General features: G+C 71.8%; 94 protein-coding genes, 1 tRNA gene, 1 pseudogene and 1 riboswitch (1 of these 97 running past the window's edge). Of the genes and pseudogenes, 41 read left to right on the top strand and 55 right to left on the bottom strand.

The features are described from left to right. From atpD to ACZ52R_RS20810, 23 genes are all read right to left on the bottom strand, one after another. Positions 1–429, bottom strand: partial view of a F0F1 ATP synthase subunit beta gene (atpD, locus tag ACZ52R_RS20920; RefSeq protein ID WP_360498629.1) — the 5' end (the start) only. Its footprint begins 1,017 nt before the window's first position; the window shows 429 of its 1,446 coding nt (coding positions 1–429); it begins with the start codon at positions 427–429; the stop codon falls past the left edge of the window. Positions 430–431: 2 nt separating this feature from the next. Continuing rightward, the gene (locus ACZ52R_RS20915) at positions 432–1,346 is read right to left on the bottom strand and encodes a F0F1 ATP synthase subunit gamma (RefSeq protein WP_360498627.1); all 915 of its coding nucleotides are present in this window, start codon (positions 1,344–1,346) and stop codon (positions 432–434) included. A 32-nt stretch (positions 1,347–1,378) separates the two neighbouring features. Next, positions 1,379–2,953, bottom strand: coding sequence for a F0F1 ATP synthase subunit alpha (gene atpA / locus ACZ52R_RS20910; protein WP_030235796.1), 1,575 nt, complete (start codon positions 2,951–2,953; stop codon positions 1,379–1,381). Positions 2,954–3,109: 156 nt separating this feature from the next. After that, positions 3,110–3,925, bottom strand: a complete 816-nt coding sequence (locus ACZ52R_RS20905) for a F0F1 ATP synthase subunit delta (RefSeq protein WP_360498625.1) — start codon at positions 3,923–3,925, stop codon at positions 3,110–3,112. Further along, positions 3,922–4,479, bottom strand: coding sequence for a F0F1 ATP synthase subunit B (locus ACZ52R_RS20900; RefSeq protein ID WP_360498623.1), 558 nt, complete (start codon positions 4,477–4,479; stop codon positions 3,922–3,924). The genes ACZ52R_RS20905 and ACZ52R_RS20900 overlap by 4 nt, the downstream gene beginning before the upstream one ends. 34 nt (positions 4,480–4,513) lie before the next feature. Then, positions 4,514–4,750 (bottom strand): ATP synthase F0 subunit C, encoded by a 237-nt coding sequence (gene atpE, locus ACZ52R_RS20895; RefSeq protein WP_030282059.1) that lies wholly within the window; start codon positions 4,748–4,750, stop codon positions 4,514–4,516. Between the two features lie 90 nt (positions 4,751–4,840). Beyond that, a complete protein-coding gene (atpB, locus tag ACZ52R_RS20890) occupies positions 4,841–5,656 on the bottom strand; it encodes a F0F1 ATP synthase subunit A (RefSeq protein ID WP_360498621.1) in 816 nt (271 codons plus the stop codon). Between the two features lie 285 nt (positions 5,657–5,941). Then, on the bottom strand, positions 5,942–6,385 hold the full coding sequence (locus ACZ52R_RS20885) for a hypothetical protein (protein ID WP_360498619.1): 444 nt from the start codon (positions 6,383–6,385) through the stop codon (positions 5,942–5,944). Positions 6,386–6,683: 298 nt separating this feature from the next. Next, entirely contained in the window at positions 6,684–7,961 is a 1,278-nt protein-coding gene (locus tag ACZ52R_RS20880) for an MraY family glycosyltransferase (protein WP_360498617.1), read from the bottom strand. 173 nt (positions 7,962–8,134) lie between these two features. Then, positions 8,135–9,415 (bottom strand): serine hydroxymethyltransferase, encoded by a 1,281-nt coding sequence (locus ACZ52R_RS20875; protein WP_465661134.1) that lies wholly within the window; start codon positions 9,413–9,415, stop codon positions 8,135–8,137. Between the two features lie 270 nt (positions 9,416–9,685). Beyond that, entirely contained in the window at positions 9,686–10,327 is a 642-nt protein-coding gene (locus ACZ52R_RS20870) for an arsenate reductase/protein-tyrosine-phosphatase family protein (RefSeq protein WP_360498809.1), read from the bottom strand. Between the two features lie 32 nt (positions 10,328–10,359). Further along, positions 10,360–11,007, bottom strand: coding sequence for an L-threonylcarbamoyladenylate synthase (locus ACZ52R_RS20865; RefSeq protein ID WP_360498613.1), 648 nt, complete (start codon positions 11,005–11,007; stop codon positions 10,360–10,362). 116 nt (positions 11,008–11,123) lie between these two features. Continuing rightward, positions 11,124–11,990 (bottom strand): peptide chain release factor N(5)-glutamine methyltransferase, encoded by an 867-nt coding sequence (gene prmC, locus ACZ52R_RS20860; protein WP_360498611.1) that lies wholly within the window; start codon positions 11,988–11,990, stop codon positions 11,124–11,126. A gap of 64 nt (positions 11,991–12,054) precedes the next feature. Beyond that, positions 12,055–13,131 carry a peptide chain release factor 1 gene (prfA, locus tag ACZ52R_RS20855; RefSeq protein WP_360498609.1) on the bottom strand — a complete coding sequence of 359 codons (1,077 nt, stop codon included), beginning with the start codon at positions 13,129–13,131 and terminating at the stop codon, positions 12,055–12,057. A gap of 156 nt (positions 13,132–13,287) precedes the next feature. Next, positions 13,288–13,509 carry a 50S ribosomal protein L31 gene (gene rpmE, locus ACZ52R_RS20850; protein ID WP_030057539.1) on the bottom strand — a complete coding sequence of 74 codons (222 nt, stop codon included), beginning with the start codon at positions 13,507–13,509 and terminating at the stop codon, positions 13,288–13,290. Between the two features lie 137 nt (positions 13,510–13,646). Beyond that, positions 13,647–14,783, bottom strand: coding sequence for an LCP family protein (locus tag ACZ52R_RS20845; RefSeq protein ID WP_465617630.1), 1,137 nt, complete (start codon positions 14,781–14,783; stop codon positions 13,647–13,649). Positions 14,784–14,923: 140 nt separating this feature from the next. After that, entirely contained in the window at positions 14,924–17,032 is a 2,109-nt protein-coding gene (rho, locus tag ACZ52R_RS20840; protein ID WP_465753869.1) for a transcription termination factor Rho, read from the bottom strand. A 599-nt stretch (positions 17,033–17,631) separates the two neighbouring features. Continuing rightward, the gene (gene thrB, locus ACZ52R_RS20835; RefSeq protein WP_465617626.1) at positions 17,632–18,570 is read right to left on the bottom strand and encodes a homoserine kinase; all 939 of its coding nucleotides are present in this window, start codon (positions 18,568–18,570) and stop codon (positions 17,632–17,634) included. 366 nt (positions 18,571–18,936) lie between these two features. Next, the gene (thrC, locus tag ACZ52R_RS20830) at positions 18,937–20,037 is read right to left on the bottom strand and encodes a threonine synthase (RefSeq protein ID WP_465617624.1); all 1,101 of its coding nucleotides are present in this window, start codon (positions 20,035–20,037) and stop codon (positions 18,937–18,939) included. A gap of 9 nt (positions 20,038–20,046) precedes the next feature. Then, the gene (locus ACZ52R_RS20825; protein WP_360498600.1) at positions 20,047–21,339 is read right to left on the bottom strand and encodes a homoserine dehydrogenase; all 1,293 of its coding nucleotides are present in this window, start codon (positions 21,337–21,339) and stop codon (positions 20,047–20,049) included. A 137-nt stretch (positions 21,340–21,476) separates the two neighbouring features. Beyond that, positions 21,477–22,868, bottom strand: coding sequence for a diaminopimelate decarboxylase (lysA, locus tag ACZ52R_RS20820; RefSeq protein ID WP_465753868.1), 1,392 nt, complete (start codon positions 22,866–22,868; stop codon positions 21,477–21,479). An 88-nt stretch (positions 22,869–22,956) separates the two neighbouring features. Then, positions 22,957–24,612 (bottom strand): arginine--tRNA ligase, encoded by a 1,656-nt coding sequence (argS, locus tag ACZ52R_RS20815; protein ID WP_360498596.1) that lies wholly within the window; start codon positions 24,610–24,612, stop codon positions 22,957–22,959. Positions 24,613–24,706: 94 nt separating this feature from the next. Next, a complete protein-coding gene (locus tag ACZ52R_RS20810) occupies positions 24,707–25,126 on the bottom strand; it encodes a response regulator (RefSeq protein WP_360498807.1) in 420 nt (139 codons plus the stop codon). A 180-nt stretch (positions 25,127–25,306) separates the two neighbouring features. On the opposite strand from ACZ52R_RS20810, the gene ACZ52R_RS20805 reads away from it, so the two are divergent. Further along, positions 25,307–25,378, top strand: a tRNA-Arg gene (locus tag ACZ52R_RS20805). A gap of 114 nt (positions 25,379–25,492) precedes the next feature. Here the strand turns inward: ACZ52R_RS20805 and ACZ52R_RS20800 are convergent. The 4 genes from ACZ52R_RS20800 to ACZ52R_RS20785 form a co-directional block, all read right to left on the bottom strand. Next, positions 25,493–26,500, bottom strand: coding sequence for a trypsin-like serine peptidase (locus tag ACZ52R_RS20800; RefSeq protein ID WP_465617620.1), 1,008 nt, complete (start codon positions 26,498–26,500; stop codon positions 25,493–25,495). A gap of 104 nt (positions 26,501–26,604) precedes the next feature. Beyond that, entirely contained in the window at positions 26,605–27,402 is a 798-nt protein-coding gene (locus ACZ52R_RS20795; protein WP_465753867.1) for a carbohydrate kinase family protein, read from the bottom strand. 287 nt (positions 27,403–27,689) lie between these two features. Then, positions 27,690–29,375: an MFS transporter gene (locus ACZ52R_RS20790; protein ID WP_465753866.1), complete on the bottom strand. Its 1,686-nt coding sequence runs from the start codon at positions 29,373–29,375 to the stop codon at positions 27,690–27,692. Between the two features lie 185 nt (positions 29,376–29,560). After that, complete coding sequence (locus ACZ52R_RS20785; RefSeq protein WP_465617615.1) at positions 29,561–31,267, bottom strand: DUF885 domain-containing protein; 1,707 nt, start codon at positions 31,265–31,267, stop codon at positions 29,561–29,563. 241 nt (positions 31,268–31,508) lie between these two features. Between ACZ52R_RS20785 and ACZ52R_RS20780 the strand changes: the two genes are divergently transcribed. After that, entirely contained in the window at positions 31,509–32,264 is a 756-nt protein-coding gene (locus tag ACZ52R_RS20780) for a TetR/AcrR family transcriptional regulator (RefSeq protein ID WP_465617613.1), read from the top strand. 38 nt (positions 32,265–32,302) lie between these two features. Here the strand turns inward: ACZ52R_RS20780 and ACZ52R_RS20775 are convergent, their stop codons facing one another. Continuing rightward, positions 32,303–33,154, bottom strand: a complete 852-nt coding sequence (locus ACZ52R_RS20775; protein WP_465661142.1) for a fumarylacetoacetate hydrolase family protein — start codon at positions 33,152–33,154, stop codon at positions 32,303–32,305. 327 nt (positions 33,155–33,481) lie between these two features. On the opposite strand from ACZ52R_RS20775, the gene ACZ52R_RS20770 reads away from it, so the two are divergent. Continuing rightward, positions 33,482–34,180 carry an MBL fold metallo-hydrolase gene (locus ACZ52R_RS20770; RefSeq protein ID WP_465617609.1) on the top strand — a complete coding sequence of 233 codons (699 nt, stop codon included), beginning with the start codon at positions 33,482–33,484 and terminating at the stop codon, positions 34,178–34,180. Here ACZ52R_RS20770 and ACZ52R_RS20765 read toward each other — a convergent pair. Together ACZ52R_RS20765 and ACZ52R_RS20760 are read right to left on the bottom strand one after the other, a co-directional pair. After that, entirely contained in the window at positions 34,136–35,347 is a 1,212-nt protein-coding gene (locus tag ACZ52R_RS20765) for a serine/threonine-protein kinase (RefSeq protein WP_465753865.1), read from the bottom strand. The genes ACZ52R_RS20770 and ACZ52R_RS20765 overlap by 45 nt on opposite strands. Positions 35,348–35,630: 283 nt before the next feature. Continuing rightward, positions 35,631–37,556, bottom strand: coding sequence for a serine/threonine-protein kinase (locus ACZ52R_RS20760; protein WP_465661146.1), 1,926 nt, complete (start codon positions 37,554–37,556; stop codon positions 35,631–35,633). Positions 37,557–37,716: 160 nt separating this feature from the next. Between ACZ52R_RS20760 and ACZ52R_RS20755 the strand changes: the two genes are divergently transcribed. Next, complete coding sequence (locus ACZ52R_RS20755; RefSeq protein ID WP_465617603.1) at positions 37,717–39,996, top strand: FdhF/YdeP family oxidoreductase; 2,280 nt, start codon at positions 37,717–37,719, stop codon at positions 39,994–39,996. A gap of 97 nt (positions 39,997–40,093) precedes the next feature. Here ACZ52R_RS20755 and ACZ52R_RS20750 read toward each other — a convergent pair whose 3' ends face one another. Continuing rightward, complete coding sequence (locus tag ACZ52R_RS20750; RefSeq protein WP_465753864.1) at positions 40,094–41,641, bottom strand: C40 family peptidase; 1,548 nt, start codon at positions 41,639–41,641, stop codon at positions 40,094–40,096. A 334-nt stretch (positions 41,642–41,975) separates the two neighbouring features. On the opposite strand from ACZ52R_RS20750, the gene ACZ52R_RS20745 reads away from it, so the two are divergent. Together ACZ52R_RS20745 and ACZ52R_RS20740 are read left to right on the top strand one after the other, a co-directional pair. Beyond that, positions 41,976–43,148 (top strand): inorganic phosphate transporter, encoded by a 1,173-nt coding sequence (locus ACZ52R_RS20745; RefSeq protein WP_360498574.1) that lies wholly within the window; start codon positions 41,976–41,978, stop codon positions 43,146–43,148. A gap of 26 nt (positions 43,149–43,174) precedes the next feature. Beyond that, the gene (locus ACZ52R_RS20740; RefSeq protein WP_360498572.1) at positions 43,175–43,423 is read left to right on the top strand and encodes a hypothetical protein; all 249 of its coding nucleotides are present in this window, start codon (positions 43,175–43,177) and stop codon (positions 43,421–43,423) included. Between the two features lie 110 nt (positions 43,424–43,533). Here the strand turns inward: ACZ52R_RS20740 and ACZ52R_RS20735 are convergent, their stop codons facing one another. Together ACZ52R_RS20735 and ACZ52R_RS20730 are read right to left on the bottom strand one after the other, a co-directional pair. After that, positions 43,534–45,030, bottom strand: a complete 1,497-nt coding sequence (locus ACZ52R_RS20735; protein ID WP_465617780.1) for an MDR family MFS transporter — start codon at positions 45,028–45,030, stop codon at positions 43,534–43,536. 245 nt (positions 45,031–45,275) lie between these two features. Then, positions 45,276–45,725, bottom strand: coding sequence for a MarR family winged helix-turn-helix transcriptional regulator (locus ACZ52R_RS20730; RefSeq protein ID WP_465617599.1), 450 nt, complete (start codon positions 45,723–45,725; stop codon positions 45,276–45,278). Between the two features lie 126 nt (positions 45,726–45,851). Here ACZ52R_RS20730 and ACZ52R_RS20725 point away from each other — a divergent pair, with 126 nt between their 5' ends. Then, positions 45,852–46,892, top strand: a complete 1,041-nt coding sequence (locus ACZ52R_RS20725) for an ABC transporter permease (protein WP_465617598.1) — start codon at positions 45,852–45,854, stop codon at positions 46,890–46,892. 147 nt (positions 46,893–47,039) lie between these two features. Here ACZ52R_RS20725 and ACZ52R_RS20720 read toward each other — a convergent pair whose 3' ends face one another. The 4 genes from ACZ52R_RS20720 to ACZ52R_RS20705 all read right to left on the bottom strand — a co-directional run bounded on the left by ACZ52R_RS20720 (position 47,040) and on the right by ACZ52R_RS20705 (position 52,386). Next, positions 47,040–48,254 carry an ROK family transcriptional regulator gene (locus ACZ52R_RS20720; RefSeq protein WP_465753863.1) on the bottom strand — a complete coding sequence of 405 codons (1,215 nt, stop codon included), beginning with the start codon at positions 48,252–48,254 and terminating at the stop codon, positions 47,040–47,042. A 17-nt stretch (positions 48,255–48,271) separates the two neighbouring features. Beyond that, the gene (locus tag ACZ52R_RS20715) at positions 48,272–48,850 is read right to left on the bottom strand and encodes a GtrA family protein (RefSeq protein WP_465753862.1); all 579 of its coding nucleotides are present in this window, start codon (positions 48,848–48,850) and stop codon (positions 48,272–48,274) included. 56 nt (positions 48,851–48,906) lie between these two features. Further along, on the bottom strand, positions 48,907–51,315 hold the full coding sequence (gene lon / locus ACZ52R_RS20710; RefSeq protein ID WP_465753861.1) for an endopeptidase La: 2,409 nt from the start codon (positions 51,313–51,315) through the stop codon (positions 48,907–48,909). A gap of 285 nt (positions 51,316–51,600) precedes the next feature. Then, positions 51,601–52,386 carry a rhomboid-like protein gene (locus tag ACZ52R_RS20705; protein ID WP_465617590.1) on the bottom strand — a complete coding sequence of 262 codons (786 nt, stop codon included), beginning with the start codon at positions 52,384–52,386 and terminating at the stop codon, positions 51,601–51,603. A 563-nt stretch (positions 52,387–52,949) separates the two neighbouring features. Here ACZ52R_RS20705 and ACZ52R_RS20700 point away from each other — a divergent pair. From ACZ52R_RS20700 to ACZ52R_RS20670, 7 genes are all read left to right on the top strand, one after another. After that, a complete protein-coding gene (locus tag ACZ52R_RS20700; protein WP_360498557.1) occupies positions 52,950–53,684 on the top strand; it encodes a response regulator transcription factor in 735 nt (244 codons plus the stop codon). Positions 53,685–53,777: 93 nt separating this feature from the next. Continuing rightward, a complete protein-coding gene (locus tag ACZ52R_RS20695) occupies positions 53,778–54,965 on the top strand; it encodes a sensor histidine kinase (RefSeq protein WP_360498556.1) in 1,188 nt (395 codons plus the stop codon). Positions 54,966–55,198: 233 nt separating this feature from the next. Next, entirely contained in the window at positions 55,199–58,945 is a 3,747-nt protein-coding gene (locus tag ACZ52R_RS20690) for a multifunctional oxoglutarate decarboxylase/oxoglutarate dehydrogenase thiamine pyrophosphate-binding subunit/dihydrolipoyllysine-residue succinyltransferase subunit (protein WP_465617588.1), read from the top strand. 268 nt (positions 58,946–59,213) lie between these two features. Continuing rightward, positions 59,214–61,214, top strand: a complete 2,001-nt coding sequence (locus ACZ52R_RS20685; protein WP_360510026.1) for a serine/threonine-protein kinase — start codon at positions 59,214–59,216, stop codon at positions 61,212–61,214. Between the two features lie 46 nt (positions 61,215–61,260). Continuing rightward, positions 61,261–61,440 (top strand): DUF6104 family protein, encoded by a 180-nt coding sequence (locus tag ACZ52R_RS20680; RefSeq protein WP_360253909.1) that lies wholly within the window; start codon positions 61,261–61,263, stop codon positions 61,438–61,440. Positions 61,441–61,666: 226 nt separating this feature from the next. Further along, on the top strand, positions 61,667–62,569 hold the full coding sequence (locus ACZ52R_RS20675; RefSeq protein ID WP_465617585.1) for a DUF4097 family beta strand repeat-containing protein: 903 nt from the start codon (positions 61,667–61,669) through the stop codon (positions 62,567–62,569). A gap of 1 nt (position 62,570) precedes the next feature. Continuing rightward, positions 62,571–63,620 (top strand): PadR family transcriptional regulator, encoded by a 1,050-nt coding sequence (locus ACZ52R_RS20670; protein ID WP_465617583.1) that lies wholly within the window; start codon positions 62,571–62,573, stop codon positions 63,618–63,620. A gap of 69 nt (positions 63,621–63,689) precedes the next feature. Here the strand turns inward: ACZ52R_RS20670 and ACZ52R_RS20665 are convergent, their stop codons facing one another. Beyond that, a complete protein-coding gene (locus ACZ52R_RS20665) occupies positions 63,690–64,652 on the bottom strand; it encodes a zinc-binding dehydrogenase (RefSeq protein WP_465753860.1) in 963 nt (320 codons plus the stop codon). 247 nt (positions 64,653–64,899) lie between these two features. After that, on the bottom strand, positions 64,900–66,093 hold the full coding sequence (locus tag ACZ52R_RS20660; protein WP_360510030.1) for an NAD(P)-dependent malic enzyme: 1,194 nt from the start codon (positions 66,091–66,093) through the stop codon (positions 64,900–64,902). 587 nt (positions 66,094–66,680) lie between these two features. Between ACZ52R_RS20660 and ACZ52R_RS20655 the strand changes: the two genes are divergently transcribed. The 5 genes from ACZ52R_RS20655 (at position 66,681) to ACZ52R_RS20635 (ending at position 71,455) form a co-directional block, all read left to right on the top strand. Further along, a complete protein-coding gene (locus tag ACZ52R_RS20655; RefSeq protein ID WP_465661223.1) occupies positions 66,681–67,607 on the top strand; it encodes an ABC transporter substrate-binding protein in 927 nt (308 codons plus the stop codon). Positions 67,608–68,016: 409 nt separating this feature from the next. Next, complete coding sequence (locus ACZ52R_RS20650; RefSeq protein WP_465617577.1) at positions 68,017–68,943, top strand: ABC transporter substrate-binding protein; 927 nt, start codon at positions 68,017–68,019, stop codon at positions 68,941–68,943. 37 nt (positions 68,944–68,980) lie between these two features. Further along, a complete protein-coding gene (locus ACZ52R_RS20645) occupies positions 68,981–69,955 on the top strand; it encodes an amino acid ABC transporter permease (RefSeq protein ID WP_465617575.1) in 975 nt (324 codons plus the stop codon). After that, complete coding sequence (locus tag ACZ52R_RS20640) at positions 69,952–70,755, top strand: amino acid ABC transporter ATP-binding protein (protein ID WP_360510034.1); 804 nt, start codon at positions 69,952–69,954, stop codon at positions 70,753–70,755. The genes ACZ52R_RS20645 and ACZ52R_RS20640 overlap by 4 nt, the downstream gene beginning before the upstream one ends. Before the next feature lie 112 nt (positions 70,756–70,867). Further along, complete coding sequence (locus ACZ52R_RS20635) at positions 70,868–71,455, top strand: CGNR zinc finger domain-containing protein (protein ID WP_360505761.1); 588 nt, start codon at positions 70,868–70,870, stop codon at positions 71,453–71,455. 55 nt (positions 71,456–71,510) lie between these two features. Here ACZ52R_RS20635 and sodX read toward each other — a convergent pair whose 3' ends face one another. Beyond that, a complete protein-coding gene (sodX, locus tag ACZ52R_RS20630) occupies positions 71,511–71,873 on the bottom strand; it encodes a nickel-type superoxide dismutase maturation protease (protein WP_396287770.1) in 363 nt (120 codons plus the stop codon). 257 nt (positions 71,874–72,130) lie between these two features. On the opposite strand from sodX, the gene sodN reads away from it, so the two are divergent. The 8 genes from sodN (at position 72,131) to ACZ52R_RS20590 (ending at position 78,639) form a co-directional block, all read left to right on the top strand. Continuing rightward, entirely contained in the window at positions 72,131–72,526 is a 396-nt protein-coding gene (gene sodN / locus ACZ52R_RS20625) for a superoxide dismutase, Ni (protein WP_218203467.1), read from the top strand. A gap of 344 nt (positions 72,527–72,870) precedes the next feature. Further along, positions 72,871–73,938 (top strand): FecCD family ABC transporter permease, encoded by a 1,068-nt coding sequence (locus ACZ52R_RS20620; protein ID WP_465753859.1) that lies wholly within the window; start codon positions 72,871–72,873, stop codon positions 73,936–73,938. A gap of 41 nt (positions 73,939–73,979) precedes the next feature. After that, the gene (locus tag ACZ52R_RS20615) at positions 73,980–74,774 is read left to right on the top strand and encodes an ABC transporter ATP-binding protein (protein WP_465753877.1); all 795 of its coding nucleotides are present in this window, start codon (positions 73,980–73,982) and stop codon (positions 74,772–74,774) included. Between the two features lie 70 nt (positions 74,775–74,844). Further along, a complete protein-coding gene (locus ACZ52R_RS20610) occupies positions 74,845–75,837 on the top strand; it encodes an ABC transporter substrate-binding protein (RefSeq protein WP_465753858.1) in 993 nt (330 codons plus the stop codon). 111 nt (positions 75,838–75,948) lie between these two features. Next, the gene (locus ACZ52R_RS20605; RefSeq protein ID WP_465617568.1) at positions 75,949–76,332 is read left to right on the top strand and encodes a nuclear transport factor 2 family protein; all 384 of its coding nucleotides are present in this window, start codon (positions 75,949–75,951) and stop codon (positions 76,330–76,332) included. Positions 76,333–76,342: 10 nt separating this feature from the next. Beyond that, positions 76,343–76,819 carry a GNAT family N-acetyltransferase gene (locus tag ACZ52R_RS20600; protein WP_360505745.1) on the top strand — a complete coding sequence of 159 codons (477 nt, stop codon included), beginning with the start codon at positions 76,343–76,345 and terminating at the stop codon, positions 76,817–76,819. 214 nt (positions 76,820–77,033) lie between these two features. Beyond that, positions 77,034–77,444, top strand: a complete 411-nt coding sequence (locus ACZ52R_RS20595) for an ATP-binding protein (protein WP_360505742.1) — start codon at positions 77,034–77,036, stop codon at positions 77,442–77,444. 184 nt (positions 77,445–77,628) lie between these two features. After that, positions 77,629–78,639, top strand: a complete 1,011-nt coding sequence (locus ACZ52R_RS20590; RefSeq protein ID WP_465617566.1) for an RNA polymerase sigma factor SigF — start codon at positions 77,629–77,631, stop codon at positions 78,637–78,639. 60 nt (positions 78,640–78,699) lie between these two features. Here the strand turns inward: ACZ52R_RS20590 and ACZ52R_RS20585 are convergent, their stop codons facing one another. Further along, complete coding sequence (locus ACZ52R_RS20585) at positions 78,700–79,128, bottom strand: hypothetical protein (protein ID WP_360505736.1); 429 nt, start codon at positions 79,126–79,128, stop codon at positions 78,700–78,702. Between the two features lie 50 nt (positions 79,129–79,178). Here ACZ52R_RS20585 and ACZ52R_RS20580 point away from each other — a divergent pair, with 50 nt between their 5' ends. Both ACZ52R_RS20580 and ACZ52R_RS20575 read left to right on the top strand, forming a co-directional pair. Beyond that, positions 79,179–80,150 carry a diacylglycerol/lipid kinase family protein gene (locus ACZ52R_RS20580; protein ID WP_360505733.1) on the top strand — a complete coding sequence of 324 codons (972 nt, stop codon included), beginning with the start codon at positions 79,179–79,181 and terminating at the stop codon, positions 80,148–80,150. Between the two features lie 366 nt (positions 80,151–80,516). Continuing rightward, positions 80,517–80,768 (top strand): WhiB family transcriptional regulator, encoded by a 252-nt coding sequence (locus ACZ52R_RS20575; RefSeq protein WP_014138019.1) that lies wholly within the window; start codon positions 80,517–80,519, stop codon positions 80,766–80,768. 533 nt (positions 80,769–81,301) lie between these two features. Here ACZ52R_RS20575 and ACZ52R_RS20570 read toward each other — a convergent pair. The 7 genes from ACZ52R_RS20570 to ACZ52R_RS20540 form a co-directional block, all read right to left on the bottom strand. Next, a complete protein-coding gene (locus tag ACZ52R_RS20570; protein WP_360505730.1) occupies positions 81,302–82,822 on the bottom strand; it encodes a sensor histidine kinase in 1,521 nt (506 codons plus the stop codon). Between the two features lie 501 nt (positions 82,823–83,323). Next, positions 83,324–84,409, bottom strand: a complete 1,086-nt coding sequence (locus ACZ52R_RS20565) for an SIS domain-containing protein (RefSeq protein WP_360505727.1) — start codon at positions 84,407–84,409, stop codon at positions 83,324–83,326. Between the two features lie 162 nt (positions 84,410–84,571). Next, a complete protein-coding gene (locus ACZ52R_RS20560; RefSeq protein ID WP_465753876.1) occupies positions 84,572–85,849 on the bottom strand; it encodes an extracellular solute-binding protein in 1,278 nt (425 codons plus the stop codon). Between the two features lie 460 nt (positions 85,850–86,309). Beyond that, the gene (locus ACZ52R_RS20555; protein ID WP_465617563.1) at positions 86,310–87,863 is read right to left on the bottom strand and encodes a glycoside hydrolase family 3 protein; all 1,554 of its coding nucleotides are present in this window, start codon (positions 87,861–87,863) and stop codon (positions 86,310–86,312) included. 6 nt (positions 87,864–87,869) lie between these two features. Continuing rightward, positions 87,870–88,697 carry a carbohydrate ABC transporter permease gene (locus ACZ52R_RS20550; protein WP_360505718.1) on the bottom strand — a complete coding sequence of 276 codons (828 nt, stop codon included), beginning with the start codon at positions 88,695–88,697 and terminating at the stop codon, positions 87,870–87,872. Continuing rightward, positions 88,694–89,722, bottom strand: coding sequence for a carbohydrate ABC transporter permease (locus tag ACZ52R_RS20545; protein ID WP_396287749.1), 1,029 nt, complete (start codon positions 89,720–89,722; stop codon positions 88,694–88,696). The genes ACZ52R_RS20550 and ACZ52R_RS20545 overlap by 4 nt, the downstream gene beginning before the upstream one ends. Positions 89,723–89,812: 90 nt before the next feature. Continuing rightward, the gene (locus ACZ52R_RS20540) at positions 89,813–91,096 is read right to left on the bottom strand and encodes an extracellular solute-binding protein (RefSeq protein WP_360505712.1); all 1,284 of its coding nucleotides are present in this window, start codon (positions 91,094–91,096) and stop codon (positions 89,813–89,815) included. Positions 91,097–91,433: 337 nt separating this feature from the next. Between ACZ52R_RS20540 and ACZ52R_RS20535 the strand changes: the two genes are divergently transcribed. The 4 genes from ACZ52R_RS20535 (at position 91,434) to ACZ52R_RS20520 (ending at position 95,454) form a co-directional block, all read left to right on the top strand. Beyond that, a complete protein-coding gene (locus ACZ52R_RS20535; protein ID WP_360505710.1) occupies positions 91,434–92,225 on the top strand; it encodes a GntR family transcriptional regulator in 792 nt (263 codons plus the stop codon). Between the two features lie 361 nt (positions 92,226–92,586). Then, positions 92,587–92,850 (top strand): DUF3311 domain-containing protein, encoded by a 264-nt coding sequence (locus ACZ52R_RS20530; protein ID WP_360505707.1) that lies wholly within the window; start codon positions 92,587–92,589, stop codon positions 92,848–92,850. Beyond that, a complete protein-coding gene (gene mctP, locus ACZ52R_RS20525; RefSeq protein ID WP_360505705.1) occupies positions 92,847–94,457 on the top strand; it encodes a monocarboxylate uptake permease MctP in 1,611 nt (536 codons plus the stop codon). Before ACZ52R_RS20530 ends, mctP begins: the two co-directional genes overlap by 4 nt. 154 nt (positions 94,458–94,611) lie before the next feature. After that, positions 94,612–95,454: a histidine phosphatase family protein gene (locus tag ACZ52R_RS20520; protein WP_465617559.1), complete on the top strand. Its 843-nt coding sequence runs from the start codon at positions 94,612–94,614 to the stop codon at positions 95,452–95,454. A 7-nt stretch (positions 95,455–95,461) separates the two neighbouring features. Here the strand turns inward: ACZ52R_RS20520 and ACZ52R_RS20515 are convergent, their stop codons facing one another. Beyond that, complete coding sequence (locus ACZ52R_RS20515) at positions 95,462–96,454, bottom strand: helix-turn-helix domain-containing protein (RefSeq protein ID WP_465617557.1); 993 nt, start codon at positions 96,452–96,454, stop codon at positions 95,462–95,464. A gap of 399 nt (positions 96,455–96,853) precedes the next feature. Here ACZ52R_RS20515 and ACZ52R_RS20510 point away from each other — a divergent pair, with 399 nt between their 5' ends. From ACZ52R_RS20510 to ACZ52R_RS20475, 8 genes are all read left to right on the top strand, one after another. Further along, a complete protein-coding gene (locus ACZ52R_RS20510) occupies positions 96,854–97,348 on the top strand; it encodes a GNAT family N-acetyltransferase (RefSeq protein WP_360505696.1) in 495 nt (164 codons plus the stop codon). 74 nt (positions 97,349–97,422) lie between these two features. Further along, positions 97,423–98,553: a DUF2510 domain-containing protein gene (locus ACZ52R_RS20505; RefSeq protein ID WP_465617552.1), complete on the top strand. Its 1,131-nt coding sequence runs from the start codon at positions 97,423–97,425 to the stop codon at positions 98,551–98,553. Between the two features lie 252 nt (positions 98,554–98,805). Then, complete coding sequence (locus ACZ52R_RS20500) at positions 98,806–100,854, top strand: glycosyltransferase family 2 protein (protein WP_465753857.1); 2,049 nt, start codon at positions 98,806–98,808, stop codon at positions 100,852–100,854. After that, positions 100,854–102,170 carry a glycoside hydrolase family 26 protein gene (locus ACZ52R_RS20495; RefSeq protein WP_465617548.1) on the top strand — a complete coding sequence of 439 codons (1,317 nt, stop codon included), beginning with the start codon at positions 100,854–100,856 and terminating at the stop codon, positions 102,168–102,170. The genes ACZ52R_RS20500 and ACZ52R_RS20495 overlap by 1 nt, the downstream gene beginning before the upstream one ends. A gap of 95 nt (positions 102,171–102,265) precedes the next feature. Beyond that, positions 102,266–103,603, top strand: a complete 1,338-nt coding sequence (locus ACZ52R_RS20490; protein WP_465617546.1) for a GH12 family glycosyl hydrolase domain-containing protein — start codon at positions 102,266–102,268, stop codon at positions 103,601–103,603. Positions 103,604–103,685: 82 nt separating this feature from the next. Next, positions 103,686–103,811, top strand: a riboswitch (cobalamin riboswitch). Between the two features lie 191 nt (positions 103,812–104,002). Beyond that, positions 104,003–106,423 (top strand): ribonucleoside-diphosphate reductase subunit alpha, encoded by a 2,421-nt coding sequence (locus tag ACZ52R_RS20485; protein WP_465661413.1) that lies wholly within the window; start codon positions 104,003–104,005, stop codon positions 106,421–106,423. Positions 106,424–106,443: 20 nt separating this feature from the next. Continuing rightward, positions 106,444–107,439: a ribonucleotide-diphosphate reductase subunit beta gene (locus ACZ52R_RS20480; RefSeq protein ID WP_465617772.1), complete on the top strand. Its 996-nt coding sequence runs from the start codon at positions 106,444–106,446 to the stop codon at positions 107,437–107,439. A gap of 381 nt (positions 107,440–107,820) precedes the next feature. Then, the gene (locus tag ACZ52R_RS20475) at positions 107,821–108,879 is read left to right on the top strand and encodes a ferritin-like domain-containing protein (protein ID WP_465753856.1); all 1,059 of its coding nucleotides are present in this window, start codon (positions 107,821–107,823) and stop codon (positions 108,877–108,879) included. An 82-nt stretch (positions 108,880–108,961) separates the two neighbouring features. Here ACZ52R_RS20475 and ACZ52R_RS20470 read toward each other — a convergent pair whose 3' ends face one another. The 6 genes and pseudogenes from ACZ52R_RS20470 to ACZ52R_RS20445 form a co-directional block, all read right to left on the bottom strand. Next, positions 108,962–111,478, bottom strand: a complete 2,517-nt coding sequence (locus ACZ52R_RS20470; protein WP_465753855.1) for an ABC transporter permease — start codon at positions 111,476–111,478, stop codon at positions 108,962–108,964. 52 nt (positions 111,479–111,530) lie between these two features. After that, entirely contained in the window at positions 111,531–112,268 is a 738-nt protein-coding gene (locus tag ACZ52R_RS20465; protein ID WP_465617770.1) for an ABC transporter ATP-binding protein, read from the bottom strand. Between the two features lie 204 nt (positions 112,269–112,472). Further along, positions 112,473–113,747 (bottom strand): sensor histidine kinase, encoded by a 1,275-nt coding sequence (locus tag ACZ52R_RS20460; protein WP_465753854.1) that lies wholly within the window; start codon positions 113,745–113,747, stop codon positions 112,473–112,475. A 5-nt stretch (positions 113,748–113,752) separates the two neighbouring features. Continuing rightward, entirely contained in the window at positions 113,753–114,475 is a 723-nt protein-coding gene (gene cseB, locus ACZ52R_RS20455) for a two-component system response regulator CseB (protein WP_465617538.1), read from the bottom strand. A 145-nt stretch (positions 114,476–114,620) separates the two neighbouring features. Then, positions 114,621–115,124 carry a flavodoxin family protein gene (locus ACZ52R_RS20450; protein ID WP_465617536.1) on the bottom strand — a complete coding sequence of 168 codons (504 nt, stop codon included), beginning with the start codon at positions 115,122–115,124 and terminating at the stop codon, positions 114,621–114,623. A 142-nt stretch (positions 115,125–115,266) separates the two neighbouring features. Next, positions 115,267–115,343, bottom strand: a pseudogene (locus ACZ52R_RS20445) (peptide deformylase); the annotation flags it as partial.

The following is a 115,343-nucleotide window of genomic DNA, read 5'->3' as shown; positions in this document are numbered from 1 at the left end:
CATCTCGGTCTTGGACTCGAGGTCCTTGAACTCGGGCGCCTTGCGGTGGATCGGCCAGCGGACCTCGACCTGCTGGTCGAACTCCTCCTGGTCGACGTTCAGCACGTCACCGAGGGCGTTGAAGACCTTGCCCTTGGTGATCTGGCCGACGGGCACCGAGATGGCCGAGCCGGTGTCGGTGACCTGCGCGCCACGGACCAGGCCGTCGGTCGGCTGCATCGAGATGCCGCGGACCATGCCGTCGCCGAGGTGCTGGGCAACCTCGAGGGTAAGGATCTTCTTGCCCGAACCGTCGGGGTTCTCCACCTCGACGTGCAGGGCGTTGAACATCTCCGGAATCGCGTCGACGGGGAACTCCACGTCGACGACCGGGCCGATGACCCGCGCGACGCGGCCCGTCGCCGTGGTCGGCTCAACAGTGGTGGTCATACTCATTCGCTCCCGCGGCTAGCGTCGGCCAGCGCGTTGGCGCCACCGACGATCTCGCTGATTTCCTGGGTGATCTCGGCCTGACGGGCCGAGTTGGCAAGCCGCGTGAGCGACTTGATGAGCTCGCCGGCGTTGTCCGTCGCGCTCTTCATCGCGCGACGACGAGCGGCGTGCTCGGAGGCAGCCGACTGCAGCATCGCGTTGTAGATCCGGCTCTCGACGTACCGCGGCAGCAGCGCGTCCAGGACGCCCTCCGCCGACGGCTCGAAGTCGTACAGCGGGAAGATCTCCGACTTGGCCGGCGTCTGGTCGCTGAGCTGGACCTCGTCCAGCTTCAGCGGCAGCAGCCGGGCTTCCACCGCGTTCTGCGTCAGCATCGACACGAACTCGGTCGAGACCAGGTGGAGCTCGTCCACGCCGCCCGTCTCGGCCGTGAAGGCCTCGATCAGGTCGGCGGCCACGGTCTTCGCGTCACCGTAGGTCGGCTTGTCGGAGAATCCCGTCCACGAGCCCGTGATCGCGAGACCGCGGAACGTGTAGTACGAGACGCCCTTGCGGCCGACGATGTACGTCACCACGTCCTTGCCCTCGGCCTTCAGGCGCTCGGTGAGCACCTGGGCGGCCTTGATGGCGTTGGTCGAGTAGCCGCCCGCCAGACCGCGGTCCGCCGTGATCATCAGCACGGCGGCGCGCGAGGCGCTCGGGTTCTCGGTGGTGAGCGGGTGCTTGGCGTTGGACCGGGTGGCCACCGCCGTCACCGCCCGGGTGAGCTCATCGGCGTACGGAGTGGAGGCGGCCACCGCGCGCTGCGCCTTGACGATGCGCGACGCGGAGATCATCTCCATCGCCTTGGTGATCTTCTTCGTCGCGGTGACAGAGCGGATCCGGCGCTTGTAGACCCGAAGCTGTGCTCCCATGGGTCGTTACGTCCTTTCCCTCGCTACCGGACTCAGGCCTGCTCGGAGAGCAGCTTGCCGTCAGCGGTCTGGTAGCCCTGCTTGAACGCGTCGATCGCCGTGGTCAGCGCGTCGACGGTGCCGTCGGCGAGCAGACCGGTCTCGACGATGCCGGCGAGCAGGTCCTTGTGCTGCAGGCGGACGTGGTCCAGGAACTCACGCTCGAAGCGGCGGATCTCGGCGACCGGGACGTCGTCCAGCTTGCCGGTGGTGCCGGCCCAGATGGAGACGACCTGCTCCTCGACCGGGAACGGCTGGTACTGGCCCTGCTTCAGCAGCTCGACCATGCGCGCACCGCGCTCCAGCTGGGCCTTGGAGGCCGCGTCCAGGTCGGAACCGAAGGCGGCGAAGGCCTCCAGCTCGCGGTACTGGGCGAGGTCCAGACGCAGACGGCCGGCGACCGAGCGCATGGCCTTGATCTGGGCGGAGCCACCGACGCGGGAGACCGAGATACCGACGTTCACGGCCGGGCGGATGCCGGCGTTGAACAGGTCGGACTCCAGGAAGCACTGGCCGTCGGTGATGGAGATGACGTTGGTCGGGATGTACGCCGAGACGTCGTTGGCCTTGGTCTCGATGATCGGCAGACCGGTCATCGAGCCGCCGCCCAGGGCGTCGTTCAGCTTGGCGCAGCGCTCCAGCAGGCGGGAGTGCAGGTAGAACACGTCACCCGGGTAGGCCTCGCGGCCCGGCGGGCGGCGCAGCAGCAGGGAGACGGAGCGGTAGGCCTCGGCCTGCTTCGACAGGTCGTCGAAGATGATCAGGACGTGCTTGCCGTCGTACATCCACTCCTGGCCGATGGCCGAACCGGTGTACGGGGCGAGGTACTTGAAGCCGGCCGGGTCGGAGGCGGGAGCAGCCACGATGGTGGTGTACTCCAGCGCGCCGGCCTCCTCCAGGGCGCCGCGGACGGACGCGATGGTGGAGCCCTTCTGGCCCACGGCGACGTAGATGCAGCGGACCTGCTTCTCCGGGTCGCCCGAGCGCCAGTTGTCACGCTGGTTGATGATCGTGTCGACGGCCACCGCGGTCTTGCCGGTCTGGCGGTCACCGATGATCAGCTGACGCTGGCCACGGCCGATCGGGGTCATCGCGTCGATGGCCTTGATGCCGGTCTGCAGCGGCTGCTTGACCGACTTGCGGGCCATGACGCCGGGGGCCTGCAGCTCCAGGGCACGACGGCCGGTGGAGGCGATGTCGCCCAGGCCGTCGATCGGGTTGCCCAGCGGGTCCACGACGCGGCCGAGGTAGCCGTCGCCGACCGGAACCGAGAGGACCTCGCCGGTGCGGCGCACGGTCTGGCCCTCTTCGATGCCGCCGAACTCACCGAGGACGACGACACCGATCTCGCGGGTGTCGAGGTTCAGCGCGAGGCCGAGCGTGCCGTCCTCGAACTTCAGCAGCTCGTTCGCCATGACCGAGGGCAGGCCCTCGACATGCGCGATGCCGTCCGCTGCGTCAGTGACCGTACCGACCTCTTCCACAGAAGCGGCGTCCGGCTGGTACGACTGGACAAAGTCGGCCAGCGCGTCCCGGATCTCCTCCGGACGGATCGTAAGCTCCGCCATCAGGCTTCCCTGCTCTCCTAGTTTGCGATCCTCGGCCCGCCATTGAGGGCCGCAAGTATTCGACTCTCGGCCGGGTCTTTCGAACCGGCCGTACGATGTGCCGGCTCCTTGGGGAGCCGGTTTCCCGACCGAGGGTCGGATGTGCTGCTTCGGTGCTCAGCCTTCGAGCGACTGGCGAGCGCCCTCAAGGCGGCTCGACACGGTGCCGTTGATGATCTCGTCGCCGATCTGCACCCGGACACCGCCGACGACCTCGGGGTCGACGTCGATGTTCAGGTGGACCTGGCGGCCGTACATCCGGCCCAGAGCGCCGGACAGGCGCTCCTTCTGGGTGTCCGACAGCGGCACCGCGGTGGTGACCAGGGCCACCATGCGGTCGCGGCGTGCGGCGGCGAGCTTGGAGTAGGACTCCAGGCCCTGCTCCAGGCTACGGCCACGCGGCGCGTTGACGACGGCGGTGACCAGCCGGACGGTGCCGGCGTTGGCGCGGCCGCCGAGCAGCTTCTTGATCAGCTCGGCCTTCGCGACGGCACCGGCCTTCGGCTCGGTCAGCGCGGCGCGCAGCTCGTGCGAGCCGCTCACCACCCGACCGAAGCGGAACAGCTCGTCCTCGACGTCGTCCAGGGCGCCGGCCCTGTCCGCGGCGATGATCTCGGCGTACGCGGCGAGCTCCTCGGTCGCGTCCACCAGGTCGCGCGAGCCCGACCAGCGGGAGCGGACCAGACCGGAGACCAGGTCGACGGCCTCGCCGGAGACCTGGCCGGTCAGCAGCGAGCTGACCAGCTGGGCCTTGTCCTGGCCCGACCGCGAGGGGTCGGTCAGGACTCGGCGCAGCGACACCTCGCGGTCCAGCACGGCCGTGACGGCGGTGAGCTCCTCGGCGAGCTTGGCCGCGTCCACCGAGGTGGAGTCGGTCAGGCTCTCCAGGTTCCGCCGGCCGGCGACGAGGGCCTCACGACTGGCGCCGATCACTTGGCCGCGCCCTGAGCAACGGCGGCCTTGGCCTCCAGCTCGTCCAGGAAACGGTCGATGACGCCGCTCTGCCGGGTGTGGTCCTCGAGGGACTCACCCACGATGCGGGACGCCAGCTGGGTGGCCAGCGAGCCCACGTCCTGGCGCAGGGCGGTGGTCGCCTGCTTCTTGTCCGCCTCGATCTGGGCGTGACCGGCCGCGACGATGGCCTCGCGCTGACGCTGGCCCTCCTCGCGCATCTCGGCGAGCTGGGCAGCGCCCTGCTCACGAGCCTGCTCGACGATGCGGGCAGCCTCGTGACGTGCCTCGGCAAGCTCGGCGCGGTACTGCTCGAGCACGACCTGGGCCTCGGCCTGAGCGGCCTCGGCGCGCTCCATGCCGCCCTCGATGGCGTCCCGGCGCTCCGACAGCACCTTCTCGATGCTGGGAAGAAGCTTCTTGCCGAGCAGACCGAAGACGATGAAGAAGCAGAGCAGGCCGATGATGATCTCGGGCCAGTTGGGGAGGAGAGGGTTCATCTTCTCCTCGGCCGCGAGCTGAGCCAACATGCTCATATCTGGACCTTCCTCGAAAGGGTCTGCGGCAGGATTACTTGTTGCCGAAGACGAACGGCATGACGATGCCGATGAGGGCCAGCGCCTCGGTCAGCGCGAAGCCGATGAACATGTTGGAACGGATGAGACCGGCAGCCTCGGGCTGACGGGCCATCGCCTGGACACCGTTGCCGAAGATCAGACCGACGCCGATGCCGGGGCCGATGGCGGCGAGGCCGTAGCCGATGGAGGCGACGGAACCGTAGACAGTGCCCTCAGCGAGGATGCTCATTGACGTTGTCCTTTGCAGGGTGGTGAACCGGTGGTGATTGGCCACCGGGCGATCCGGGAGGTGGTTCTGGGGAGGGGCTGAGCCCCTGGCTCAGTGCGACTCTTCGAGGGCACCGGCGATGTAGCTGCTGGCCAGCATCACGAAGATGTAGGCCTGCAGGAACTGGACCAGCAGCTCGAAGGCGGTCAGCGCGACGGCGACGACGAACGAGGCCGAGCCGTACAGCGCGCCCAGGGTCGGGCTGAGCAGGTACCAGGAGGCGATGGAGAACATCACGATCAGCAGGTGGCCGGCGAACATGTTCGCGAAGGCTCGGACCGCGAGCGTGAACGGGCGCACGAAGATGTTCGAGAAGAACTCGATCGGCACCAGGATGAACATGACCCAGCCGGGGATGCCCGAGGGCCAGCAGAGGTTCTTGAAACCGCCGACGAAGCCGTGCTTCTTGAAGGTCAGCGTCATGTAGGTGACCCACACGACCGCCGCGAGGCCGGCCGGGAACGCGATCGCCGCCGTCACCGGGAACTGTGCGAACGGGATGACCGACATGATGTTCATCAGCCAGATGAAGAAGAACATCGAGACCAGCATCGGGACGTACTTCTCGCCCTTTTTGCCGATCGTCTCGAGCACGATGGAGCGCTTGACGAAGTCGTAGCCGATCTCGGCGACCAGCTGCAGCTTGCCGGGGACCAGGCGCGGCTTGGCGAAGGCGGCCCAGAAGAAGACGACCACCAACACTGCGACGATCATCGACAGCAGCATCGGCTTGTTGAAGTAAAAGCTGCCGATGGTGAAGATCGGCTTGAAGTCGAATTCGTTCAGACCCGGGGCCGGGAAGCCGCAGCCAGCGTCCCCGAAGTGGCAACTGCCTGAGGCGAGGGACGACGTGAGTTCAGCACTCACCACGGACTCCTTCGTCGTGACGCATGGATACGGCAACCTCGGTGTGTCGGCGTGGCCTACGGCCACGGAGCGGCACTGGAACTTGATGGGTTTCTCGCCGACCCCGCTCGACGGCGCGCTGCGCGACTGCGGGATCATCGAAGACTGCGCGGGTCCGGGGGGCGATCAGTCCGCTGTCCGGACAGACCAGGCCTCTTCCCGTACTCCGTTGTTGCGACGGACGATAGCAGGCCGTCAGTGCGGCATAAACACCGCCCCCCTCGTTGGGGGGACAGCCGGGCCTCGTCACTGTTGACGTCCGGAGTCGGAGGGCTTGTCGCCCTTCTTTTCCGAGGCGTCGGGGTCGACGTAGAAGGTCTTGGCCTTGAGTGCGCCGCGCACCTGGAAGCCCGTCCAGATCAGCGCGCAGCCGAGCAGGGTGAAGGCGAAGGCCTGCCGGTTGAACAGCGTGGTGTCCTTGAAGACGGCCAGGACGATGCCGACCAGCAGGATCTGCGTGGTGTACACCAGGAGCGCCGCGGCCATCATGATCTGCGGGTTCGACCGGGTCAGCCGGTCGAGCGCGACCTGGCCGAAGCTGAAGAAGGCCATCACGAGCAGAGCGCCGAAGAGGGCGCCGAGCAGGCCCTTCCCGCCGGCGACGGCGAACGAGATCGCCATGGCGATGATCCCGGCGACCGCAGTGGGAATCGCGGCGCCTCGGAGGATCCGGGCGTCGGTGGACGGCATGTCGGCAGCTCCGGCGGCATGTCGATGTGGCGGGGGACGGGCACAGACGGTGGTGAAGTGACACCGACCGAGGCATCGCCGTCGGGCCGCCCGCTGGAACGGCGGGCCCGTCAAGGGAGACCGACAGGGACGGAAGTCATCCACCTGTCAGGACTTTCGGCGTGTTCTCGGTACTCGTGAACGGTATCACAAACTATTTGATGAGAGCTTTACCATGATTGTGTGGCACCTGTCACACCAACGGCTCAGCGAATCCGCCGTATGGGTGAAGCCATTTGACGGATCGCCAACTCCCTTGTCAGTGACGGCCGCTGGCCGGTCCGTGGTCGGCCCGCTCGGACGAGTCCCGGCTGGCTTCACCCAGAAGTTGCTTGTCCTTCGCCGACAGTTCGGCCATCGGACCCGAGGACTGCCGGCGGTACCGCGGCGGGACGAAGGACTGCACCGCCCGCGGGGCGCGCGGCCGGAACCGCGGGGTGAGCAGCACCACCAGGCCGAGCAGGCAGAGCCCGGCGAGTGTCAGGACCACGGTGCGGCCGGTGTTGCTGACCGAGAAGGCCACCGTGCCGAAGGCGATCAGCGCGGCCCAGAAGTACATGATCAGCACGGCCCGGCTGTGCGAGTGACCGACCTGCAGCAGGCGGTGGTGCAGGTGGCGCTTGTCCGCGGCGAACGGCGACTGGCCGGCCCAGGTGCGACGCACCACCGCGAGCAGCAGGTCGGCCAGCGGCAGCGCGATGACCGTCAGCGGCAGCAGCAGCGGGATGTAGATCGGCACCAACGCGTGCACGGTGGCGGTCTGCGAACCGGTCTCGTTGTTGATCAGGTCGGGGTCGACCCGGCCGGTGATGGAGATCGCGGCGACGGCCAGCATCAGGCCCAGCATCATCGAGCCGGAGTCGCCCATGAAGATCCGCGCGGGGTGCATGTTGTGCGCCAGGAAGCCCAGGCACATGCCGATCAGCAGCACGCTGAACAGCACCGCGGGGGCCGCGTCGGTGATCGCGTAGCCGTACCAGAGCCGGTAGCTGTACAGGAAGAACGCCATCGCGGCGATGCAGACCATGCCGCCGGCCAGGCCGTCCAGACCGTCGATGAAGTTCACCGCGTTGACCATGACGACGACCAGGGTGACCGAGATGACCATGCCCTGGGTCGGGCTCACCGCGACCGCGCCGACACCGGGCACCGGGAGGGTGATGACCGTGACACCCTGCCAGACCATCACACCGGCGGCGATCATCTGGCCGCCGAGTTTCACCAGCGCGTCCACGCCCCACTTGTCGTCGAGCACGCCGAGCAGCCACATGATCCCGGCGCCGGACAGCAGCGCGCGGATGTCGGTGCCCTGGGTGAACACCTTGCTCAGGTTGTCGAGTTGCGAGGCGACGAGGATGCCCGCGCACAGCCCGCCGAACATCGCGATGCCGCCGAGCCGCGGCGTGGGCTCGCGGTGGACGTCACGGGCGCGCACCGGCGGCATGGCGCCGGCCGCAATGGCGAACTTCCGGACCGGGCCGGTCAGCAGGTAGGTGACGGCGGCGGTGCAGAACAGCACCAGCAGATACTCACGCACCACTGGCCTCCTGCATCACTGTCGAACGGGGAAGTACCGAAGGTACTCCCCTGCCTTCCCGGGGTTCGAGGTGCGTCGCCACGGCACCCACCTTATTGAGTCGGACGCCCGGGACGTGCATCGCGGTTCGCTCTCCCGGGTAGGAGATCCGGATGCCCGTGGACGGACCGCCGTCAGGACCGGTCGGCGAACGCCAGCGCGAGCTCCCGGACCCGCACCGCGGCCGGGGCGACGGCTCCCCCGGCGAGCACCCGCACGATCAGCCCGGCGATCTCGGACAGCTCCGCCCCGCCCATCCCCTGGCTGGTCACGGTGCCCGTCCCCAGCCGGATCCCGGAGGCCTCGGCGGGCGGCGCCTGGTCGAACGGCAGTGCGCACTTGCCGAGCAGCAGCCCGGCGGCCGCGCAGCGCCGCTCGGCCTCCGCGCCGGTCACGCCGAGCGGGCTCACGTCCGCCGTCACCAGATGGGTGTCGGTCCCGCCCGTCAGAGGGCGCGCTCCGGCCTCCGCGAGCCCCTCGGCCAGCACCCGCGCCCCGGACACCGTCCGCTCCGCGTACGCCCGGTAGGCGGGCGTCGAGGCCTCCGCGAGGGCGACCGCCTTGCCGGCCACCTCGTTCATCGCCGCGCCGCCCTGGCTGAACGGGAACACCGCCCGGTCGATCCGCTCGGCCAGCTCCGCGGTGCACAGCAGCAGGCCGCCGCGCGGACCGCGCAGCAGCTTGTGGGTGGCCGCCACCGTGACGTCCGCGTACGGCACCGGGGAGGGCGCCACCCCCGCCGCGACCAGACCGGTGGTCTGCGCCGCGGAGGCGATCAGGTAGGCGTCCACCTCGTCGGCGATCTCCCGGAAGGCCGCCCAGTCCGGATGCCGGGGGTAGGAGATCGAGCCCGCCACGATCGCCTTGGGGCGGTGCAGCCGGGCCAGTTCGCGCACCTGGTCGAGGTCGATCAGCCCGTCGCTCTCGCGCACGCCGTAGCCGGTGAAGGCGAACCAGCGGCCGGAGAAGTTGGCGCGCGAGCCGCAGCTGAGGTGACCGCCGTGCTCCAGCGACATCGCGAGCACCCCGTCACCGGGCTTCAGCAGCGCCGCGTACGCCGCCAGCATCGCCGAAGTCACCGACCGGGGCTGGACGTTGGCGTGCGGGGCGGCGAACAGCTCGCGGGCCCGGTCGATCGCCAGCAGCTCGGCGGCGTCCGCCAGCGTGCAACCGGTGTGGTGCCGGCGCCCCGGGTAGCCCTCGGCGTACTTGTCGATCAGCGGGCCGGTGAGGGCCGCCAGGACGGCCGGGGTGGTGAGGTTCTCCCCCGCCAGCAGCTGGATCGTCTCGGCGCGCCGCTCGGCCTCCGCGGCCAGCAGGTCGGCCAGCTGCGGATCCGCCCGGTGCAGGGCCTCGGACGCCCACGGGCGCCCCCTCGTCGCGGTCGAACCGGTCGCGGCATCGGTGACGGTCATGGCGGGGCTCCCGGGCGCTGCGGGTGGGGGCACCTCCCAGCCGGAGGCTGGGGGCCGGTCAGACCAGCGTAGGACGGCCGCCGCCGCCCGGCCCGTCGGGACGCGGCCGTTCGGGCCCTCTGTATTGCCGCTCGGCTCGCCTCCGGGCCGCTCCTGACCCGGCGCCGACGGTCGGCGGGCACTGCGCCACCTCCTTCGTCGGCGGCTTGGCCCTTCTCCCTTTCGGCACCGGCGCGGCCCTTCGGCTCGCTCGCGGGGCGGGGCGGGGCGTCAGCGCGGCGCGGACACGCCGGTGAGCGCGGTGACCACCGGGTCGACCGCGTGGAATATCTCCTCGCCGCAGTTGCGGAACATGCCGATCGGCGCCCCGTACGGGTCGTCCACCTCGTCCGACTCCGGGGTGGCCGCCAGCAGCCAGCCGCGCAGCGCGGCGGCCGCCCGGACCAGCGCGCGGGCCCGCTCGGTGACGTCGGCACCGCGCCGGGGGTCGGGCAGCGTGCCCGGGTCGATCGTCCGCACCAGGCGGGTGAACTCCTTCAGCGTGAAGGTGCGCAGCCCCGCCTCGTGGCCCATCGAGATCACCTGGGCGCGGTGGTCCAGGGTCGCGGTGAGCACCAGGTCGGCCTCCACCACGTGCTCGTCCAGCAGCTCACGGCCGGTGAAGCCGCCACTGTCGGCACCGTACTCGTCGAGCACGGTCGCCGCGTGGTCCTCCATCGGCGCACCCTCGTGGCCCCAGGTACCGGCGCTCTCCACCAGGATCCGCCCGGCCACCCGGGGGCTCAGCCGGGTGTCCAGCTCACGCCGGGTGAGCCGCTCGGCGATCGGCGAGCGGCAGATGTTCCCCGTGCAGACGAACAGGATCCGAAAGTGGTCCAGCGGCCTGGGGCCCACGCTCAGGTACGGCGCTATGCCGGGCCCGGCATGGAGCGAGGCGGTGGGCGTCAACTGCCGGCCTCCAGGTCGGGGACGACCTCCCTCAGCTGCTCGACGCTGATCGCGCCGGCCCGCAGCAGAACCGGGACCTTGCCGGTGACGTCGACGATGGACGAGGCGGCGGAGTGGTCGGCCGACCCGCCGTCCAGGTAGACCGAGACGGCGTCGCCGAGCTGCGCCTGCGCCTCGTCACAGGTCAGCGGGGACTCCCCGCCGATCCGGTTGGCGCTGGAGACGGCCATCGGGCCGGTCACGTTCAGCAGCTCGATGGCGACCGGGTGCAGCGGCATCCGGACCGCGACGGTGCCGCGGGTCTCGCCGAGGTCCCAGCGCAGCGAGGGCTGGTGCCGGGCGACCAGGGTGAGCCCGCCCGGCCAGAAGGCGTCGACCAGTTCCCACGCCTGCTCGGAGAAGTCGGTGACCAGGCCGTGCAGCGTCGTCGGCGAGCCGACCAGCACCGGCGACGGCGTGTTGCGGCCGCGGCCCCTGGTGGTCATCAGCTCGCCGACGGCCTCCGGGGAGAAGGCGTCCGCGCCGACCCCGTACAGGGTGTCGGTGGGCAGCACGACGAGTTCGCCGCGGCGGACGGCCGAAGCGGCCTCGCGCAGACCGGTGGCGCGGTCCCCGGCATCGGCACAGTCGTAGCGGCGGCTCATCGGTGCGGTCCCCTTCCGAATTGGCTCATGGCGGTTACAAGGCGGCCTTGCGAGCGGTCGTACGGCGCTTGATGTTCACGACCCGACCCTCCGGGCGGTCGTACGGCGCTTGATGTTCACGACCCGACCCTCCGGGCGGTCGTGAAGCGCGGCCGGTTGTTCAGGTCGCGGTGGTCGGCGGTGTCCGTCCAGCCGCGTTCCTCGTTGAAGATCCACGGCACCTGGCCGCCCTGCTGGTCGGCGTGCTCGATCACCACCGCGCCGCCCGGGCGCAGCAGCCGCGCGGCCACCCGCTCGATGCCGCGGATGGTGTCCAGGCCGTCCTCGCCGGAGAACAGCGACATCTGCGGGTCGTGGTCGCGGGCCTCCGGCGCGACGTACTCCCACTCGGTGAGGGGGATGTACGGCGGGTTGGAGATGACCAGGTCGAAGCGGCCGTCCCAGGAGTGGTCGCCCTCGAAGGCCCGGGTGGCGTCCCCGGCGTGCAGGGTGACCCGGGCGCGGTCCGGGCTGGACTCGATGTTGCGCCGGGTGTACTCCAGCGCTCCCTCGTCCAGTTCGAAGGCGTGCACGGTCGAGCGCGGCAGTTCCTGGGCCAGGGCGAGGGCGATCGCGCCGGAGCCGGAGCACAGGTCCACCACCAGCGGCTCGGCCACGTCCATGTCGCGCACCGCGTCTATGGCCCACTCGACGACCGTCTCGGTCTCCGGCCGGGGCACGAACACGCCGGGGCCGACCGCCAGTTCGAGGTAGCGGAAGAACGCCCGCCCGGTGATGTGCTGGAGCGGCTCGCGTGCCTCGCGGCGCGAGACGGCCTCCCAGTAGCGGGCGTCGAAGTCGGCGTCCTTCACCGTGTGCAGCTGGCTGCGCTTGACGTGGTGGACGTAGGCGGCGAGCTCCTCCGCGTCGAAACGCGGCGACGGCACGCCGGCCGCGGCCAACCGCTGGGTGGCCTGGGCCACCTCGGCGAGCAGCAGGTTCATCCGTACGACCTCATGTTTTCTGCGCTCCGGCTTCGGACTGCGCGTGGGCTGGGGCGCGCCGGTCTCAGTTCTCTTGGGCCGCGGCGAGCTTGGCCGCCGCGTCCTTGTCCACGCAGGACTGGATCACCGCGTTCAGGTCACCGTCCAGGACCTGGTCCAGGTTGTACGACTTGAACCCCGTGCGGTGGTCCGAGATGCGGTTCTCGGGGTAGTTGTACGTCCGGATCCGCTCGGAGCGGTCCACCGTGCGGACCTGGCTGCGGCGCGCGTCCGAGGCCTCGCGCTCGGCCTCCTCCTGCGCGGCGGCCAGCAGCCGCGAACGCAGGATGCGCATCGCCTGCTCCTTGTTCTGCAGCTGGCTCTTCTCGTTCTGGCAGGACGCCACGATACCGGTCGGCAGGTGGGTGATCCGGACCGCGGAGTCGGTGGTGTTGACCGACTGGCCGCCGGGGCCGGAGGAGCGGTAGACGTCGATCCGCAGGTCGTTGGCGAGGATCTCGACCTCGACCTCCTCCGCCTCGGGGGTGACCAGCACGCCCGCCGCGGAGGTGTGGATGCGGCCCTGGGACTCGGTGGCGGGGACGCGCTGCACGCGGTGCACGCCGCCCTCGTACTTCAGCCGCGCCCAGACGCCCTGGCCGGGCTCGGTGCTGCCCTTGGTCTTCACGGCCACCGAGACGTCCTTGTAGCCGCCGAGGTCGGACTCGTTGGAGTCGATGAGCTCGGTCTTCCAGCCGACCCGCTCCGCGTAGCGCAGGTACATCCGGAGCAGGTCACCGGCGAACAGCGCGGACTCCTCGCCGCCCTCGCCCGCCTTGATCTCCAGGATGACGTCCTTGTCGTCGCTCGGGTCGCGCGGCACCAGCAGGACCCGCAGCTCCTCGGTGAGCTCGTCGCGGCGCGCCTCGGAGTCCTTCACCTCGGAGATGAACTCCGGGTCCTCGGCAGCGAGTTCGCGCGCGGCCTCGATGTCCTCGCCGGCCTGCCGCCACTGCCGGTAGACCCGGGTGATCGGGGTCAGCTCGGCGTACCGCTTGGCCAGCTTGCGGGCGTTGTTCTGGTCGGCGTGGACGGACGGGTCGGCCAGCCTCGTCTCGAGGTCGGCGTGCTCGACGAGGAGCTCTTCGACTGCCTCGAACATGGGGTGGCCTTCTTCCCGGGGGCTCGGATCGGGTGGAGATCTGCTGGGGAGATCTGCTGGGGAGGGGGGAACGTGCGGGGGGACGCGAACGGCGCCGGCCCCCTGCGCCCCCGACAACGAAGTACGGGGGCGCCGGGAACCGGCGCCGAGGGAGCGCTAGGCCTTCGCGCTGTGCTGCTTGCCGAAGCGGGCCTCGAAGCGGGCCACGCGGCCACCGGTGTCGAGGATCTTCTGCTTGCCGGTGTAGAACGGGTGGCACTGCGAGCAGACCTCGGCGCGGATCTCGCCACTGGTCTCGGTCGAGCGGGTGGTGAACTCGGCACCGCAGGTGCAGGTCACACGGGTGACCACGTACTCGGGGTGAACGTTGGGCTTCAAGGGGTTCTCCTAGGTTTCGGGAGGGCACCGGGTCGGCGGCTGGAGCGCCGCACGTGAACCGGGACCGACGGACCAGTCTGCCAGGACCGGCCGCATCTTCCCAAACCGGGTCGCGTTCCGGGATATTCCGGGCCCGCTCAGCGCGCGGTGGTGGCCTTGGCGCCGGCCTTCGCGGTCTGCTTCCCCGCGGTCCGCGCGGGGGCCGACGCAGTGGCCGTGGGGGCCGCCTGGGCGGGGTTCTCCGGCTGCGCGGAGACGACCTCCGGGGGGAACTCCCGGTCGGCCTTGAGTGCCGCCCAGACCTGGTCGGCCTGCGGCTGCTGCTCGACCACCCGGTTCGGGTCGCCGGGGGCGGTCTCCACCGGCAGGGTGACCATGCCGAGCTGGTCCGGCCCGATCCCCTTGAGCTCCTGGACGAGCCCCACCAGGGAGTTCACCGAGCCGAGCGCGGAGTCGGTGGTGATGCTCTTGGTCACGGTGTCGCCGAGGGACCACAGCTTGACCGGGTTGGTGAACAGGCCGGCCCCGCCGGCCTGCTGGAGCAGCGACTTCACCATCTGCTTCTGCAGCTCGATCCGGCCGAGGTCGCTGCCGTCGCCGACGCCGTGCCGGGTCCGGACGAAGGCCAGTGCCTGCTTTCCGTCCAGGTGGTGCTGCCCGGGCGGCAGGTCGAGCCCGCTGTCCTTGTCGTGGATGGCCACCGTGGTGGTCACGGTGGCCCCGCCTATCGCGTCCACGACCCGGGCGAAGCCGGCGAAGTCGATCTGCAGGTAGTGGTCCATCCGCAGCCCGGTGAGCTGCTCGGTGGTCTTGACGGCGCAGGCCGCGCCGCCGCTCTCGAAGGCGCTGTTGTACATCGCGCGCTTCACGCCGGGGACGGTCCTGCCGTTGGCGTCGGTGCAGTCGGGGCGGGCGACCAGGGTGTCGCGCGGTATCGAGACGATCTGCGCGCGCGAGTGGTCCTGGTTGACGTGCACCACCATCGCGGTGTCCGAGCGGGCGGTGTCGCCGGTGTTGCCGCCGGCCAGGTCGCCGTTCTCGCCGTTCCGCGAGTCGGAGCCCAGCACCAGGATGTTGAAGGAGCCGTCGGTGGCGGCCGGCGGGCGGGCGCCACCGAGGCGGCCGTCGATGTCGACGCTCTTGATGTTGTCGTTGAGCTTCACGTACGCGTAGACGGCCGCTCCGGTGCCGAGGACGACGAGCGCGACGAACGCGCATGCGGCCGTCCGCAGGACCTTGCGGCGGCGACTCGGGATCCTCTTGTGCTCGGCCATACGGTCCAGAGTAAATCGGACAACATGATCCAAAGGCCCCAAGTTGTCCCAACTCTGGAACAACCCGGCGGCGAACGCACGGAACCCCGGACCGCTCGCGCGATCCGGGGTTCCGTGCTTCGACAGCCGTCCGGCTACGGTCAGTCGCCCGAGCCGGGGGTGGTCTTGGCGATCTGCATCAGGAACTCGGCGTTGCTCTTGGTCTGCTTCATCTTGTCCAGGAGCAGCTCGATCGCCTGCTGCGAGTCGAGCGCGTGCAGCACCCGGCGCAGCTTCCAGACGATGGCCAACTCCTCGCTGCCGAGCAGGATCTCCTCCTTGCGGGTGCTGGAGGCGTCCACGTCGACGGCCGGGAAGATGCGCTTGTCCGAGAGCTTCCGGTCGAGCTTGAGCTCCATGTTGCCGGTGCCCTTGAACTCCTCGAAGATCACCTCGTCCATGCGCGAACCGGTCTCGACCAGCGCGGTGGCCAGGATGGTCAGCGAGCCGCCGTTCTCGATGTTGCGCGCGGCACCGAAGAACTTCTTCGGCGGGTAGAGCGCGGTCGAGTCGACACCACCGGACAGGATGCGGCCGGAGGCCGGCGCCGCCAGGTTGTAGGCACGGCCCAGGCGGGTGATCGAGTCCAGCAGGATGACCACGTCGTGGCCCAGCTCCACCAGGCGCTTGGCGCGCTCGATGGCCAGCTCGGCGACGGTGGTGTGGTCCTCCGCCGGGCGGTCGAAGGTCGAGGAGATGACCTCGCCCTTCACCGACCGCTGCATGTCGGTGACCTCTTCCGGACGCTCGTCGACCAGGACGACCATCAGGTGGCACTCGGGGTTGTTGTGGGTGATCGCGTTGGCGACCGCCTGCAGCACCATCGTCTTGCCGGTCTTCGGCGGCGCGACGATCAGACCGCGCTGGCCCTTGCCGATCGGCGACACGAGGTCGATGATCCGGGTGGTCAGCACGCCCGGGTCGGTCTCCAGGCGCAGCCGCTCCTGCGGGTAGAGCGGGGTGAGCTTGTTGAACTCGGGGCGGCCCCGGCCGCTCTCCGGGTCCATGCCGTTGACGGAGTCCAGCCGCACCATGGCGTTGAACTTCTCGCGGCGCTCGCCGTCGCGCGGCTGGCGCACCGCACCGGTGATGGCGTCACCCTTGCGCAGGCCGTTCTTGCGGACCTGGGCGAGCGAGACGTAGACGTCGTTCTGGCCCGGCAGGTAGCCGGAGGTGCGCACGAACGCGTAGTTGTCGAGGATGTCGAGGATGCCCGCGACCGGGATCAGGACGTCGTCCTCGCCGATCTGCGTCTCGACGGGGCCGGCCTCGAAGCCGTCGCGGCCACGACGGCCCCGGCGGTCGCGGTAACGGCCGCGACGGCCGCGACGGCCCTCGCCGAACTCGTCGTCGTCGTAGCCGCCCTGCTGGACCTGCGGCTGCTGGGCCGGCTGGGCCTGGCGGCCCTGCGGCTGGTCGCCCTGGCCACCGCCCTGCGGCTGGCCCTGCTGGGGCTGGCGGTCGGTGCGCTCGCGGCGGTTGCGGCGGTCGCGACGCGACTCGCGCGAGTCGCCGTCCTGGGCCTCGCCGCCCTCCTGGCGGTCGGTGCGCTCGGTGCGCTCCGTGCGCTCGCCGGTGTCGCGGCGGTCGCGGCGCTCACGGCGGTCGCGGCGGCTCTCGCGGCCGTCCTCACGGCCCTCGAAGCCGCGGGTCTCGGCCGGGCGGGCCTCGGCCTGCTTCGGCTCGGCGACCGCGACGGTGGCGGCCTCGGCCGAAGCCTCGCCGGCCGGGGCGGTGGGCGCGCCGGCGGCCGAGGTGGCACGGCGGCGGGTGCGCTCGGTACGGGCCGGCGCGGCGGTCTCGGCGGCGGCCTGGACCGGGATCTCGATCTGGGCCTGCGCCTCGGCGGCGGCCGGGGTCTCGGCCTCCGCCGCCTTGGCGGCGGCCTTGGTGCGGCGGGCGGGCTTCTCGGCCGGGGCCTCGGCGTCCGCCTTGGCGGCGGTGCGCTTGGCGGCCGGGGCGCCACCGGCGGCGAGCAGCGGGTCCCCGCCGCTCTTCTCCTTGATGGTCTCGATCAGCTGGCTCTTGCGCATGCGTCCGGTACCGGTAATGCCAAGGTCCGCGGCGAGCTTCTGCAGCTCGGCCAGGACCATGCCGTCCAGGCCCGCGGCGGCGCTGCGGCGGCGCCGTGCCGGGGCGGCGGGGGCGGCGGCTGCGTCCGACGCGTCGGCGTCCGGGCGCGCGCCCATCAGATCGGTGGAGTCGCTCACTAAGGGTCCTTCCCTGGAGCGGACGTCGGCCTGTCTGGCTCGGCGACCGGTTGTGCTGTCCTGACCAACGCTCGACTGCGTCGGTCCGAGGCGGTGATCCCTCGAACGGCGGGAGCCTGTCGAGGGAGGGCTGCGAGGTGCGGTGCGTGAAGCACGGTGGTGCTGAGTGGCGCGTGGGCCGGTCGTGTGTCGACCTCCCCTGAGGGCGTAACCCCCACGCTGCCTGCGAATCCCGGGCCCCCGTCGCGTGACGGTGGCCCGCGCTCCGCCCGTCCTGGCCTCGAGGTGGGAGGCCGCGGGTGGGAGTCAGGTGCCGTCACGGCTTCGGGATGCGGCCGCATGTCGCGCAGGCAGGCTGCGTACGCGCTGCGGTGGGCTCCCGGAGAATCGTCGCCCCGTGCATCGCCGCGACTCCACGGCAGTGGAGTGCTGGGATCGGGACGCGGCGCACCGAGCCCCGGAGGGCACCTGGTGCAGCAATGAGGTTAACACTACCGACCCCCTCAGACATTCCCCAGCCTGGTGCTTGCCAATCGTGTCCGGCGGCCCCGGCTCGGCGCGGGGCCGGTGCCGGGCCCGGGCGGGCACGTCCGTGCTGCTCAGGCGTCCAGTGGGAGCACGACGGCCCCGGTCCGGTCGACGTCCAGCCGGTGCGCGGCGAACGCCGGATCGCCGCCGTGGCCGTGGTGCCCGGCGAAGGCGAGCACCTTGTCGGCGTTCGCCTCGTCGGTGAGCGCCAGGACGGTCGGGCCGGCCCCGGAGATGACCGCGGGGACGCCCTCCGCACGCAGTACGCCGACCAGTGCGGCGCTGTCCGGCATGGCGGAGGCGCGGTAGTCCTGGTGCAGGCGGTCCTCGGTGGCGGCGAGGAGCAGTTCGGGGCGCCTGGTCAGCGCCTCCACCAGCAGCGCGGAGCGGCCGGCGTTGACCGCGGCGTCGGCCAGCGGGACGGTCTTCGGCAGCAGGCCGCGGGCGGTCTCGGTGAGCACCTCGCCGGCCGGGACGAACACCACCGGGACGACCTGCGCGGCGGGCTCCAGGGCGACCGCCTTGGCGGACTCCTCGTCGGTCCAGGCGATGGTGAAGTTGCCGCGCAGGCAGGCCGCGACGTTGTCCGGGTGGCCCTCCAGCTCGGAGGCGAGGGCCAGCAGCGCGTCGTCGTCCAGCGCGGACGGGCCCCCGATGGTGACCGCGCGGGCGGCCACGATGCCGGCGCAGATGGCGGCGGAGGAGGAGCCGAGGCCCCGGCCGTGCGGTATCCGGTTGGCACAGACCACTTCGAGGCCGCGCGGCTGGCCGCCGAGCCGGTCGAAGGCGGCGCGCATCGAGCGGACCAGCAGGTGGCGCTCGTCGCGCGGCAGCGTCTCGGCGCCCTCGCCGGCGATGTCGACGGAGAGACCGGAATCAGCGACCCGGACGACCACGTCGTCGTACAGACCCAGTGCGAGTCCGAAGGCGTCGAAGCCCGGGCCGAGGTTGGCGCTGGTCGCGGGAACCCTGACCCGGACGGCGGCGGCACGGAACGCAGGACCGGCCATGCGGTGGACTCTCCTGGGGAAATCGGGCGGCGCGGAGCGCGTCGTCGTATACGAGGGTGGGGGAAAGGGCCGCAGGCCCCTCGGGGCGGGCGGTCACAGTCGTCGGCGCGGCCCGGACGGCGCCGAGCCCGGGGCATGTGCCACACGGCCGAAGCCAGAGTATCGAAGAGAGGTTCCCGAGCGGTACACCCCGTGGGCCTTCGATCTGGTGTGTTGCCGGTTCTGGCCGGAATGCGCACCCCCCTCTGTCAAAGAGCGGGGCGAAATCGGAGCGGAATGCGAAGCAGAATTGACACAAAAGTGTCAGGGGAGAACTTTGACGGGCCGACCCCCGAAAGGGTCGGCCCGTCGCAGTGTCAGACCCCGTTACCGGTCGAGCAGACCGAGGCTACGGGCCGCGGCCTCCGGGTCGACCGGGACGATCTGCGGCTGCGGCGCGCCGGCCACCGCCCAGTCCGGGTCCTTGAGGCCGTTGCCGGTCACGGTGCAGACGATCCGCTGGCCCGGGTCGACCAGGCCGGCCTCCGCCTTGGCCAGCAGGCCGGCCACCGAGGCGGCCGAGGCGGGCTCCACGAAGACGCCCTCCTGCGAGGCCAACAGCCGGTAGGCGGACAGGATCTGACGGTCAGTCACCTTGTCGATGAGGCCGCCGGACTCGTCCCGCGCGGCGAGCGCGAAGTCCCAGGAGGCCGGGTTGCCGATCCGGATCGCGGTGGCGATGGTCTGCGGCTTGAGCACCGGGGCGCCGTCCACGATCGGGGCCGAGCCGGAGGCCTGGAAGCCCCACATCCGCGGGGTGCGCGAGGCCAGGCCGTCCGCCGCGTATTCGCGGTAGCCCTTCCAGTACGCGGTGATGTTGCCCGCGTTGCCGACCGGCAGGACGTGGATGTCCGGGGCGTCGCCGAGCATGTCGACGATCTCGAAGGCCGCGGTCTTCTGGCCCTCGATCCGCACCGGGTTCACGGAGTTGACCAGGGCCACCGGATACTTCTCGGACAGTTCACGCGCAAGGGTGAGACAGTCGTCGAAGTTCCCGTCGACCTGCAGGATCCTGGCGCCGTGCACCAGCGCCTGACCCATCTTGCCGAGGGCGATCTTGCCCTGCGGGACGAGCACCGCGGAGACCATCCCGGCCCGCACCGCGTAGGCGGCGGCGGAGGCCGAGGTGTTGCCGGTGGACGCGCAGATGACCGCCTGCGCGCCCTCCTCCTTGGCCTTGGAGATGGCCATCGTCATCCCGCGGTCCTTGAAGGAACCGGTCGGGTTCGCGCCCTCGACCTTGAGGTAGACCTCGCAGCCGGTGCGCTCGGAGAGCACCTGGGCGGGGACCAGAGGCGTACCGCCCTCCAGCAGGGTGACCACCGGGGTGGCCGCGGTGACCGGCAGGCGGTCCCGGTACTCCTCGATCAGGCCGCGCCACTGGTGGGTGTGCGCGCCTCGGACGACGTTCTCGGCAACGGCGTTCATGGCTGTTCCTTATTCCCCTTCGACCCGCATGATGCTGGCCACGTCCCGCACGCTGTCCAGCGCGCGGAGCTTGTCGACCGTCGCCGACAGCGCGGCGTCGGTGGCACGGTGGGTGACCACGACGAGCGAGGCGTCGCCGTCGCGGCCCTGCTGGCGCACGGTGTCGATGGAGACGCCGTGCTCGGCGAAGACGGACGCCACCTGGGCGAGCACACCCGCACGGTCGTCCACGTCCAGGCTGACGTGGTAGCGGGTGACCACCTGGTCCATCGGCTTGGCGGGCAGCCGGGTGTACACCGAGTCCCCGGGGCCGGTGGCGCCGGCCAGCTTGTTGCGGCAGACCGCGACCAGGTCGCCGAGCACCGCGGAGGCGGTCGGCGAGCCGCCCGCGCCCGGGCCGTAGAACATCAGTCGGCCGGCCGCCTCGGCCTCGACGAACACCGCGTTGTACGCCTCGCGGACGGAGGCCAGCGGGTGCGAGAGCGGGATCATCGCCGGGTGGACGCGCGCGGTGACGGACTCGCCGTCGGACGCCCGCTCGCAGATCGCGAGCAGCTTGACCACGCAGCCCATCTCCTTCGCGGAGGCGATGTCGGCGGCGGTCACCTCGGTGATGCCCTCGCGGTAGACGTCCGCCGCGGTGACCTTGGTGTGGAAGGCGATGCCGGCCAGGATCGCGGCCTTGGCGGCGGCGTCGAAGCCCTCGACGTCGGCGGTCGGGTCGGCCTCGGCGTAGCCCAGCGCGGTGGCCTCCTCCAGCGCCTCCGAGTAGCCGGCGCCGGTGGTGTCCATCTTGTCGAGGATGAAGTTGGTGGTGCCGTTGACGATGCCCAGCACCCGGTCGACCTTGTCGCCCGCGAGGGACTCGCGCAGCGGGCGCAGCAGCGGGATGGCGCCCGCCACCGCGGCCTCGTAGTACAGGTCCACCCCGGCCTCGGCGGCCGCGGCGTGCAGCTCGGTGCCGTCCTGGGCGAGCAGCGCCTTGTTGGCGCTGACCACCGAGGCACCCTGCTTGAACGCGGACAGGAGCAGGGATTTGGAGGGCTCGATGCCGCCCACGACCTCGACCACCACGTCGATGTCGCCCCGGTTGACCAGCGCCTCGGCGTCGGTGGTGATCAGGTGCTCGGGCACGCCCGGGCGCACCCGCCCGGCCCGGCGGACCGCGATCCCGACCAGCTCCACCGGGGCACCGATGCGAGCGGCGAGGTCGTCGGCCGTCGTCGTCATGATGCGCGCCACCTCGGAGCCCACCACACCACAACCCAGCAACGCCACCTTCAGCGGTCGCGTACGCATCATCCGACTCCGCTCTGCATTCATCGTGCTTCGGTATTTCCGGCGGTTTTCCGGGGCCGCCGGGAACTTCGGTCCGTACCAGTCTCCGGGACTTTCCGTACGGATCTACGGTCGTTCCATGATCTGAGACAAGGATTTCGTCATCCGATATCGAGACGCAGGAGATCCTCCTCCGTCTCGCGCCGGACGATCACCCGCGCCGCGCCGTCCTTGACGGCCACCACGGGAGGCTTCAGGGCGTGGTTGTAGTTGCTCGCCATCGAGCGGCAGTAGGCGCCGGTGGCGGGCACCGCGATCAGGTCGCCCGCGGCCAGGTCGGCCGGCAGGAAGGCGTCCCGGACGACGATGTCGCCGGACTCGCAGTGCTTGCCGACCACCCTGACCAGCATCGGCTTGGCGTCGCTGGTGCGCGACACCAGGGCCACCGAGTACTCGGCGTCGTACAGCGCGGTGCGGATGTTGTCGGACATCCCGCCGTCCACGCTGACGTAGGTGCGCAGGCCCTCCAGCGGCTTGACGGTGCCGACCTCGTACAGCGTGAACGCCGTCGGGCCGACGATCGCCCGGCCCGGCTCCACGCTCAGCCGGGGGGCGTCCAGGTTCGCGGCGGCGCACTCGCGGCGGACGATGTCGGCCAGCGCGGCCGCGATCTCGGCCGGCTCACGCGGGTCGTCCTCGCTGGTGTACGCGATGCCGAGGCCGCCGCCGAGGTCGATCTCGGGCAGCTGGACGCCGTGCTCGTCGCGGATCTGCGCCAGCAGGCCGACCACCCGGCGGGCGGCCACCTCGAAGCCGGCCGTGTCGAAGATCTGCGAGCCGATGTGCGAGTGGATGCCGCGCAGCTCCAGGCTGTCGTGGCGGAGCACCCGGCGCACCGCCTCGGCGGCCGCGCCGCCGTTCAGGGAGAGGCCGAACTTCTGGTCCTCGTGCGCGGTGGCGATGAACTCGTGGGTGTGCGCCTCGACGCCGACGGTGACCCGGATCAGCACCTGCTGGCGCACGCCCTGGCGGGCGGCGATCGCGGCGAGCCGCTCGATCTCCTCGTAGGAGTCGACCACGATGTGCCCGACGCCGGTCTTCACCGCGTGCTCGAGCTCGTCCACCGACTTGTTGTTGCCGTGCAGCGCGATCCGCGCCGACGGCATCCCGGCGGCCAGCGCCACGGCCAACTCGCCCACGCTGCACACGTCGAGGTTGAGGCCCTCCTCGTGCAGCCAGCGCACGACCGCCTTGGAGAGGAACGCCTTGCCGGCGTAGTAGACGTCCGCCTCGGTGCCGAAGGCGTCCCGCCAGGCGCGCGCCCGGGACCGGAAGTCCTCCTCGTCCAGCACGTACGCCGGGGTGCCGAACTCGGCTGCCAGCCGCCTGACGTCGATCCCGCCGACGGTGGCCACGCCCTCGGCGTCGCGGGCGACGGTGCGCGACCAGACCTTGGGGTCGAGCGCGTTCAGGTCGGCGGGCGGGGCCTGGTAGTGGCCCTCGGGCAGGACATCGCCGTGACGGGGGCCTGCGGGGTGTGCGGAACGGCTCATCGATCCTGTCCTTCGGGGCCTATGGCGAGGGGCGGCGACGGTCTCCGTTGACCGTCAGCCGCCCCCGCCGTGCGCTTGGGGGTGGTGCCTACATCCGCTCGGGCGCCGAGACGCCCAGGAGCGTCAGGCCGTTGGCGAGCACGGTGCGCGTCGCCTCGACCAGCCAGAGGCGGGCGTGCGTGAGGTCCGTGGCCTCGTCGTCGCCCTTGGGCAGGACCGGGCAGTTGTCCCAGAAGCGGTGGTACGCGCCGGCCAGGTCCTCCAGGTAGCGGGCGACCCGGTGCGGCTCGCGCAGCTCGCCGGCAGCGGCGATGACGCGCGGGAACTCGCCGAGCTGACCGAGCAGGTCGGTCTCCCACTCCGTGCTCAGCAGCTCCGGTTTGAAGTCCGCCGAGCGCGTGATGCCCAGGTCCGCCGCCTTGCGCTGCAGCGAGGACATCCGGGCGTGCGCGTACTGGACGTAGAAGACGCGGTTCTCGTTGGTCTGGCTGGTGAGGACGTTGATGTCCAGCGTGATCGTCGAGTCCGTGGAGGAGCGCGCCAGGGTGTAGCGGGCGGCGTCCACGCCGATCCACTCGACCACGTCGTCGATCGTGATGATGTTGCCCGCACGCTTGGACATGCGGACCTCTTCGCCGTCGCGAAGCATCTTCACGAACTGGCCGATCTTCACCTCGATGTTGTGGTTCATGTCGTCGCCCGCGCAGGCCGAGATGGCCTTGAGGCGGTTGACGTAGCCGTGGTGGTCCGCGCCCAGCATGTAGAGCGCGACCTCGGCGCCGCGGTCCCGCTTGGACAGGTAGTACGCGGCGTCGGCGGCGAAGTAGGTCTTGTCGCCGTCGGCCTTGATCAGGACACGGTCCTTGTCGTCACCGAAGTCGGTGGTGCGCAGGAAGATCGCACCGTCCTGCTCGAAGACGTGGCCCTGCTCGCGCAGCCGGTCGAGGGCCTTCTCGACGGCGCCGGACTCGTGCAGCGTGTTCTCCGAGAACCACACGTCGAAGTGGGTGCCGAACTCGTCCATCGAGCGCTTGATCTCGGCCACCATGAGCTTGAGGCCCTCGGTGCGGAAGACCCGCAGCTGCTCGTCCTCGGGCAGGTCGAGCACGCCCGGGATCGCGTCGGTGAGCGCCTTGGCGATGTCGACGATGTACTCGCCGACGTACCCGCCCTCGGGCACCTCGCGGCCGTTCGCGGCGGCCTGCAGCGAGGCGGCGAACTTGGTGATCTGCACACCGGCGTCGTTGAGGTAGTACTCGGTGGTGACGTCGGCGCCGGAGGCCCGCAGCACGCGCGCCAGCGAGTCGCCGACGGCGGCCCAGCGGACGCCGCCGATGTGGATCGGGCCGGTCGGGTTGGCGGAGACGAACTCCAGGTTGATCTTGAGGCCGTTGAGCGCCTCGTTGCGGCCGTAGGCCTCGCCCGCCTCGACGACGGTGCGCGCCAGCGCGCCCGCGGTGGCGGTGTCCAGGGTGATGTTCAGGAAGCCCGGACCGGCGATGTCGACCTTGGCGACGCCGGTGATCCCGCGCAGGCGCTCGGCCAGGACCTCCGCAACGGCTCGCGGCGGCTTGCCGGCCGCCTTGGCGAGCTGAAGGGCCACGTTGGTCGCGTAGTCGCCGTGGTCCCTGTTCTTGGGCCGCTCGACCGTCACGTGCTCGGGCACGGCGACGGCCAGCTCGCCCGCCTCGACGGCGGTGCTCACTGCGGCCTGGATTGCCTGGGAAAGGTCTGCGGGGGTCACGACGCCAAGCGTAGGCGAGACGGGGTACCCGCCCGCCACCCGGTTTACCGGTTGAGACGCCCGGAGGCGCCGACGCGCCGTCCGCCCCGGGGTGTCAGCCGCGTTCCGTACGCTCTGTTCGCTCAGGGCGAAACCCGTCGGGCCGGCCGGTGAGCCGCATCAGGCGCCGGACCAGCGCCACCAGGTCGGCCGGGTCGAAGGGCTTGCCGAGGTAGCCGTCCACACCGACGGTGTCCCCCAGGTCCAGATCCGCCGGGGTGCAGGCGCTCACGATCGCGATCGGCAGCCGGCTGGTGTCCGGCGTCGCGCGCAGCCGGGCCGCCGTCCGCAGGCCGTCCAGTCGCGGCATCATCACGTCCAGGGTCACCACGTCGGGCTCCACCCGGCGGATGACCTCCAGGCACTCGGCGCCGTCGGCGGCGGTCACCACCTCGAAGCCCTCGAGCTCCAGGTTGACCCTGATCAGCTGGCGGATCACCTCGCTGTCGTCCACCACGAGGACCCGCCCGGACACTCCCGACACCTCACCGAGGTTATCCGCGGCCCCACCGCCCCGTCCGGCCTTTGGACACTTCCGCTCCCCCGCCGCCCGTCGCCACCCCGACGATCTTCCGGGAAACCCGTGCACGGACCGCTGCCGAAGCCTGGTAGTGTTCATTCCGTCGGAACGCGGAAGCGTCCGACAGGCCGACAGGCCCCCGTAGCTCAGGGGATAGAGCACCGCCCTCCGGAGGCGGGTGCGTAGGTTCGAATCCTACCGGGGGCACTCTTCGCGAGAGTGTAACCAGGGCCCAGATCAGTGGAGTTGATCCACGGATCTGGGCCTTCGTCATGTTCCGGGCCTGCCGCTCCGGCCCGGGGGCCGGACGGGCGGGCCGGGTCAGGACGCGGTGGCCTCGGCCTGGATGTAGAGGGCCGCGATGGTGTGGTCGAAGTAGGCGCTGTAGGAGACGTCGTCGGAGTCGCCGCCCTGCTGGTAGCCGCCGATGGCGCCGACCACGTCGCCGGTGGCGGTGTTGATCCAGGGGCCGCCGCTGGTGCCGGCCGGATAGGCCGGGCACTGGATGACCCGCTGGTAGGTGCTCTGCCGGCCGGTGGAGTTGGTGCAGAGGTCGGGCGTCTCGGAGTCGGCGGGGTAGCCGTACAGGCGGACGGGGGCGTCGACGGGCTCGTCGGCGCCCAGGTGGTTGCCGCCGACCACGTCCTCGACCTTGCGGCCGTTGCTGGGGGCGGTCTCCAGGATCGCGAAGTCCTCGTCCACGTCGCCCTTCTGGGACCAGCCGCTGGTGGTGTGGATCGCCGTCACCCGCCAAGTGCCGTACGGGGCGGAGCCGTCGCGGTAGCCGGGGGCGAAGGTGACGCCGTCGGTGCCGGTGAGGCAGTGCGCGGCGGTCAGCAGCAGGTTGCCGGTGGCGCTGTGCAGCACGCTGGCGGTGCAGAAGTGGTTGCCGGCCGCGACCGATCCGCTGAACAGCGCGCCGACGGTGGCGGTTTCGCGGGCGTCGGCGGGGGCGGGGGCGGTGGCGCCGAGGGCGGCGCCGGAGGTGGCGGGGGTGGCGGTCGCCGCGGCCGTCGGGGTGTCGGTGTTCGTGGGGACGGGCGCGGGGGTGGGCGAGGACGTGGGCGCGGGCGGGTCGCTCGGGGTCGGGCTGTCGGTCGGCGCGGGCGCCGCGACCGGGGCGGCCGCCGCCTCCGTGCCGGTCGGGTCGGGCGCGACAACGGCGGTGCGGGTGCTGCGGGCGGCCTTTCCGGCGGCCGTCGCGTCGGACAGGTCCAGCATGTGCGTCCCGGTCACCACGGCGGCCACCACGACCGCGGACAGCGCGGCGAACAGGGAGGGGGCCAGCAGGCGTCGGCGGCGGGACCTCGGGAGGCGGTGCTGACCCATGCCTGGCTCTCCTGCCGGGTTCGGTGGCGGCGTTCGGTCAACGACTATGCCGCCTCCGCCTGGAAAGGTCGTTATCGAAGGCTGGGATCCTGATGAGAAAAAGCTCACCCGGCGTCGAGTAAGCGGTTCAGCTCCCCCGCCGCGATGAAGGCGGTGTGCGTCCCGGCGGCGGTGCAGGCGAAGGCCCCGGGCAGCGAGCCGGCCCGGGCGCAGTCCACCGCCGGGCGCCCCTGGAACCAGGCGTACAGGAAGCCCGAGACGAAGGCGTCCCCGGCGCCGTTGGTGTCCACCACCGGGTGGCCCGGGTCGACGGCCGGCAGGTGGCGGAGCACGCCGTCCTCCCGGGCGAGCAGGTGGCAGCCCTCGGCGCCCGCGGTGGCGACGACCACCCGTGCGCGGCCCTCGGCGAGGATCGCGCGCATCACCTCCTCGTGCCGGCCGCGGCAGCCGGCCACCGAGAGGAAGACCAGGTCGGAGCCGAGCGCGTAGTCCCGGTGGTGCGGGTTCGCGCCGTCCCAGTCGTGCAGGTCGGTGGAGGTGGTGCGGCCGAGCCGGTGCAGGTCGCCGTACATGTCCCGGTTGACGCCGGTGATGGAGAGGTGGACGTGCCGGCTGCGCTCGGCGTACGGCAGGTAGAAGTCGCGCGGCAGCCGCAGGTCGGCGGGGTGGCGGCCGTCGAAGAAGGAGAACCGGCGGCCGGCGGCGTCGACCAGGTTGACCCCGCGCGGGGTGCCGTGCGGGCTCACCAGGTGCGCGAAGTGCAGGCCGTAGCGCGCGTAGGCGGCGCGGATCAGGGCGCCCTGCGGGTCGTCGCCGAGGAAGTCGAGGAAGGCGGTGCGCAGGCCGAGGTGGTGGGCGCCGAGGGCGACGCCGTTGCCGGTGTGGCCGACGTAGTCGCGCACCGGTCCGACGAACTGCGAGTCGCCGGCGGGATCTCCAGCCGCTCGACCCGGACGATGGTGTCCACGCCGGCGCCGCCGACGACGAGCAGGTCGAATTCGGGCGGCGAGGACTCCATGGTCGTGGGCGGCACGGTCGCGGACGGCTCGGATCCGGATGGCTCGGATCCGGACGGCTCGGATTCGGATGGCTCAGGCTCGGGCAGCACGGCGGCGCCTCCTTGATCCCCGGACGGTGGCCAGGAGTCAAGCAGGCGCCGAAGGCTGACTGCAAGACCTTGCTGCAACTTTCAATCGGTCGGTGGCCGCTCCACCCCCGCTTCCGTCCGGACCTCGCCACCCGCCCGGACGTTGGCCTTGACGTCGGCCATGGCGGCCTCCCGCGGGCTCGGCCGCCCGTCGACGGGCTGCCCGTCCACCGGTCGTCCGTCCACCGGTCGTCCGTCCACTGGTCGTCCGTCCACGGCCCGCACGGCGGTGGCTGCCGCGGCCTCCGCTTCCGCGCCGCCCACGACGGCGGTGGCCTCACCGAGCTCCGGCCGGTGGTCGATCATCAGGAAGGCGACCAGCGCGGCCAGCAGCAGGACGCCCATCGCCACCCAGGTCGCGGTCACGTAGCCGTGCACCGCGCCCTGCGCCCGTACCGCCGGGTCGGAGGCGATCCGGGTGGCCAGGAAGCTCGCGGTGGCACTGGCCGCGATGGTGTTCAGCAGCGCCGTGCCGAACGAACCGCCCACCTGCTGGGCCGAGTTGATGGTGGCGGAGGCCGCGCCGGTCTCGTTCGGGGCGACCCCGAGGGTGGCCAGGCTCATCGACGGCATGAACACCAGGCCCATGCCGAAGCCGAGCAGCAGCTCGGCGGGCAGCACCATGCCGGCCCACGGGCTGTCCACCTTCATCTGGGTCAGCCAGGCCATGCCGGCCCCGGCGAGCAGCAGCCCCGGTGCGATCAGGTTCCGGGACGGCACCCTGGTCATCAGCCGGGCCGCGATGCCCGTCGACGCCAGCACGATGGCGGCCGTCATGGGCAGGAAGGACAGCCCGGACACCACCGGCGAGAAGTGCTTGATGGCCTGCAGGTAGTAGGTGAGGAACAGGAACAGGCCGAACATGCCGACCATGGCCAGGCCGACCGAGAGCGCGCCGCCACCGCGGTTGCGGTCGGCGACGATGTGCACCGGCAGCAGCGGGTGCGCGCTGCGCCGCTCGACCAGCACGAACACCGCGAGCAGCGCCACACCCAGGAACAGCGCGCCGAGCACCAGGCCGTCGGCCCAGCCCCGGGTCACGGCCTCGGAGGTGCCGAAGACGATCGCCAGCAGGCCGCCGCAGCCGAGCAGCGCCCCGGGCAGGTCCAGCCTGACCCGGCGCCCCTTGGCGACGTGGTCGCGCTGGAGCACGGAGAAGGCCGCGAAGGCGGTGCCGACGGCGATCGGGGTGTTGACGAACAGGCACCAGCGCCAGTTCAGGTACTCGGTCAGCAGGCCGCCGGCGATGAAGCCGATCGCGGCGCCGCCGCCGGCGATCGCGCCGAAGATGCCGAAGGCCGTACTGCGTTCCTTCGGGTCGGAGAAGGTGGTGGAGAGCAGCCCCAGCGCGGAGGGGGCGAGCAGGGCGCCGAACGCGCCCTGGAGGGCACGGGCGCCGAAGAGCATGGCCGAGTCGGTCGCCGCGCCGCCGAGGGCGGAGGCGAGGGCGAAGCCCAGCAGGCCGATGGTGAAGACGCGCTTGCGGCCGAAGAGGTCGCCCAACCGTCCGCCGAGCAGCAGTAGGCCGCCGAAGGCGAGCGTGTAGGCGGTGATCACCCATTGCCGGTCGGCGTCGGAGATGCCCAGGTCGCGCTGGGCGGACGGCAGTGCGATGTTCACGATGGTGATGTCGAGGACGATCATGAGCTGGGCGACGGCGATGACGGCCAGCGCCCACCAGCGTCGGCTGTCCGCGTGCTCATGACCGGTGGCGGGTTGCGCAGTCACTGGTCGAACCTTCCGGAGTCGGGCGGAGAGGTCACGCAGTCGCCTTCCAGCCAATACCCCGGCCCGACGCCATGGCAAGGAAAAATCTTGCCAAATCAGACATTTGGGACAGAAGAACCAGGGCCCTGGGACTTCGGGACGAGCCCCCCAGGACCCCGGCGCGAACCCCGGTCCGGTACCGCCGACTAGAGCGCCGAGAGCTCCTCGACCAGGTCGTCCAGACCCAGCGAGCCCTGCGAGAGCGCCGCCATGTGCCAGGCCTTGAGGTCGAACTCCTCGCCGCGCGCCTCGTGCGCCGCCCGCGCCGCCGCCCGGCCGCGCAGCCAGGCGCGCTCGCCGAGCTTGTAGCCGATCGCCTGGCCGGGCATGCCCAGGTAGCGGACCAGCTCGCTGTCCAGGAAGTCGTCGGACAGGCCGCAGTACTGCCCGAAGAACTCGCGGGCGTGCTCCGGGCTCACCGGCTCGCCCGGCTTGTACGGGGAGTCCGCCGGGAAGGCCAGGCCCGCGTGCATGCCGATGTCGACGATGACCCGCAGCGCCCGCATCATCTGAGCGTTGAGGTAGCCGAGGCGCTGGCCCGGGTCGGTGAGGTAGCCGAGCTCGTCCATCAGGCGCTCGGCGTACAGCGCCCAGCCCTCCAGGTTGGCGCTGACCCCGCCGAGGCTCACCTGGTAGGTGGAGAGCCGGTCGGCGACGTAGTTCCACTGCGCGAGCTGCAGGTGGTGGCCCGGCACGCCCTCGTGGTACCAGGTCGACACCAGGTCCCAGAGCGGGAAGCGCTCCCGGCCGAGCAGCGGCAGCCAGGTCCGCCCGGGGCGGTTGAAGTCCAGCGACGGCGGGGTGTAGTACGGCGCGGCGGCGCTGCCGGCCGGGGCGATCTTCGACTCGACCCGGGTGACCGGCTCGGCCAGGTCGAAGTGGATGCCCTGGAGGTCCCGGATCGCCTGGTCCATCAGGCCCTGCAGGTGCTCCCGGATGCCCTCGGCGCCCTCGACGGCCCGGCCGTGGGTGCCCAGCCAGGCCATCGCCGCCATCGGGTCGGCGCCCGGGCGGACCTTCTCGGCCTCGGCGCGCATCTGGGCCAGCAGGTCGTGGAACTCGGTCCAGGCCCAGGCGTAGGCCTCGTCCAGGTCCAGGTCGGCGCCGGCCCAGTAGCGGACCCACCGGCGGTAGCGCTCGCGGCCCACCGCGTCCGGGGTCCCGGCGGCGGCCGGGCCGTACACGTCGCGCAGCCAGTCGCGCAGCGCGGCCAGCCCCTCGGCGGCGGCCACCGCGTGCCCGGACAGCTCGGCGCGCAGGCCCTCCGGCGCGTCCTGGACGAACTGGCCGAACCAGCCGCCGGGCACGTCCCCCTCCAGCCACTCACCGATCTGCCCGACCACCGTGGTCACCTGGCGCGGGCCGGACAGCAGGCCGCGCTCGACGCCCTCGGCCAGGGTCTGCCGGTACTGCTCCAGCGCGACCGGGACCTTCGCCAGCCGGCGGCCGACCACCTGCCACTCACCCTCGGTGCCGGTGGCCATCAGCGTGAAGGACTCCCGCAGGTCGTGCACCGGGGAGGCCAGGTTGCGCACCGCGCGGAAGTTCTCCCCCGCGTCGTGGACGGCGAGTTCGGCGCTGAGCCGCTCGCGCAGCAGCCGGGCGCAGCGGCGCTCGGCCTCGTCCTCGGCGGCGCCGGCCCGTTCGGCCTCGTCGAGCTGCGCCAGGGTGCGGCGGGCGAGGTCGGCGATCGCCTCGCGACCAGCCGGGGAGAGGTCGGGCAGCCGCTCGTCCTCGGGGTTGACGCCGAGGTAGACCGCGGTCAGCGGGTCGAGCTCGGCGAGGGCGCGGACGTAGCCGTCCGCGATGCGGCGCGGGGTGCTGCCGTCGGCGGTGATCAGTTTTTCAACCATCCGGACATCATTTCGTGGTGCGGCCCGTTTGCAACCCCTTTGCCACCGGCATCCGTCGGCCCGTACTCGGGGACAGCCCGTACTCGGGGACAGCCCGTGCTCGGGGACGACCGACGCTCGGGGACAGCCCGCGCTCGGCGACGGGCCGCGCTCGGCGACGACCGACGCCCGGGGACGACCCGCGAAAATCCGTTCGGCCGGACAGGATCCGATCGGTCGGACGCCCATTACGCTGACGGCCATGGAAGCCCGCCCCACCTCGGCATCCGACCAGGTGCCCGCCCCGGCCGTCCCCGACGCGCGCCCGCGCCGCACCGGCTACCGGCGGCTGCCGGTCCAGCAGCGGCGCGAGCAGCTGATCGCGGTCGCCCTGGAGCTGTTCGCCCGCCGACCGCCCGAGGAGGTGAGCCTGGACGACGTCGCCGAAGCCGCCGGAGCCTCCCGGCCGCTGGTCTACCGCTACTTCGCGGGCGGCAAGCAGCAGTTGTACGAGGCCGCGCTGCGCACCGCGGCCGACGAACTGACCAGCCGCTTCGCCGTCCCGCTGGCCGGAACGCCGTCCGAGCAGCTGGCGGCCGTGCTGGACGGCTACTTCGCCTTCGTCGCCGAGCACGACGCGGGCTACTCGGCGCTGCTGCGCGGCGGCTCGGTGGTGGAGACGGCCCGCACCTCGGCGATCGTGGACGACGTCCGGCGGGCCGCGCTGCGGCGGACGCTGCGCCACCTGGGCGTGCGGGAGGCCGGTCCGCGGCTGACGCTGCTGGTGCGCTCGTGGATCGCGGTGGTCGAGGGCGCGTCGCTGAGCTGGCTGGACGAGGGGCGCGCGCTGCCGGTGGCCGGGCTGCGCGACTGGCTGGTGGACCAGTTCACCGCGATGGCGGCGGCGACGGCGCTGCACGATCCGCAGACGGCGCAGGTGCTGGCGGGGCTGCTCGCGCTGGAGGGCCCGCAGGCGCCGCGGGCGGAGCGGCTGCGCGAGGTGCTGGCGGCGCGGTAGGGCCCGACCCCCGTGCCAAGGGTCGGGGCTGCGCGGGGCTACGCCTTGCCGAGGACCTGGCGCTGGCGGCCGAGGCCGTCGATCTCGATCTCGACGACGTCGCCCGGGGCGAGGAACGGTGTGCCGGGGCGGCCCAGGGTGACCCCGGCCGGGGTGCCGGTGACGATCACGTCGCCGGGCTCCAGCACCATGAACCGGCTGGCGTAGCGGACCAGTTCGAGCACCGGGAAGATCATTTCGGCGGTGCTGCCGTGCTGCCGCTGCTCGCCGTTGACCCAGAGCCTCAGCGACAGGTCCTGCGGGTCCGCCACCTCGTCGGCGGTGACCAGCCAGGGCCCGAGCGGCGTGAAGGTCTCCGCCGACTTGCCCTTGTCCCACTGGCCGCCGCGCTCGAACTGGAAGGCCCGCTCGGTGACGTCGTTGGCGATCGTGTAGCCGGCGATCACCGCGGCCGCCTCGGCGTGCGAGTCCAGGTAGCGGGCGGTACGGCCGATCACCACGGCCAGCTCGGCCTCGTAGTCGGTCTTCTCGCCGCCGCGCGGCACCAGCACCTCGTCGTACGGGCCGACCACCGTGGAGCTCGGCTTGAGGAAGATCACCGGCTCGTCCGGGATCGCGGCCCCGGCCTCGGCCGCGTGGTCGCGGTAGTTGAGCCCGATGCCGACCACCTTGCCCGGCCGGGCCACCGGCGCGCCCACGCGCTGCCCGGCCAGGTCCACCACCGGCAGGACGCCGGCGGCCACGTCCCGGGCCAGCGCGGCCGGGTCCAGCCCGGCCAGGAAGGCCCCGTCGAGGTCACGGGCCCGCCCGGAGAGGTCGTACGCGGTGCCGTCCTCACCCAGCACGACCGGGCGCTCGGCGCCCGGGGGTCCGACGCGAAGGAGCTTCATCGATCCGTCACCAGCCTTTCGTCGCAGCTCACCGGGGCGGTACGGACACCGCTCCCGAGTCTGGCAACGAGGTATACCAACGCGCGGGGTGGGGGGACCAGACCGTCCCGATGGGCGAAATCCTCCCGATTCCCGTCGCGGCCCGGGCCCCGGCTCGGGTGCACGCACGGTTGACACCGGACCGCCGCCGAAGACGGTCGCCACCCCACGGTCCCCACCCCACGCTCCCCACCCGGCGGCCACGAACGGCTTCGCCTGTGGCGAACACCCGCACGCCCAGGGCGAACGCGGGCGTGCCGCGGCGGCGCGGCGCGCAGGATCCGGACCATGGAGATCACCCGGGTACGCGACGAGTTGCACATGATCACCCTGGAGTTCGGCACCGCCTACCTGTGGCGGGACGAACACGGCCTGACCCTGGTCGACACCGGCATCGCCGACTCGGCCGACGCCATCGAGAAGGCCGTCCGCGCCGTCGGGCCGGACCCGGCCGCGCTGCGCCGGATCGTGCTCACCCACCACCACGAGGACCACACCGGCTCGGCCGCCGAACTCGCCCGCCGCTGGGGCGCCGAAGTGGTGGCGCACCGGATCGAGGCGCCGGTGATCCGGCGCGAGCAGCCGGCCGCGCCGCCGGTGCTGAGTCCGTTCGAGCAGCAGTTGTGGGACGGCCTGCCGCCGATCCCGCCCGCCGAGCCCTGCCCGGTGCACCGCGAGGTCGAGGACGGGGACGTGCTGGACACCGGCGGCGGCGCGGTGGTCCTGCACGTGCCGGGCCACACCGACGGCAGCATCGCCCTCCACCTACCCGGGCCCGGCGTGCTGTTCACCGGGGACCTGGTGTCCAACGTCCAGGGCAATCTGCGGCCCGGCGTGTTCCACACCGACCCGGCCCGGGCGCTGGCCTCCTTCCACCGGCTGGCCGCACTGCCGGTGGAGACGGTCGTGTTCGGGCACGGCGACCCGATCGCCGAGGGCGCCTCAGCCGCCCTGCGCGTCGCCGCCGAGCAGCACCCCCAGGCTTAGCGCGCGCGGCAGGCCCGGGCCGAGCCGGGTGACCTCCCGCTGCCAGTGCGCGAGGTCGCGCAGCGCGTCGGCCCGGGCCTGCGGGGCGGCGCCCGGCACCTGCGTCAGCTCGTCCAGCAGGGCGACGGCCGTGCCCGGGCTGCCGTCCCGGGCCAGCCAGAGGGCCAGGTCGTGGCAGGTGCGCAGGGTGCGCGGGTCGGTCGGGCCGCAGATCCGGGCGAAGTCCGGGACGAGACCGGTGAGGATTTCCACCGCCTCGGCCGGCTCGCCCGCCGCGCCGTGCTGCCAGGCCCGGTCGGCCCGCCGGCGCAGCTGCTCCGGGCTGGGGTCGTCCGGGCGCAGCACCCCCGGCCGGACCGCGCGCAGCCGCTCCAGCACCTCGGCGGCGCCGGAGGGCCGGTCCTCGGGCCGCTTGGCGAGCAGTTGGGCGACCAGTTCGGCCACCGCCGGGTCCTTGCTGCGCACCCGGGGCGGGACCTCCTCCAGGTGCTTGTACATGTACTCGGCGGCGGAGGTGGCGCGGAACGGCCGCCCGCCGGTGCAGATCTCGTACAGCATGACGCCGAGTGCGTAGAGGTCGGCCCGGCCGTCCACGGTGCCGCCGGACCAGCACTCGGGCGCGAGGTACGGGACGGTGCCGATCACGTTGCCGGTGGAGGTGAGCCGGACGGTCTGGGTGACCAGTCGGGCGATGCCGAAGTCCAGGACCTTGGCCCGCTCCCCCTCCGTCACGATCATCACGTTCTCGGGCTTGATGTCCCGGTGGACGATGCCCGAGCGGTGCGCGGCGTCCAGCGCCTTGCAGACGTGCCGCATCCAGCGCAGCGCCTTCGCGTGGTCCGGCAGGCCGTCCTTGAGCACCTCGGACAGTGCCCGGCCGCGGACCAGCTCCATCACCAGGTACGGGATCTTCCCGGAGCCGGCCGCGGTCCACCCGTAGTCGTACACGGTGACGATGTGCGGGTTGTTGAGGCCGCCCGCCGTCTTGGCCTCGCGGACGAACCGGCTGACCGCCTCCCGGTCGGCGGCGTGCTCGGCGAGCAGCACCTTGACCGCGACCTGCCGGTTGATGGTCGTGTCGGTCGCCCGCCAGACCACGCCGAAGCCGCCCCGGCCCAGCCGCTCCTCCAGTCGGAAGCGACCGCCGAGCACCTCGCCCTTGTCCATGTCCTCCCCCAACTCGACCGCGCCCGCTCGGCGTTCACCGTCGGAGGGGTCACCATAGCGGCGGGCGGGGACGAACGGGTGAACGAGCCCGGGCCGGATCTTCCGGATCTCGCTACGGCTCGGGCCCGGGCGGGCCGGGCGGGGTGATCCCGGAGGACCGCACGGCCTCGTTGTCCGGGCTCCGGCGCCTGAGCAGCTGCCCGTACGCTCACCGTCGCCCCGCCGACGGCCGGCTGCTCGACCCGGCCCCGGGCGGCGGCGTGAGCGAGCGTGCGCCGGCGGGTCACGGCCCGAAGATCTCCTCCACCAGGTCCTCGTCCGAGACGTGGTCCGGCGCGTCGAACACCACGTCCGCGACGCCCTTCAGGCCGATCCCGCGGTCCAGCGCGTCCATGCAGGCCCGGGCCTCCTCGTCGGTGGCGAAGTCCCAGACCCGCAGCCGCCGCACCAGGGCCAGCGCCTCCATCGGGCTGATCCTCGGCGCCCGGCGCCGGTGCGGGCTGCCCGCGGCCCTGCGGCCCGCACCGGCGAGCCGCTGCTGGTAGCCGGCCAGGTCCTGCCAGGCCTGGACGGTGCTCGGGTGGTGCTCGCCCAGCACCCGGGCGAGGTCGGGCAGCAGCCCGTGCAGCTCGAGCACGGCGCCCTGCAGGTCGTCCCGGTTGGCCCGGTGCACCGCGAGGTCGTGCCGGGCCTTCAGGACGCGGGTGTCGTGCGGGCCCCAGACGGCGTGCAAATCGGGCAGCAGCCCGCTCAGCAGCCGGATCGCGGTGACCGCCGCGCCGCTCTCGCCGACGCACCACACCAGGTGGTAGCGGGCGCCGAGGGTGTCGGGGTCGAGCGGGCCGAGCGCCGAGCGCATGTCGTCCACCACGCTGGTCAGCAGCCGGATCGCGCCGTCCAGGTCCCCGGCCCGGCTGAGGTACCAGGTGAAGTCCCGCCAGGTGCACAGGGTGTCCCGGTCGCTCGCGCCGAGCGCGGTCACGCACTCCTGGGCGACCGCCTGCAGCTGCATTGCCGACTCCCCGGCCGTCGCCGCCCGGTACGCGGCCGACCGCCGCTCGCGCAGCGCGGCCCGTACGGCGTCGGGCGGCGGCGCGGCGAGCACCGGCGGCGTGGTCAGCGGCGACAGCACCGACGGAGCCGCGCCCGGCACGACGGGCGGTGCGGCGGGCGGGGCGGACGGGGGTGCGGCGGGCGGCGCAACCGGGGGCACGACGGGCGGAGCGGTCGGCACGGGCGGCACCACCGGCCCCACCGCGACCGGCACGGGCGGCACCACGGCGACCGGCCCAACCGGCTCAGCCACAGGCGCAGCCGCAGCCACGGCCCGGTCCACCACCGTCGGCACCGCCACCACCGCGCCCGCCCCGCCACCCGGCGCCGCGGCCAGTTCCGCCAGCCGCCGCTCGACGGTCCGGGCATCCGCCGGCCGGTCCGCCGGGTCCTTCGCCAGCAGCTCCGCGACCAGCCCGGCCACCTGCGGCGGCAGCCCGAACTGCGCCGGGTCCAGCGCCGGGGGCGCCTCGTTGAGGTGCTGGTACATCAGCACCGGCGTCGAGTCCCCGCCGAACGGCCGTGCCCCGGTGAAGAGTTCGACCAGTACGCAGCCGAGCGCGTACAGGTCCGCCCGGCCGTCCACCCGGCCGCCGGTCCACCGCTCGGGCGCCATGTACGCCGGGCTGCCGACGATCGTCCCGGTGGTGGTCAGCCCGCCGGCGCCGGCGTCCAGCTGGGCGATGCCGAAGTCCAGCACCTTGAGGTGCCCGGCGTCGGTGATCATCACGTTGTCCGGCTTGATGTCCCGGTGCACCATGCCCGCGTCGTGCGCGGCCGCCAGCGCGCCGCTGATCTGCCGCCCCCAACGCAGGCTGAGCGCGGGTTCGGGCAGCCCCTCGCGCAGCACCTCGGTCAGGGTGCGGCCGGTGAGCAGCTCCATCACCAGGAAGGTGACCTCCCGGTCGCCGACCTCGCACTGGCCGAGGTCGTGCACGGTGACGATGTGCGGGTGCGACAGGTTGCCGGCCGCGCAGGCCTCCCGCACGAACCGCAGGGCCGCCTTCGCCTGGTCCCCGCCGTGGTGCCCGATGACCTTGACCGCCACCGGCCGCCGCATCCGGGTGTCCTGGGCCCGCCACACCACTCCGAACCCGCCCTGACCGAGCTTCTCCACCAGCTCGTACCGGCCGTCCAGGACGTCACCCACGCGCACGCGCCCCTCCCCCATCCGCCATGACGGACAGGACTCTACCGACGCCGTCCACCGCCCCTCCCCCCGCCCACGGCCAGGTGGAAGGATGGACACCGAGCCCCGCGACGGAGCGGCGGCCCCGGCGGTACGGCCGGATCCAGCAGAGCCGAGGAGACCGGTCATGGCCAAGCAGGCCCCGCAGAGCGACCCGGCGCAGGACGCCCCCGAGGTGTCCGCGCCCCAGCACGCGGCCGCCGGGCTGCCCGCCGTCGGCCACAGCCTGCGGATGGCCGCCGAGCAGATGGGCGCCCGCCGCACCCTCGCCACCCTGCTCAAGGTCAACCAGCCGAACGGCTTCGACTGCCCGGGCTGCGCCTGGCCGGAGCCGGACAAGACGCACACCGCCGAGTTCTGCGAGAACGGCGCCAAGGCCGTCGCCGAGGAGGCCACCGAGCGCCGGATCCGCGCCGAGTTCTTCGCCGCCCACCCGGTCGCCGACCTGGCCGAGCGCTCCGGCTACTGGCTCGGCCAGCAGGGCCGGCTCACCCAGCCGATGCTGCTCGACGAGGGCGCCACCCACTACACGCCGGTCTCCTGGGACGACGCCTTCGCGCTGATCGCCGAGGAGCTGCGCGCCCTGGACACCCCGGACGGCGCCGCCTTCTACACCTCCGGCCGCACCAGCAACGAGGCCGCGTTCGCGTACCAGCTGTTCGCCCGCCGGCTCGGCACCAACAACCTGCCGGACTGCTCCAACATGTGCCACGAGTCCTCCGGCTCGGCGCTCACCGAGACGCTCGGCGTCGGCAAGGGCAGCGTCAGCCTCAAGGACCTCTACCAGGCCGACCTGATCATCGTGGCCGGCCAGAATCCGGGCACCAACCACCCCCGGATGCTCTCCGCCCTGGAGCGCGCCAAGCGGGCCGGCGCCACCATCGTCAGCGTGAACCCGCTGCCGGAGGCGGGCCTGGAGCGGTTCAAGAACCCGCAGAACGCCCGGGGCCTGGTCGGCCACGGCACCAAGCTGACCGACCTCTTCCTGCAGATCCGCCTCGGCGGCGACCTCGCGCTGTTCCGCGCGCTCAACCGGATCGTCGTGGAGCAGGACGGCGTCGACGAGGCCTTCGTCGCCGAACACTGCCACGGCTTTGAGGAGTTCGAGGCCCAGGCCCGGAAGACCGACCGGGACGAGGTGCTCGCCGCGACCGGCCTGCCCTGGGAGCAGATCGAGGAGCTCGGCCGCCTGGTGCTGAGCTCGAAGAAGATCATCGTCTGCTGGGCGATGGGCCTCACCCAGCACAAGCACGCCGTCCCCACCATCCGCGAGGTGGTCAACTTCCTGCTGCTGCGCGGCAACGTCGGCCGTCCCGGCGCCGGGGTCTGCCCGGTGCGCGGGCACAGCAACGTCCAGGGCGACCGGACGATGGGCATCTTCGAGCGCCCGAGCAAGGCCTTCCTCGACGCGCTGGAGAACGAGTTCGGCTTCGAGCCGCCGCGCGAGCACGGTCTCGACTCGGTGGACACCATCCGCGCGATGCGCGACGGCAAGGTCAAGGTCTTCTTCGCGATGGGCGGCAACTTCGTCGCGGCCACCCCGGACACCGAGGTCACCGAGGCCGCGATGCGCCGCTGCCGGCTGACCGTCCACGTCTCCACCAAGCTCAACCGCTCGCACGTGGTCACCGGCGCCCGCGCCCTGATCCTGCCCACCCTCGGACGCACCGACCGGGACGTCACCGGCGCCGGCGCCCAGTTCGTCAGCGTCGAGGACTCGATGGGCCAGGTCCACGCCTCCCGCGGCGGCCTGCGCCCGCCCGCGCCCGGCCTGCTCTCCGAGACCGCGATCGTCTGCCGCCTCGCCCGCACCGTCCTCGGCCCGCGGGACACCGTGCCGTGGGAGGACTTCGCCACCGACTACGACACCCTGCGCGCCCGGATCGCCCGCGTCGTCCCGGGCTTCACGGACTACAACGAGAAGGTCCGCCGCCCCGGCGGCTTCACCCTCCCGCACGGCCCCCGCGACTCGCGCACCTTCCCCACCGCGACCGGCAAGGCCAACTTCACCGTCAACCCGCTGACCGCCCCCGAGGTCCCGCCGGGCCGTCTCCTCCTGCAGACCCTGCGCTCCCACGACCAGTACAACACCACCATCTACGGCCTCGACGACCGCTACCGCGGCATCAAGGGCGGTCGCCGCGTGGTCCTGGTCAACCCCGCCGACGCCGCCGAACTGGGCCTCACCGAAGGCCGATACGTCGACCTGGTCAGCGAGTGGAAGGACGGCGTCGAACGCCGCGCCCCGCACTTCCGTGTCGTCCACTACCCCGTCGCCCGTGGCGGAGCGGCGGCCTACTACCCGGAGACCAACGTCCTGGTCCCGCTGGACTCCACCGCCGACATCAGCAACACCCCGACCTCCAAGGCCGTCGTCATCCGCTTCGCCCCCGACACCGGCGAGTAACCCCGCCGAACGACAGGAAGGCCGCCCCACGTCATCGGACGTCGGGCGGCCTTCCTGTCGGGCCTGTCGGGCCTGTCGGGCCTGTCGGGCAGCCGGGTCAGTGCGTCGGCGTGCCGAGCGGCAGCGTCGCGGTGGCGCTGCCCGGGGCGGAGGCGGTGGCCGAGCCCGTCTTGCTCGGGGTGCCGGTCGGGGTGCCCGTTCCGGTCGGGGTGGGCGTGGCCGGGGTGCCGGTCGGCGTCCCGGTCGGGGTGCCGGTGGGGGTCTGCGTCGGAGTCGGCGTGCCGGTGCCCGACGGCGTCCCCGGCTCGGTCGGGGCGCCGGTCCCGCCCGGGGTGGTCGGCGTGGTCGGTGTGGTGGGCGTGCCGGTGGGCTCGCCCGGGGTGACCGGCGGCGGGGTCGGGCCGCCGGTCGGCGGCGGAGTCGGCGCGGGCTTGGCCGGGCTCGGCGCGATCGGCGTCACGGAGTCCCAGCCGGCCGGCAGGTCGGGCACCTTCCAGACGCCGCCCGCGTCGTCCGCGGCACCGGACGGGTCCGGCCGGACGGCCCCGAGGATCGCCATCGAGCCGATCGGCGACACCTTGATGAACGCCCCCGGCCGCGGCGCCTGCACGATCAGCCCGCCGCCGATGTACATCCCGACGTGCGAGGCGTCCTGGAAGTAGACCACCAGGTCACCGGGCCGCAGCTGGTTCAGCGGCACGTGCGGCAGCTGCGCCCACTGCTCCTGGCTGGTGCGCGGGATCGGCTTCCCGGCGTGCAGCCAGGCCTGCGAGGTGAGGCCGGAGCAGTCGAAGGAGTCCGGTCCGATGCCGCCCCACAGGTACGGCTTGCCGACCTGCGCCAGCGCGAAGGCCACCGCTGCGCGCCCTTGCTGCGAGGGGGTGCGCTCTCCCTTGCCGAGGGCTCCGGAGGCGAGGAAGGCGAGCTGCGCTTCGTCGGCCTTCGCCTTCTCCAGCTGCTCCAGCTCGGTCCGCTGCGCGCCGGTCAGCGAGGAGACCACCTGCTCGACCGAGGCGAGGTCGGCGGCCACCTTGGCCTTGGCGGCGTCCTGCTGGGCGACCAGGGTCTGGGAGGTCTTGAGCGCTTCCTCGGTCTGCTTCTTCAGCCCGTCGAGCGCGTCCCGGTCGCTCTTGAGCCGGTCCAGGAACTCCGACTGCGAGCGGCTGGCGGTGGCGAGCAACTCGGCGATGGTGACGGCCTCGTACGGGTCCTTGGCGAGCAGCAGTTCGGCGTACGCGGAGCTGGCGCCGTTGCGGTACTGCGCGGCGGCGAGCTGGGAGGCGAGGTCGGTGCCGGCGTCGACCTGGGTCTGCTGGCGGTCCAGCCGGCCCTGCAGGTCGGTGAGCGCGGCCTGCTGTTCGGCGATCTTGGCCACCGTGCCGTTGTACTGCTCGGTGGCGGCCTCGGCGCTCTGGTAGAGCGTGTGCAGCTGGTCGAGCAGCGGGCCGAGGGTGGCCTTGGCGGCGGCGAGCGGGTCGGAGCCGGCGACGACCGTGCCGCTCCCCGGGTCGGGTGCCGCCCAGGCGGCGCCGGCGGCGGCGGGCAGGGCGAGTGCGGCTGCCGCGAGGACGGCTCCGCAGCGCAGGGCCGCCCGCACCCAGGGGCGTACGCCTGCCGTCTCCGTTCGCTGTACAGCCCCGCCCATGGGTTGGTCCTCCCCGCCCCGCGCCCTGTCCCGGCCTCCCGGATCCCGCAGATCCTCCCACGGGTTACTCGTCGGAAACAGGGCGCACGCGGACTGGGAGGTTAATTCTCGATTGATGTGTGAGACAGCTCTCAGCAAACCCGGTCGAACCGGGGTGTTCTTCGCCAATGCCCAGTTCAGCGGCGCCGAAGTCACCCTGTAGAAAGCTTCTGATCACCATCAGTCAACCATCGGAACCACGAGTCCCGGCTCAGTTAACCTTCCGTTTACCAAGTAGACCTACGGTCGCGAACGTCACCAACGTCCGTGCGACAACTACGACGATTGTTTGGGTATGGAACACATCTCGTTCCTGGTAGCCGTTGTGATCATCACGGCGCTCGCCTTCGACTTCACCAACGGGTTCCACGACACCGCCAACGCGGCCGCCACCGCGATCGCGACCGGGGCCCTTCGTCCGAAGGTCGCGGTCACCATCGCGGCCGTGCTCAACTTCGCGGGCGCGTTCCTGTCCGTGAAGGTCGCCACCACCATCTCTGGCGGCATCGTCAACGAGAAGGCCGGGGTCCACCCCGAGATCATCTTCGCCGCACTGGCCGGAGCGATCCTGTGGAACCTGCTGACCTGGCTGCGCGGCCTGCCGTCCAGTTCCTCGCACGCGTTGTACGGCGGCCTGATCGGCGCCACGATCGTCGGCGTCGGCATGAACGGCGTCAACTTCGACACCGTGGTCACCAAGATCATCATCCCGGCGGTCGCCTCCCCGTTCGTCGCCGGCCTGGCCTCCTGGGGCGCCACCAAGCTGGCCTACGCGATCACCCGCAAGGGCAACGCCGCGGCCACCGAGAAGGGCTTCAAGACCGGCCAGATCTTCTCGTCCTCGCTGATCTCGCTGGCGCACGGCACCAATGACGCCCAGAAGACGATGGGCATCATCACCCTGACCCTGGTCTCGGTCGGCGCCCTGCCGCACGGCGCGCTGCCCCCGACCTGGGTGATCGTCTCCGCGGGTGCCGCGATCGCGCTCGGCACCTACATGGGCGGCTGGCGGATCATCCGCTCGATGGGCAAGGGCCTGGCCGACATCCGGCCGCCGCAGGGCTTCGCCTCCGAGTCGGCCGCCGCGACCGTCATCCTGACGTCCTCGCACATGGGCTTCGGCCTCTCCACCACCCAGGTCTGCTCCGGCGGCATCATGGGCGCCGGCCTCGGCGGCCCGAAGGGCGAGCTGCGCTGGAGCATGGTCCGCCGCATGGTCTACACCTGGGGCCTGACCCTGCCGGCCGCCGGCCTGGTCTCCGGCGGCGCGGCCCTGCTGGCCCGTCAGGGCAGCTGGGGCGTCGCCGTGGTCGGCGCCGCGCTGGTGGCCGGCTCGGGCGCGATGTGGCTGCTCTCCCGCCGCCAGCCGGTCGGCGCGGACAACGTCAACGACGTCACGCCGGTCGAGGTCCCCACCGTGGCGACCACGAACGTCCCCACCCCCGCCTCGACCACGGTCGCGGCCTGAGCGCCGCCGGCTGAGGAGCACTCACCATGCACATCAAGTGGAACGCCCTGGCCCAGACCGCCGGTTTCAGCTTCGGCATCACCGTCGCCGTGGTCGCCGTCTTCGCGCTCGGCATCCTGGCGCTGTCCCGCCGCGAGGCCGCGCTGAGCACCGCCCGTGACGGCGGCGCCCCGGCCTCGGGCGGCGGCAAGCTGGCCCTGGCCGGCGCGTACGCCTGCTTCGCGGTCTGCGCCGCGGCCGTCGGCTACGGACTGATGCTGATCGCCGGCCACTAGCGGCCGTACGAAGCCCGACGCAACGGGCCGGGGAGTGCCTGCGCACTCCCCGGCCCGTTCGCGTATCCCGACTGCCGGTCGGCTGTCCCGCCGCAGGTCCTCCTGGCCGGTCAGTTCTCCTGGGTGGTCTTCAGCACGGTCTCCCGGATGAACAGCACGGTGACGAAGGCCAGTGCCGCGAAGGGGGCGGCCCACAGGAAGACGGTTCCGACGCCGTGGCCGAAGGCGTCCGTGACCAGCGGGACGATCGGGGCCGGCAGCTTGTGCAGGTCCGGGATGCCGCCACCGGCCGCCGCGTGTCCGGCAGGGATGTGCGCGGCGGCCAGGTTCTCCGCCAGGTAGTGGCCGACCTTGTTCGTCATCAGCGCGCCCAGCGCGGAGACGCCCATCGCGCCGCCCATGGTGCGGAAGAAGGTGACCACCGAGCTGGCCGCGCCGAGTTCGTGCCGGGGCACCGTGTTCTGCACCGCGAGCACCAGGTTCTGGCTGGTCAGGCCGAGGCCGACGCCGGTGATCGCCATGTAGACGGAGAGCAGCACGTAGTCGGTGTCGGCCCGGGCGGTGCCGAGCAGGCCGAAGCCGACCGCGAGCAGCGCGGTGCCGGCGACCAGGTAGGCCTTCCACTTGCCGTACTTGGTGATGAGCCGGCCGGCCACGGCGGAGGAGACCGCCAGGCCGAGGATCATCGGCAGGGTCATCAGGCCGGCCATGGTCGGGGACTTGGCGCGGGCCAGCTGGAAGTACTGGCTGAGGAAAGTGGTCGCGCCGTACATCCCGACGCCGACCAGCACGCTGGCGATGGCGGCCAGGGTGACGGTGCGGTACCTGAAGAGGTCCGGCGGGATGATCGGCTCGGCGGCGCGGCGCTCGACCACGATGGCCAGCGCGCCCAGCAGCAGGCCGCCGCCGACCATGGCCGCGGTCTGCCAGGACAGCCAGGCGTAGTTCTTGCCGGCCAGCGTGATCCAGATCATCAGGAGGCTGACCGCGGCGGTGATGACCAGCGCGCCGAGGTAGTCGATCTTCGCCTTGCGCTTGACCACCGGCAGCTTGAGGGTGCGCTGGACCACCAGGATCGCGGCCAGCGCGAACGGGATGCCGACGTAGAAGCACCAGCGCCAGCCCAGCCAGGAGGTGTCCACGATGACGCCGCCGATCAGCGGGCCGCCGATGGTGGCGAGCGCGAAGACCGCACCGAAGTAGCCGCTGTACCGGCCGCGCTCGCGCGGCGGGACCATCGCGGCCAGGCAGATCTGGCCCAGCGCGACGACACCGCCCGCGCCGACGCCCTGCAGCGCGCGGCAGGCGATCAGTTCACCGGTGTTCTGCGAGAGCCCGGCCAGCGCGGAGGTCGCGATGTAGATCAGCAGGGCGATCTGCAGCAGCAGCTTCTTGCTGGCGAGGTCGGAGAGCTTGCCCCAGATCGGGGTGGAGGCGGTGAGGGTGAGCAGGGCCGCGGTGATCACCCAGGTGTAGGCGGACTGGCCGCCGTGCAGGTCGGCCAGGATGTGCGGCAGGGCGTTGGAGACGACGGTCGAGGAGAGCACGGCCACGAAGAGGCCGAGCAGCAGGCCGGAGAGCGCCTCCATCACCTGCCGGTGGGTCATCTGTTGGTTGTCGGCGGCGGCGGCGGTGCCGCTCGCGGCCTCGGTGGTCACGGTCATCTGGGTCCTTCGGCGCAGGCGTGCGGGATACGCGCATCATGAAACTTCGTTGCCTTAAGCAACCATAGGCCTAAATGGTTGAATTAGGCAACTTTCCTCAAGGTCGAGTAAAGGCCCGCACCGCGGGCCCCGGTCACACCCTCGCAGCCGCCCGACTCAGCGGGCACCCGGCTCAGCGGGCACCCGGCTCAATCGGCCGCCGGCTCCCCCAGGACGTCGTTGAAGCGGTGCAGCAGTTCCCCGAAGCGGACCACGTCCTCCGGCGACCAGCCGCCCATCACCTCGCGCACCCGTCGCATCCGGACGTCCCGGGCGGCCAGGAAGCGCCGTCGCCCGTCCTCGGTCAGCGACACCAGCGCGGCCCGGCGGTCCAGCGGGTCCGCCTCCCGGGCCACCAGGCCGAGTTCCTCCAACGCGCGGATCTGCCGGCTCACCGTCGCCTTGCCCACCGCGAAGTGCACGCCGACGTCGGTCACCCGGACCCGGCCGGCCTGCTCGATGTAGCCGAGCATGCTGTACGCCATGCCCTCCAGTCCGGGGTGCACCCGGCGTGAGAGTTCGGCCACTCCGGCCCGGCCCCGCCGGAACATCAGCGCGACCTCGCGCTCCACCGCCACCAGGGCTTCCTCGTCGCTCACCGCGCCAGTATCGCCCAGCGGCACCGGCCGGAATCCGACACGGGAGGTACGACAACCCAACTACTTCATGGTATGAAGTATTGGTTCTGGAAGATCCGTTTTTCCCCGATACGCAAGGAGATGTGGATGGCAGCCCCAGGGCAGGGTTTCGTCGCCGAACTGAAGAGCGCGGTCACCCCGCGCGCGGCACTGCTCGTGATCGGAGTGCTGCTGCTCCAGCTCGGCTTCATCACCTCCTACATCGGGGCGCTGCACAAGCCCGCCCCGCACAACCTCTCCATCGCGGTGGTCGCCCCGCCGCAGGTCGCCCCCAAGCTGATCGGGGCACTGGAGGGGGTCCCGAACGACGCCGTCAAGGCCGTCACCGCGCCGGACGCCGAGACCGCGACCGCGCAGATCAAGGACCAGAAGATCTACGCCGCGTGGGTCGTGAACCCGAACGGCACCGAGGACACCCTGCTGGTCGGCGGCGCCCGCGGTCCGTCCGCGGCCAAGGCCGCCGAGAGCATCACCACCGCGATCGACCAGACCCAGGGCCGTACGGTCAAGGTCCAGGACGTCGTGCCGCTCGCCAAGGGCGACACCAACGGCCTCTCCTCCTTCTACCTGGTGATCGGCTGGTGCGTCGGCGGCTACCTGGTCGCCTCGATCCTCGGCATCAGCGCCGGCTCCAAGCCGGCCAACGCGAACCGCCTGCTGATCCGCCTGGGCGTCCTGGCGCTCTACTCGATCGCGGCCGGCATCGGCGGCACGGTCATCGCCGGACCGGTGCTGGACGCGCTGCCCGGCTCGATCCTCTCCCTGTCCGCCATCGGCGCCCTGGTGGTCTTCTCGGTCGGCGCCTTCACCATGGCGCTGCAGTGCCTGTTCGGGATCATCGGCATCGGCCTCGCGGTGCTGGTCTTCGTCGTCCTGGGCAACCCGAGCGCGGGCGGCGTCTACCCGGCACCGATGATGCCGCCGTTCTGGCGGGCCATCGGCTCGGTGATCCCGAACGGCGCCGGCACCGGCGCCACCAAGTCGATCGCCTACTTCGGCTCGACCAACCTGGGGATGCCGATCCTGGTCCTGGTGCTCTGGGCGCTGGTCGGCATCGGCATCGCCTTCCTGGCCGTCCTGCGCGGCCCCCGCGCCGAGCAGCGCGAGCCCGCCGCCGCGGAGGCCTGACGCCACCGAGGCCCGGTCCTCCCCCACCGCACCGAGCCCCCGGCCCCACCGGCCGGGGGCTCGGCCCGTTCCGGCACCGGGGCTCCGGGCACCGGGCACCGGGCACCGGGGCGCGGCCCGTTCCGGGCGGGTGGTCCCAGCCGGGGGTCAGCCGCCCGCGAGCAGCCCCGGGTCGGCGACGACGGCGCGGACGACGCGCACCGCCGCGCCCAGCAGCGGGCCGCGGCGGCCCAGCCGGGAGACGGTCAGCCGGTCCTCGGCCCACGGCCGGACGGTGACCCGGGCAACCAGTTCGGCGCGCATGGCGGGGAGCAGCCAGGGTGCCAGCCGGGCGTAGCCGCCGCCCAGCACGACCTCGGCCGGGTCCAGCAGGTTGACCGCGCCGGCGGCCGCGATGCCGAGCGCCGACCCGGCGCCGGCCAGGGCCGCGCGGGCCGGTTCCTCGCCGGCCTCGGCGCGGTCGGCGAGCAGCGTCACCCAGTCGCCCCGGGCGCCGGTCAGGCCGGCCGCCCGCAGCACCGCCGCCTCGCCCGCGTACTGCTCCAGGCAGCCGTGCGCCCCGCAGGCGCAGCGGCGGCCCGCGGGGTGGACCGGCACGTGGCCGAACTCGCCCGCGTGGCCGCGCGCGCCGCGCAGCAGGCGCCCGCCGACGATGATCGCCGCGCCGACCCCGGCCTCGGCGGAGACGTACAGGAAGTCCTCCGCCCCGTCGCCCAGCCAGTGCTCGGCCAGTCCGCCGAGGTTGGCCTCGTTGTCGGCCTCGACCGGCAGCTCGGCCAGGCCGTCGGCGGCCGGTCGCAGCGCGGCGCGCAGTTCGGCGGCCAGCGGGACGTCCTGCCAGCCCAGGTTGGCGGCCCGCTGCAGCACCGCGCCGGATTCGCCGACCAGGCCGGGGACGGCCAGGGTGAGTCCGGCCGGGCGCAGGCCCGCCTCGGTGACGGCCGAGCGCAGCAGCCGGGCGAGGTCGGCCATGACGGCGGCGGGTGCCCGGCCGTGGTTGGAGATCTCCTGACGCCGAACGGCGCGGACCTCCCCGCGCAGGTCGACCACGCAGGCGCCCAGGTGCCGGACACCGATCTCGGCGCCGAGGCCGCCGGGCCCGAGCGGGTTGAGTCCGAGCGCGGTGCCGGGGCGGCCGACCTTGCCGCTGGGTGCGGCGGGGCCCTCCTCGACCACCAGGCCGCCGGCGATCAGCTGTTCGGCGAGCGAGGAGACCGCGGCCCTGGTCAGTCCGGTCTCGGCGGCCACTTCGGCGCGCGAGCGCGGGCCGCTCGCGATCACTCCGAGCACCAGGGCCAGGTTGGCCCGGCGCATGCCCTGCTGGCTGGCGGGCCCGGTCCGGACACCGTCCGGTTCGTGCATCAGGCTCACCTCGCCCCTTACGGCACATCCCGTGGCATCTCGGGTGCAGCGTAACCGGCTTCCGGGGGCACCGCCCTCACCAGAGCGGCCTCGGCCCCGGGGTGCTCGGCGGGGTGCTCGGCGAGCCGGGTGAAGACCCACCGCTGCATCGCCCAGAAGCGGAACAGCATCGCGACGAAGGTGCCGACGACCATGCCGCTGAGGAAGTCCGCGACCTCCTGGGCGAAGGAGCTGATGTACGGCTCGCGCAGGTCCAGGACGTAGCGGGAGATCGCCAGCGGTACGTCGTTGACGCCGATCGCCACCACGCTGACCAGGAAGAACAGCAGGGCCTCACGCTGCCGGCCGCCGGCCCGGAAGGCCCAGCTGCGGTTCAGCACGTACGAGACGACGGTGGCGATCACGGTCGCGACGGTCAGCGCGATCACCGGCTTGTGCTGCAGCACGGTGAACTTGAGCTGGAGGTTGATCGCCATGGTGAGCACGAAGCAGGAGCCCCCGACCAGCAGGAACTTCACCAGCCGGCGGTGCCGCACCAGGAAGGGGCGCAGCCGGTCCGGCACCCGGGCCAGCGCGCGCTGCGTGGGGGACGGCATCTCCGCAGTCTCGCACGCGGAGATGCCGTCGGCCCCTCGGACCAGCGGTTCGCCGATCAGACGGCGACCAGCACCTCGGCCGGCTCCAGCGCCAGCTTCAGCACCTCGCGGACGTCCGCCACCGGGTGGACCGTGAGCCGCTCCAGCACCTCGGCCGGGACGTCGTCCAGGTCGGCCTCGTTGCGCTTGGGGATGATCACCGTGGTGACCCCGGCTCGGTCGGCGGCGAGCAGCTTCTGCTTCACCCCGCCGATCGGCAGAACCCGCCCGGTCAGCGACACCTCGCCGGTCATCGCCACGTCGGTGCGCACCTTGCGGCCGGAGAGCAGCGAGGCCAGCGCCGTGGTCATGGTGATGCCGGCGCTCGGCCCGTCCTTGGGGACGGCTCCGGCCGGGACGTGCAGGTGCACGCCGCGGTCGCGCAGCGAGGTGACCGGCAGTTCCAGCTCGGCGCCGCGCGAGCGCAGGAAGGAGAGCGCGATGTGCGCGGACTCCTTCATCACGTCGCCCAGCTGCCCGGTGAGGGTCAGCCCGGTGCCGCCGGTCTCGGCGTCGGCCAGCGAGGCCTCGATATAGAGGACGTCGCCGCCGGCGCCGGTCACCGCGAGGCCGGTGGCCACGCCGGGGACGGCGGTGCGGCGCTCGGCCGGTTCCTGGGCGGACTCCGGCACGTGGTGCGGGCGTCCGATCAGGGCGCGCAGGTCCGCCGCGCCGACCGTGGCGGGCAGCTCGCGCTCGCCCAGCTCGGCCTGTGCGGCGATCTTGCGCAGCACCCGGGCGATCGAGCGCTCCAGGGTCCGGACGCCGGCCTCGCGGGTGTACTCCCCGGCGAGCTTGCGCAGCGCGGTCTCGTCCACGCTGACCTGCTCGCCGCCGAGGCCGGCCTTCTCCAGCTGGCGCGGGAGCAGGTGGTCGCGGGCGATGACGACCTTCTCGTCCTCGGTGTAGCCGTCCAGCCGGACCAGCTCCATCCGGTCGAGCAGCGGCTCGGGGATGGCTTCCAGCACGTTGGCGGTGGCGAGGAAGACGACGTCGGAGAGGTCGAGCTCGACCTCCAGGTAGTGGTCCCGGAAGGTGTGGTTCTGCGCCGGGTCCAGCACCTCCAGCAGGGCGGCGGCCGGGTCGCCGCGGTAGTCGGAGCCGACCTTGTCGATCTCGTCGAGCAGGACGACCGGGTTCATCGAGCCGGCCTCCTTGATCGCCCGCACCACCCGGCCGGGCAGCGCGCCGACGTAGGTGCGCCGGTGGCCGCGGATCTCGGCCTCGTCCCGGACGCCGCCGAGCGCGACCCGGACGAACGAGCGGCCCATGGCACGGGCCACCGACTCGCCGAGCGAGGTCTTGCCGACGCCGGGCGGGCCGACCAGCGCGAGCACCGCGCCTCCTCGGCGGCCGCCGATCAGGCCGAGCCCCTGGTCTGCCCGGCGCTTGCGGACGGCGAGGTACTCGACGATGCGCTCCTTCACGTCGGCCAGGCCGGCGTGGTCGGCGTCCAGCACCGCGCGGGCGCCGGCGATGTCGTAGGCGTCCTCGCTCCGCTCGTTCCAGGGCAGTTCCAGGACGGTGTCCAGCCAGGTGCGGATCCAGGAGCCCTCGGGGGACTGGTCGGACGCGCGCTCCAGCTTGTCGACCTCCTTGAGCGCGGCCTCGCGGACCTTCTCGGGCAGGTCGGCGGCCTCGACCCGGGCGCGGTAGTCGCCCTCCTCGTCGGCCGCTTCGCCGTTCAGCTCGGCCAGCTCCTTGCGGACGGCGTCCAGCTGGCGGCGGAGCAGGAACTCCTTCTGCTGCTTGGCCACGCCCTCCTCGACGTCCTTGCGGATGGTGTCGTTGACCTCCTCCTCGGCGAGGTGGTCGCGCAGCAGGGTCAGCGCGTACTCCAGGCGGGCGACCTGGTCGGCCTCCAGCAGCACCTTGAGCTTCTGCTCGGCGGTGGCGAAGGACGCGTAGCCGATGTTGTCGGCGAGTTCGCCGACGCCCTCGATCTGCGCCACCCGGTCCACGATCTGCCAGGCGCCGCGCTTGCGCAGCCACTGGGTGGACAGCGCCTTGTACTCCTTGACCAGCTCGGCGGCCCGGCCGGCCACCGGGGTGCCCACCGAGGACTCCCGGAACGGCGTGGTCTCCACCCAGAGGGCGGCGCCGGGGCCGGTGGTGCCGACGCCGATCCGGACCCGGCGCACGGCGCGCACCAGCGCGGCAGGCTGCCCGATCGTGCCCGGGCCATCGGCCAGCCGGCCGACCTGTTCCACGGTGGCCAGCGTGCCGACCGCCGCGTACGAGCCGTCCACCCGCGGGACCAGCAGGACCTGTGGCTTGGTGCCGCCGGCGGCCGCGGCCCGGGCGGCCTCGACCGCTGCGCGGACCTCGGTGTCCTTCAGGTCCAGCGGGACGACCATGCCCGGCAGGACGACCTCGTCGTCCAGCGGCAGCACGGGCAGGGTGAGCGGAGTGGACGTCGATGCCATGGTCTCTCCCCAGTCAGTGAAGTTGAGTCGACCTGACTAAGGCCTGGCGGGCGCCGGATGTTCCCCGGACTTCGTTCGCCGTGAGCGAACACGATCCGGCCGGGAAGGCCCGCGGACGGGGCCGCGGGCGGGCCGTCAAAAGAACGTGAAAAGAGCGCTGAGTGATTCCTGGGAAACCCTCGGCACGCGAAGGGAGCGTCAAGCACGGAGAGCCCGGAGAAACCCGCGGAGCCCGCGGAGCCCGCGGAGCCCGCGGAGCCCGGAGCGGACTTCGGCGCGCGGACCTCAGCGCACGGCCCGCACGGGGGCCCCGCCGCGCGCGGGCGCGGGCACGGCGCCGCCGACCGTCGCCGCGGCCGGACGGAGCCGGGGCGGGCGCCGCTCGGTGCGGCGCAGCCAGCGCCACAGCGCCACCCCGGTGAGTACCGCCGCCGGGTGCCCCACCGCGGTGACGACGTCCTTGTCGGAGGCGATCTGCTCGGCGATCATCAGCCCGGCGCCGCCCAGCGCGAGCAGCCGCCCGCGCCAGGAGAGCAGCCCGGCCACCGCGCCCAGGCAGGCGAGCACGCCGTAGCTGACCCCGATGTCCAGGTGGTCCATCACCTCGGGCGCCATCCGCCCGGTCTCCACCGCGATGATCACCACGCCCTGGGAGAGCAGGGTGGCCGCGACGTGGCCGACCGCGAAGACCGCCGCCGCCCGGGCGGACCCGACCTTGCGCTCCAGTGGCGCGAGGGTGAACGCGAATCCCCAGAGATAGGGCATCCACACCTCGCCGGCCACCCAGAAACCACTCAGGACCAGGGCACGCAAAGGGTGCTGCAGCAGGTTGTGGCCGTCCGAGCTGGAAGCTTCCTGCAGTCGCTGCACGAGTTCCGGATCGGCGAATTTCGCGAAGGTCGTGGTGGCGCCCACGACCGCGAGGTATCCGAGCGTGAAGGGGTTGCGCCGGGGCGTGGGAACGCGGTCCAGCAGCCATTGGACGGCGCCGGCGCGCAGGCCGTGCCGGAGCATTCCGTACGGCGCTCCCGCGGGCACGCGCCCGTCGGCACCCTGCCGCAGTCCCGCCATGCCGCCTCCGCTCCACACCCGCAGCCACCGGCTCCCGCCCGGTGCCCAACGTACCGGCGCGCACCACGGATTCCGCCCGGTCGGGTGTTGTCGTGCCCACGGTACGTCGAGGTTCTGGGAGGCACCTGGGAAAAGCCGGTGAAGACCGTCGCCGCAGCGGAGTGCCGGATTCCAGGCATTGGTCCAGACCTTCTCCCGATTAACGCGTCAGTAGGGCCTCTGACCGGCGACTTGATGTCAACTCGACTGCATACGTACCGTTACGCAGTGAAAAATCGCCGGGTAAGGTATCGGCCCGTGCCCACTCGTGCAGTGGGTCCGCGGGCGGCCGGAACGGCCGGCCCACGGGCCGGAAACGTCCGGTCCACCTGCCGGAAAGCATCCGCTGTCCGTACGCTGCGAAGTGCGCGGGAGAAGTGGGCGGCCGACAAATCCGTCCTCGCCTCCCGATCACGCAACGGGACGGCGGACCCGGCACAGTCCACGACGGAACAAGACTACGAGCGGAGCCCCGCCATCCCCACAGGTGGCCGGCCCGCAGCCCTGGGGGCGGTGGCGTGACCGTGACAGAAATTCAGCAGGACAACCACACCGGCGGCACGGTGAGCAGCCAACGCAGAGTGCTGGTGGTGGAGGACGAGCCGACGATCGCCGAGTCGATCGCGGCCCGACTGGGTGCGGAGGGCTTCAAGGTCGCCGTGGCCCACGACGGCCCCGGCGCGGTCGACGGCTTCCACACCTGGCAGCCGGACCTTGTCGTCCTCGACATCATGCTGCCCGGCTTCGACGGCCTGGAGGTGTGCCGCCGGATCCAGGCCCAACGCCCGGTCCCGGTACTGATGCTGACCGCGCGCGACGACGAGACGGACCTGCTGGTCGGCCTCGGCGTCGGTGCGGACGACTACATGACCAAGCCGTTCTCGATGCGCGAACTGGCCGCCCGGGTCAACGTGCTGCTGCGCCGCGTCGAGCGCGCCCAGCAGGCCGCCCGGACACCCGCGCTCGGCAGCCTGCGCTTCGGTGAACTGGAGATCGACCACGTGCAGCGCCGGGTCCGGCTGGCCTCGGGCGACGTCCACCTGACGCCGACCGAGTTCGACCTGCTCGCCTGCCTGGCCGCCCAGCCGCGCGCGGTGCTCACCCGCGAGCAGCTGCTGGCCGAGGTCTGGGACTGGACCGACGCGTCCGGCACCCGCACCGTGGACAGCCACGTCAAGGCACTGCGCCGGAAGATCGGCGCCAGCTGGATCCGCACCGTGCACGGTGTCGGGTACGCACTGGAGGCCCCGCTCTCCTGACGGCGAGCCTCGGGCGACGGGCCACCGGGGGGCCCGTGTCCCGATCGACGCCGTGCCACCACGCGGGGGACACACGCGGGACCACAGGGACCAATGACCTTTCCACAGCAACGCAACGGGGAATCCGACGGCGCGCGGCCGCAGCCGCTGGCCGTCCGTGCCGCCCGCCGGGTCTGGGCCGACATCCGGCCGCTCGACCCGGTCCGCTCGATCAAGGGCAAACTCGCCCTGCTCGTGATCGTCTCCGTGTTCCTGGCCACCGGGATGGTGGTCGTGGCGATCAGGTCCGAGACCCAGATCCGGATCATCATGGTCTTCTCCATGATCGCCTCGCTGCTCTTCATGCAGTTCCTCGCGCACGGGCTGACCGCCCCCCTGCGCGAGATGACGGACGCCGCCCGCGCGATGGCCTCCGGCGACTACAGCCGCCGGGTCGAGGTGAGCTCGCGCGACGAGATCGGCGAACTGGCGGCCGCCTTCAACGGGATGGCCGCCGACCTGGAGGCCGCCGACCAGCACCGCCGCGAGCTGGTCGCCAACGTCTCGCACGAGCTGCGCACGCCGATCGCCGCGCTGCGCGCCGTCCTGGAGAACGTGGTCGACGGCGTCGTCCAGCCCAATCCGGCGACCCTGGGGGCCGCGCTGGAGCAGACCGAGCGGCTCGGCCGCCTGGTCACCCACCTGCTCGACCTCTCCAAGATCGACGGCGGCGTGGTCGACCTGGACGCCCGCCCCTTCGAGGTGCGCGAGTTCCTGGACGGCGTGCTGCGCGGGGTCACCGTGGACGGCGCGACGGCGGGCGGGGCCTTCTCCCGGCGCGGGGACGTCCGGCTGGCCCTGGAGGTCAGTCCGGCCGGCCTGACCGGCGTGGCGGACCCGGAACGGCTCCACCAGGTGGTCGCCAACCTGGTCGACAACGCCTGCAAGCACTCGCCGCCCGGCGGCACCGTGACGGTGCGCGCGCGCCCCGGCGGCGAGGACGGCGCCCTGCTGCTGGAGGTCCAGGACGAGGGCCCGGGCATCCCCCTGGCCGACCGCACCCGGGTCTTCGAGCGGTTCAGCCGCAGCGGCACCGCGACCGCGTCCGGAGCGGGCGCGGACGGCGGCACCGGCCTGGGCCTGGCCATCGCCCGCTGGGCGGTGGAGCTGCACGGCGGACGGATCGCGGTGGCCGAGTCGCCGAGCGGCTGCCGGATCGAGGTCCGCCTGCCCGGGCAGCGTCAGGACGACGGCCGGGACATTTGTCACAGATCCGACACAGACGCATACGAAGATCGTTAGAGGATTTCCGCAGGTCTTTGTCCGGTTTCATCCGGATATAGACGCAGTTCGGGGCCGATCGCTTCCCTGCAGATACGGCTTTCTAACGCACTTTTTCAGCCAAAGTGCAGGTCAGGACTGTGATCTGGACGACGCCTGGCCCCCGGGGACTGCGCGATCACCGGTCAGGGGCGTAGCCTTAATCCCCGCTGTCCAAACATCCCAAAAGGAAGCGGAAGAGGGCGGTTGCCGCCGTGTCGCCACAGTCCCCTGAAACCCCCAACAGCTCGGCTAGCTCCACAGGCTTCGGCCCCAATGAGTGGCTCGTCGACGAGATCTACCAGCAGTACCTCCAGGACCCGAACTCGGTCGACCGAGCCTGGTGGGACTTTTTCGCCGACTACAAGCCCGGTACCGAGGTGACCCCAGTGACCCAGGCCGCGACCCAGGCCGGCCCCACGCCGACCCCTGCCGCTGCCCCCGCGCCCGCCGCCGCTGCTCCGGCCGCGACCGCCCCCGCCGCACCGGCCGCCCAGGCCGCTCCGGCGCCGGCTGCCGCCCCGCTCGCCGCCGCGCCCGCCGCGCCCCCGGCTCCGAAGGCCGCCGCCCCGGCCGCGGCCGCGCCCGCCGCCACCGCCGGACCCGAACTGGTCCAGCTGCGCGGCCCGGCGAAGGCCGTCGCCACCAACATGGACGCCTCGCTGGAGGTGCCGACCGCCACCTCGGTCCGCGCCGTGCCGGCGAAGCTGTTGATCGACAACCGCATCGTCATCAACAACCACCTGCAGCGCGCCCGCGGTGGCAAGGTCTCCTTCACCCACCTGATCGGTTACGCCCTGGTCCAGGCCATCAAGGCCGCCCCGGGCATGAACCACAGCTACAAGGTGGAGGACGGCAAGGCCTTCCTGGTCAAGCCGGAGCACGTCAACCTCGGCCTGGCCATCGACCTGGTCAAGCCGAACGGCGACCGCCAGCTCGTCGTCGCGGCCATCAAGAAGGCCGAGACGCTCGACTTCTTCGGCTTCTGGCAGGCCTACGAGGACATCGTCCGCCGGGCCCGCGCCAACAAGCTGACCATGGACGACTTCACCGGCGTCACGGTCTCGCTGACCAACCCCGGCGGCATCGGCACCGTGCACTCCGTGCCGCGCCTGATGCAGAACCAGGGCACCATCGTCGGCGTCGGCGCCATGGAGTACCCGGCCGAGTTCCAGGGCTCCGCCCCGGAGACCCTGTCCCGCCTGGGCGTCTCCAAGATCATGACGCTGACCTCGACCTACGACCACCGCGTCATCCAGGGCGCGGCGTCCGGCGAGTTCCTGCGCGAGATCCACCGTCTGCTGCTCGGCGAGAACGGCTTCTACGACGAGATCTTCGAGTCGCTGCGGATCCCGTACGAGCCGGTCCGCTGGGCCACCGACGTCGCCACCACCCACGACGACGAGGTCAACAAGACCGCGCGCGTCATGGAGCTGATCCACTCCTACCGGGTCCGCGGTCACCTGATGGCCGACACCGACCCGCTGGAGTACAAGCAGCGCAAGCACCCCGACCTGGACGTCACCACGCACGGCCTCACCCTGTGGGACCTGGAGCGCGAGTTCGCGGTCGGCGGCTTCGGCGGCCAGAAGATGATGAAGCTCCGCGACATCCTCGGCCTGCTGCGCAACACGTACTGCCGCACCGTCGGCATCGAGTACATGCACATCCAGGACCCGAAGCAGCGCAAGTGGCTGCAGGACCGCCTGGAGAAGCCGTACTCGAAGCCCGAGCGCGAGGAGCAGCTGCGGATCCTGCGCCGGCTGAACTCGGCCGAGGCGTTCGAGACCTTCCTGCAGACCAAGTACGTCGGGCAGAAGCGCTTCTCGCTGGAGGGCGGTGAGTCGCTGATCGCGCTGCTGGACGCGACCATCGACGCCGCCGCCGAGCACCGCATCGACGAGGCCGTCATCGGGATGGCCCACCGCGGCCGCCTGAACGTGCTGGCCAACATCGTCGGCAAGCCGTACGGCAAGATCTTCGGCGAGTTCGAGGGCAACCTCGACCCGAAGTCGATGCACGGCTCCGGCGACGTCAAGTACCACCTGGGCGCCGAGGGCACCTTCACCGGCCTGGACGGCGAGACCATCAAGGTCTCGCTCGCCGCGAACCCCTCCCACCTGGAGGCCGTGGACCCGGTCGTCGAGGGCATCGCCCGCGCCAAGCAGGACATCCTGGACCAGGGCGGCACCACCTTCCCGGTGCTGCCGATCCAGATCCACGGCGACGCGGCCTTCGCCGGCCAGGGCGTCGTCGCGGAGACCCTGAACATGTCGCAGCTGCGCGGCTACCGCACCGGCGGCACCGTGCACGTCGTGGTGAACAACCAGGTCGGCTTCACCGCCGCCCCGGCGTCCTCGCGCTCCTCGATGTACTGCACCGACGTGGCCCGCATGATCGAGGCCCCGATCTTCCACGTGAACGGCGACGACCCGGAGGCCGTGGTCCGCGTCGCGCGGCTCGCCTTCGAGTTCCGCCAGGAGTTCCACAAGGACGTGGTGATCGACCTCATCTGCTACCGCCGCCGCGGTCACAACGAGGCCGACAACCCGTCGTTCACCCAGCCGCTGATGTACGACCTGATCGACAAGAAGCGCTCGGTGCGCAAGCTGTACACCGAGGGCCTGATCGGTCGCGGCGACATCACCATGGAAGAGGCGGAGCAGGCGCTCCAGGACTTCCAGGGCCAGCTGGAGAAGGTCTTCGCCGAGGTCCGCGACGCGGCCCAGGCGCCGGCCGACGCCACCGCCGGCAAGCCGGTCGCCGACTTCCCGGTCTCCATCCAGACCGGCATCTCCCAGGAGATGGTCAAGCGGATCGCCGCCTCCCAGGTCAACCACCCGGACTGGCTGACGGTCCACCCGCGTCTGCTGCCGCAGCTGCAGCGCCGCGCCGGCTCGGTCGAGGACAACACCATCGACTGGGCGATGGGCGAGACCCTCGCCATCGGCTCGCTGCTCATGGAGGGCCACCCGGTCCGCCTGGCCGGCCAGGACAGCCGCCGTGGCACCTTCGGCCAGCGGCACGCCGTCCTGATCGACCGCAAGACCGGCGAGGACTACACCCCGCTGCAGTACCTCACCGAGGACCAGGCCCGCTACACCGTCTACGACAGCCTGCTGTCGGAGTACGCGGCCATGGGCTTCGAGTACGGCTACTCGCTGACCCGCCCGAACGCGCTGGTCATGTGGGAGGCGCAGTTCGGCGACTTCGTCAACGGCGCGCAGACCATGGTGGACGAGTACATCGCCTCCGCCGAGCAGAAGTGGGGCCAGCACTCCGGCGTCACCCTGCTGCTGCCGCACGGCTACGAGGGCCAGGGCCCGGACCACTCGTCCGCCCGCCCGGAGCGCTTCCTGCAGATGTGCGCGCAGGACAACATGACGGTCGCCATGCCGACCCTGCCGTCGAACTACTTCCACCTGCTGCGCTGGCAGGCGCACAACCCGCACCACAAGCCGCTGGTCGTCTTCACCCCGAAGTCGATGCTGCGTCTGAAGGCCGCGGCGAGTGCGACCGAGGAGTTCCTGTCCGGCTCGTTCCGCCCGGTCATCGGCGACACCACCGTCGACCCGGCGCAGGTCCGCAAGGTGGTCATCACCGCCGGCAAGTTCTACTACGACCTGGAGGCGGCCCGCACCGAGCGCGGCGTCACCGACACCGCGATCGTCCGGGTCGAGCGGCTCTACCCGCTGCCGGTGGCCGAGCTCCAGGAGGAGCTGGCCCGCTACGGCGACAACGTCCAGTTCGTCTGGGCGCAGGAGGAGCCGGACAACCAGGGTGCCTGGCCGTTCATCGCGATGAACCTGGTCGACCACCTGCAGGTCGCCATCGGCCGCAGCGCCGGCGGCTCCCGCCTGCGCCGCGTCGCCCGCACGACGGCCTCGTCCCCGGCGGTCGGCTCGGCCAAGCGGCACATCGCCGAGCAGCAGGCGCTGATCGAAGAGGTCTTCTCGCTCTGACGCCCTGAGGCTCCGGTGCCCTGACGCACCGAAACGACGCGGCCCACGCTCTCCCACCCGGGAGAGCGGGGGCCGCTTCGTTTCGGGGAGAACCGTTTCACCGCCGGGCCATGCCAAGGTCCCAGCTCTGCAACCAAACCGGAGCCCCGGTGCACGGGATCCTGACGGATCGATAGGTTATGCCTCGCCAGTAGGACGCCGGACGCCCGTCATCGCGCCCCGCCGACTCGGCCGTACCGCCTCACCGCTCTCCCAGGGGGATCACCACATGACCGCCGACACGCCTCGGGACGCCGAAAAGCTCCCGCCGGTCTTCCAGCCGCTCCTCCCGGACGACCCCAAGGAGGTCGGCGGCTACCGGCTGTTCGCCCGGCTCGGCGCCGGCGGCATGGGCCGGGTCTACCTGTCGTACACCCCGGGCGGGCGCCCGGTCGCGCTCAAGGTGGTGCGCCCGGAGTTCGCCGAGGACGGCGAGTTCCGCCGCCGCTTCGCCCAGGAGGTCAGCAACGCCCAGCGGATCCACGGGCTCTACACCGCGCAGGTGATCGACTCCGGCGGCCTGGACTCCGACGCCCCCTGGCTGGTCACCGCGTACGTCCCCGGCCCGTCCCTGCAGCAGGTGGTGCGCGAGCACGGCGCGCTGCCGGTACGCACCGTCCTGCTGCTGATGGGCGGCATCGCCGAGGCCCTGCAGGCGATCCACAGCGTCGAGGTGGTCCACCGCGACCTCAAGCCCGCCAACGTGCTGGTCGCCGGCGACGGCCCGCGGGTCATCGACTTCGGCATCGCCCGGGCCGCCGACGCCACCGCGCTGACCGGCACCGGCTACCGGATCGGCTCCCCCGCCTTCATGTCCCCCGAGCAGGCCCAGGGCCGCCCGGTCAGCCCGGCCACCGACGTCTTCGCGCTCGGCGCCCTGGCCGCGTACGTGGCCGGCGGCACCGCGCCGTTCGGCGACGGCCCGGACACCGCGGTGCTCTACCGGGTGGTGCACGAGGAGGCCGACCTGTCGGCCGTCCCCGCGGACCTGCGCGAACTGATCCAGCGCTGCCTGGCGAAGAGCCCGGAGGACCGCCCGAAGCCCGCCGAGATCATCCAGGTCGCCCGCAACCACCCGGAGGTCGGCGGCCAGCTGCGGTTCGGCGACGACTGGCTGCCGCGCCAGGTCAACACCGAGATCACCCGCCGCTCGGACCTGCCCAAGACTCCCCCGACCCCGCTGCCGGCCGCGCCCGCCACCCCGCCGACGCCGGTGCCCGCGATGCCCGCCGCCCCGGCCACTCCCCCGCCGCCGCCCGTCGCGCCGACCCACCCGGCCACCGTCCCGATCCACCCGGCGAACGCCGCGCACCCGCCGCAGCAGCCCGCGACGCCCCCGACGGGCTTCGCGCCGCCGCCGCTCGGCTCGTACGGCGCCCCGCAGCCGCCCACCGAGTCGCCGACCGCCCCGGTGCTGACCTCGCCGCCGACCGTCCACCTGCAGCCGGAGCCGCCGTCCTTCGACACCCCGCCGCCCGGCCCGGTGGTGACCGCCGACCCGGCGCCCGAGCCGGAGCCCAAGCGCAAGGGCGGGGTGTCCTGGAAGGTGCTGCTCACCGTCGCCCTGGTGATGGCGGTCGGCGGCACCGCGGGCGGCGTGGTGCTCATGAAGAAGCTGGACGACGGCAAGAAGAAGGACACCAGCAGCAGCCAGTCCAGCCAGACCAGCCAGTCCGGCCCGAAGCCGGCGCCCAGCCAGAGCGACGGCACCTCCCCCAGCCCGAGCAGCACGTTCACCAACTCGCCGGTGACGGCCGCGCCCTCGAAGTCCGCCCCCGGCACCGTCTCGGCCCCCGCCCGGCCGAACGGCTACTCCCTGATGCTGGACAAGAAGTCGCTGGCGATCCCCGGGGCCGACTACTCCTCCGACTCCTACCGGATCGACCTGGACGCGGGCACCGTGGTGCCGCGCTCCAACGACATCAAGTGGGGCCTGGGCGTGGTCAACGCCGGCGGCGGCAGCGGCAGCAAGGCCAACTCCTTCACCAGCTACGGCGACAACAAGTCGGACTTCGCGGTGATCACCGAGCTGTCCGTCACCGCCGAGCAGTGCGCGGCCGCGATCGACTCCCGGCCGGACACCGACCTCTCGTACAACCGGGTGGCACCCGGCCGCCTGCTCTGCGTCCGCGACCGGGTCACCCACAACATCGCCATCGCGGCGATCGAACAGGCCGACCCGACCACCGGGGCCGCCAAGGTCACCGTCAGCACCTGGCGGGCCAGCTGACCGGTCTATCCTGACCAGGTCAATCCCCATCGGACCGGAGCGAACCGTGTACTTCACCGACCGAGGCATCGAGGAGCTGGCGAACCGGCGCGGCGAGGAGGAGGTCACCTTCGAGTGGCTGGCCGAGCGCCTGCGCGAGTTCGTCGACCTCAACCCGGACTTCGAGATCCCGGTCGAGCGGCTGGCCACCTGGCTGGCCCGGCTCGACGACGAGGACGACGAGTGACCCGGTGACGGCCGTCGAGAGGCCCGGGAGGCAACCGCCTCCCGGGCCTCTCGCGTGTCTCCGGGCGGTCTTCGCGGGTGTCCTCCCCCGGTGTCCCGTAGGGGAAGCCTCGGGGGCGGTTCGGGGTCGGGATCGGGGTCCGGCACACTTGACTCTCCCGGCACGCGATATATCGTCTTTTGCAGGGAACGCGATACATCGCGATCGGCAACGGGAGGCGGCAGAGATGAGCCAGTGGACGATCGAGGGGCCGGGCCGGACCACCTTCGACGAGGAGGTCCGCGCGCTGCACGTACGGATCATCGAGGGCACGGTGAACGTGGTGGCCGCCGAGGGCCCCGCCCGTCTGGAGGTCACCGAGCTGGAGGGTGACCCGCTGCACGTGACCGTGGTGGACGGCGTCCTGACGGTCACCTACAAGGACATCAACAGCTGGGGCGAGTTCGGCGACTGGCTCAAGTCGGTCGGCTCGGTCAAGAGCTTCTTCGGCACCCTCAAGCGCAAGCGGGTCGCCGGCATCACCCTGACCGTCCCGGCCGACGCCGACGTCAAGGTCGGCACCGTCTCCGCCGACGCCACCGTCTCCGGCATCGCCGGGCACGTCTCGGTGCAGAGCGCCAACGGTGACACCACGCTGGTCGGGCTGACCGGCCGCACCGACGCCAACACCGTCACCGGCGACATCGACGCCCAGGCGGTCGGCGGCCGGCTCCGGGTCAACAGCGTCTCCGGGCAGCTCACCGTGGTCGCCGGCACCGCCGACCGGATCCACGCCAACGCCGTCACCGGCGCCGTCACCCTGGACCTCGACGTCGACGGCGAGGCCGACGTCAAGGTCACCACCGTCAGCGGCCCGGTCGTGCTCCGGATCCCCTCCCGCACCGACGCCAGGGTCGAGGCCGGCTCCACCAGCGGCGACATCTCCAGCAGCTTCGAGCAGCTCAAGCTGAGCGGCAGCTGGGGCGCCAAGAAGCTGTCCGGCCAGCTCGGCGAGGGCCGCGGCAGCGTCAACGTCACCACCGTCTCCGGCGCGGTCACCGTGCTGAGCCGCCCCGAGCCCGAGGACGAGGGCCCGGCGAAGGAGCTTCCGGCCGCCCCCGGCAAGCCCGACCTCACCAAGGAGGCATGAGATGACCCCCGTGTTCGGCCACGGCCGGCTCCGGCTCTACCTGCTGAAGCTGCTGGACGAAGCCCCGCGGCACGGCTACGAGGTGATCCGCCTGCTGGAGGAGCGGTTCCAGGGCCTGTACGCCCCCTCGGCCGGGACGGTCTACCCGCGGCTGGCCAAGCTGGAACAGGAGGGCCTGGTCAGCCACAGCACCGAGGGCGGCCGCAAGGTCTACCGGCTCACCGACGCCGGTCGCGCCGAACTCGAAGCCCGGCAGACCGAGTTGGAAGAGCTGGAGCTGGAGATCCGGGACTCCGTGGCGCAGCTCGCCGGGGCGATCCGCGAGGACGTCCGGGACAGCGCCAAGGACCTGCGCGAGGAGCTGTGGAAGGCCGCCAAGCAGGCGCCCCGGCCGGACCGCGCCGAGAGCCCGGGCGACCCGTGGGCCGGCCCCTGGGGCGACAACGAGTCCTGGCAGCGCGCCAAGGAGGAGTTCGCCCAGTTCAAGCGGCACGCCAAGGAGCAGGCCAAGCGCGCCCGGGAGCAGGAGAAGGCCGCCAAGGCCAAGGCGAAGGCCGCCGAGGAGGAGGCCCGCCGGCTGCGCGAGCAGGCCAAGGCCTCACGCACCGCCGCGCAGCAGGAGGCGCTGCGGATCAAGCGCCGGGTCGAGCAGCAGGTGCGCGAGCACGCCGCGAAGGGCGACTGGCCGACCGGGCTGGCCGAGGGCCTGGCCGAGCTGACCAAGGGCCTGTCCGGCCTGGCCGACGCGGCCCGCTGGGGCCACCCGTCGGACGGGCCCGCCCCGTCGGACGAACGGATCTCCGTGACCCGGATCGACCTGGACAAGGACGCCCCGGACACGGACGAGCGCACCGCCCCGGCCGACCTGCCCTCGTGGGCGCGCACCGACCCGGCCGAGGACCCGGCCCGCGAGCTGGAGCGGCTGCTCGACCGCTTCCGCGACCAGGTCCGCGACGCGGCCCGGGACGGCGGGGTGAGCACGGACAAGCTCGCCGAGGCCCGCTCGGTGCTGGGCGCCGCGGGCGAGCGGCTGAAGCGGCTGCTCGGCTGACGGCCGCAACGGCCGGCGTGCGAAGGATCCGGGCCCGGTGCTCCCGCGAGGAGCACCGGGCTCCTCGCGTCAGGGGTTGAGGACGATCTTGCCGAAGACATCGCCCTTGGCAAGCCGGGCGAAGCCGTCCCTGGCCTCGCTCAGCGGCAGCACCGAGTCGATCACCGGGCGGACGCCGGTGGTGGCGCAGAGCGCGAGCAGCCCGGCCAGCTCCTCCTTGGTGCCCATGGTCGAGCCGACCACCTTGAGCTCCAGGAAGAAGATCCGGTTCAGCTCGGTGGCGCTCGGGTTGGGGCCCGAGGTGGCACCCGAGATGACGATGGTGCCACCCGGGCGCAGCGACTTCACCGAGTGCGACCAGGTCGCGGCGCCGACGGTCTCCATCACCGCGTCGACCCGCGCGGGCAGCCGGGCGCCGCTCTCGAAGGCCGCGTCGGCGCCGAGTTCGACCGCCCGGCAGCGCTTGGCCTCGTCCCGGCCGGTGACCCAGACCCGCAGGCCGGCCGCCTTGCCGAGGACGATCAGCGCGGTCGCGACGCCGCCGCCCGCCCCCTGCACCAGGACGGTGTCACCGGGCTTGACCCCGGCGTTGGTGAACAGCATCCGGTAGGCCGTCAGCCAGGCGGTGGGCAGGCAGGCGGCCTCCTCGAAGCTCAGCTCGGCGGGCTTGGGCAGCAGGTTCCAGGTGGGGACGGCCACCTGCTGGGCGAAGGTGCCCTGGTAGCGCTCGGTCAGGATGGAGCGCGGCTCGGCGGGGCCCACCCCGTGGCCGGTCTGGCCGATGACCGAGTGGATGACCACCTCGTCGCCGTTCTCGTCGACGCCGGCCGCGTCGCACCCGAGGATCATCGGCAGCTTCTCGGCGGGCAGGCCGACCCCGCGCAGCGACCACAGGTCGTGGTGGTTGAGGCTGGCGGCCTTGACCGTGACCACGCTCCACCCGGGGCGGGCCTGCGGCTCGGGGAGCTCGCCCAACTCCAGTCCGCTGAGCGGGTCGTCGGCATCGATACGTGCGGCGTAGGCAGCAAACATGATCCGGACGATAGCGGCGACGGCCGGGGCCGGGAACCACGCGTAGGTGTGACGCGTGTCCCTGCTGTCACTCCCCCCGCTCGCCTCCGGGGCGCTCGGATCCGCTGCCGACGCTCGTCGCTCCGGCACTCGTTCCTCGCTTGTCGCTCCTCGCTTTCGGCAGCGGCGCGCCCTTCGGCTCGGGGGGGCCGGCCCGGGGGCGCGGGGGAGCGGCCGTCGTGGCGGGCACGCTCCCCCGGGCACCGGTTCAGATCCGGGCGACGCCCTCCGCCCGGGCGGCCTCGGCGACGGCCTTGGTGACCGCCGGCGCGACCCGCTCGTCGAACGGCGAGGGGATGACCTTCTGCGGCGTCAGCTCGTCGGCGACCACGCCGGCCAGCGCCTTGGCGGCGGCCAGCTTCATGCCCTCGGTGATCCGGCTGGCCCGGACCTGGAGGGCGCCGGCGAAGATGCCGGGGAAGGCCAGCACGTTGTTGATCTGATTCGGGAAGTCGCTGCGGCCGGTGGCCACGACCGCCGCGTACTTGTGCGCGACCTCGGGGTGGATCTCCGGGTTGGGGTTGGCCATCGCGAAGACGAACGCGCCCTCGGCCATGGTGGCGACGACCTCCTCAGGCACGGTGCCGCCGGAGACGCCGATGAACACGTCGGCGCCGGCCAGCGCGTCGGCCAGCGAGCCCTTGAGGCCGGTGCGGTTGGTCCGCGCGGCGATCTCGGCCTTGACGTCGGTGAGGTCGCCGCGGCCTTCGTACACCACGCCCTTGCGGTCGCAGACCGCCACGTCGCCGATGCCGGCCGCCGCCAGCATCTTGGCGATGGCGATGCCGGCCGCGCCGGCGCCGGAGATGACGGCCCGCAGCGAGCCGATCTCGCGGCCGGTCACCTTGGCCGCGTTCCACAGGGCGGCGGTGGTGACGATCGCGGTGCCGTGCTGGTCGTCGTGGAAGACCGGGATGTCCAGGGCCTCCTGGAGCCGGCGCTCGATCTCGAAGCAGCGGGGGGCGGAGATGTCCTCCAGGTTGACGCCGCCGAAGGAGGGCGCCAGCCGGACCACGGTCTCGACGATCTCGTCGACCCCGGTGCAGGCGAGCGCGATCGGCACCGCGTCCACGCCGCCGAACTGCTTGAACAGGATGGCCTTGCCCTCCATCACGGGCAGCGAGGCCTGCGGGCCGATGTCGCCGAGGCCCAGCACCGCGGTGCCGTCGGTGACCACCGCGACGGTGTTGGCCTTCCAGGTGTAGTCGTTGACCAGCTCCGGCTGCTCGGCGATGGCCGTGCAGACGCGGGCGACACCGGGGGTGTAGGCGAGGGACAGGTCGTCCGCGTCGCGCACCGGGACGGTCGCCCGGATCTCCATCTTGCCGCCGCGGTGGAGCGCGAAAACCGCGTCGACCGGATCGTCGGTGTCCTGGGTGCTGCTGATGATCTCCGCTGCCACGATGACCTCTTCGTCATTGTTCTGGCGAGGACGCGTGACCGACGGGCAGGGCGACCCGGCCGAAAACCGGAAACCGGGTGCGCGAAGGCGGACCCGGGGCGGGGTCGGGGCGCTGCCGTCGGGCGGCGCCCTCGGATGAGGGTTTTTATGGGGTCTTGTGTTTGTCGGCGTCAGTACTACCGGGCCGAGCCTAGGTCGGACGAAGGCATCGCACCTATGCCTTTTCGTCCTCGTCACGTGCGGTTCATCGCCGCGCTGTCGCGTCCCAGGGGCCCGGTTTCGGAAGCGCCGGGCTCCGGCGGCGGCAACGGCATGAGCACACGCGCACCCGCAGGAGTGAACGCAGACGCAAGGGGGAGTCGGCACTCCGGATACGGAGTCACGTGAGGACTTCCGGTCCCGAGCACCCCGGGCCTGTCAGGGCCCGGCGGTCTGGTTCGAGCGTCCGGGGGTCACCCGGTACCGCATTCTGACATACCCGCCGCCGGGCCCGGCAGGCCGGGATGGCAGGATCGCTTGTCCGCCATTTCGCGTACACCACCGCGACACCGTGGCGACCGCACGTCCCTCCCACAGGAGCAGCCCTCATGCCTCACCCCCTTCCCGTCCGTCGTCCGGTCCTGGCCGGCGCCGTCCTGGCCACCGCCGGTGCCCTGCTGCTGACCGGTTGCGGAGGCGGCGGGCAGGCCGCCGCGGACGACCCGGTCAAGGACGTCCGCGACAAGCTGCCGAAGGCGCAGCGCTCGGCCGGGGTGCTGCGCATCGGCATGGACGTCAACTACGCGCCGGTGGAGTTCCGCGGCCAGGACGGCAAGCCGACCGGCCTCGACCCGGACCTCGCCACCGCCCTGGGCAAGATCCTCGACGTGCGGATCGAGTTCGTGGACACCACGTTCGACAAGCTGATACCGAACCTGCAGGGCAAGCAGTACGACGTGGCGATGTCGGCGCTCAGCGACATCCGCCAGCGCCGCGACGGCCTGGACGAGACCGGCAAGCAGGTCAACCCGGGCGTGGACTTCGTGGACTACTTCATCGCCGGCAGCTCGATCGTCGTGCCGAAGGGCAACCCCAAGGGGATCAAGACCCTGGACGACCTGTGCGGCAAGACCATCGCCTTCCAGCAGGGCACCACGCAGGACGAGATCGTCACCCGCCAGGTGGCGGTCTGCGCCCGCACCGGCCGCCTGCTGACCACGCACAGGCTGGAAAGCGACGCCAAGGCGCTGGCCGAGGTCGCCTCCGGTGCCGCCGCGGCCGGGCTGAACGACTTCCCGGTGGCCGCCTACGCGGCGAAGACCACCGACGGCGGCAGCCGCTTCGAGGTGACCGGCGGGCAGTCCACCTCCAACCCGTACGGGATCGCGGTGCGCAAGAGCGACACCGACCTGCGCGACGCGGTGGCCAAGGCGGTCGACCAGCTGATCCGCGGCGGCGAGTACGACAAGATCCTCACCAAGTGGGGCGTCAGCGCCGGCGCGGCGCAGAACGCCGTGGTCAACGGGGGCATCTGAGCGGGAGGGCGGCGGGCCTCCGGGGCTGAGCACAGAGGGATCTGCATACTTATGCGCAGGGTGACAGGGGCTCGGAATAAGTCCGAATAGCGGACAGTGCGACCCCTCGTTATCCGATTTTGATCTGGATGAGGGCCACCTGACCGTCATCAGATGGCAGGATTCCCCCCATCTCGGATCGAGCCGACCACTGGTCGAGGCGGTTCGGTCACGTCCACCTCGGCGGAGGGTGGCGGCAGCAGTACTCGTAGAACCCTGGGCGGTCCCAGCGTCCAGGCACTGCAGAACCCGGCCCGCACGTACGACGACTACGACGCACACCCGTACAGCGCCGTACGGCTCGCACCCCCGGTGCGCCGCTCCCGCGGCGCGTCCGCCCGACCTTCTCTCCCAGGAGGAGATCCCCCTCATGACCGCCCGTACCAAGCGCAACCGGCTCTTCGCGGCCGGTGTGGCTGCCGTCTCCGTCTCCCTCGCGCTGACCGGTTGCAGCAGCAGCAAGAGCGAGGGCAGCGGTGCCCCCAACGCCTCCGCGACCGTCAACGAGGTCAAGGCCGACCCCAATCTCGCCGCGCTCGTCCCGGACGACATCAAGGCGGCCGGCAAGCTCGTGGTGGGCGCGGACGCCTCGTACGCGCCGGACGAGTTCAAGGACGACAGCGGCAAGATCATCGGCATGGACGTCGACCTGGCCAACGCCATCGCCACCAAGCTCGGTCTGAAGGCCGAGGTCCAGGACTCCGGCTTCACCGCGATCATCCCCGGCATCCAGTCGAACAAGTTCCAGCTCGGCATGTCGTCCTTCACGGACAACAAGGAGCGCGAGCAGATCGTCGACATGGTCACCTACTTCAACTCCGGCAGCGCTGTCGCGGTGAAGAAGGGCAACCCGGAGAAGATCGACCCGAAGGACCTCTGCGGCAAGAAGGTCGCCGTCCAGACCGGCACCACCCAGGCCGACGAGATCAAGGACACCCGCAACCCGGACTGCGCCAAGGCCGGCAAGCCGGGCGTCCAGAACGACGGCGACAAGTTCGACCTCCAGACGGACGTCACCAACGCCGTGGTCTCCGGCCGCGACCAGGCGATGATGGCCGACTCCCAGGTCGTCGACTACGCGATCAAGCAGTCCGGCGGGCAGCTGGAGAAGGTCGGCGACACCTACGGCGTGGCCCCCTACGGTGTCGCCCTGGCCAAGGGCTCCAAGCTCAGCCCGGCCATCCAGGGTGCCGTCCAGTCGCTGATCGACGACGGCACCTACAAGCAGATCCTCACCAAGTGGGGCGTCGAGGCCGGTGCGATCGACAAGTCGACCGTCAACGGCGCCGTCAGCTGACCCCTCGTACGCTTCATCTCTCCCCCGAGGCCACACCGTGAACTCTTTGGACAAGGGGACGGAGGGACGGGGACGGCCTGAGACCATCAAGGCCGTCCCGGTCCGTCACCCCGGACGCTGGGCGGGCGCCGTCGTCATCGCCCTGCTCGCGGCGATGCTGCTGAGCGCTCTCTTCACCAACCCCGCTTTCAAGTGGGACATCGTCGGTCAGTACCTGTTCCACGACAGCATCCTGCACGGCATGGTCGTGACGCTGGAGCTGACCGCGCTCTCCATGCTCATGGGTGTGGTCGGCGGCGTCATCCTCGCGGTGATGCGCCTGTCCCCGAACCCGCTGCTCGCCGGCACCGCCTGGGTCTACATCTGGATCTTCCGCGGCACCCCGGTGCTGGTGCAGCTGGTGTTCTGGAACTTCCTCGGCCTGATCTGGGCCAAGCTGTCGATCGGCGTCCCGTGGGGACCGGAGTTCTGGTCCGGGCAGACCAACGTCCTGATCCCGACCTTCGTCGCCGCCCTGCTGGGCCTCGGCCTCAACGAGGCCGCCTACATGGCGGAGATCGTCCGCGGCGGCATCCAGTCGGTGGACGAGGGCCAGAGCGAGGCCGCGCACGCGCTCGGCATGAGCCGGTTCCAGACCATGCGGCGGATCGTCCTGCCGCAGGCCATGCGGGTGATCATCCCGCCGACCGGCAACGAGACCATCTCGATGCTGAAGACCACCTCGCTGGTCTCGGTGATCTCCCTGGAGGAGATCTTCCGGGCCGGCCAGGTCATCTACTCTCGGAACTACCAGAACATCCCGCTGCTGATCGTGGTCAGCCTCTGGTACCTGTTCTTCACCTCGGTGCTGACCATCGGCCAGTACTACATCGAGCGCCACTACGCCCGAGGCTCCAACCGCACCCTCCCGCCCACCCCGCTGCAGCGACTGCGGGGCCTGTTCGCCGGGAAGCCCGCCCCGAAGACGGACGCCGACGTCGTCCCGGGGCTCGAGGGAGGTGGTCACGTATGACCGATCTGACCAAGACCCCCGCCGACGGCGCCGGGTCGGCCGAGCCCATGGTCCGCGCCGAGAACGTGCACAAGTCCTACGGCCTGGTCGAGGTGCTCAAGGGCATCGACCTGGAGGTCAAGCAGGGCGAGGTGTTCTGCCTGATCGGCCCGTCCGGCTCCGGCAAGTCGACCTTCCTGCGGTGCATCAACCACCTGGAGAAGATCAACGGCGGCCGCCTCTGGGTGGACGGCGAGCTGGTCGGCTACCAGCAGCGGGGCGACAAGCTCCACGAGCTCAAGGACCGCGAGGTCGCCCTCAAGCGGCGCGACATCGGCATGGTCTTCCAGCGCTTCAACCTGTTCCCGCACATGACCGCCATGGAGAACGTCGTCGAGGCGCCGGTCCAGGTCAAGGGCGAGAGCAAGGCGGACGCCCGCGAGCGCGGGATGGCCCTGCTGGAGCGGGTCGGCCTCGCCGACAAGGCGAAGAACTACCCCTCCCAGCTCTCCGGCGGCCAGCAGCAGCGCGTCGCGATCGCCCGCGCGCTGGCCATGAAGCCCAAGCTGATGCTCTTCGACGAGCCCACCTCGGCGCTCGACCCGGAGCTGGTGGGCGACGTCCTCGACGTCATGCGCGGCCTCGCCGAGGAGGGCATGACGATGGTGGTCGTCACCCACGAGATGGGCTTCGCCCGCGAGGTCGGCGACGCGCTGGTGTTCATGGACGGCGGTGTGGTGGTCGAGTCCGGCAACCCCCGTGAGGTCCTCACGAACCCGCAGCACGAGCGCACCAGGGCCTTCCTCTCCAAGGTGCTCTGAATCCCTCCCGTCGGCGCCCGGCAGGCAGCTCCTGCCGGGCGCCGACGTTTTCCCCCTTCGGGTAATAGGCTGGAAGCAGCCAGCCCGTTACCGATCTTCTGGAAGGACCGCCGTGGAGCTCGCCTCGTACGCCGACCTCGCCGTTCGGCTGGTGAACACCGAGGAGCCGGAGCGCGGCACCGACACGCTGACCTCCGTGGAGGCGGTGCGCGCCCTGTTCTCCGACTCCTCCCGGGCCGCCGCGCTCGCCGACGAATCCGACCTGCCCCGGCTGCGGGCGGTCCGGACCCGGCTGCGCGGGGTCTTCGAAGCCGCCGCCGAAGGGGACGAGATCCGGGGCGTCGACCTGCTGAACAGCCTGCTGATGGAGTACCCCGTCAGCCCGCTGATCTCCGGGCACGACTACCTGGACGACGCCGGACGGCCGCGCTGGCACCTGCACCTGGCCGACAACTCGCCGACCGCCACCGCGCACTTCAGCGCGGTCGCCTGCATGGGCCTGGCCGTCCACCTGACCGAACTGGGCGCCGACCGGCTGGGCATCTGCCAGGCCGCGCCCTGCCGCAACGCCTACCTGGACACCTCGACCAACCGCTCCCGCCGCTACTGCTCGGACCGCTGCGCGACCCGGGCCAACGTCGCCGCCTACCGGGCCCGCAAGCGTCAGGAGGCGGAGGCCGCACTGGGCACCGGGGCGTAACAGCCGGGGCCCAACGGTGGGGCGCAGCGGTGGGGCGCAGCGGTGGGGCGCGCGGCTAGACCTCCTCCACCCAGACGCCGAGGCGGCGGGCCAGGCCCGGCACCCGGGCCAGCCGCGGGGCGAGCAGCAGCCGCTCCAGCCGGCGGCCCGGCGCCAGCCAGACCGGGCGCGGGCGCAACCGCAGCAGCACCCGGCCGAGCACCAGGTCGTCCGGGACCGCGCCGTAGCTGCGGCTGTCGCTGTCCACCGGGCGGTTGTCGGAGAGCAGCCACCAGCCCCCGGACCGGCGCTCGGCGGCCCGCTTCACCACCAGCAGGTCCTGCTGGAAGGGGTGCCGGAAGAGCACCACCGCCCCCGGCCGGATCGGCGCGCCGTAGCGGACCAGCAGCCGGTCGCCCTCGCGCAGGGTCGGGACCATCGACCGGCCCACCACGTCGACCAGTCCGAACGGCAGCGCGCCGCCCCGGGCCCGGCCCTCCGGTTCCGTGCTCCGTGCCACGACTCCTCCTCCGCGCCGACCGTCCCCAGTCTGCCGTACGGACCGTCACCTGTTCGATGTCCGGATTACCCCGGTTCCGGGTCCGCCTTTTGCCCTAGGCCCACCGCCCGATCGCGAAACCGCGAGGGCGGAAGGGTAATCTCGGGCGCGGGAAGACGATCTAAGGAAGGACTCCCATGTTCTCTCGTCTGTTTGCACCGCGTGCCACCGCTCACGCCCACTGTGACCTGCCCTGCGGCGTGTACGACCCGGCGCAGGCCCGGCTCGAGGCCGAGTCGGTGAAGGCCACCCAGGAGAAGTACCAGGCCAACGAGGACCCGCACTTCCGCGCCCGCGCCATCATCATCAAGGAGCAGCGCGCCGAGGCCGTCAAGCACCACATCTCGGTGCTGTGGAGCGACTACTTCAAGGCCCCGCACTTCGAGAAGTACCCGCAGCTGCACAAGCTGATCAACGACACCCTGAAGGCCGCCTCGGCCACCAAGGCGTCCACCGACCCGGCCACCGGCCAGGCCCTGCTGGACCTGATCGCCGAGGTCGACAAGATCTTCTGGGAGACCAAGCAGGCCTGAGCCTGACGCGTCGCCACCTGACCGCCCCCGTCCGCACCGCCGGACGGGGGCGGTCGTGCGTTCACGTCCGACCCGACCCCAGTAAGGGTTGCTGACCCTGAGTGCCTGTTATGCTGCCGGGGCGTCCGAGGGGGAAGTCCGGTGTGAATCCGGCGCTGACCCGCAACGGTGAGCGCGGCCCGTACCAGCGGTACGGCCGCGCCAGCCCGATCGCCCCCGGCCGCTGACCTCCCGACAACTCGCCGCGGACTGCGAGGGGAACGGCGCCCGGGCACGCCTCCGGCCGGCGCCCGCCCCGGCGCACCCGCGGCCCGAGGCAAGGCGCACCCGTGAACCGCCCACCCGTGAACCGCGCAACCGGCGGCCCGCCCGTCCGCCGCATACCCGCGCTCCCGCTCGCCGTCGGCCTCGCCGCCGCCCTGCTGCTCTCCGTGGTCTGCGGAGTCGCGTTCGGCTCCTCCGGGATCGGACTCCCCCACGTGCTGCGGCTGCTGGGCGCCGGGCTGACGGGCGGTCGGCTGGACGCGGACGAGGCGGCCGCGTACGCCATCGTCTGGGAGATCCGGCTGCCGCGCACCGTCCTGGCCACCGTGGTCGGCGCCGGGCTGGCCGCCACCGGCGTCACCGTCCAGGCCCTGGTGCGCAACGCGCTCGCCGACCCCTTCGTCCTCGGCATCTCCTCCGGCGCGGCCGTCGGCGCCAACGCCGTCCTGCTGTTCGGCGCCTTCGCCTCGCTCGGGGTGTGGGCGGTCTCCGCCTCCGCCTTCGGCTCCGCGCTGGCCGCGATGACGCTGGTCTACCTCGCCGCCCGCACCGCGTACGGGCTCACCCCGCTGCGACTGGTGCTCACCGGCACCGCCCTGTCCTACGGCTTCTCCGCCGCCACCACCCTGATGGTCTTCGCCGCCGACCGCGGCGAAGCCGCCCGGGACGCCATGATGTGGCTGCTCGGCAGCCTCGGCGGCGCCACCTGGGGCTCGGTGCCGATCGCCGCCTGCACCGTGCTGGCCGGCCTGGCCTACCTCGCCCGCACCGCCGGCCGGCTGGACGCGCTCGCCATGGGCGACGAGACCTCCGCCTCGCTCGGCGTGGACCCGGACCGGCTGCGCCGCGAGCTGTTCGTGGTGACCGCCGCCGTCACCGGCACGGTGGTCGCGGTCAGCGGGGCGATCGGCTTCGTCGGACTGCTGGTGCCGCACCTCGCGCGGATGCTGGTCGGCGCCGGGCACCACCGGGTGCTGCTGGTCGCGCCGCTCGCCGGGGCCCTGCTGCTGGTCTGGGTGGACATCGCCTCCCGCACCCTGCTGGCGCCCGCCGAACTGCCCGTCGGGGTGTTCACCGCCGTGCTCGGCGTGCCCGCCTTCCTGCTGATGATGCGCCGCCGCGGCCAGGCCTTCGGAGGCCGACGGTGACCGACGCGACCCGCACGACCGACCGGGCCGACGCGGCCGACCTGACGACGGCCCAGGACCTCGACGTCGACACCGTCTCGGTGGAGCTGGCCGGCACCCGGCTGGTCCACGAGGTGAACCTGGCGGCCGCCGCCGGGCAGGTGGTCGGACTGGTCGGGCCCAACGGCAGCGGCAAGTCGACCCTGCTGCGCTGCGTCTACCGGGTGCTGAAGCCGGCCGGCGGGGCCGTCCGGCTGGCCGGCGACGACCTGCACGCGCTCTCCGCCCGCGAGACGGCCCGGCGGGTGTCCGCGCTGACCCAGGAGCACTCCGCCGAGTTCGACTTCACGGTGGCCGAGGTGGTCGCCATGGGCCGGCTGCCGCACCGGCGCGGCCTCGGCGGCCCGACCGACGGGGACCGGGAGCGCTGCGCCGGGGCACTGCGCAAGGTCCGGGCCGGACACCTCGCCGACCGGGGCTTCCTGAGCCTGTCCGGGGGCGAGAAGCAGCGGGTGCTGTTCGCCCGCGCGCTGGTCCAGGAGCCGCGGCTGCTGGTGCTCGACGAACCCACCAACCACCTCGACATCGCCCACCAGTTGGAGGTCCTGGCGCTGGCCCGGGAGGCCGGCCCGACGGTGCTCACCGCGCTGCACGACCTCAACCTGGCGGCGAGCCACTGCGACCTGCTGTACGTCCTGCGGGCCGGCCGGATCGTCGCCTCCGGACCGCCCGGCGAGGTGCTCCGGTCCGCCCTGCTGGCCGAGGTGTTCGGCGTCCGGGCCACCCCGGTCCGGCACCCGGAGACCGGCGCCCTCCAGCTGCTGTTCGACCGCCTCGACCGCTCCCCCGACGCCTGAACGACCGAAGCCCGGACCCCCGAAGCCCGAAGCCCTAACCACCGAAGCCTGACCCACCGAAGGAACCACCGTGCGCACCAAGGCCGTTGCCACCGCCGCCCTGCTCGTCCTCGGGCTCACCGCCTGCGGCGCGGAGATCGCCCCGAGGGAGGCCGCCGTCGGCTCCGCCCACTACCCGGTGACCGTGGAGAACTGCGGCGACCGGCTGACCTTCCCGCAGAAGCCCGCCCGGGTGGTCACCAACGACGTCAACATCACCGAGCTGATGCTCTCCCTGGGCCTCGCCGACCGGATGGCCGGCTACGTCATGCCCGACGACAAGGGCAAGATCGACCAGGTGCCCTGGAAGGACGGCTACCAGCAGACCACGTGGCTCTCCAAGCAGCGGCTCACCAAGGAGATCGCGCTGGACGCCAGGGCCGACCTCGTCTTCGCCGGCTGGCACTACGGCTTCGACGAGGGCACCGGCGTCACCCCGCAGGCGTTCAAGGCCCTCGGCATCGGCTCGTACGTGCTCAGCGAGTCCTGCCGCAGCGGCAAGGGCGCCGAGCGCGGCGTGATGGACCCGCTGGAGGCGCTCTACACCGACCTGGCCAACCTCGGCGAGATCTTCGACGTCAAGGACCGCGCCGACCGGCTGATCGCCGACTCCAGGGCCCGGATCGCCGCCGTCCCGCAGCCCGGGCACCGCCCGTCCGTCTTCCTGTACGACAGCGGGCAGGACAAGCCCTACACCGCCGGGAAGTTCGCCGCCGCCGACGAGATCATCGCCAAGGCCGGCGGGACCAACATCATGGGCGACCTCGCCGACACCTGGGTCACCGCCGGCTGGGAGAGCGTGGTGCGGCGCGACCCGGAGGTGATCGTGATCAACGACTACGCGACCCCGGGCGCCGAGGAGAAGCGGAAGTTCCTCATGTCCTTCCCGGCGCTGGCCGACGTCTCCGCGATCAGGAACGGCCGGATCTTCGTACTGGACTACGTCGACCTGGTGGAGAGCCCGCGCAACCCCGCCGCGATCGCCACCCTGGCCGACTACCTGCGCACCGTACCGGCCCGCTGACCGGCCGCCGACCGGTTCGCCGACCGGCCCGGATCCGGCCCGCTCCGGTCCGCGGCGCCGGGCGTACGCTCGAGATACGAGCCGACGGACCCCGACCGGAGGAGCGAGATCATGACCACCATGGCGGCCCCCGCCGCCTTCGACACCCGCGCCCTGCGCGAGGGCATCGAGCGCTGCGACGCCGAGGCCCTCCTGGCGCTCTACGCGGAGGACGCCGAACTGCGCATGGTCGACCGCAAGACCCAGCCCAGCCACCCCCTGGTGATGCACGGCCGGGAGGAGATCGGCGCCATGCTGGGCGACATCTACGGCCGCGAGATGACCCACAAGCTGGAGCAGGTGGTCGTCCAGGACGACCACGTCGCCTTCCTGGAGTCCTGCCGCTATCCGGACGGCGTCCGGGTGCTGATGTCCTCGATGGCCGACCTGCGGGACGGGCGGATCGTCGACCAGACCTCGATCCAGGCCTGGGACGAGACGGTGCCCGAGCAGTAGGCTCGCAGGCATGATCCGCACCGCTGTCGCCACCGACGTCCCCGTCATCCATGCCATGATCCGTGAGCTCGCGGAGTACGAGAAGGCCGCGCACGAGGCGGTGGCCACCGAGGAGCAGCTGCGCGAGGCGCTGTTCGGTGCCGACCCGGCGGTGTTCGGCCTGGTCGCGGAGGACGAGGGCACCGGCGAGCCGGTGGGCTTCGCGCTCTGGTTCCGCAACTTCTCGACCTGGCGCGGCACCCACGGGATCTACCTGGAGGACCTGTACGTCCGCCCGGAGGCGCGTGGCGGCGGCCACGGCAAGGCCCTGCTGCTGGAGCTCGCCCGGATCGCCGTGGAGCGCGGCTACTCCCGGGTGGAGTGGTCGGTGCTGGACTGGAACCAGCCGTCGATCGACTTCTACAAGTCGCTCGGCGCGGTACCGATGGACGAGTGGACCGTGTACCGGCTCACCGACGAGGCGCTCGCCTCCGCCGGCCGCCGCTGAACGGACCGGAACAGTCCGGGAAAGGGTCTGCCACCCTGCGTCGCAATGCCTTACCATCAGTAACTCCCGAACCGGGTGCGGTAGGACAGAGCGATGGCGGACCCGCGAACCGGTGCCCCCTGACAAGGGGTGGCAAGGTGCCCCTTTAGGGGGTGGCCGGCAGGGGTAACAAGCGGGTACCAAGCAAGCACAGTGCGTCACCCAGGAGGCAAGGGTGTCCAAGATCGACAGCGATCTCGGTGTTCAGGATTTCGTGGAGGTCCGGCTCCCCGCGGCGGGGGCCTACCTCTCCGTGCTGCGAACAGCGACGGCCGGGTTGGCGGCCCGGCTGGACTTCACCCTCGACGAGATCGAGGATCTGCGGATCGCGGTCGACGAGGCCTGCGCCATCCTGCTCCAGCAGGCGGTGCCCGGCTCCGTACTGTCCTGCGAATTCCGACTGGTCGGCGACTCGCTGAAGGTGACCGTCGCCGCCCCGACCACCGACGGCAAGGCCCCCGAGCGGGACACCTTCGCCTGGACCGTGCTCTCCGCGCTGGCCGGCGAGGTCGACTCCTCGGTCGGCGAGGACAAGACCGTGTCCATCAGCCTGCACAAGAAGCGCGGCGGGTCCACCGCCCACTGACCGGGCGCCGAACCGCACCGCGCAGACCGAGCAGCACCGAGCAGCACCCGCGCAAGGGCCGTCCACCGCACTCCCTCCGGGGCCCGGCGGGCGGCTCCCGGTACCGCCTCCGGGCGGTACGACCAACGAGACGATTCCGGGGCCCTCGGCCCCGGTGCTCCCGGAACGGAACGGGGGAATGGCCGTGAGTGATCTGGACCGTACCGGCCTCGCGACGGCGGGACCTGCCGTACCGACCCAGGCGAGCGTTCCCGGCCTCGCCGCCAACGACGAAGCGCACCCGAAGGACGCCCACCGGATGAGCCACCCGACCGAGCCGACGTCTGAGCCGACGCCCGACTCCGTACCCCCGCCGGATCCGGCGGACCGGGCGGAGGAGACGGCCGAGGCGGAGCCGCACGCCCCTGCGGTGCCCGCCCAGGGCGCGCACCGCAGCGGCGCCCCGGACCGGGAGGCCGCCCGCGCGCTGTTCGTCCGCCTGTCCGGGCTGCCCGAAGGCTCGCCGGAGCGGGTCGAGCTGCGCAACCAGCTGGTGCGGATGCACATCCCGCTGGTCGAGCACCTGGCCCGGCGCTTCCGCAACCGGGGCGAGCCGCTGGACGACCTCACCCAGGTCGCCACCATCGGCCTGATCAAGTCGGTGGACCGCTTCGACCACGAGCGCGGGGTCGAGTTCTCCACCTACGCGACGCCGACCATCGTCGGGGAGATCAAGCGGCACTTCCGCGACAAGGGCTGGGCGGTGCGCGTCCCGCGCCGCCTGCAGGAGCTGCGGCTGTCGCTCACCACGGCGACCAGCGAGCTCTCCCAGCGGCACGGCCGCTCCCCCACGGTGCACGAGCTGGCCGAGCACCTGGGGATCTCCGAGGAGGACGTCCTGGAGGGCCTGGAGTCCGCCAACGCGTACTCCACGCTGTCCCTGGACGTGCCGGACAGCGACGACGAGTCGCCGGCCGTCGCGGACACCCTGGGCGCCACCGACGAGGCGCTGGAGGGCGTCGAGTACCGCGAGTCGCTCAAGCCGCTGCTGGCCCAACTGCCGCCCCGGGAGCAGAAGATCCTGGTGCTGCGGTTCTTCCGGAACATGACCCAGTCGCAGATCGCCGCCGAGGTGGGGATCTCCCAGATGCACGTCTCCCGGCTGCTCGCCCGGACGCTGGCCCAGCTGCGGGAGAAGCTCCTGGTGGAGGAGTAGGACTGACGGCCGCTCAGCTCCGGCTGCGCGGCCGTCCGGTCCCCCGGCGGTCCTGCGTGCTCAGTCCTCGGACGGGGCGTACAGGGCCGCCGTCGACTTCGGGCTCAGCAGCGAGCCGATGCCCACCAGCCCGAGCAGGCCGACCAGCACGCCGACGCCGATCATCGCGCCGCCGCTCTGGATCATGTAGTAGGCGACCGGCAGGCAGATCGAGTTGGTCAGCACCGCCGGGCTGCGGCCCCAGCGGCGCTCCTTCAGCAGCGCGCGGGCGGCCAGCACCGGCAGCACGCCGAGCAGCACGATGACCACGCCGCCGAACTCGTTCAGGGCCAGCTGCTTGGACTGGCCGGACAGTGCGGCCACCATGTCCCAGACGCCGACGACGGCCAGCGCGGCGCCCTCCAGGGCGGTGATGGCGGCGCCCAGGGTCAGGGACGCCGGACGGCCGGAGTCGGCCGCGGGTACGGGTGCGGAGGTTTCTGCGGTCACTCCAGCAGGGTAGCCGCCGGTTGGTCCGTACCGACCCGTAGGCTTTCCCCATGCGCGCTCTCCTGGTCGTGAACCACAAGGCCACCACCACCAGTGGCCGGACCAGGGACGTCCTGATCCACGCGCTGCGCAGCGACCTCAAGCTGGAGGTGGCCGAGACGCAGTACCGGGGGCACGCGCGCGACCTGGCCCGCGAGGCGGCGGAGGACGGCACGGTCGACCTGGTGGTGGCACTGGGCGGCGACGGCACCGTCAACGAAGTGGTGAACGGGCTGCTGGCGCACGGCCCGGGCGAGAAGGTCCCGCGACTGGCCGTGGTGCCGGGCGGTTCGACCAATGTGTTCGCCCGCGCGCTGGGCCTGCCCAACGACCCGGTGGAGGCCACCGGCGCCCTGCTGCACGCGCTGGAGGGCAAGCGGGAGCGCCCGATCGGGCTGGGCAAGGCGATGAGCGACGGGCTGCCGGACCGCTGGTTCACCTTCACCGCCGGGCTCGGCTTCGACGCCGGTGTGGTCGGCCGGGTCGAGGAGCAGCGCCGGGCCGGGCACAGGTCCACCCACGCCCTCTACGTCAAGCAGGCGATCCGGCACTACTTCACCCAGCGTGAGCACCGCCGATCCGGCCCGGTTTCCCTTGAGCTGCCGGGCCACGAGGCCGTTCCGGGGCTCGTGCTGTCGATAGTCAGCAACACCTCGCCGTGGACGTTCCTCGGCAACCGTCCGGTCTATCCCTCACCGCTCGCCTCCTTCGACACGGATCTCGACGTCTTCGGGATCACCCGAATGACGGCGTTCGGTACAGCTCGAACGATCCGTCAGATCCTGCGGTCGCACGCCCCTTCGAGCGATGGCGCACCGCCGGCCGGCCCGTCCGGGAAGCACGTCGTCTCCTACCACGACGTCCGACACTTCACCTTGGTTTCAGAGGAACCGACCCCGTTCCAGGTCGACGGCGACCATCTTGGGGACAGGAGTCGCGTCAGTTTCACAGGCGTACGGCGGGCACTGCGTGTGATTGTGTGACCGGAAGTGGGGTTCGCCCTTCTTCTCGAACGCACAAGCCCCCTTCACTCCATAGAAGTACTGGCTGTGAGCTAGGCGACACCGAAGAATCAAAAATTCCTCCCCGAAGGGGGTTGTATCCGAGCCCGAGGTTTGCGAACCTCTACATGGCGATCGGGACACATCGCAGCGACGGCAACTCCGGAACCACGGAGCGCCGACCGCGGGGTGTCCCTCGAATCGCCGAATCCCCCCCAGCACAGACCACCCGGGCCCGGTAGGCCTTTGGTCTCTTTTGCTGTTGCGGGATTCGTGAAAGCGTTCACATTCACAAGCCATCGATTATGTCGTCGGGTGACCCCCGTCGGCAGGAGGAGTTGGACGACCATGGACTGGCGCCACCGCGCTGTCTGCCGCGAAGAGGACCCGGAGCTGTTCTTCCCGATCGGGAACACCGGTCCTGCTCTGCTGCAGATCGAGGAAGCCAAGGCCGTGTGCCGCCGCTGTCCGGTCATGGAGCAGTGTCTCCAGTGGGCCCTCGAGACCGGCCAGGACGCCGGCGTCTGGGGCGGCATGAGCGAGGACGAGCGTCGCGCGATGAAGCGCCGCGCCGCCCGCAACCGCGCCCGCACCGCCTGATCGCGCTGATCACACCGCGTAGCACCAGCAGTGACACAGCAGTGATCGCAGTACCGATCAACACATGATCAAAGGCTTCCCTGCACCTCCTGGTGAAGCCTTCCACACAAAGGACCTTGCTCGACTCGGTCCGGCGACACCAGACCTGTCCAGGCACTTGATACTGTTCACTTAGAGCAATATTGTGGAGCTATGGCGCTCACCGTGTGCAACGCACCGGCGAGGTGTCGCACTACCCAGAGCCCCCGTTCCGGCCGACTCCCCCCGACGGCCGGAACGGGTTGAGAGGCCCTGTCGACCCACCCCCCCCCGGTCGACAGGGCCTCGTTTCTGTTTCCGCACTCCTTCCGCGCTCCGGCGCCCTGTTGCTGCACACCGGCGCCCTGTTGCTGCACACCGGCGCTCTGTTGCTGCACACCGGCGCGCGGAGCACATACCCGGCGTGCCCGCCGGACGCGCGCCCCCGCCACGCACCTTCGCAACGGGATTCTCAGCAGAATCTCAGCGGACCAGAGCCTCGGCAGACCGGGGCCTCAGCGGACCGGGATCTCCAGGATCACCTTCGTACCGCCGTTCGGGCCGGCCACCATGTCGAAGGTGCCGCCCAGCTCGCCGGTGGCCAGCGTCCGGACGATCTGGAGTCCGAGGTTCCCCGCGGTCTGCGGGTCGAACCCCTCCGGCACGCCGCGACCGTCGTCCTGCACGGTGATCAGCAGGTACTCCTCCGGGCGGGCGCCGCCGTTCCAGCTGTCCGACCAGCCCATCCCGGTCGCCGGGGCCCGGCCGCGCAGCGCGCTGATCTCCAGGTTCCCGGAGGCCGTCGGACCGAACGCGTGTTCCAGGGCGTTCTGCAGCAACTCGGTCAGCACCATCGACAGCGGGGTGGCCACCTCGGCGGACAGGATGCCGAAGCTGCCGGTGCGGCGGGTCGCCACCCGGCCGTCCTGGGACAGCTCCATCGCCATCGCCAGCACCCGGTCGGCGATCTCGTCGAAGGCCACCTGCTCGTCCAGCGCCTGGGAGAGCGTCTCGTGCACGATCGCGATCGAACCGACCCGGCGCACCGCCTCGTCCAGCGCGGCCCGCCCGGACTCCGACTCCATCCGGCGGGACTGCAGCCGCAACAGGGCCGCGACGGTCTGCAGGTTGTTCTTCACCCGGTGGTGGATCTCCCGGATGGTGGCGTCCTTGGTCATCAGCTCGCGGTCACGGCGGCGCAGCTCGGTGACGTCGCGGCAGAGCACCAGCGAACCGGTCAGGATGCCCTTGGGCTTGAGCGGGATCGCCCGCACCGTCACCACTCCCCCCTGCGCCTCCACCTCGGTCTGCCGGGGCGCCCAGCCGCTGGCCACCTTCACCAGCGCCTCGTGGACGGCACCCCGGGACGGCGGGGCGAGTTCGGCGGTGGTACGGCCGAGGTGGCTGCCGACCAGGTCGGTGGTGAGGCCGAGGCGGTGGTAGGCGGAGAGCGCGTTGGGGCTGGCGTAGGTGACGATGCCGTCCGCGTCCAGGCGGATCAGGCCGTCGCCGACACGGGGGGCGGCGTCCATGTCGACCTGCTCGATGCCCGGGAAGGGGAAGCTGCCGGCCGCGATCATCTGGGCCAGGTCCGAGGCGCTCTGCAGGTAGGTGAGCTCCAGCCGGCTGGGGGTGCGGACGGTCAGCAGGTTGGTGTTGCGGGCGATCACCCCGAGCACCTTGCCCTCGCGCCGGACCGGGATCGACTCGACCCGGACCGGGACCTCCTCGCGCCATTCCGGGTCGCCCTCGCGCACGATCCGGCCCTCGTCGAAGGCCGCGTCCAGCAGCGGGCGCCGGCCGCGCGGGACGAGGTGGCCGACCATGTCGTCCTGGTAGGAGGTCGGCCCGGTGTTGGGCCGCATCTGCGCCACCGAGACGTAGCGGATGCCGTCCCAGGTGGGGATCCACAGCACCAGGTCGGCGAAGGAGAGGTCGGAGAGCAGCTGCCACTCCGAGACCAGCATGTGGAGCCATTCCACGTCGGCCCCGGTGAGGGTGGTGTGGCGGCGGACGAGTTCGTTCAGCGAGGGCACATGGCGAGGGTAGCGCCGCCGGTCCGGGCGGGGCGCGGCGGACCGGCAGGGCGGACCGGCGGGGCGGACCGGCGGGGCTCGCCGGAGCCCGGTCGGGGGGCGTGCCGGGTCGGCCTGAGTTGTTTAGACCAATTCACTGAGCGGCCTGGACAACCGAGATTGGTCTAGTCCACAATGAAAGAGCACCAAGGAGAGGCCCCCGCGCAACTGCCCTGACCGCGCGCGGCCTTTCCTCGGTCGGACGCCGCCGAGCGAGGACCCCGCACAGTCCTCGATCGTCCCCGGTGCCCGACGACAGCTCCGGGCTGCGGTGCCGCATGGGTTGAGGGTCCCGTGTCGGCGCCGTGGCCCGTAGTGCTTTCCGGCTGCCGGCCGTCCCCCGAACCATGTTCCGCCGCTCAGCGGACCGGCCCCCGTCCACAGCCTGTGGACGGGGGCCGGTCGCGCTCGGGCCCGCCCCGAGCCCCTCGGCTCGGAGGCGAGCGGCCGAGTAACCCCCTGCTACCGCGTCTCGGTGACCTTGGCCAGGGCGCGTGGGGCGTCCGGGTCCTGGCCGCGGGCGATGGTGACCTCGTAGGCCAGCAGCTGCAGCGGCAGGATCTCCAGGATCGGCTGCACCTCCTCGGGCACGCCGGCCGGCAGCGCGAAGCCCGCCGAGGCGGCGTCGACCTGCGCCTGCTGGCCGACCACCACCAGGTCCGCGCCGCGGCCGCGCAGGCGGTCCAGCACGGGCTGGAGTGCCTCCCCGCCCTTGCCGTCCGGGACGATCGCGATGACCGGCGAGACGTTGTCCACCATGGCCAGCGGGCCGTGCAGCAGGTCCGCGCCGGAGAACGGGCTGGCCGGGATGTAGGTGGTCTCCATCAGCTTCAGCGCGGCCTCGCGGGCGGTCGGGTAGCCGTAGCCGCGCGAGGTGATGACCAGGCGCTGGGCGAAGCGGTAGCGCTCGGCCAGCGCCTTCACCTCGGCCCGCCGGGCCAGCACCCCGGCGGCCAGGCCCGGCAGTTCCTTGGCGGCCGAGTCTCCCCCGGCGTTCGGCCGGGGGTGTCCCCAGGCCTCCGCGAGGCCCTCGACCAGCAGGTAGAGCGACAGCAGCTCGGCGGTGTAGGTCTTGGTGGCTGGCAGTGCCTTCTCCGGGCCGGCCAGCACGTCGATGTGGAACTCGGAGACCTCGGCCAGCGGCGAGGAGGCGTTGTTGGTGACCGCGAGGGTGATGGCGCCGGCCTCGCGGGCGGCCTTGGTGGAGGCCACCAGGTCCGGCGAACCACCGGACTGGCTGACGGTGATCACCAGAACGTCGGTGAGGTCGGGCTTGGCGCCGTACGCGGTCGTGGTGGACATCGAGGTCAGGCCGGCCGGCTTGCCGAGCAGGATCTCGACCAGGTACTTGGCGTACAGCGCGGCGTTGTCGGACGTGCCGCGCGCGGTGAGCAGGACGAAGCGCGGGTTGCGGGTGGCGATCTCGGCCGCGATCTCGCGGATCTTCGGGGCGCCCTCGTCGAGGATGCGCTGGAGGACGGCCGGCTGCTCGGCCATCTCCGCCGCCATGATCCGGCCGGGGACGGAAACAGTCTGCGGGTCGGACATCTGGGTCTGCCTCCGATGAGATGGTTCGACCCCGCCCGGGCGGCTGCCCGACGGGGGACCTCTACGGCGGCGAGTCCGCACACTCGCTGCGGTTCTTCGTGCCCCGCAATCCTACGGGCGCGCCTGTCCCGGGGCACCTCCCGGTGCCCCGGCGCACGCGGGTCAGGACGCCTTGTTGATCAGCTGGTCGATCGCGGCGTCGGCCTCCTTGGTGGCCTGGTCCACCGACTTGCCCTTGAGGATCGCGGTCAGCATGTCGGGGATGATCTTCTGCTTCTCGACCGCGCCCCAGCCGGGGGCCAGCGGGGTGAACCAGGCGTCCGGGACGGCGTTGGCCGCGGCGGCGGCGGACGGCTTGTTCTTCAGCTGGTTCAGCTGGGTGAGGTTGTTCGGCAGGATGTCCTTGTCGGCCAGCGCCTGCTCGGACTTGGTGCTGGTGAACATCCGGACCCAGTCGGTCGCCAGCGCCACCGACGGGGACTTGGCGGTGACGGCGAGGTCGGAGCCGCCGATGAAGGTCGGCAGCGGCTTGCCGTCCGGGCCGGGCATGGTGGCCACCTTGACGGCGTCCTTGAGGCTCGCGTCGCCGGTGACCGGCGCGGTGACGCCGGCCGCCTCGTAGCCGTTGCCGTAGAAGGAGGCGGCGTGTCCGCGGGCCATCGCCTCGTACTGGTTCTGCTCGTTCACCGTCAGGTCGCCCTTGTTGTACCGGCGCACCAGGTCGGCGAAGTGGCCGATGCCCTCCTGGGACTTCGGGTCGTGCAGGGTGCCGTGCCAGTTGCCGGCGCTGTCGAACTTGGCGATGCTGCCGCCGGACGCGGCCACGTAGCTCATCGCCGCGTACCAGTACGGGCCGGGCAGGTAGAGCGGGGAGAAGGTCCTGTCCGCCTTGTTCTTGTCCGCGATCTTGTCCAGGGCGGCCAGCAGTTCGGGCTCGGTCTTCGGGAACTCGGGGTTGCCGGTGGCCTGTTGGAAGGCCGTGGAGTTGTAGATGGCGACCCGGGAGCCGGCGTAGTAGGGCACGCACCAGAGCTTGTCCTGGTAGGTGCAGGTGTTGGCGAGCGCCTTGATCCAGCTGTCGGCGTTCTCGAAGGTGGTCCGGTCCACCGGGGCCAGTGCGCCGGACAGCACGTACTTCATGGTCTCGGTGTTGCCCAGCTCGACGACGTCGGGGGCGCTGCCCTCGGCGATGGCCTTGTCCAGCTTGGTGACCTTGTCCGCCCAGCCCTGGTACGCGAGCTTGAGGGTGACCTTCGGGTACTTCGCGGCGAACTCGTCGTTGACCCGCTGGACGAGGTCGGGCCAGTTCTTCTGGGCGTCGTCCATCAGCCAGACGGTGACGATGCCGGTGGCCGCCTTCGGGTCGGCGGCGGCGCTCCTGCCGTCGCCCGACGGTGAGCCCGACGAGGAACAGGCCGTCAGGCCCGCCGCCAGTGCCATGGTCCCGAGCGCCGAGACGAGCTGACGCTTCTTCACGCCGTCCTCCGAGGGTGTTCTAGAGCAAGTGATGCCCGCCGGCAGCGTGAGGGGCGCCCGCAGCGGAGAGTCCGGGCAGGGGGCGGCGACGTGCTTGGGGGTGGGCCGATACCACATCCGGCGAGGTTGAAACTCGAACCGGATGCTTGGACTCTGGCCTAGACCACTGGTGGTGTCAACGGCCAAAAGCCTTTGTCACCACGGCCGTTGCAGAGCCGTTGTAGCTTGTGGCACCCAGTCGCAGCACCATCACCCTAGGTAGGACTTAAGGTGGATTTAAGGCCCACTTGAGGGAACACGGTCACCCCGCGAATCCGCAGGTCGACGCCGGGAAAACGGAACGGGCCCGCCATGCGACATGCGCATGACGGGCCCGTCGGCTGACGCCTTCCCGGACCCGGCCGGTGGCGTCCTGCCGGTCGGTTCAGCCGACCGCTCCCGGCTGCCCGGTGAGGACCTCCACCGCCGCCAGCCCGCAGACCCGGGCGGCGCCGTGGGTGGCGATGTAGAGCGCGCCGACCGGCTCGGACTGCGGCAGCCCCATCTCGACCACGGCGGCGTCCGGGCGGGCCGCCACCAGGCGGCTCAGCACGGCGGACATCCACGGGTAGCGGTGCGCGTCCCGGACCACCAGCACCAGGCGGCGCCCCTCGGCGCCGGCCACCAGCTCGTCGACCAGGGCGTCCAGCAGCTCCGGGGTCGCCTCGGCGGCCGACACCGCGCGGGTGCGGGTGCCGGGGAAGCGGTCGGCGAGCATGCCGGCCACGCCCCACGGGGTGACGTCGCCGACGGCGATGTTCGGCTCGTCCGAGAACGAGGCCACGTACGGGCGCTCGCTCACCGGAGGCGTCACCAGGCCCGGCGCCCGGACCACCTTCAGCGCCCGGCGCGCGGCCCGCAGGCCGACCGCCAGGTCCGGCTCCGGCCGCTCGCCCTGGGCCGAGATCCGGCCCCAGCTGCCCAGCGCCCGGACCCGCGCGGCGGCGTCCGCCAGCCGCTCCTCACCGAGCCTGCCGGCCCGCACGCCCGCCACGATGGCGTCGCGCAGCATCAGCACGGTCTCCTCGTCGGCCAGCCCGCCGCCGACGCAGATCGCGTCCGCACCGGCCGCCAGGGCCAGCACGGTGCCCTCGCCCATCCCGAAGGTGTCGGCGATCGCGCCCATCTCGATCGCGTCGCTGACGATCAGGCCCTGGTAGCCGAGGCCGCCCTCGGCCGGGGCGGCGCGCAGCAGGTCGCGCAGCACGGTCGGGCTCAGGGTGGCCGGCAGCTTCGGGTCCAGCGCCGGGATCATGATGTGGGCGGTCATCACGGCCTTGGTGCCGGCCGCGATCGCCGCCTGGAACGGGATCAGGTCACGGGCCCGCAGCACGTCCAGGTCGACGTCGATGACCGGCAGGCCGTGGTGCGAGTCCACCGCGGTGTCGCCGTGGCCGGGGAAGTGCTTGGAGCAGGCGGCCACGCCGGCCGACTGCAGGCCCTCGACCCAGGCAGCGGTGTGCCGCGCGCACAGCTCGGGGTCGGCGCCGAAGGAGCGGACGCCGATGACCGGGTTGCGCGGGTTGGAGTTGACGTCCGCGGTGGGCGCCCAGTTGTAGTTGACGCCGGCCGCGGCCAGCGCCCGGCCGAGCTCGCGGGCGACGTCCCGGGTCAGCGCCGGGTCGTCGATCGCGCCGAGCGCGAGGTTGCCGGGCCAGGACGAGCCGGAGCCCGCCTCCAGCCGGGTGACGTCGCCGCTCTCCTCGTCGATGGCGATCAGCAGGTCGGGGTTCTCGGCGCGCAGCGTCCGGGTGAGCGCGGACAGCTGGTCGAGGTCGACCACGTTGCGGTCGAACAGCGCGACCGAGCCCAGCCCGGCGGCGAGGTGGCGCAGCAGCCACCGCGGCGGCTCGGCGCCGACGAAGCCGGGCTGCAGGACGGTCAGGGCGTCGCGGTGCAGCTGGTCGCTGTCCGGGGCGGTGGGTACGAGGATGCTCACGGTGGCTCAGCCCTTCACGGCGCCGTCGGTCAGACCGCCGACCGCCTTGCGCTGCAGGAAGACGAACAGGATCAGCACGGGGACGGCGAACATCGTGGAGGCCGCCATGGTGGCGCCCCAGTCGTTGCCGAAGGCGGTCTTGAAGGACGACAGCCACAGCGGGAGGGTCTTGCCCTGCTCCTTGTTCAGCCACAGGACGAGCGGGAACTCGTTCCACGCCGTGATGAAGCCGAACAGCGAGGTGGACATCAGGCCCGGGGCCAGCAGCGGGAAGATCACCTTCGTGAAGGCCTGGGTGCGGGTGCAGCCGTCCACCATCGCCGACTCCTCCAGCTCCTTCGGCACCGCGGCGATGAATCCGCGCAGCGTCCAGATGGTGAAGGGCAGGATCATCATCATGTAGAAGAGCGTCAGCGGCAGCAGGCTGTTCAGCATGTCGTTGTCGCGGGAGATGATGTAGGCGCCGATGGTCATGACCTCCCAGGGGGCCATCTGCGCGAGCATGATGACCAGCACGAAGGTCTTGCGGCCGCGGAACTTCATCCGGGCGATGGCGAAGGACGCCAGGGTCGCGATCACCAGCGAGATCAGCACCGCGCCGACGGTGACGGTGACGCTGTTGGTGACGTACGTCCAGAAGTCCGGCGCGTTCACCGCGGTGGTGAAGTGGTCGAACGTCCCGTCGAAGGGGATGAAGACCGGCGTCTTGCTGATGACGTCGCGGTCCTGCTTGAACGCGGTCGCGATCATCCAGTAGACGGGGAAGATGAAGAAGACGATGAGGACGACCGCGATCACGTTCGGCCAGGTACGTCCGAAGAGAGAGCGCCTCACAGCTCGTCCTCCTGCTTGATCATGATGCGGAAGTAGTAGGCCATCAGGACGCCCAGCATCAGGATGGTGAGCACCGCGATCGCGGCGCCGACGCCGTAGTGCTGGCTGCCCTGGCCCTCCAGGAAGGCGTGCACGGGAAGGGTCCGGGTGAGCTTCTCGGGGCCGCCGCCGTTGATCGCGTAGATCTGGGTGAAGGACTTGAACACCCAGATGACCTCCAGGAAGGTCGTGGCCAGGAAGAACGGCTTCAGGTTGGGGAAGATCACCGAGCTGAAGATCTTGCCGGAGCCGGCGCCGTCCATCCGGGCCGCCTCGTAGAGCTCCTTCGGGATGGTGGTCAGACCGGCGTACATGTTGAACGCCACGAAGGGGATCGACTGCCAGACGATCAGCAGGATGACGACGAAGAAGGTCGAGTACTCGTCGCTCATCCAGTTGTAGTCGGCCATCGAGTGCCAACCCAGCTGGTCCAGGAACCAGTTGACGACACCCCACTGGTCGTCGAACAGCCAGGTGTAGACGGTGGTCGCGGCGACCACCGGCATGGCCCAGGCCATCAGCAGCGCGATCGACAGCGCCAGGCGCATCTTCTTGCCGAGGCTGTTGAGCAGCAGGCCGATCAGGGTGCCGCCGAGCATGATGAGCACCACGTTGACCAGGGTGAAGGCGACGGTGCGCCCGGTGACCGACCAGAACTCCGGGTCGGTCAGCTGCTCCTTGTAGTTGTCGAACCCCGTCCACTCGGTGAGGTGCATCACCAGCTGACGCCGGTTGAGGTTCTGGAACGACAGCAGGACGGTCTTCAGCAGCGGCCAGCCCAGCAGGACGATGGTCGCCACGATGGCCGGCAGCAGCAGCAGGTACGGGGCGAAGCGGGCGCCCAGGCCGGGGCCGCCCGCGGATCTGGTGCGCTTCGGCGCGGCGCCCTTGGCCCCGCCGCCGGCGGCACTGGTGTCAATCTCGGCCACAACAGCCTTCCCTGACTCCGGGGACTGTGTCTGCACCCGCTCCGAATGCACAGCCATCGTTCTCACTTCCTCACAACCCGGCCACGACGGACAGGCGCCGCCCACCGGCCCCCCGCCGGGGACCGGTGAGCGACGCCGCTCAAGTGCTTAGTTCTTCTCGTTGAGCCGCTTGGCGATCTCGTCGTCGTACTTCTTGGCGGTGGCCGCGTAGTCGCCGCCCTGCAGGGCCGCGGTCAGGAAGTCCTTGATCGGGTTCGGCTTGTTCTCGACGCTGGCCCAGTTCGGGGTGTTCGGGGTGATCCCGCCGACCGCGGCGGCCGTCTGGGCGGCCTTCGCGAAGTCACCGGTGAGCTGGCTGTTCAGCGCGGCCTTGTTCGGGATGTTGCCGGACGCGGCGACCAGGCCCTCGTTCTTGTCGTTGAGGGCGATCTTCAGGAAGTCCTTCGCCATGTCGGTGTTCTTGCTCTGCGCGGCGATCGCGAGGTTCGAACCGCCGAGGAAGACGCCGGAGGGCTTGTCGGCGGTCTTGCCGGGGAGCGGGAAGAAGCCGATCTTGTCCTTCGGCAGGTCCTTCTCGGCCGGCAGCTCCCAGCCGAGGGCGATCATGGTGCCGACGTTGCCCTTGGCGAAGACGTCCTTCTGCTGCGGGGTGGCCTCGTCCTTGTCCTTCGGACCGGTGGCCGAGTAGCCCTGCAGCTTCTTGTACGTCTCGAAGGCCTTCTGGGCCTCGGGGGACGACAGGCCGCCGACCCACTTGTCGCCGTCCTTCTTGGCGATCTTGCCGCCCTCACCGGTGAGCAGGCCGAAGTAGGTGTACCACTCCTGGCCCGGCAGGTAGATCGGGTCGACGACGCCGTCGGTGGCCTTCAGCTTGTCCAGGTCGGCGTAGAACTCGTCCAGGGTCGTCGGGGCGGCGGTCAGGCCGGCCTTGGTCCACAGGTCCTTGTTGTAGGCGACCACGCGGTTGGAGACCCACCACGGGGCGGCGTACTGCTTGCCGTCCAGGATCGCGGCCTCGTTCTGGTTGGCGGCCCAACCGTCGCCGCCCAGCCCGGCCTTGTCCTTGGTGATGTCGAGCAGGCCCCCGGTGGAGGCGTAGCCGGCGGTCTGGGTGTTGCCGATCTCCAGAACGTCGACCGAGCCCTCGGACAGCGCCGCGGTGACCTTCGGGCCGATGTCGGTCCACTCCTGGGTCTGGAAGTCGACCTTCGAGCCCGGGTAGGTGGTCTCGAACTCGGTCTTGACCGCGTCGGTCCAGCCCTTGGGGGCCGAGCCGGTCATCGTCCACACCTTGAGCGTCTTGCCCTTGTACTTGTCGGCGGCCGAGGACGACGACGAGCTGCTGTCGTTCTTCTTGCCGTCCGAGCCACAAGCCGCGAGACCGACGACCATTGCTGCGACGCCGACCGCCGCGATGAGCTGACGCTTCACGCCATCCTCCTGAGGGATGCCTGGGTTACCCCCGTCGGGTGGCAGCGGCAGACCCACACAAAGCGGGGGAAATGGCGCCGCGGGCCCCGTCGAACGGGTGGGGGGATTCGTAGTGACCGGCCTAGTGGTGTAGACCAGATGCCTGGAGCTTGGCCTAGACCAATGGGCGTGTCAACGGCTGTTCGACCGATCCCGACCACCCGTTATCAAGCCGACACCGCACATCGTTCATCGCGTGATGAGGTATTCGTTCCGTAGCCATACATGCAACGATGTGACCCGTTAACGATGTGGCAGGGTCTGTGAAGGCCCTGCGAGAAGCGGGAGAACAGGTCCGATGAGCAGCGACGGGGGAACCACCGCCCAGGCCGACGACCCCGAGGTGAAGAACCTCCCGACGCAGACCGGCACCGACCCGACCGCGCGCGTCCCCAAGTACTACGGACTCAAGCGCCACCTCCTCCAGCTCACCGAGACCCAGCCGGCCGGCACCCCGGTCCCGCCCGAGCGCGCGCTGGCCGCCCAGTTCGACACCTCGCGCACCACCGTCCGCCAGGCCCTGCAGGAACTGGTCGTCGAAGGGCGACTGGAGCGCATCCAGGGCAAGGGCACCTTCGTCGCCAAGCCCAAGGTCGCCCAGGCGCTGCAGCTCACCTCCTACACCGAGGACATGCGGGCCCAGGGGCTGGAACCCACCTCCCGGCTGATCGAGATCGGCTACATCACCGCCGACGACCGGCTCGCCCCGCTGCTCGACATCAAGCCCGGCGGCCGCGTCCTGCGGATCGAGCGGCTGCGCCTGGCCAACGGCGACCCGATGGCCATCGAGGTCGCCCACCTGTCCGCCAAGCGCTTCCCCGCCCTGCGGCGCAACCTCGCCAAGCACAACTCGCTGTACGCGGCGCTGCGCGAGGTCTACGGGGTCACCGTGGCCGAGGCCGAGGAGACCATCGAGACCACCCTGGCCGACCCGCGCGAGGCCGGGCTGCTCGGCTCCGACCTCGGCCTGCCGATGCTGCAGCTGTCCCGGCACTCCTTCGACGCCGAGGGCAACCCGGTCGAGTGGGTCCGCTCCATCTACCGGGGCGACCGCTACAAGTTCATCACCCGTCTGAAGCGTCCGGAGTAGGCGTTTCGGAGAGGCGTACGGAGCAGGCGCACTCCCCCCTCGCACCACGGGCACCGGCGCGCGCGACCCGCGCGCCGGTGCCTTCTGCATTCCGTGACAGTGCTTTTCGCGTTCCGTACGGGTGCTTTTCCGGGGCCCCGACGGCCGCATGCGTCCGGATGGCGGGAAGTTGCGCCAATCCCGGTGACATGGATCACCCCATGCTCTAGATTGCGCAGCCAATACTGACTGCCGATCACCGATGGTGCTGCTCGGCGGGCTCGCGGGGGCAGGGACGCCACCCGGGCTGCGGCGCCGACGGGGACAACCCTCCGGAGCGGAGCCGAAGTTGCCGTCTGATCCCGATACCTTCGAAGATGTCATGCCCGAGCCAGCCGGGGCACCCGTCCCGGCGGTGACCCCCGAGCGGGTGCTGGCCGGTCTCGCCCTGCTCGTGCCGATCGTGGCGATGCTGTGGGTGTCCTCCTACAACAAGCCCGACCCCGCGGTGGCCGGGGTGCCGTTCTTCTACTGGTACCAGCTGCTCTGGGTGCCGGCGTCGGCCGTCTTCACCGTCGCCGCCTACCTGCTGATCAACCGGGACGAGAAGGCCCGCAAGGCGGCCCGGAAGGGCGGTGCGCGATGAAGGACGTCAACGTGCCGGCCCTCGTGGTCTTCGTGCTGTTCTTCGCCCTGGTCACCGTGATGGGCTTCCTCGCCTCGCGCTGGCGCCGCGCGGGCGACGCGGCGCACCTGGACGAGTGGGGCCTGGGCGGGCGCAGCTTCGGGACCTGGGTGACCTGGTTCCTGCTCGGCGGCGACCTCTACACCGCGTACACCTTCGTCGCCGTCCCGGCCGCGGTGTACGCGAGCGGCTCGGCCGGCTTCTTCGCGGTGCCGTACACGATCATCGCCTACCCGCTGGTCTTCCTCTTCCTGCCCCGGCTCTGGTCGGTCTCCCGGGTGCACGGCTACGTGACCCCGGCCGACTTCGTGCGCGGCCGCTACGGCTCGCGGCCGCTGTCGCTGGTGGTCGCGCTGACCGGGATCCTGGCCACCATGCCGTACATCGCCCTGCAGCTCGTCGGCATCCAGGCGGTGCTGGACGTGCTGGGGGTCGGCGGCGGGGAGAACGCCAACTGGTTCGTCAAGGACCTGCCGCTGTTCATCGCCTTCGGCGTGCTGGCCGCCTACACCTACTCCTCCGGCCTGCGCGCCCCGGCGCTGATCGCCTTCGTCAAGGACGCCCTGGTCTACATCGTGATCATCGTCGCGGTGATCTACATCCCGATCCGGCTGGGCGGCTACGGGCACATCTTCGACGCGGCCGCGCAGCACTTCAAGGAGGCCAAGGCCGGGTCGATGACCGTCCCGGACAACAAGCAGTGGACGTACGCCACGCTGGGCCTCGGCTCGGCGATGGCGCTGTTCATGTACCCGCACTCGGTGACCGGGGTGCTCGCCTCCAAGTCCCGCAACACCGTGCGCCGCAACATGGCGATCATGCCCGCGTACTCGCTGATGCTGGGCCTGCTCGCGCTGCTCGGCTTCATGGCGATCGCGGCGGGCGTCGGCAAGGGCGTCAAGGGCTACAACGCCCAGCTCTCGGTGCCGCAGCTGTTCGCGAACATGTTCCCGGACTGGTTCACCGGCGTGGCCTTCGCCGCGATCGGCATCGGCGCGCTGGTGCCGGCCGCCATCATGTCCATCGCGGCGGCCAACCTGTTCACCCGCAACGTCTACAAGGACTGGTTGAAGCCCTCCGCCACCCCCTCCGACGAGACCCGGGTCGCCAAGCTGGTCTCGCTGCTGGTGAAGGTCGGCGCGCTGGTCTTCGTGCTCGGCATGGACAAGCAGGCCGCGATCAACCTCCAGCTGCTGGGCGGCCTGTGGATCCTGCAGACCTTCGTCGCCATCGTCGGCGGCCTGTTCACCCGCTGGTTCCACCACTGGGCGCTGTTCGCCGGCTGGGCGGCCGGCATGGTCTACGGCACCTGGAAGGCGTACGGGATCGCCAGCCCGGCGACCAAGCACTTCGGCGGCAACTCGGCGGAGATCCCCGGCATCGGCGAGATCGGCTACATCGGTCTGACCGCCTTCGCGCTGAACCTGGTCGTCGCGGTGGCGCTCACCCTGGTGCTGCGGGCCGTCAAGGCACCCGAGGGCCCGGACGAGACCAGGCCGTCCGACTACAGCGCCGAAGCCGGCGACGACGAGCTGAAGAGCGCGCCGGAGCCCGTAGCGGCGCACTGATTCGCGCGGTACGCGCCCTGTGATCGCGCCGCCTTCTCCGTCAACACTGGAGAAGGCGGCGCGATCATATGTATGAACAGGCGTGCACGCCGGGCACCACCAGACCGGACCGGCAACCGGCCGGAACCTGATCGACCACGGGGAGCTCGCGGCCATGGCAGAACTCGGTACCACCCTCAACGGCCAGCACCAGTCCACCCAGAACCAGTCCGCCCAGCACCAGCCCCAGAACCAGCACCAGCACGCCGGCGCCCAGAGCCACCACGTCACCGCCCACCGCCCGGCGACGGCCACCCGGCTGCCGTCCGTGCTGATCGCCACCCGGCACGGCGAGTCCACCGCCAACGTCGAGTTCCAGCTGGCCGAGGCCGCCGGTGCGCTCAGCGTCCCGATCAGCTGCCGCGACGCCGACATCCCGCTGTCCCTGCACGGGCGGCAGCAGGCCCAGGCGCTCGGCCACTGGTGGGCCGCCCTGCCCAGCGCCGACCGCCCCCGCAGCGTCTGGTGCTCGCCGTACGTGCGCACCGCCGAGACCGCGAGAATCGCGCTCGCCCAGGCCGCCGGACTCGGCGCCGTCCCGGTCACGCCGGCCGTCCGCTACGACGAGCGACTGCGCGACCGCGAACTCGGCATCCTCGAGATGCTGCCGAAGGCCGCCATCGAGGCCAAGCACCCGGAGGAGGCGGCCCGGCGGCGCAAGATGGGCGAGCTGTACTACCGGCCGCCCGGCGGCGAGTCCTGGGCCGACGTCGCGCTGCGGGTGCGCAGCCTGCTGCGGGACGTCTGCGAGGAGGAGGCCGGCCGGCCCGTCCTGCTGGTCGCGCACGACTGCACGGTGCTGATGCTCCGCTACGCGCTGGACCGGCTCACCGAGGAGCAGCTCACCGCGCTCGGGCCGGTGCACAACTGCTCCACCAGCCTCTGGCGGGCCCAGGACGGGCGGCTGCGGCCGGACCGCTGGAACACCGTCGACCACCTGACGGTGGAAGCCGGCTGACGCACGGTCACTTCATGGCCGGGTCGGCGAAGCAGCGGCGGTAGGCCAGCGGCGTGGTGCCCAGCCGGCGGCCGAAGTGGTGCCGCAGGGCGGCCGCGTTGCCGAAGCCGCAGCGGGCGGCGATCGCGTCCACCGGCTCGGTGGTGGACTCCAGCAGCCGCTGGGCGAACAGCACCCGTTGCCCGACCAGCCAGCGGTGCGGGGTGGTTCCGGTCTCCTGCTGGAAGCGGCGGGCGAAGGTGCGCGGCGACATGTGCGCCCGGACGGCCAGCTGTTCGACGGTGGCCTCCGAGTCGAGGTGGTGGCGCATCCAGTCGAGCAGCGGGGCCAGCGAGTCGCCGTCGCATTCCGGCAGCGGGCGGTTCACGAACTGGGCCTGCCCGCCCTCCCGGTGCGGCGCCACCACCATCCGGCGGGCGATCTCCCGGGCCACCTCGGCACCCTGCACCTTGCGTACCAGGTGCAGGCAGGCGTCGATACCGGCCGCCGTCCCGGCGGAGGTGATCACCGGGTCGTCGTCCACGTACAGCACGTCCGGCTCGACGGTGGTCAGCGGGAAGCGCGCCGCCAGGTCCTCGCTGTGCCGCCAGTGGGTGGCGCAGCGGCGGCCGTCCAGCAGCCCGGCGGCGCCCAGCACGAAGGCGCCGCTGCAGATGGAGAGCACCCGGCCACCGTCCGCCACCACCCCGCGCAGCGCCTCCAGCAGCGGCTCGGGGTAGCTGGGGCGGATCCTCGCCGCGGTGACCACCGCGAGGTCGGCCCCGGCCAGCCGCTCGGGGCCGTACGGGACGTCCACGGCGAAGCCGGCATGGGTGGCGTGCGGCCCGGGGCGGGCGCCGGCGAGCGCGAAGTCGTAGCCGGGCAGCCCGTCGTCGGTGCGGTCGAGGCCGAAGACCTCGCAGGCCACCCCGAGTTCGAAGGGGTGGATCTCCTCCAGCACCACCGCGACCACGTTCTTCAGCGTGCCGTCGCTCCTCGGCGCGCCGTCGTTCTTCAGCATGCCGTCCAGGATGCCCGGTCCGTCCGTCGCGGCGGAAGACGCCGACTGGCAGGATTTCGAGGCAATCGGTCATTCCTGCCACTCGTGGGCGCCGTCCCGCCCGACCAGAGTGGAGGCCATGGACAGCGACACCCTTGCCGGCGCACTCGCCCTGGCCGGAATCGTCGGCGGCTTCGGCCTGCTCGGCGTCCTGATCAGCCGCGAAGTCTCCCGCGGCCCGGCGGCCCGCCGCGACAACTACCACCGCCCGGGCGGCTACCCGGCCGACCCCGCCCGCCCCGAGCGGCTGTACGGCACCATGCCCGCCGCCTCCCTGCGCCCCTCCGCCGATCCGGCCACCCTCCCGGTCCGTTCGACCCCGGAGCTTTCCACCCCGCACGGCTCCGGCACACTGGCCGCATGGACTACCTCATCCGCCCGGCCCTCCCGGAGGACCTCGAAGACGCCGGCCGCATCACCGTCGAGGCCTTCGTCGGCGGCGGCTTCACCTCGCCCGGGAGCGGCTACGTCGAGCTGCTGCGCGACGCCGACCGCCGGGCCCGGGAGGCCGAGCTCCTGGTCGCGGTCGACCCGGCCGCAGGGCGGGTCCTCGGCTGCGTGACCTTCGCGGTCGGCGGCACCGAGTGGGCGGACATCGCCACCCCGCGCGAGGGCGAGATCAGGATGCTCGCCACCGACACCGCCGCCCGCGGCCGCGGCGTCGGCGAGGCGCTGGTGCGCGCCTCCCTCGCCCGCAGCCGCGAACTCGGCCTGGCCGGCATGGCGTTCTCCACCCGCCCGGAGATGACCGCCGCCCACCGCGTCTACGAGCGGGTCGGCTTCCGGCGCACCCCCGAGCGGGACTGGGCGCCGTACCCGGGGATGGACCTGATGGTCTACACCTTGGCGTTCTGAGGCGGCGTCGACTGGTACGCCCAGCCCATGACTTGAAATGACCATCCGATCGGCTCGCTGCTAGTATCCGCCGCATGACGACGGGGAGTCCGCCTAGCGGCTGGTACGAGGACCCTTCCGGGCAGCCCAATACGCTGCGCTGGTGGGATGGTTCGACCTGGACCGACAAGGTTCAGGCCAAGCCGGGAGGCGGCGGCATGCCCGCGAGCCCGTTCCCCGGCCATGCCGTCCAGAACGCTGCCGCGCCGACGGCCGTCAGCCCGGCGGTGCAGGTTCCGCCGGCGCCCACGGCGCCGGCCGCTCCGACGCTGGCCACCCTGCCGACCCAGACCTCGGGACCGGGCCAGACGTCCGGACCGGGCCAGGCCCCGGGACCGGCCCAGGCCCCCGGGCCGGCGCCGCAGCAGCCCGGCCCGCCGACCCCCGGCCTGCCGACGCCCAAGCCGATCCCCACCTCGGTGGTGTTCGAGACCGTCGAGCCGAAGAACACCAAGCGCCGGGTACTCGTGGCCGTCGGCGCCGTGGTGCTGTCGGTCGTGATGGCGGGCGGCGGCTACGTCCTGGGCCACAAGACCGCGAAGCCCGGCTCGGCGAAGGCCGATTCGACCACGGCCGCGACCCCCACCGGTGACCCCAAGAGCCCGAACGGCTTCATGGGCACCGCCCTGACCGGCGGCCAGCAGCTCCCCGGCGGGCGGCAGATCACCGGCCAGGACTCGAAGATGAACTTCATGCTGCCGCAGGACTGGCAGGTCCAGGTCGACGCCAAGGCCCCGAACGAGGTCCGCTACGCGGTCAACCCGTACGCCTGCGTGGGCCACGGCAACGGGGCCTGCACCCGCGGCGTGGTCGTCCAGAACCTCCGGGTGTTCAACGGCGGCTGGTCCGACCCGAAGTCCCTGGTGCTCGGCATGGGCCAGCTGCTCTACAACACCCGTTACGGCTCGGACGCGCCGACGCCGCCGGACCCGGTGAAGCAGTCGGCCGTCAAGATCCAGGGCATGGACGGCTACCTCGCGCTGTGGCACGTCCCGATGTCCAGTGCCTCGTCCACGCCGGACAGCTACTGCGGCGTCCTCGAGGTCACGCCGGCGGCCGGGGCGACCACCGTCCCGGTGCTCCAGATCTGCCTGGACCAGGCGGCGGAGGCTCCGCCGCTGGCGCTGATGGACCAGATCGCGAACTCCGTCAAGATCACGCCCTGACGCTCGTCCCTCCCGTAGGCCCCGCCCTTCCGCGGGGCTTGCGGGAGCCTTGGCATTCCCGGCCCCGGCAGAGAGCGCTCGGCCACGGCCCGTATGCTGACCGCTTGAACGACAATCAGCCAAGCCCATGAGTGACGCCGCCACGCCGTACGACCGTCGACCCGACGGCCCGGTGTCGGACGTCGACGGGCGGTGACCGAGCAGGGAACCAGCGGCTCCGGTACGACCGGGCAGCTGTACGGGGGTTGACCGGTGGACTCCACCAACGAACACACGGCGACGCAGGGCAACCGGGCGCGCGGACGCCACGGGCGCGTCCTGCCCCGGGCCCGGAACGAACGCCGCATCGTCCGCAGGGAGCTGCGCAACAGCGCCGCCCAGCGCGCCTACGTGGCGTGCGCCGAGACCGCCGGCCCGCTGACCCCCGGCGAGGACGGCGCCGCCGTCCGTTACCGCTCGGTTTCCTCACGCGGCGTCAAGTTCGTCATGACCGTCCTGGTGGCGGTCAACGCTCTGGCCGGCCTCGTCTTCGTCGGCTGGCTGCTCCTCCCCGAGCACATCCCCAGCTCCCACGTCGGCTGGTCCCCGGACTGGCGGATCAACCTGGCGCGTATCTGCTTCTGTTCCGTTATTACGGTGGAAGTGATCCGGCTGGTTCAGAACCTCGCCGTCTGGGTCTTCGCGTTCCGCGCCAAGGACCCGGTGCCGGTCACTCCGCCGCCCGGGCTGCGGGTCGCGGTGCTGACCACGATCGTGCCTTCCAAGGAGCCGATCGAGATCGTCGAGCGGACCCTCGCCGCCATGCTGCGGATCGAGTACGACGGCCGGGTCGACGTCTGGATCCTCGACGAGGGCAACGACGACCGGGTCAAGGAGATGGCCGCCCGGCTCGGCGTCCACCACTTCAGCCGCAAGGGACGCCCCGAGTACAACCAGGCCGAGGGCGAGTTCCGGGCCAAGACCAAGTCCGGCAACCACAACTCCTGGCGCGCCGAGCACGAGCACGGCTACGACGTGGTGGCCCAGATGGACCCGGACCACGTCCCGCTGCCCTGCTTCCTGGAGCGCACCCTCGGATACTTCCGCGACCCCGACGTCGCCTTCGTGGTCGCCCCCCAGGTGTACGGCAACATGTACGACAACTGGGTCGCCCACGGTGCCTCCGTGCAGCAGTACCTGTTCTCCGGCCTGGTCGAGCGCGGCGGCAACGGCATGGACGCGCCGCTGCTGATCGGCACCAACCACCTGTACCGGCCGGTCGCCTGGCAGCAGATCGGCGGCTACCAGGACTCGATCATCGAGGACCACCTCACCAGCATGCGGGTCCAGGCCTCCGTCAACCCGGAGACCGACCGGCACTGGAAGGGCGTCTACACCCCCGACGTTCTCGCCGTCGGCGAGGGCCCGACCTCCTGGACCGACTACTTCAACCAGCAGAAGCGCTGGGCGTACGGCATCTGGGAGATCCTGCTCAAGAGCCGGCTGCGCTCCGGCATCAAGCTGCGGCTGCGCCAGCGGGTGCTCTACGGCCTGGTCCAGTTCTACTACCCGAGCGTGGCGATCAACACCGTCCTCGGCAGCCTCGCCACCTCCGTCTACCTGGCCCTCGGCGTCACCTCCATCCACCTCAACAGCACCCACTGGATGGCCCTGTGGGGCGCCAGCATGGGCAGCTGGTTCGTGCTGTGGCTGTGGCTGCGCCGCTTCAACCTGGCCGCGCACGAGCGGCGCGAGATCGGCGTGGCCGGCATGGGGCTGGCCATGTTCGCCGGCCCGGTCTACGTCGCCGCCGCGATCGCGGCGCTGTTGCGCCGCCCGCTCGCCTACGCCGTCACCGCCAAGGGCGACCTGCGCAGCGCCGAGTCGCTGTCGACCTTCCGGCTGCACCTGCTGTGGGCGGCGGTCGCGGGCGGGCTGCTCGGCGCGAGCTTCACGCTCCACCACGACATCTGGATCCTGCGGTTCTGGGCCGGCGTCAGCCTGTTCACCGGTCTCGCGCCGCTGGTGATCTCCTTCGTCAGCGGACGCCGCGAGGCCCGGGCCCAGCGGGCCGCCGCGGCCAGGGCCGCCGAGGCGCCCGCCGCCGACCGGCTGCCCGGCCACCTGCCCTCCCAGCGGACCGAACCGCCGCGCACCGGGGCAGCCGTCGGAGGACCCGTCGGAGAAAACGTCGAGGACGCCTTCGGAGAAGCCGTCGAGGAATCCGAGGAACCCGTCGAAGGAGCCCTCGCCGAGGACGAGTTCGAGGAGCTGCTGGAGCCGGCCCGGGCCGGCTCCCGGACCGAGCGGAGGAGCCGCTGATGCTGCGGATCACCGTCCCCCGGATCGCCGCCCTGGTCGCCCTGGCCCTGATGGTCGGGTACACCTTCGTCCTGGCGCCCCGGCTCTCCCGTGCGCACGACCTGGAGCCGTACACCTTCGCCGGCGCCGCCCCGACGGCGATGCCGAGTTGGCTGACCACCGCCCTGGCCGCGTCACCGACCGCCACCCCCGCGACGGCCGGCCAGAGCCCGACGGCGGCCGCGACGCCCACCACACCGCCCCCGCCCCCGCAGTTCCCGCCGGCCGGCGGCGCGTTCACCGGCATCATGACCAAGCCCGGCCCCTACGACCTCGGCCCGCTCGACGAGTTCACCGCGGCCGTCAAGCACCAGCCGAACGTGCTGGAGTTCTCGGTCGGCTGGTGGGACCGGAAGTTCGACCGCCGGGTCTTCGACACCGTCGCCGAACGCGGCATCATGCCGATGGTCGCCTGGGAGCCCTGGGACTACCGCAAGGAAGCCAAGGAGGACAAGCTCCGCGGCGAGCAGCCGGAGTACTCCCTCTCCAACATCATCGACGGCAGGTTCGACGACTACATCAAGACCTGGGCCGACGGCATCAAGGGCCTCGGCTACCCCGTCGCCCTGCGCTTCGCCCACGAGATGAACGGCTACTGGTACCCCTGGGCCGAGCAGTCCAACGGCAACAAGAAGGGCCAGTACGTCCAGGCCTGGCGGCACGTCCACGACATCTTCAAGCAGGCCGGCGCCACCCGGGTCACCTGGGTGTGGAGCCCCAACGTCGACTACGAGAACGCCACCAGCCTGAACACGCTCTACCCCGGCGACGACTACGTCGACTGGGTCGGCCTGTCCGGCTACTACGGCACCACCGGCGTCGAGAAGTACAAGTCGTTCGACCAGATCTTCCAGCCGACCATCGAGCAGATCCGGGCGTTCAGCCACAAGCCCGTGGTGATCACCGAGACCGGGGCCACCGACACCTCGGGGCTGAAGGCACAGTGGATCACCGAGATGTTCTCGCAGCTCGCCCAGCACCCCGACATCATCGGCGTGATCTGGTACGAGGCGAGGAAGGAGGTCGACTGGCGGGTGGCCGCGTCCCCCGCCGCCGCCCAGGCGTTCGCCGCCGGGGTCTCCGCGCCGCGCTACAACACGCCCTGGACCGTCCACTCCGAGCCGGCCCTGACCGTCACGGCGCCGGCCCCGGCACCCGCCCCTTCCCCCGACGCGCCGGCCTCCCCCAGCCCGTCGGCCACCACCCAGAAGCCTCCGGTCAAGAAGCCGACCTCGCCCGCGACCAAGCCCCGGTCGAGTTCCACGCCCGCCGGGTGAGCACGACCCCGCCCCGGCCCGCGTACCGGCCTACGACACCACCGCCCCGGCCCGCGCACCGGCCGCAGACACCGCAGCAGGGAGGCGAGAGCCCCATGACCCACCCCGTCGTGCCCGGAACCGGGCGCCGCGGCCTGCGCCCGTGGTGGTGGCTCGCGCCGACCATCGCGATCGTGCTGGCCCTGTGCGCGGTGCTGATCCCGCACGACTCGCGGGACCCGCAGGCGCCCGTCCGGGCGACCACGGCCGTCACCCCGCTGCCGGCCGCGACCGCCGGCGAGATCTGCTCCACCGGGCAGAACCGCTACCCGTCCCAGGCCGTCGACTCCGGCCGCTACCTGATCAACCCGAACGAGTGGAACGCCACCGGCGGCCTCTGCATCAGCAGCAGCGGCGCCGGCACCGACTTCCGGGTGACCCGCAGCGGGATCAGCCCCGCCAGCCTCACGGACCCGGACCGCGGCCCCGGCGCCTACCCGCACATCAGCACCCAGCTCCAGCCCGGCACCGGCCCGCTGCCCATCCCGGTGGACAACCTGCGGTACGCGACCAGCAGTTGGCAGACCACCCAGGTCGACGGCGGCGTCTACAACGTCTCGTACGACGTCTGGTACAGCAACAGCCGGACCAGCTGCTCCTTCACCGAGAGCGCCGAGCTGATGATCTGGCTGCGCGGCAACGGCAAGACCCCGTTCGGCCAGCGGACCGGCGACCTACAGGTCGGCGGCACCTCCTACCGCGTGTACGAGGCCCCGAAGAAGAGCAGCCACACCCTGATCACCTACGAGATGGCCACCGGCACGACCTCCGTCACCGACCTGGACCTGCGGGCCTTCACCCGCGACGCCATCCAGCGCGGCTACGTCCCGGCCGGCTCGTACCTGTGCGCCGTCCAGGCCGGGTTCGAGATCTGGGACGGCGGCGCCGGCCTCGGCAGCGACTCCTTCTCGTTCCAGGCCGCCGCCGGACAGCCGAGCGGCGCGATCACCTCGGCCCTGCCCGGTCTCTGTCTGGACAGCCGGGTGGCGGGCGATCCGGCCGCGGTCGGCGCCGGCACCTGCGACGGCTCGCCGGCCCAGACCTGGACGATGGGGGACAACGGCTCGATCGGGCAGAACGGGCGCTGCGTCGAGGACCCGGGCCTCGGTTTCCCCGTCCTCACCGGCTGCACCTCGCGGCCCGACCAGCGCTGGCGGGTGACCCCCACGGGACAGCTCGCCAACCAGGACACGGGGCGCTGCGTCGAGAATCCGGGTGCTGCCGGGAGTGCGGGTCCGAGCGCTGCCGCCAGTGCCGGTCCGAGCGCCTCCTCGAGCGGGACTGCGAGCGCCTCCGCGGGCGCCTCTGCGAGCGCCTCCGCGGGCGGGACCACCCAGGTGCGGATGCGCCCGTGCGATGCCCGTACGGGCCAGGGATGGCACCCTCCAGCCTGAGCAGATTATCGCACGATGAGTCGAACAGTCGTGCCCCGCGACACTACATGTGGGGCTGCATCGGACTCGCGCCACTAGATGTATGCTCATCCCTGCTGTCGATGCAGGGGAACCCGGTGGGAATCCGGGACTGCCCCGCAGCGGTGAGCGAGCGGCTCCAAGAGCCCTGCCCGCGAGTCCGATGACCTGCCGACAGCGTGCGCCACGGCCCTCCCGCAGAGGCCGCGCCAGCACCAGCAGTACCTTCCGGGCCTCGCGGGCGGGCCGGGGATGCCACCGTCGCACGGACGCCGCTTGCGCCCGCGCGCGTGCTCCCCTGCCCCGATCGCCCGGTACTCCGATCACCGCCGACGATCGCCGCCAGGAGAGAGCGCCTTGACCACCGCTGCCTCAGCCACCCTGCCCGCCCAGGGCTCCGGTACCGCCTTCACCGACCCGAAGGTCTCCGACCCCGGCGGCGCCCTGCTGCGGCTGCTCACCGACCGCAGCGTCGACCTCACCGAGGTCGACCCCGGCCATGTCGCCGCCGCCGCGCTGCGCGGCCGCCACGCCGGCTCGGACTTCGCCGAGCTGCGCGGGCTGGCCGTGGACGCCGCCGCGTCGATGATCGCCGAGGACCCCCAGTACTCGAAGCTCGCCGCCCGCCTGCTCGCCCTGGAGATCGTCGACGAGGCGAACAGCCAGGGCTCCACGTCCTTCTCCGCCTCGATCACCGTCGGCCACGCCGAGGGCCTGATCGGCGACACCACCGCGGAGTTCGTCGCCAAGCACGCCGCCGCCCTGGACGCGCTGATCGACACCAAGGGCGACGACCGCTTCGAGTACTTCGGCCTGCGCACCGTGCAGTCCCGCTACCTGCTGCGCCACCCGATCACCCGCAAGGTGATCGAGACCCCGCAGCACTTCCTGCTCCGCGTCGCCTGTGGCCTGGCGGTCGGCGACAACGAGCAGTCCGTGCGCGAAGTCGCCGAGCTGTACGGCCTGATGAGCCGCCTGGAGTACCTGACCTCCTCGCCGACGCTCTTCAACTCCGGCACCCGCCACCCGCAGATGTCGAGCTGCTACCTGCTCGACTCCCCGCTGGACAACCTGGACTCGATCTACAACCGCTACGCGCAGATCGCCCGCCTGTCCAAGCACGCCGGCGGCATCGGCCTGTCCTACTCGCGCATCCGCTCGCGCGGCAGCCTGATCCGCGGCACCAACGGCAAGTCCAACGGCATCGTGCCGTTCCTGCGCACCCTCGACTCCTCCGTCGCCGCCGTCAACCAGGGCGGCCGTCGCAAGGGCGCCGCCTGCGTCTACCTGGAGACCTGGCACGCCGACATCGAGGAGTTCCTCGAGCTGCGCGACAACACCGGCGAAGAGGCCCGCCGCACCCACAACCTCAACCTGGCGCACTGGATCCCGGACGAGTTCATGCGCCGGGTCAACGCCAACGCGGACTGGTCGCTGTTCTCCCCGGCCGACGTGCCCGAGCTGGTCGACCTGTGGGGCGCCGACTTCGACGAGGCCTACCGCAAGGCCGAGCTGGCCGGCAAGGCCGTGCGCACCATCCCCGCGCAGACCCTGTACGCCCGCATGATGCGCACCCTCGCGCAGACCGGCAACGGCTGGATGACCTTCAAGGACGCCTCCAACCGCGCCGCCAACCAGACCGCGCTGCCGGGCCGCACGGTGCACTCCTCCAACCTGTGCACCGAGATCCTGGAGGTCACGGACGACTCCGAGACCGCCGTCTGCAACCTCGGCTCGGTCAACCTCGGCGCCCACGTGGCCCCCGGGGCGTCCGCCGACGACCTGCTGGGCGCCATGGACTGGGAGCGGCTCGACGCCACCGTGCGCACCGCCGTCACCTTCCTCGACCGCGTCGTGGACATCAACTTCTACCCGACCACCGAGGCCGGCACCTCCAACTCCCGCTGGCGGCCCGTGGGCCTCGGCGTGATGGGCCTCCAGGACGTCCTCTTCAAGCTGCGGCTCGACTTCGACTCCGCCGAGGCCGCCCGGCTGTCCACGCTGATCGCCGAGCGCATCATGCTCACCGCCTACGAGCGCTCCGCCGACCTGGCCGAGCGGCTCGGCCGCCACGAGGCGTACGGCGAGACCCGCGCCGCCCGCGGCGAACTGCACATCGACCACTTCCCGACGGCCGCCCCGCAGTGGGCCGACCGCTGGACCGCGCTGCGCGCCCGCATCGCCGAGACCGGCCTGCGCAACTCGCTGCTGCTGGCCATCGCGCCGACCGCGACCATCGCGTCCATCGCCGGCGTGTACGAGTGCATCGAGCCGCAGGTGTCCAACCTGTTCAAGCGCGAGACGCTCAGCGGCGAGTTCCTCCAGGTCAACCCGTACCTGGTGCGCGAGCTCAAGGAGCTCGGCGTCTGGGACCAGCAGACCCGCGACGCGCTGCGCGACGCCAACGGATCGGTGCAGGAGCTGAACTGGCTGCCCGCCGAGGTGCGGTCGCTGTACCGCACCGCGTGGGAGCTGCCGCAGCGCGCGCTGATCGACCTGGCCGCGGCCCGCATGCCGTACCTGGACCAGAGCCAGTCGCTGAACCTGTTCATGGCGGCGCCGACCATCGGCAAGCTCAGCTCGATGTACGCCTACGCGTGGAAGGTCGGTCTCAAGACCACCTACTACCTGCGTTCGCGCCCGGCCACCCGCATCGCCCAGGCCGCGTCGGGTACCGCCCGCGCCGCCGCGCCGGTGCCGGCCAACACGATCCCGGTGGGCACCCCGACCCTCACCCCGGAGGAGGAGGCCGCGCTGGCCTGCTCCCTGGAGAACCCCGAGTCCTGCGAGGCCTGCCAGTGAGCACCCCCGAAGACCGCAAGATGCTGCTCGACCCCGGCTTCGAGCTGACCCTGCGCCCGATGCGCTACCCGTCGTTCTACGACCGGTACCGGGACGCCATCAAGAACACCTGGACGGTCGAGGAGGTCGACCTTCACTCGGACGTCGCCGACCTGGCGAAGCTGAGCGAGGGCGAGCGCCACCTCATCGGGCGCCTCGTCGCGTTCTTCGCGACGGGCGACTCGATCGTCGCGAACAACGTGGTGCTGAGCCTCTACAAGCACATCAACTCCCCGGAGGCGCGGCTCTACCTGAGCCGGCAGCTGTTCGAGGAGGCCGTGCACGTCCAGTTCTACCTGACGCTGCTCGACACCTACCTTCCGGACCCGGAGGACCGCAACGCGGCCTTCGCCGCGGTGGAGAACATCCCCTCCATCCACCAGAAGGCCCAGTTCTGCTTCAAGTACATGAACGCGGTCGACCACATCGACTCGCTGCAGACGAAGGAGGACAGGCGGGCGTTCCTGCTCAACCTGATCTGCTTCGCGGCGTGTGTGGAAGGCCTGTTCTTCTACGGCGCGTTCGCCTACGTGTACTGGTTCCGGAGCCGGGGCCTGCTGCACGGTCTCGCGACCGGTACCAACTGGGTGTTCCGCGACGAGTCCATGCACATGGACTTCGCGATGTCGGTCGTCGACACCGTGCGCGAGGAGGAGCCCGACCTCTTCGACGAGGAGATGGCCAAGCAGGTCACGGAGATGCTGGAGGAGGCTGTCGAGGCCGAGCTCCAGTTCGCCCAGGACCTGTGCGGCGACGGTCTGGCCGGCATGAACACCGACTCGATGCGCCAGTACCTGGAGGCCGTGGCCGACCAGCGCCTGGCCCGCCTGGGCATGCCCATCCGGTACGGGTCCACCAACCCGTTCGGCTTCATGGAGCTCCAGAACGTCCAGGAGCTGACCAACTTCTTCGAGCGCCGGGTGTCGGCGTACCAGGTGGCTGTCGAGGGCTCGGTCTCCTTCGACGACGACTTCTAGAAGAGCCGGATACGACAGAGGTGCCCCGCACGGCCACAGCCCGTGCGGGGCACCTCTGTCGTATCAGTCGGTAGAAAACTCGCCGGACTTGACCCCGGCGAGGAAGGAGGACCACGCGTCCTCAGGGTCTGGGCCGATAGCCGTCGCTCGACGAGCACCCCGGCCGGCCGGGCCTTGGTGGTGCAGGAAGTCGGCCGGTCCGACTTCCTGCGCCACCGGCGAAGATGCGCGCACCGGTCGACGCACCACGGCAGTGCTATCGGCGTGCTCCACCCGTCCGGCTGAACTCCCGGGGCCACACCGGCACCGCACGCACACGTACCGCCCACCTCCGGTTACGGTCCGGCGCACAGCCGTACGACGAGACGAGAGGGGCCCACGGTGACGACGACCGGAATCCTGGACTACGAGAGCGACGCGATCGTCCAGCTGATGAACATCGCGGAGAAGGACTGGACGGAGCAGGAGCTCAAGGACGCGCTGCAGCGGGCGATCATGCTGGAGCTGTCCACCATCCCGCCCTACGCCACCGCGCTCTGGTCGATCACCAGCCAGGACAGCACCCAACCCGTCCGCAACACCATCCGGGAGATCATCTTCGATGAGATGTCGCACTTCGGCCTGGTCTGCAACATGCTCACCAGCATCGGCGGCACCGTCGTCCTCACCGACCCCGCCACCGTCCCGAAGTACCCGGGCGAGCTGCCCGGCGGGGTCAACCCGGGGCTGGTCGTCTCCCTCAGCGGGCTGACGCGGGAGTCGGCGGGCCTCTTCTCCGACATCGAGAAGCCCGAGAACCCCCTCGCCTTCGCCGCCGACGGCAACACCATCGGCGCCTTCTACCAGCGGATCGCCGACGTCTTCCCCAACTTCGCCCACCTGCTCACCGGTCAGAACCAGGTGACCTTCCCGCTCTCGAACCACGGCGCCGGCAACGACATCGTCCCGATGAACACCATCGACGACGTCCTGAAGGCGATCCACATCATCCAGACCCAGGGCGAGGGCACCACGGCATCCCCGGACAACCCCTTCCCGGGCGCCCCGGGCGAACTCGCCCACTACTACGCGTTCAAGGAGATCGCCGTCGGCAAGAAGCTGGTCAAGAACCCCACCACGGGGAGGTTCGAGTTCACCGGCCCCGACGTCCCGCTCCCGGACACCGCCCCCGTCGCCCGTGTCCCCGAGGGCGGCTGGGCCAACGACCCCGCCAACACGCCCGACCAGGCCACCGCCACCGCGCTGCACGACTTCAACAAGACCTACAGCGACATGCTCCGCGCCCTCTGCTCGGCCTGGAGCGGCAACCCGAACTCGCTCTTCGACGCGATCGGGCACATGGGCGATCTGGGCGACGCCGCACGGACGATCAACGCCATCAAGCTCCCCTCGGACCCCCACCTCGTCTACGGCCCGGAGTGGCTCTTCGTCGCCAACTGACCGGACGCGTGCCCCCGCCCGCCCGGCACGGAACGCCGGGCGGGCGGGGGCAGGGCAAGCGGGGGCAGGGCAAGCGGACAGGTCACGCCTCCGCGACGGCCTCCAACGGGCTCAGGGCCGCCGCCCGCCGGGCCGGGACGGCCGCCGCGACCGCGCCGAGCGCGAGCGATCCCAGGCAGACGAGGGCCAGCGTCCCCCAGGGCAGCGCCAGCGCGTACTGCTCCATCGCGCCGCCCGCCAGCGCCCCGACCGCCCAGGCGCCGAACAGCCCGCCGGCCAGGCCGAGCAGGGTGCCGAACGCGGCGACCGTCACGGCCTCCAGGCGGATCATCCGACGGACGCCGGCCCGATCCATGCCGATGGCCCGCAGGACACCGATCTCCCGCGTCCGTTCGGTGACGGACATCGCCAGCGTGTTGACGATCCCGAGCGCGGCGATCACGACGCCGATCGCGAGCAGCCCGTACATCAGCGTCAGCAGGTCGCTCATCGTCCCCGCCGCCTCGCGCACCAGCGCGGCCCGGTCCTGCACCTTGAGCAGCGGGTTGTTGCCCACCGCCGTCCGCAGCCCGTTCTCCGTCGCGCCTTCGCCGCGCACCAGGACCCGCTGGACGGTGCCGGGCCTGTAGCTGTCGCGCTGCACCTCGTCGCGGGTGCCCAGCACATCGTGGGCGGTGGGGTTGTCCCGGTAGACGCCCACCACGGTGTAGTGCGCGAACTCCTCGCTCCGCCCGATGCGCGCGTCGACCTGCCCGCCCGTGCTCACCCCGGTCTCCCGGGCGACGCTGCTGGAGACGGCGATCCGGCCGGGCCCGAGGTCCTTCGCCGAGCCGCTCACGAAGTCGAGGTTCATCACCTGGTCGAGGGCCGCCGGGTCGACGCCGGAGATCTCCCGGACGCGACCGCCCACGACCGCCGTGGAGTCCGCGACCGCGCTGACGCTCCGCACTCCCGGGGCGCCGGCCACCCGCTGCACGGCGGCCGGGTCGATGCCGGTCATGGTGTTGCCGGTGCTGATCACGTAGTCGGCGCCGAGCCCGTCCGCGACCTGCCGGTCCAGGGCCTGCCCGGTCGAGTTGCCGATGGTGGCGAGCCCGCTGACCAGCGCGGTGCTGATGAGCAGTGTGGCGGCGGTCGCCGCCGTGCGCCTCGGGTCGCGCAGCGCGTTCTGCTGGGCCAGGAGGCCGGGGGTGCCGAATCGCCGGATCACACGCCCGGTCACCCGGATCACGGGGGCGGCGAGGGCCGGCGCCAGCACGATCAGGGCGACGACGAGGACGCCGCAGCCGAGCATCGCACGGCGCAGGTTCTCCTCCGAGGCGTCCTTCGCCGAGCCCGCGAGCGAGACCAGCAGACCGACGCCGAGCAGCAGCAGGACCGCCCCGGCGATCGGACGCAGCCACGAGCGCCCACCGGGCTGCGCGGCGGAGCGCAGCGCCTCGATCGGTGCGATCCGCGCCGCCCGGCGCGACGGCAGCCAGGCGGCCAGCACGGTCACCCCGACGCCGACGAACAGCGCCGCCGCCACCGGTCGGGGCCCGATCACCAGTGGGCCCTCCGGCAGCCGGTTCCCGTCGCCGCTCAGCAGCCGGGGCAGCACGGACGCGATGCCGAGTCCGCCGATGAATCCGATCACCGACGCGGCGAGCCCGACCAGCACGGCCTCGGCCAGCAGGGAACGGACCACCTGGCGGCGGGTGGCGCCGACCGCCCGCAGCAGCGCGAGCTCCCGGGTGCGCCGGGCGACGAGCATGGTGAAGGTGTTGACCACGAGGAACGAGCCGATGAACAGGGACACGCCCGCGAAGACCATCGGCATCTTCTGGTAGCCCCGGGTCAACACCCCGACGTAGATGGCCTGTTGGTCGGCCTGCGCCTGTCCGGTGGTGGTCTCGGCACGGTCCGCCGGGAGCATCCCGGCGATCCGCTGCGCCAGCTCGTACGGCCCGGTGCCCGGGGCCGCCGAGACGTCGATGCCGGTGTAGTGGCCGGGGGTCGCGAACAACCGCTGTGCGGTGGCCCGGTCGAAGAGGGTGAGCGTACCGCCGGCCGTGACCCGGGTGTCCCGGGTCGTGACGATGCCGACCAGGCGCGCCGTGAGGGCGGGGCCGTCCGTCGCGAGCGTGACCGTGTCCCCCAGGTGGAGGCGGCCCGCGGCGGCGGTGCCCCGGTCCACGGCGATCTCCTCGGCGGCGGCGGGGGCGCGCCCCTCGACCAGGGGGTACCGCCCCTGGTCGTACGCGGCCGCGAGGTTCGTCCCCGGCTTGACCCGCAGCGGTGTGCCGTCGGCCGCGTTCAGGACGGCGCTCCCGTCGGCGGACGGCCGGACCGCGGCGACCCCGGGCACGTCGGCGAGGCGGCGCGCGAGCGCGTCCGTCAGCACGCTCGGCTGGTCGGGCGCGGCGGGGGACTCCTTCGCGGTGACGGTGACCGCGATGTCGGCGAAGTTCCTGGTGGCGGCGGCCCGGTGGGCGGCGGCGGTGGAGTCCGCGAAGACCAGGGTGCCGGAGACGAAGGCGACGCCGAGGCAGACCGCGAGGACGGTCATCAGCAGACGGGCCTTGTGCGCCAGCACGTTGCGCAGGGCTGTGGTCAGCATGAGCAGCTTTCGGAGGTGTCGGGAGGAGAAGGGGCGCGGACTCGGCGCCGGCTCAGCCGGCGAAGGACTTCATGACGTCGAGCACCCGGTCCGGCGTCGGGTGCGCCATCTCGTCGACCAGCCGCCCGTCGGCCAGGAACACCACCCGGTCCGCGTAGCCGGCGGCCACCGGGTCGTGCGTCACCATGACCACCGTCTGGCCCAACTCCCGTACGGAGTCCCGCAGGAAGCCGAGGACCTCGGCCCCGGCCCGGGAGTCGAGGTTGCCGGTCGGCTCGTCGCCGAACACGATCGCGGGCCGCGCGACCAGCGCCCGGGCGACCGCGACGCGCTGCTGCTGCCCACCGGACAGTTCGGCCGGGCGGTGGCCGAGGCGCTGGGACAGCCCGACCATCGACACCACGCGCTCCAGCCACTCCCGGTCCACCCGCCGCCCGGCGAGCGACAGCGGGAGCGTGATGTTCTCCAGCGCGGTCAGGGTGGGCAGCAGGTTGAACGCCTGGAAGATGAAGCCGACCCGGTCCCGCCGCAGCTGGGTGAGCTGCCGGTCGCCCAGGCCGCCCAGTTCCGTCGTACCGATCCGGACGGAGCCCGACGTGGGGGTGTCGAGACCGGCGGCGCAGTGCATCAGGGTGGACTTGCCGCAGCCGGACGGGCCCATGATCGCGGTGAACTCGCCCTCCCGGAAGGCGATGCTCACCCGGTCCAGCGCCGTGACCCGGGTGTCGCCGTTGCCGTAGACCTTCGTCAGGTCGGCGGTGGCGGCCGCGATCCCGGGTGTGGTGTGCAGGGTGAGGGAGTTGGCGGTCACGAGGGGACTCCGTCTTCGAGGTGCGGATCGGTGCACTTCGAAGGGTGTCCGGTGCACGTATCAGGCCCCTGGGCCGCCGTGTATCAGCGCCCGCGCCAGTCGGCAGCAGTTCGGTAGCAAGCGGCTGTCCAGCACGCGTTGTGCAGCAAGCAGTTCCGTAGCAAGCGGTCGTGCGGCAGCGCGTCAGTCCGGCAGTCGCAGGGTGGCCACCGCGCCGCCGTCCGCGGCGTTGGCGAAGCTCAGCTCCGCGCCGAGCAGTCGGGCCTGTCCTGCCGCGATGGTCAGGCCGAGCCCGTGGCCCGTGCCGCGCTCGGCGGCGCCGGTCCGGAACCGGCGTGGGCCGTGCCGCAGCAGGTCGGCGGGGAAGCCGGGGCCGTGGTCGCGCACGACGACGGTGCGTCCCTCGACCGTGACCAGCACCGGGGCGGCCCCGTGCCGGTGCGCGTTGACGACGAGGTTGCCGACGATCCGTTCCAGCCGCCGGGGGTCGGTCTCCACCGACGCCGACGGCGAGGATGCCGCCGACGCCGTGTCAGCCTCGGAAACCGCTGCCACGCAGACCTCGGCCTCGAACCCGGTGCGCGCCACGGCCTCCCGGACGACGGCGCCCAGCGGCACCCGGGCCCGTACGGGCTGTTCCGCCCCGGCGTCCAGCCGCGAGATCTCCAGCAGGTCCTCGACCAGTCCGCGCAGGTCGCGCACCCGCGCCCGGATGAGGTCCTCCGTCTCGCCGGGCGGCAGCAGGTCGGCGGCGGCGAGCAGCCCGCCGATCGGGGTGCGCAGCTCGTGTGCCACGTCGGCCGTGAACTGCCGTTCCGTCCGGAGCAGTCGGCCGAGGCTGTCGGCCATCGCGTCCACCGTCGCCGCGATGTCCGCCACTTCGTCGTCGCCCTTGGTGGGCCCGGTGCGGGCGTCGAGGTCCCCGGCGGAGATGCGGTCCGCGGTCTCGGCGACCCGCCGCAGTCTGCGGGCGAGCAGCCCGGCCCCGTACACCGCGGCCGGCGTGGCCACGGCGAGGGCGAGCAGCGAGGCCACCGCCATCGCCACGTCCAGCCGGGGCAGATCGGACAGCTCCGGGCCCATGTTGATCCGTACGGCCAGCACCGGGCTGCCCGGGCCGCCGGTGCGCTGGGCGGCCCAGGCGCTCGGGCCCGCGTTGCCCTCGACGCGTCCGTCGTACGCGGTGTGCCGGTTCCCGTCGGCCGGGTGCCGCAAGCCGGCGGGCAGGTCGGCCGGGTCGAGTTCGGCGCCGTCGGCCAGTGCTCCGGTGCGCCGGTAGACGTCCACGGCCGAGTACACGGCGTTGAAGGCCCGCGCCTCGGCCCGGCTGCGGATGTCCTGGGCGGTCCACAGGTGCACCAGCACGCCGACCGCCGCCGCGACCAGGCAGGCGGTGGCGGCGGCGAGGGCGGCGATCTTCCAGCGCAGCGAGGCCCGACGCCGACGGAGCGTACGCATCGCGTTCAGCGCTTGAGCTTGTAGCCGAAGCCGCGGACCGTCTCGATCCGCTCCCGGCCGAGCTTGCGGCGCAGCCGCTGCACGCACAGGTCCACCACCCGGCTGTCGCCGTCCCAGCCGTACTCCCAGACGTTGCGCAGCAGGGTGTGCCGCTCCAGCACCACGCCGGGGTGGGCCGCGAACTCCAGCAGCAGCTTGAGTTCGGTCGGGGTCAGCGCGACCGGGAGTCCGCCGACGGACACCTCCATGCCGGCGGTGTCGACGGTCAGGTCCCCGAACACCAGGACCTTGCCCTCGCCCTCGGCAGCGGCAGCGGCCTCGGGCGAGGGGACGGGTGTGTACGTCGCCCGCCGCAGCAGCGAGCGGATGCGCGCCACCAGCACGAAGGTGTCCACGGGCTTGACCACGTAGTCGTCCGCCCCGGCCTCCAGTCCGGCGACGACGTCGAGCCCGTCGCCGCGCGCGGACATCATCAGCACCGGCACCAGGCTGGTCTCCCGGATCCGGCGGCACAGGCCGATCCCGTCTAGTCCGGGCAGCATCACGTCGAGGACGAGCAGGTCGAACTGCTCGGCCCGGAACAGCTCCAGCCCCGTGAGGCCGTCGGCCGCGGCCGTCATCTCGTAGCCGTAGCGTTCCAGCGCGACGGTGAAGGAGCGGCGCATCAGGTCGTCGTCCTCCACCAGCAGCACGCGGACCGGGCGCGGGGACGGTGCGGGCGAGGACACGGGCGGCGGGCTCCAGTTCACTCGGCGGCGGACAAGGGAACGATACGGCAGATACCGGACGCGCCCGCCGTGTGGAACCGGTCGACGGCGGACCGAGCGCTCGCTGATACCCACCCGATACGGAACCCCGCCCGAGGAGCCCGGCTCACCCAGCGCTGCCGCCGGGGCCGTCCGCGCGCAGCCCCTCGGCGAACGCGCGCGCCGCCGCCAGGTCGTCGCCGTCCGGCCGCGCCTTGTTGATGCCGCCTACCAGCTTGAAGGGGAGCCAGGTGTCGAAGGCCCGGCAGGAGAAGGCGCCGGCCACCTCGAAGCCCTTCCGTTCGAGCTGCCGCACCAGGGGGCGGGTGAAGGGCCGGACCGGCAGCTCCGGCAGCCCGCTGGTGGCGAACACGAACGCCCGCTGCCGCTGCCCCTGCCGTTGCCCCTGGGGAGCCCGCTCGGGAACCGACCGGACGAAGTGGCGCAGCCGTGGGTGGAACTGCCCCGTGAAGATCCCCGAGCCGAAGCCCACCAGGTCGTAGCCGGAGAGCCCGGCCGCGTCGACCTGTTCGGGCTCGACCACCGGGGCCGACAGCACCCGGCCCATGGCCTCGGCGATCCTCCTCGTGTTTCCGTGGGACACGGACGCGCACACGATGACGGCCTTCATGACGGTTCCCCTTCCGTTCGGTCACTTCCGAGGAATGGACCGGACGGGGCGGGAGAACGTGACATCGTCGGCCGGGAACGCCGAAGGCCGGCGCGGACGGGTCCGCGCCGGCCTTCGTCGAAGCCCGACAGCCGCTCCGCCGTCAGGCGTTCGGCACGGTCGCGTACTTCGCCGTGCCCTCGGCCATCTGCTTCAGGGCGTCCTTGCGGTCGCGCTTGG

The organism is Kitasatospora sp. NPDC034023 (assembly GCF_055575795.1).
Note: the sequence above shows the minus strand (reverse complement) of the source record. Positions and strands in the feature narration are given on the sequence as shown.

Coding starts and splice junctions, on each gene's coding strand:
- ACZ52R_RS20800 (WP_465617620.1), bottom strand. CDS start 26,500: ATGGGTCAGCACCGCCTCCCGAGGTCCCGCCGCCGACGCCTGCTGGCC.
- ACZ52R_RS20745 (WP_360498574.1), top strand. CDS start 41,976: ATGGAACACATCTCGTTCCTGGTAGCCGTTGTGATCATCACGGCGCTC.
- ACZ52R_RS20750 (WP_465753864.1), bottom strand. CDS start 41,641: ATGGGCGGGGCTGTACAGCGAACGGAGACGGCAGGCGTACGCCCCTGG.
- ACZ52R_RS20845 (WP_465617630.1), bottom strand. CDS start 14,783: ATGGCCGAGCACAAGAGGATCCCGAGTCGCCGCCGCAAGGTCCTGCGG.
- ACZ52R_RS20715 (WP_465753862.1), bottom strand. CDS start 48,850: ATGCCGTCCCCCACGCAGCGCGCGCTGGCCCGGGTGCCGGACCGGCTG.
- ACZ52R_RS20665 (WP_465753860.1), bottom strand. CDS start 64,652: ATGTTTGCTGCCTACGCCGCACGTATCGATGCCGACGACCCGCTCAGC.
- sodX (WP_396287770.1), bottom strand. CDS start 71,873: ATGGTCCCGACCCTGCGCGAGGGCGACCGGCTGCTGGTCCGCTACGGC.
- ACZ52R_RS20655 (WP_465661223.1), top strand. CDS start 66,681: ATGCCTCACCCCCTTCCCGTCCGTCGTCCGGTCCTGGCCGGCGCCGTC.
- ACZ52R_RS20705 (WP_465617590.1), bottom strand. CDS start 52,386: ATGGCGGGACTGCGGCAGGGTGCCGACGGGCGCGTGCCCGCGGGAGCG.
- ACZ52R_RS20450 (WP_465617536.1), bottom strand. CDS start 115,124: ATGAAGGCCGTCATCGTGTGCGCGTCCGTGTCCCACGGAAACACGAGG.
- ACZ52R_RS20865 (WP_360498613.1), bottom strand. CDS start 11,007: ATGAGCCGCCGCTACGACTGTGCCGATGCCGGGGACCGCGCCACCGGT.
- ACZ52R_RS20560 (WP_465753876.1), bottom strand. CDS start 85,849: ATGGCACTGGCGGCGGGCCTGACGGCCTGTTCCTCGTCGGGCTCACCG.
- mctP (WP_360505705.1), top strand. CDS start 92,847: ATGAAGGACGTCAACGTGCCGGCCCTCGTGGTCTTCGTGCTGTTCTTC.
- ACZ52R_RS20575 (WP_014138019.1), top strand. CDS start 80,517: ATGGACTGGCGCCACCGCGCTGTCTGCCGCGAAGAGGACCCGGAGCTG.
- ACZ52R_RS20460 (WP_465753854.1), bottom strand. CDS start 113,747: ATGCGTACGCTCCGTCGGCGTCGGGCCTCGCTGCGCTGGAAGATCGCC.
- ACZ52R_RS20720 (WP_465753863.1), bottom strand. CDS start 48,254: ATGCACGAACCGGACGGTGTCCGGACCGGGCCCGCCAGCCAGCAGGGC.
- ACZ52R_RS20470 (WP_465753855.1), bottom strand. CDS start 111,478: ATGCTGACCACAGCCCTGCGCAACGTGCTGGCGCACAAGGCCCGTCTG.
- ACZ52R_RS20725 (WP_465617598.1), top strand. CDS start 45,852: ATGGCAGCCCCAGGGCAGGGTTTCGTCGCCGAACTGAAGAGCGCGGTC.
- prfA (WP_360498609.1), bottom strand. CDS start 13,131: ATGTTCGAGGCAGTCGAAGAGCTCCTCGTCGAGCACGCCGACCTCGAG.
- ACZ52R_RS20785 (WP_465617615.1), bottom strand. CDS start 31,267: ATGGTTGAAAAACTGATCACCGCCGACGGCAGCACCCCGCGCCGCATC.
- ACZ52R_RS20735 (WP_465617780.1), bottom strand. CDS start 45,030: ATGACCCACCGGCAGGTGATGGAGGCGCTCTCCGGCCTGCTGCTCGGC.
- ACZ52R_RS20510 (WP_360505696.1), top strand. CDS start 96,854: ATGGACTACCTCATCCGCCCGGCCCTCCCGGAGGACCTCGAAGACGCC.
- ACZ52R_RS20515 (WP_465617557.1), bottom strand. CDS start 96,454: ATGCTGAAGAACGACGGCGCGCCGAGGAGCGACGGCACGCTGAAGAAC.
- ACZ52R_RS20490 (WP_465617546.1), top strand. CDS start 102,266: ATGACCCACCCCGTCGTGCCCGGAACCGGGCGCCGCGGCCTGCGCCCG.
- ACZ52R_RS20875 (WP_465661134.1), bottom strand. CDS start 9,415: ATGACCGTCACCGATGCCGCGACCGGTTCGACCGCGACGAGGGGGCGC.
- lysA (WP_465753868.1), bottom strand. CDS start 22,868: ATGAGCCGTTCCGCACACCCCGCAGGCCCCCGTCACGGCGATGTCCTG.
- thrB (WP_465617626.1), bottom strand. CDS start 18,570: ATGGCCGGTCCTGCGTTCCGTGCCGCCGCCGTCCGGGTCAGGGTTCCC.
- ACZ52R_RS20915 (WP_360498627.1), bottom strand. CDS start 1,346: ATGGGAGCACAGCTTCGGGTCTACAAGCGCCGGATCCGCTCTGTCACC.
- ACZ52R_RS20885 (WP_360498619.1), bottom strand. CDS start 6,385: ATGCCGTCCACCGACGCCCGGATCCTCCGAGGCGCCGCGATTCCCACT.
- lon (WP_465753861.1), bottom strand. CDS start 51,315: ATGGCATCGACGTCCACTCCGCTCACCCTGCCCGTGCTGCCGCTGGAC.
- ACZ52R_RS20775 (WP_465661142.1), bottom strand. CDS start 33,154: ATGAAGCTCCTTCGCGTCGGACCCCCGGGCGCCGAGCGCCCGGTCGTG.
- ACZ52R_RS20520 (WP_465617559.1), top strand. CDS start 94,612: ATGGCAGAACTCGGTACCACCCTCAACGGCCAGCACCAGTCCACCCAG.
- ACZ52R_RS20505 (WP_465617552.1), top strand. CDS start 97,423: ATGACGACGGGGAGTCCGCCTAGCGGCTGGTACGAGGACCCTTCCGGG.
- ACZ52R_RS20695 (WP_360498556.1), top strand. CDS start 53,778: ATGACCTTTCCACAGCAACGCAACGGGGAATCCGACGGCGCGCGGCCG.
- ACZ52R_RS20600 (WP_360505745.1), top strand. CDS start 76,343: ATGATCCGCACCGCTGTCGCCACCGACGTCCCCGTCATCCATGCCATG.
- ACZ52R_RS20530 (WP_360505707.1), top strand. CDS start 92,587: ATGCCCGAGCCAGCCGGGGCACCCGTCCCGGCGGTGACCCCCGAGCGG.
- ACZ52R_RS20900 (WP_360498623.1), bottom strand. CDS start 4,479: ATGAGCATGTTGGCTCAGCTCGCGGCCGAGGAGAAGATGAACCCTCTC.
- ACZ52R_RS20480 (WP_465617772.1), top strand. CDS start 106,444: ATGCTGCTCGACCCCGGCTTCGAGCTGACCCTGCGCCCGATGCGCTAC.
- ACZ52R_RS20670 (WP_465617583.1), top strand. CDS start 62,571: ATGACCCCCGTGTTCGGCCACGGCCGGCTCCGGCTCTACCTGCTGAAG.
- ACZ52R_RS20770 (WP_465617609.1), top strand. CDS start 33,482: ATGGAGATCACCCGGGTACGCGACGAGTTGCACATGATCACCCTGGAG.
- ACZ52R_RS20650 (WP_465617577.1), top strand. CDS start 68,017: ATGACCGCCCGTACCAAGCGCAACCGGCTCTTCGCGGCCGGTGTGGCT.
- ACZ52R_RS20545 (WP_396287749.1), bottom strand. CDS start 89,722: ATGGCTGTGCATTCGGAGCGGGTGCAGACACAGTCCCCGGAGTCAGGG.
- ACZ52R_RS20765 (WP_465753865.1), bottom strand. CDS start 35,347: ATGGACAAGGGCGAGGTGCTCGGCGGTCGCTTCCGACTGGAGGAGCGG.
- ACZ52R_RS20565 (WP_360505727.1), bottom strand. CDS start 84,409: ATGTCCGACCCGCAGACTGTTTCCGTCCCCGGCCGGATCATGGCGGCG.
- ACZ52R_RS20580 (WP_360505733.1), top strand. CDS start 79,179: ATGCGCGCTCTCCTGGTCGTGAACCACAAGGCCACCACCACCAGTGGC.
- prmC (WP_360498611.1), bottom strand. CDS start 11,990: ATGAACCTGCTGCTCGCCGAGGTGGCCCAGGCCACCCAGCGGTTGGCC.
- sodN (WP_218203467.1), top strand. CDS start 72,131: ATGTTCTCTCGTCTGTTTGCACCGCGTGCCACCGCTCACGCCCACTGT.
- thrC (WP_465617624.1), bottom strand. CDS start 20,037: ATGAACGCCGTTGCCGAGAACGTCGTCCGAGGCGCGCACACCCACCAG.
- ACZ52R_RS20685 (WP_360510026.1), top strand. CDS start 59,214: ATGACCGCCGACACGCCTCGGGACGCCGAAAAGCTCCCGCCGGTCTTC.
- ACZ52R_RS20755 (WP_465617603.1), top strand. CDS start 37,717: ATGGCCAAGCAGGCCCCGCAGAGCGACCCGGCGCAGGACGCCCCCGAG.
- ACZ52R_RS20780 (WP_465617613.1), top strand. CDS start 31,509: ATGGAAGCCCGCCCCACCTCGGCATCCGACCAGGTGCCCGCCCCGGCC.
- atpA (WP_030235796.1), bottom strand. CDS start 2,953: ATGGCGGAGCTTACGATCCGTCCGGAGGAGATCCGGGACGCGCTGGCC.
- ACZ52R_RS20535 (WP_360505710.1), top strand. CDS start 91,434: ATGAGCAGCGACGGGGGAACCACCGCCCAGGCCGACGACCCCGAGGTG.
- atpE (WP_030282059.1), bottom strand. CDS start 4,750: ATGAGCATCCTCGCTGAGGGCACTGTCTACGGTTCCGTCGCCTCCATC.
- ACZ52R_RS20825 (WP_360498600.1), bottom strand. CDS start 21,339: ATGATGCGTACGCGACCGCTGAAGGTGGCGTTGCTGGGTTGTGGTGTG.
- ACZ52R_RS20495 (WP_465617548.1), top strand. CDS start 100,854: ATGCTGCGGATCACCGTCCCCCGGATCGCCGCCCTGGTCGCCCTGGCC.
- ACZ52R_RS20605 (WP_465617568.1), top strand. CDS start 75,949: ATGACCACCATGGCGGCCCCCGCCGCCTTCGACACCCGCGCCCTGCGC.
- ACZ52R_RS20675 (WP_465617585.1), top strand. CDS start 61,667: ATGAGCCAGTGGACGATCGAGGGGCCGGGCCGGACCACCTTCGACGAG.
- ACZ52R_RS20640 (WP_360510034.1), top strand. CDS start 69,952: ATGACCGATCTGACCAAGACCCCCGCCGACGGCGCCGGGTCGGCCGAG.
- ACZ52R_RS20740 (WP_360498572.1), top strand. CDS start 43,175: ATGCACATCAAGTGGAACGCCCTGGCCCAGACCGCCGGTTTCAGCTTC.